The organism is Streptacidiphilus jeojiense, from assembly GCF_000719095.1.
Taxonomy (GTDB): domain Bacteria; phylum Actinomycetota; class Actinomycetes; order Streptomycetales; family Streptomycetaceae; genus Streptacidiphilus; species Streptacidiphilus jeojiensis.
The window spans coordinates 1-111649 of the sequence record NZ_JOEH01000029.1; the positions used below are offsets into that span (position 1 = coordinate 1).

Genomic DNA, 111649 nt, shown 5'->3' on the forward strand with positions numbered 1-111649 from the left:
ACTCATCCACGCCCTCCAGGACATCCACGCCGCCACCCAACCCCACCAAGAGGCCTACACCGCCTACCAACAGGCCTACAGCCCCTGGGACGACGGCAAGGCCACCACCCGCGTCATCGACGCCCTCCTGGAAGACCAGGGCTAGGACAAGGGCTGATACCTGGATCCGCCTCCGGGGTGGGACGCTGGTGTCCTGCTCCGGAGGGGAGGCGGCATGGATGTCGTCGTCATGGCGGTCTTGGCGCTGTCGCTGTCGCAGTGGCCGGTGTTCTCGCTGCTGCACCGGCGCCGGCTGCGGGCCTACCGGACGCTGGTGGAGCAGGCCCTGGCCGTGTCCGCGCAGGAGCGCCGGGTCTCGGCCGAGGAGCGGGAGCTGTTCCAGCAGACGATCAGCCGGCTGGAGGCCGTCCATGCGGACGGCCTCGCCGCCATCGAGGCGAAGTGGCTCGGGCACGCCCAGGCGATCGACGACGGCTACCGCGAGAGCGTGCAGCGGCTGCGGGTCACCCAGGCCGCCGCGCTGCTGAAGCTGCAACAGCGACTGCCCGCACCGCCGACGCTGCGGCTGCACGGCGAGCAGCGGCCCTGAGCCGACAGCCGCTGCGCTGTCAGCCCCAGAGTGCCTGGGCCAGGTCCCGGAATCCGGGGTCGGGCGACTCCCCCTCCCTGGTCAGCAGTTGCACGGCGACCTCGTCGGCGCCCGCGTCCAGGTGCGCACGCAGTCCCTGGGCCACCTGCTCGGGGGTGCCGTGCACGGCCAGTGCGTCGATCAGCGCGTCGCTGCCTCCGTCGGCCAGGTCGGCGTCGCTCCAGCCGAGGCGGCGCAGGCTCGCGGTGTAGTTGACGAGGTGTAGGTAGGGGGACTCGACCCGGGGGCGGCCGATCGCCCGGGCCCGCTCCGGGTCCGAATCCAGCACCACCTTCTGCTCGGGGGCGAGCAGTGCGTCCTTGCCCATGATCTCCCGTGCCTGCCGGGTGTGCCCCGGGGTGACCAGGTAGGGGTGCGCGCCCCCGGCCCGGTCCGCGGCCAGCTTCAGCACCCGCGGGCCGAGCGCGGCCAGCACCCGTCGGTCCTGCGGGACCCCCTCGGCGTCCAGCACGTCCAGGTAGGCGACCAGCGCCTCGTAGGGCTGGGTGTAGCGGTCGGTGTGCTCGCGGTGGCCGGCGCCGATTCCGAGCAGGAACCGTCCGGGGTGGCGCTCCTCCAGCCGCCGGAAGGAGGCGGCGACCTTGTGGGCGTCGTCCTGCCAGATGTTGACGATTCCGGTGGCCAGGCCGATGGTTGTGGTCGCGTCCAGGAGCCGTTCGGCCGAGTCGAGGCTGCCGTCGGGCGATCCGCCGATCCAGATGCGCCCGTAACCCAGGCGTTCCAGCTCGACTGCCCGCTCCGGCGTCAGCCCGTTGGCGTGCCGCCACACGCCGACCGTGCCCCGTGCCACGCCTGCCGCTGTGCTCATGTCCCGCTCCTGTCGCCTGTTCCGATCCGGTGTCCGGCTTCTGGCGACAACCGCTGCCCGCACGGTCCCTGTTCCCGCGGATCGACTGTTTACGTCGTACGGGTGGACTCCCCCAGGTCCGTCGGAAAGCCGAAGGCCGGGACCAGCCCCGGATCCCCGAAGGAGACCACCCCGATGATGCCGTCGGCGCGGACCGTGAGCACCGCGACTCCGTAGGCCCGGTGCACCCCGTCCCCGTCGCGGCGGTAACCGACGGCGGCGGGCTGCCCGTTGGCGCTGGTCGGGAGCATCCGCCAGTCGCCGGGGACACCCAGGATCTGCCTGCCGAGGAAGGGCACGCAGGTGCTGCGTCCGGCGAACCAGGTCCGCAACGGCGTCGCCTCCAGCGTGGCCTCCTGGCAGAGGAGCTTCTCCAGCAGCAGGGTGTCGGCATTCTCGAATGCCGCGATGTACTGGTCGAGCAGCGCACGGGCCGCCGGTTCGGCGACCTCGGCGACCGACTCGGCCGCCACGTCCGACTGCCGCAGCCGGGCCCGCGCGCGTTGCAGCGTGCTCTTGACCGCCTCGGTGGTGGTGCCGAGCATCTCGGCGACCTCGGCCGCGGGGAAGGCCAGCACGTCCCGCAGGATCAGCACCGCCCGCTGCCTGCCGGGCAGGTACTGCCAGCTGGCGACCAGTGCCAGCCGTAGCGACTCCCGCTCGATGACGATGCTCTCGGGATCGTCCGGGCCGGGCGCCACCAGCCCGTCGGGAAGCGGCTGCAGCCATGCGGTGCCCGGCTCCCCCGGCTGCGGGACAGTGTCCGGATCGGGCTCCGCAGCTCCGAGGCCGGACGGCAGGACCCGCCGGCTGTGGTGCTCCAACGCCGTCAGGCAGGCGTTGGTGGCGATGCGGTAGAGCCAGGTGCGCACCGACGACCGGTGCTCGAACGCGGCATAGCCGCGCCAGGCACGGACGTAGGTCTCCTGCACCAGGTCCTCGGCGTCCTGGACCGACCCGAGCAGGCGGTAGCAGTGCGCCAGCAGCTCGCGCCGGAACGGCTCCGTCTCCCTGACGAATGTCGCATCGCCCGGCAATGCGGCTCCCTTCTCAGCAGCATCCGATGGATCATCAGCGTCCCACGGTCGAACCGCGATCCGGCCTCACACCGTGCGGCCCAGGAACGCCGCCAGCCGGTCGGCCGGGGCGGCATCGGCGGGAGCGGTCCGCTCGGGTCCGAACGGGGCTGCGCCGTCCGGTCCACGATAAGCCTCGGTGATCGTCTTCTGGGTCGTGGCGAGCAGTTCCTCCGCGAGTCCCGGATCCAGGTCGGTGGGCAGCCCGATCGCCCGGGCCAGGTCCCATCCGTGCGTGAACTGGTCCGCCTCGGCCATGCCCAGCACCTCGGCGCCGGAGAACTCGCCGAACGCAAGACGTACCGTCAGGTCGAGGATTCCGTCGGTCCCGAAGGCGGCGAGTGCGGCCCGGGCGCAGTCGTCGTAGCTCGCCAGGAAGTCGCCGGCGGCGAAGTCCACGTCGGCGCTCTCGACCCCGAGGCCGATGGACGCCGTCGCCCAGTGGGCCGAGCCGATGACATGGTTGATCACGGCCCTCACGTCCCATGAACTGCACGGCGTCGGGTCGCCCAGCTGATCGGGGCGGATCTGGGCCAGAACGGATCGGGTACTGGCAAAGGCCCGGTCGAGTCGGTGGGTGTCAGGGTTCATGGGGTCGCCTCCGTCGGTTGTGGCTGGTGGGTTCCGTCCACATCTATGGAGACTCGCCGCGACCGGCAAAGGAATCGGGTTCCGGTGACGACGTCTGCTGCCGGCCGGAACGCGGACCGGAGGGGCCTCCGCCTGCCCCGGGCGGAGGCCCCTGCTCTCAGGCCGGGACCGCGACCAGGAAGTACTCGCGGCCCCCGGTGTCCCGTACCCGCAGCGGTGTGCCCGGGAGGGAGCTGAAGACCGCCGCGGCGACCTGGTCCGGGTCGTCCTGGGAGCTGAGCGCCGGGCGCAGCGCGGCCCGGACCGCCGCCCTGGTCTCCGCGGACAGCGGGCGGGACCGCTTGGTGTCCCGGACCAGCTGGGCGAGTCCGGCCATCTGGATGTCCGACAGGTCCGCGGTCAGGCCCAGGGCGACGGCCCTGGCGGCTATGGTTGCCGTCAGCGCGGACCGGTTGAACGCGTGGCACACCTCGCTGGGGGTGTTGGGCGGCAGGAAGTGACGGGCGGTGCCGATGTCGGTCTTCAACGTGGCCTCCGTGATGGCTGAAGCGGCTTCTTCGCTCTCCATTGTCGCGCGAGGCACTGACAATCCGGCCTGGTCACAGCCCGGGTGACGGCCCGTCGGCGGCCCCCGGACGGGGGTCGGGAAGCCCCGCCCGGGAACGGGTCCTCTAGGGTGCAGGCATGATCACGCAGAACTATCTCTCCCGGCTGTTCTCGCTGGAGGGCAGCACCGCGCTGGTGACCGGTGGCAGTTCCGGCATCGGCCGGGCCGTGGCCGGTGCGCTGGCGCGGGCCGGCGCGTCCGTGGTGGTCGTCGCGCGCGGGGAGGCCGCGCTGGCGGCCACCGTCGAGGAACTGGTGGCGGACGGCTGCCGTGCCGCCTGGGTCAGTGCCGACCTGGGCACCCGCGAGGGCGTCCGGTCGGCGGCCGAGGAGGCGGTCCGGGCGTTCGGGGAGCCCGACATCCTGGTCAACTGCGCCGGGGTCAACCTGCGGCCGCCGATGGACGAGCTCGGCGAGGACGTGTGGGCCACCACGATGGCGGTGAACCTGGAGGCGCCGTTCCTGCTGGGTCAGCGGTTCGGGCCCGGGATGGCCCGGCGCGGCTTCGGCCGGATCATCCACGTCACCTCGCAGCAGGCCCATCGGGCCTTCGTGCAGAGCGGCGCCTACGGCGTCTCCAAGGGCGGCCTGGAGTCGCTGGCCCGCTCCCAGGCCGAGGCCTGGTCGCCGTCCGGGGTCACCTGCAACACCCTGGTGCCGGGGTTCGTGATGACCCCGCTGAACGCACGGCTGGCCGACGACCCGGAGAAGGTCGCGGCCCTGGCCGCCCGCACCATGACCGGGCGCAACGGTCTGGCCGAGGACTTCGAGGGCGCGGCGGTGTTCCTGGCGAGCCGCGCCTCGGCCTATGTCACCGGCCAGTCGGTCTTCGTGGACGGCGGGCTGTCGGTGCACTGAACCAGTGGCGCTACCGCGCCGACGCGTTCACCGTGCCGGAGTCGCTTCCGCCGCTGGTCCCGGTCCCGGAGAAGGCCCCGGAGACCAGTCCGAGCACCAGGAACACCGCCACCAGCAGCTTGGCGCCGCCGGACAGCAGCAGCGGCCGGGTGGCCGAGCGGGACTGCGGCATCAGCCGGGAGTCGTCCCCGAACAGGCCCTTGGGGTAGGCGGCGGTGAGCATGGTGACATAGGCGCTGAAACGCATGGCGTAGCGCGCGGTGGCCGCGGTGGCGCCGAAGACCGGCTCCGGCATCCGGCCCAGGACCAGGGTCACCAGCCAGATCAGGATGCTGACGGCGTAGAAGCCGGAGGTGACCAGGCCGCTCACCACGGCGCCGGGGATGAGCAGCACGATCCGGAACAGCACCGCCAGCCGGTTCAGCTCGCCCGGATGCAGTTCGACCTGGACCGGGTGCTCCGGGGCGGTGAAGGCGAACGGCGGATAGCGGTCCACCAGCAGCATGCCGTACGCGTACACCCGGGTCTGGTAGACCAGGAAGCCGGACAGGAACGCGGCGATCGGCTGGGGCAGCCGGCCCAGCAGCAGGGCCGCGAACCAGCCGACCACCATCGCGACGAAGCCGGCGATGCCGAGGAGGAACAGCACCACGTACTGCGGGACCAGCAGCAGCAACCGCAGCAGCACGGTCCAGCGGCGCTGCCGGCCCGGGCCGGGGAGATCCAGCTCCGGCAGGACCTCGCCGGACACCCCGGGGACCGGGGGTCCCGCCCAGCCGTAGTCAGCCATGGCCCGCTCCTTGGTCCTCGCCGGGAATCCGTCACACCAGCGTCCCCCGGTCGGGCCCCGCGCACCCGCGGCGGGGCCCGTTCGGCCCACAAGCACCGCTCATCTGCTGGGAACGGCCAGCAGCAGGGCGAAGCGCGCGGCCCGGTCGGTCCACCAGCGGCGGACCGTGAAGCCCGCGGCGGCCAGTTCCGCGGTGAGGGTCTCCCGGCGGAACTTGGTCGAGATCTCGGTGCGCAGGCTCTCCCCCGCGGCGAAGGTCACCGACAGGTCCACCGCCGGGATCTTGACGCGCTGTTCGCTGCGGGAGACCAGGTGCATCTCGATCCGCTCCGCGTCGGCGTTCCACACCGCGCGGTGCTCGAAGGCGTCCGGGTCGAAGTCGGCGTCCAGTTCCCGGTTGAGCACCTGCAGCACGTTCTTGTCGAACGCCTCGGTGACGCCCTGGCTGTCGTCGTAGGCCGCCACCAGCACCGCCGGGTCCTTCACCAGGTCCGCTCCGAGCAGCAGCACGTCGTCGGCGCTGAGGGCGCGGCGCAGCAGTGCGTAGAAGTCGGTGCGCTGGGCCGGGTCGAGGTTGCCGATGGTGCTGCCGAGGAAGGCGAGCAGCCGCGGTCCGGGTTCGTCGTGCAGTGCCAGGTCGTGTTCGAAGTCGGTGACGGCCGCGGTGACCCGCAGCGCCGGGTAGTCCCGGCACAGCGCCTCGCCCGCCTCCAGCAGGGCGGAGGCGCTGACGTCCAGCGGGGTGTAGCGCTGCAGGGTGCCCTGCGCGGTCAGCGCGTCCAGCAGCAGCCGGGTCTTGCGCGAGGAGCCCGAGCCCAGTTCGACCAGCGAGCCGGCCCGGGTGGTGGCGGCGATCTCGGGGGCCCGCTGGGCCAGGATCTCCTGCTCGGCCCGGGTGGGGTAGTACTCGGGCAGCTCGGTTATCTGCTCGAAGAGCTTGCTGCCGGGCTCGTCGTAGAACCACTTCGGCGGAAGCGTCTTCGGCTGTGCGGACAGGCCCTGCCGCGCGTCGGCGCGCAGGGTGCTGGCGAAGTAGTCCGAGGGCAGTCGCTGTTCGATGCTGAAGCGGTCGTTCACGGGCTTGTCCTTGCTGTGAGGGTGGCGCTGTGCAAAGTGGCGCCGCACGGGGCGCAGCGGATAGCTGCGCACCGCGTCCGGGGAGGCCAGGAGGAGGGTGTGGTCGGGGACTTCCTTCCATCCGGAGTGGTCGTCGTGGGGTTCGGAGGCGACCAGGACGTGGTCGTCGGCCCGCCGGTACCAGAGCGTGTCGCCCCAGCGGGTGGCCGCGACGGTGCGGCCGTCGGTGAGCAGCAGGTTCAGCCGGGCCGACGGGCGGGCCTGGGCGACCCGGCGGACCAGGCCGGCCAGGGTCAGCCCCGGGGGCTCGCCCTGGCGCAGCCGTCGCGCCGCCATCGCCCACAGCAGCGCCGAGTCGCTGCGGGCCTCCAGGGACAGCAGGTCGGCGCTGTCCAGGCCGGTGCCGGCGGTGGGCAGCCTGGTCCAGTCGGGGACCGCGCCGTTGTGGCTGAACAGCCAGCGGCCCTCACGGAAGGGGGCCGCGGCGGACTCGTCCTGGGTGGTTCCGGCGGTGGCCGAGCGGACGGCGGCGAGGAAGCAGTGGCTGCGGACGGCGCGGGCCAGGTCGGGCAGGTTGGCGTCGGCCCAGATCGGCACCGCGCGCCGGTGCCGGAAGCAGTCGTCCTCCCCGGTGGCGCCCGGGTCGTCCGGGCCCGGGTACCAGCCGATGCCGTAGCCGTCGGCGTTGACGGTGCCGTGCCGTTGCAGCCGTGGCGCCCAGGACTGCCGGTACAGGCTGTGCTCGGGCTCCAGCAGTACCGTGGCCAGCGCCGTCCGGGCGCCCAGGTAGGCCAGGTGACGGCACATCAGCCCAGCTCCACGGCGTCGGTGGGCGGGGCGTCGGCGTCACGGGCGGTGCGGAAGCCGGAGAAGATCTGCCGCCGGATCGGGTAGTCCCAGTTGCGGAAGGTGCCCCGGCAGGCCACCGGGTCCACCGCGAACGAGCCGCCGCGCAGCACCTTGTAGTCCGGGCCGAAGAAGACCTCGGAGTACTCCTTGTAGGGGAAGGCGGTGAAGCCGGGGTAGGGCTCGAAGTCGCTGGCGGTCCACTCCCAGACGTCCCCGATCAGCTGCCGGGCGCCGCTGGGGGCGCTGCCGCGCGGGTAGCTCCCGGCGGGGGCCGGCTGCAGGTGGCGCTGGCCGAGGTTGGCGTGGTCGGCGGTGGGGTCCTGGTCGCCCCAGGGGTAGCGCCGGGAGCGGCCGGTGGCCGGGTCCAGCCGCGCCGCCTTCTCCCACTCGGCCTCGGTGGGCAGTCGGCGCCCGGCCCAGCGGGCGTAGGCGTGGGCCTCGTACCAGCAGACGTGGACCACCGGCTCGTCCGCGGGGACTGGCTCGGTGCGGCCGAAGCGGCGGCGCAGCCAGGTGTCGCCGTCGCGCTGCCAGAACAGCGGCGCGGTCAGTCCGGCCTGTTCCCGGTGGCGCAGTCCGGCCGGGGTCCACCAGCGCGGGTCGGTGTAGCCGCCGTCGGCGATGAACTCCTGGTAGGCGGCGTTGGTGACGGGCGCGCTGTCCAGCCAGTAGCCGGGCAGGTCGACGGTGTGCGCCGGGCGCTCGTTGTCCAGGGCCCAGGGTTCGGTGCTGGTCCCCATGGTGAAGGGACCGGCCGGGATCAGGACCTCGGCGGGCAGGGCGGCCGCGTCGGCGGGGGCGGGAGGGGGTGCGGGGGCGTCCAGGACGGCGGGGCCCTGGCGCAGCTGGTGGGTGGCGAGCATGGTCTCGTCGTGCTGCTGCTCGTGCTGGGCGATCATGCCGAAGACGAAGCCGCCGGCCAGCAGCGGGGGCCCGTCCGGATCGAGGTCCGCGCCGTCGAGGACGTCCAGGGCCTGTGCGCGGACCTGGCGCAGGTACGCGCGGGCGGGCTCGGGGGCGAGCAGCGGCAGTGCGGGCCGGTCGGCCCGCGGGTGCTGGAAGGCGTCGTAGAGCGGGTCCAGGTCCGGGCGGATCGCGGGCCGGCCGCCGGCGTCGCGCACCAGCCACAGCTCCTCCTGGTTGCCGATGTGGGCCAGGTCCCAGACCAGCGGCGACATCAGCGGGGAGTGCTGGGCCTTGAGGCCGTCCTCGTCCAGGCAGTCGGTCAGGCCCAGGGTGCGGCGGCGCGCGGTCTCCAGGGCGGCCGCGATCCGGGCCCGCAGGTCGGACGCCACCTGGTCGGCCGCTCGCTGGTCGGCCACTCGCTGGTCGGAGGTGTCGTGCTGGTTCATCCGCGGATCCCTTCCAGGAGGTCGTCTGCGGGACATCGGCCCCGCTCGGCGTAGCGCTGGGCGAACCGCGCCACCGTGGCGCGCAGGTCGGCGGGGACCCCGGAGTCGGCCATCGCGGCGTCCGCCGCGCCGAAGCAGGCCCGGACGGCCTTGCCGATCACCGGGTCGGCCGGTCCGAGCCGGGCGGCCAGGCTCCACTGCTCCGCCGAGGGCACCGCCGCGCCGTTGGGGCACAGCGGCTCGGTGGCCTCCCAGGCGGCAGCGGCCGCCACCGGGTCGTCGATCAGGGTCGCGGCGAGGGCGGCGGCCACCGTCCAGTCGTCGCCGCGCTGGGTGTCGATCATGCGCAGTTCCAGCCAGCCGCGCGGGCGCACCGGCGGGAACAGCGTGGTCAGGTGGTAGTCGAGGTCGTCCAGGGCGGGCGGCCGCTCCCCGTCCGCGCCGCGGGTCCAGTCGCGGAAGGTCAGCCCGGGCGGGGCGTTCCAGTCGTCGGGTTCCGGGCGCCGCAGGCACAGCAGCGGGGCGTCCAGGGCGTAGTCGGCCCAGGCGGCCCGGGGGTCGCCGTCGTCCTCGCTGTGGGTGACCGGTGCGGTGCGGGGCGGGTCCATCCGCTCCCACACGGCCCGCCGGGTGGACCGCCAGCCGGTCGGCCGTCCGCGCCACAGCGGGGAGTTGGCGAAGGCGGCGACCAGTACCGGGCCGAGCCGGTGCACCAGTTCCCAGCGGAAGCGGTACCCGGAGGGGCCGCCGGTGTCGTCGCCGGCGTCCAGATTGACCTGCACTGCGGCCGTGGCGCGCATCATCATCCGGCCGGAGGGTCCGACCCGGTCCAGATAGGCCTCCATGGCCCGGTACCGGGGGTGTTGCGCGATCCGGGGCGGGTCCAGGTGCGGTTCCAGTCCGTCACCGGCGAGGACCAGTCCCTCGGCGGCCAGGGCTACGGCCAGGACCTCGGCGTCGGTGCGCAGCGCCCGCACGCAGGCGGCCAGGGTGGTGGCGGGGAGGGAGCTGAGCTCGACCTGCCCTCCGGGCTCACGGGTGAGCCTGCTGCCGTGCGGCAGCGCGCCCGGCTGCGCCAGCGGCGCCAGGGCCGCCTCCAACCGTTCCGGGCGGACCGGTCGCCGGCCGTCCGCGCCGTCGTGCACCAGCCATTCCAGCTCCAGGCCGGTGCGCCTGGGCGGGCCGGTCTTGAAACAGACCCCGTAGACGTGCTCGCGGGCTTCGCTCTCCACCAGGCGGTGTCCCATGACTCCGCTCCTCTCGTCCTCGCTCGCCCTACCCCCGGGCCGGACCCGGTACGCCTGGGGGGCCTGCTCGCGGTGGGAATGGCCGATACGGAACCGCTCCGGTGACTCCCGGGACCTGATTCCCGGGACTCTGACCAGTGAGGACCGCGCCGCCTCCGGCCGCAACTCGGGACGTCACCGGGAGTGTCCGGTGCTGCACGGCGCGCGGTCGGGAGCGCCGGGCGCGGCCAGGTGGTGCGGGAGGTGGTCGGGCGGTGCGGGAGGTGGTCGGATGGCGCCGGCGGCTCAGCCGAGGGATGCGGCGCGGTAGAGCGCCTCGACGTCCTGGCCGAAACCCGGCGAGTAGGACAGGTCGGCGGTGAGGCCGCCGGCCTGGTAGCCGCCGATGGCGCCGACCACGGTGCCCCGGCCGTCCGGGCCGACCGCGGCCAGCAGCGGACTGCCGCTGGTGCCGCCGGTCATCCCCCGGCAGGGGAACTGCGCCTGGTCCAAGCCGAAGCCGATCAGCCGGTTCGCGCAGATCACCGGGCGCTCGCCGGTGCGCGGATAGCCGACCGCCTCGACCGGGCCGTGCCAGTGCGGCTCGAAGGCGACCCCCTCGGCTCCCACCGCCTGCTCCACCGGCTTGCCGCCGTTCAGCGGACGGGTCGTCAGGAAGGCCACGTCGAAGTCGGGGTCCCCGCCGCGCCACCAGCGCGGATCAGCCACCACCCGGGTCACCGCCCAGGTCCCGAACGGGCGCCGGCCCTCGTGGTAGCCGGGCACGAACAGCAGCGAGTCCCCCGACCGGGCGGCCTCCTCCGCGGAGGCCCGGCCCGGGGCCACCACGCAGTGGGCCGCGGTGACCAGGACGTTCCGGCCGGGGCTGTCCACCACCGCCGCGGTGCAGAAGTGCTCGGTGGGACGGCCGTCCACGGTCGCGAAGACCGCTCCCACCTGGGGAACCACCTTGGCCGGCCGGACGCTCGGCGCAGCGGCGCTGTCCTTGGAGCCGGCGCCGTCCGCGCCGTCCGCGCTGGGCGGCAGGGCGGGCACCGCGCCGGGGAGGATCCCCACCGACAGCGCGGCCGCCGCCGGGTGCCCGGGTCCGGCGCTCTGCGACGCGGCGTCAGGCGAGGCGTGCCACACCATCAGCGCCAGTGCCACGCCGGCCCACAGCAGGCCGGATCGCGGCGACAGACGGTTCGTCATATCTCCGCATCCTGGCCTGGTCCGGAGTACCCGACCAACGGGGACCGGCATCCGGGTGACCGGCTGCGGATGGGCGGTCGCGCCGGTGCTGACGCCGGATCAGCGGGGCCGGACCCGGCCCTTCCCCGCCGACCCCCAGACCAGGATGTGGGGGGCGACGGGCGGGCGGAGGGGAACCGCGAGCGGCCTCCCCGGAAGACGGTAGCGTGCCGCGCCCGGATTTGGAAAGCGCTTTCCCGCCCTTTCGGCAGTCCCCACTGTGGCCTTTGGGCCCGGTCGGCTCGGGCAGTTCGACCGATGTCCGCACCCCTGGGCCTGCCTACCGTGGAAGGGCGGGAGCAACCGCCCCCGGACCGCCCGACCCGCCGATGGGAGCCGTCACCATGAGCAGCGCCGCGGACATGTCCCTGCCCAGCCGCACCCGCGCCGCGTCGCAGGCGCGGATGGCGCTGACCGCTGTGGCGGCCGGGCACGAGCTGGTGGACGACGGCAGGCTGCTGATGACCGAGGCGGTGGCCAACGCCGTCGAGCACACCGACGGCGACGATGTGCGCATCCTGATCCGGCACGACGAGCGCTCCGGCGTGCTGGTCTGCGCGGTGCGCGACAACGGCGCCGCGCTGGGCGCCGACGGCGGGGACAACCGCGACCGCGCGGCCGCCCACGACTGCGAGCGGGACGACGCCTCGGCGGCGGCCCTGTCCGAGAGCGGCCGCGGCCTGCAACTGATCGAGGAACTCAGCGCGCAGTGGGGGTGCGAGGTGGACGCCACCGGCAAGTGGATCTGGTTCGCCCTGGTCCCCGGAGCAGCGGACCCCGACGCCTGACCTCTGACCGCGGTGCGCGGCCGCAGTGCCCGACCGCGGCGCCCTCCACGGTCGGAGCAAGTCCCGCGGCAGGACTGCTGACGGCCGGTCAGCCCGCAGGTACCGGCCCGGATCCCGGACGGGCGGCGACCATCCGCGTGAACGGTGCCCGGATCCCGAGATGCGGGGGCTCGGTGCGGAGTGTCTCGTCGTGTCTGCGGGCCGCGGATTCCGACGGCCCGTCGGACCGCCGACGAGGACGGCCCGCACCCCCCGTTCATGGAGGACTCCATGCGCACTGCGCGCACCCTGGCCGTCTGTGCCCTCACCGCCGCCGCCCTCGCCCTTCCGACCGCTGCCTCCTTCGCGGCGGGCAACGAAGGCCAGATCGAGGCCAACCCGAGCAGGGTCAGGCCCGGCGGCACGGTGACCCTGAGCACCGCCGAGACCACCTGCCCCAAGGACAGCAGCATCCGGGTCTCCGAGCAGAACAAGGGCTGGTCGGCCACCCTGACCAAGGGCACCATGTCCCTGGTGGGCACCCTGAGGGTCCCGTCCACCGCCAAGGCCGGCACCTACACCGTGGTCGGCAGCTGCCCCACCGGCGGCCTCATCGTCGCCGGTGAGTTCACCGTCGTCGGCACCGCCGTGCCCACCGGTTCGGTCAGCACCGGCCTGGGCGGCGGCTCCAGCGACGGGAACACCGCCGAGATCGCCGGCGGCGCCGCGCTGGCCGCCATGGCCCTGGGCGGCGCCGTGTACCTGCGCCGCCGCGCCGCCGCCCAGCGCGGCTGAGGCACCGGCCCGGCACGCACAGCGCAGAGCGCGCCCGGGAGGCAGCCGTCCCCGATCGGGGACGGCTGCCTCCCCTGCCCCGACGGACCCGCGACCGGTCGCCCCACCTGCGAAGAGAGCGCCTCAGCATGACCTCGAAGCGTGTGCGCAACAACCGGGTCGTGGCCCTGGTCGCGGCAGCGGCCCTGGGCACCGGGGCATGGCTGCTGTACGACGGCAGCACCACCGTCGAGCGCCCGCCGCAGCCCTCCGCGGCCGACGCCTTCGACGCACCCATACCCTCGCCTTCACCGACCGACGGCACCGGTGCACGCCCCAAGGTCCCCGCGCGGGCGAAGGTGCGTCCGCTGGCGGCCTCCGTCCCGGTCCGGGTCAAGATCCCCGCGATCGGCGTCGACGCGCCGGTGACCCTGCTCGGCCTGGACTCCGCCGGCCACCTGCAGGTGCCGGACGACACCGACCGCAACCTGGCCGGCTGGTACCGCAACGGGCCGGCCCCGGGCACCGTCGGCAACGCGATCATCGACGGCCATGTCGACACCCTCCAGGGCCCCGCGGTGTTCTACCTGCTGGGCTCGCTGCACAAGGGCGCCACCGTGGAGGTCGACCTCAGGGACCGGCGGGCGGCCGTCTTCACCGTCGACGCGATCGAGGTCTACCCCAAGGACGCGTTCCCCTCCAAGCGCGTCTACGGCCCCACCCGCGACCCCGAGCTGCGCGTGATCACCTGCGGCGGCGGCTACAGCAGGGCCTCCGGCTACCTGGGCAACGTGGTGCTGTACGCCCATCTGACCGCCACCCGGGGATCTGAGAAGTCGTCAGTCCGGGACCCGTCGCGGTTCCTTGAGTTCAGAACCTGAAGGTTGCGGAAACCGGCCCAGACCTTGACCGGGCCACCTCAGGCGGGTTCAATCGCAGACGGGAGCAGGCATCTGACCAGCCATCAGAGAGCCTGTCAGGAGCGGATCTCAGCCTACAGCCAGCCGTTCCGCAGGCAATCAGTCCGGCTCCCACGCCCCGGGACTACGGCCCCCTGTGGAAGGGCTGTGTTCACGTTGCGAAGCCTTCCGGGTCGCCCACAGCTCCTGTCCCTCCGCCCGGCCCTGCCCGGCTGACGACTCACCCCGCTCGCGCGCGGGCGCTGCTCACCCCACCCCGCTTTGGAGGCATCGTGCGCACGTTCCGGAGACCAGCCAGAAAACAGACGTCCTGCCTGGTGACCCTGGCCCTGGTGGCCGGCGGTTCCGGCCTCCTGGGGGTGGTCGCCCCGGCCGCCGACGCCAGGACCGTCTCGCCGTCGGCGACCCCCGCGGCCGCTCCCGCCGCATGTCCCTGGGTGCACTCCAGCGCGCCGATCCCGCAGCGGGTCAGCCAGCTCCTGGCGAAGATGACCACCGCTCAGAAGGTGACCCTGGCCACCGGGGCCACCGGCTCCAGCTACGTCGGCTTCACCCCGGCCATCGGCTCGCTGTGCATACCGGCGATGAACCTGGAGGACGGGCCGGCCGGGGTCGCCGACGGCATGACCGGCGTCACCCAGCTCCCGGCCCCGGTCAATGTCGCCTCGACCTGGGACACCGCGGCCGAGCAGACCTACGGCAGGGCCATCGGCTCGGAGGAGGCGGCCAAGGGCACCACCGTCGACCTCGGCCCGACCATCAACATCACCCGCGACCCGCGCTGGGGGCGGGCCTTCGAGGCGATGGGCGAGGACCCGTACCTCAACGGCCAGCTCGGCGCCGCCGACATCCGCGGGGTGCAGTCCACCGGAGTGATGGCGCAGGTCAAGCACCTGGCCGTGTACAACCAGGAGACCAACCGCAACACGCCCTCCGACAACGCGGTGATCAGCAACCGCACCATGCAGGAGATCTACCTGCCCGCGTTCCAGGACTCGGTGCAGCAGGGCGCGGCCTCCTCGGTGATGTGCTCCTACAGCACGATCAACGGCACCTACGCCTGCCAGAACCCGTACCTGCTCAGCACCGTGCTGCGCCAGCAGTTCGGCTTCACCGGCTTCGTCACCTCGGACTGGGGCGCCACCCACGCCACCGCCGCCTCCGCCAACGCCGGCCTGAACCAGGACATGCCCGGCAACGACGGCTACTACGGCAGCGCCCTGCAGAGCGCGGTGGCCAACGGCTCAGTCAGCCTGGCCACGCTGAACTCGCTGACGTCGAGCATCCTGACCGAGATGTTCGCCTTCGGCCAGTTCGACAAGGCCCCGACCGGCTCACCGGCGCAGACCGCCACCAGCACCGCGAACCAGAGCACCGCCGTCCAACTCGCCGAGGAGGGCACGGTGCTGCTGAAGAACAGCGGCAGCCTGCTCCCGCTGGGATCGGCCATCCGGTCGCTGGCGGTGATCGGCGCCGACGCCTCGACCGCCGTGCAGAGCGCCGGCGGCGGCAGCGCGGCCGTCAACTCCAGCGGCACCGTCACCCCGCTCCAGGGGATCACCTCGCGGGCCGCCGGCAGCGGCGTCACCGTCAGCTACAACGACGGCTCCTCCAGCAGCTCGGCCGCCTCGCTCGCCGCCTCCGCGGGTGCCGCGGTCGTCTTCGTCAGCGACTTCGAGAGCGAAGGCAGCGACCTGAGCGGCATCGACCTGCCCAGCGCCGAGAACTCGCTGATCTCCGCCGTGGCCGCGGCCAACCCCAACACCGTCGTGGTGCTCAACACCGGCTCCGCGGTGACCATGCCCTGGATCGGCTCGGTCAAGGGTGTGCTGGAGGGCTGGTACCCGGGCCAGGGCGACGGTACCGCCGTCGCCGCGCTGCTGTTCGGCGACGCGAACCCGTCCGGCCACCTGCCGGTGACCTTCCCGACGTCGCTGTCCCAGGTGCCGGCCCACACCACGGCGCAGTGGCCGGGCAGCAACGGCACCGTGCAGTACTCCGAGGGCGTGGACGTGGGCTACCGCTACTACGACGCCAACGGCCTGACCCCGCTGTTCCCCTTCGGCTTCGGCCTGTCCTACACCAGCTTCGGCTTCAGCAACCTGCACGTCGGCACGCTGTCGGCGGGCGGCGCCGCCACGGTGACCGCGACCGTCACCAACACCGGCTCGCGGGAGGGCGCCGACGTCGCCCAGCTGTACGTCACCCAGCCCACGGCGTCCGGCGAACCGCCGAAGCAGCTCCAGGGGTTCGCCCGGGTCGACCTCCAGCCCGGTGCCAGTCAGACCGTCAGCTTCCCGCTGACGCAGCAGAGCCTGCAGTACTACAACGCCACCTCCAACGCCTGGGCCACCAGCACCGGCAGCTACGGCATCTCGGTCGGCGACTCGGACGCCAACCTGCCGTTGACCGGGACGCTGTCCGTCACCTCGGCCCAGCTGGGCCAGCCGCTGACGGTCACCAGCCCCGGCTCGCAGGAGGGCCTGGCCGGCTCGCCGGTGTCGGTCCAGCTGGCGGCGCACGACACCACCGCCGCGCAGACCCCCTCCTTCAGCGCGACCGGACTGCCGGCGGGCACCTCGATCTCCGCCGCCGGGCTCATCAGCGGCACACCGACCGCCGCGGGTACTTCCACCGTCACCGTCACCGCCCAGGACGGCGCCGGCGCTCTCGCGTCGACCACCTTCCTGTGGACCGTGGTGCCGGCCGACGCGACCGCGGCCACTCCCCTGGTCGGCGTCGGTGGCCTCTGCCTCGACGTGGCCGGTGACAGCAACACCGACGGCTCCAAGGTCGAGGTCTACACCTGCAACGGCACCAACGGCCAGGAATGGAGCGAGGCTTCCAACAGCACGGTCCAGGCGGCCGGCAAGTGCCTGGACGTGCAGTCGGCCGGCACCGCCGACGGCACCCTGGTCGACCTCTACACCTGCAACGGGACCGGCGCCCAGGTCTGGCAGCCGCAGACCGACGGCGCACTGCTCAACCCGGCCTCCGGCAAGTGCCTGACCGACCCGAACTCCTCCACCACCAACGGCACCCAGGTCACCATCTCCACCTGCACCGGCGCCGCGAACCAGTCCTGGACCTCCCCGGCGGCCACCTCCGGCGGTTCCGGCTCCACCGGCCAGGTGACCGGCTACGCGGGGCTCTGCCTCGACGTGGCGGGGGCCAGTACCGTGGACAAGACCAAGGTGGACGTCTACACCTGCAACGGCACCGCCGCCCAGCAGTGGACCGTGTCGGGCGGAACGCTGCAGGCGCTGGGCAAGTGCCTGGACGTCAACGCGGCCGGCACCGCCAACGGCACCCTGGTCGACCTCTACACCTGCAACGGCACCGGGGCACAGGTCTGGCAGCCCCAGACGAACGGGACACTGCTCAACCCGAACTCCGGCAAGTGCCTGGACGACACCGGATCCTCCACCACGCCCGGCACCCAGGTGCAGATCTGGACCTGCACCGGAGCGGCCAACCAGTCCTGGACGCTGCCCCAGAGCTGAGCCTCCCGACCCGGAAACCAAGACCGCCCCTGGCCGGTGACCCCACGTCACCGGCCAGGGGCCTCTCCTGCCACGTCTGTCGGCGCCGACACGAAGGAAACTGCCCGCCTGCGCGTCCCGGCGCCGCGTACGCTGCCGCTGTGGACCACCCCGGTCACTGACTCCGGTCGCTGACCCCGGCGGGTGATCACCATCGACAGACAACGTCCCATCAGGAGGTCGCTCCATGTCCCGCGTTCGGGTCCACAACTTCTCCGTCTCCCTCGACGGCTTCGGCACCGGCGAGGGGCAGAGCCTGGAGGCGCCGTTCGGCCACGCGGGCCAACGGCTGCACGAATGGTTCTTCGCCACCCAGACGTTCCAACAGATGCACGGTCAGGGCTCCGGGGACACCGGGGTCGACAACGCCATCGCCGGCACCTGGGGTGACGGCATCGGCGCGGAGATCATGGGGCGCAACAAGTTCGGTCCGCAGCGCGGCCCCTGGGAGAACCACGAGTGGAACGGCTGGTGGGGCCCCGACCCGGTGTTCCACACCCCGGTGTTCGTACTGACCCACCACCCGCGCCCGTCCGTGGAGATGGAGGGCGGCACCGTCTTCCACTTCATCGACGCCACCCCGCAGGAGGCACTGCGCCAGGCCCGTGAGGCCGCGGGCGGCCTGGACGTGCGCATCGGCGGCGGACCGAGCACGGTCCGCGAATTCCTGGCCGCCGACCTGGTCGACCACCTCCACGTCACGATCGTCCCGATCGTCCTGGGCCGGGGCATCCGACTGTGGGACGGCCTCGAAGACCTCGAACAGCGGTTCGACAAGGTCGAGTCCGTGACCACCCCCAGCGGTGTCACCCACCTGACCTTCGCCAGGCCGTAGCCGCTTGACGGCCCGACACCTCTCCGGTCAGACCTGGGCGATCAGGGCATACCGTTCGTCATGCACCGGACCTCCCCACAGATCCGCGTCCCCACTCAACGGTTCGACCCGCAGATCGGCGACGAACGGCCGCACGGCCGCCGCAAGGTCGTCGGCGCCCACCCCGCCGTTCCACGGCAACGACTCCGCCCCGGCCACATACGGCGCACCGCTCCGCCCGGACTCGCGCCACCGGCCCTCGACCAGCACCAGCCGGCCGCCGGGGCGAAGCCGGGTCACCCACTGCCGCAGCGCGGCCTCGGGGTCGGGCAGGGTCCACACCAGGTGGCGCGACAGCACGACATCGAACGACTGGTCACCGGTCGGCGGCACAGCCGCGTCACCCACCAGGAACCGGCCGCGCAGACCGGCGGCCGCCAGCTTCCGCCCGGCCTGCTCGACCATCCTCGGCGCCAGGTCCACACCGGTCACCCGATGCCCGGCCTGCGCCAGCAGCAGGGCCAGCGAGCCGGTTCCGCACCCGACATCAAGTACGTCCAGCGGGCCGGACGGCACCCACGCCTCCAGCAGCCGGCCCCACGCGGCGCGCGTGCCCTCCGCCCTCAGCCCGTGGTCGGGCTCCTCGTCGAAGGACGACGCGGCAGCGTCCCAGTAGTTGGCGATGGCAGCCTGTCGATCAGTCATGGTCCGCATCCTCGCAGCCGCCACTGACAGGTCCGCTGCGTCCGCGCCGGGACCGTCAGGGGACCGGCACGTCGGCCTGTGGGGGTGCCGGGGCGGCCAGACGGAAGGGGACGTCGATGACGGTGACCTCGGGGGCGAACAGCAGACGGGCCTTGAGGCGCAGGGCGTTCTGGTTGTGCAGGGGCTGTTCCCACCAGTGGTCGACCACGTACTCCGGGATGACCACGGAGACCATCGCGGTCGGATCGGCCGCCGTCTCCTGGCGGATCCGGGCCAGTACCGGGCCGACCACCTCGCGGTAGGGCGAGTGCAGGATCTCCAGCGCCACATCGGGCACGTGCTGGTCCCACTGCGTGCGCAGGGCCTCGGCGTCGGCGGCGTCGGCGGCCACGCTCATGGCGGTGACGCTGGTGGGGTGCAGCGCCTGGGCCACGCCCAGGGCCTTCAGCGTGGGCGCGTGCACGGACGAGACCAGGACCAGCACATGGTTGCGCGGGGGGACGTGCGGCCGGGCCCCGTCCGGGACCGCGACGATCTTCGCGACCTGGTCGTAGTGGCGGCGCACCCCCTTCATCCCGGCGAAGAGCAGCGGCATGGCGATGATCACCAGCCAGGCGCCGTGGGTGAACTTGGTGATCAGCACGATCACCAGCACCAGCGCGGTCAGGGTCGCGCCCACCGCGTTGATCGCCTGGGACCTGCGCATCCGGCGGCGCGGGGCCGGTTCGGACTCGGTGGCCAGGGCGGTGCGCCAGTGCCGCACCATGCCGGCCTGGGAGAGGGTGAAGGAGACGAAGACACCGATGATGTAGAGCTGGATGATCCGGGTGAGCTGGGCGTCGAAGGCCACGATCAGGCCGATGGCGGCCAGTGCCAGCAGCACCACGCCGTTGGAGTAGACCAGGCGGTCACCGCGGTTGTGCAGTTGGCGGGGGGCGTAGCGGTCCCGGGCCAGGATCGAGGCGAGCATCGGGAAGCCGTTGAAGGCGGTGTTGGCGGCCAGGATCAGCACTCCGGCGGTGAACGTCTGCACCAGGTAGAACAGCAGGTTCGCGTCGCCGAAGGTGGCCCGGGCGATCTGGGCCAGTGCGGTGGGCATGGCGGTGCCCGGCGCCAGGCCCAACTCGGTTGGGTCGGCCGCGACATGGACCCGGTAGGCCATGGCCAGCACGGTGATGCCGACGAACATGGTGACCGAGAACAGGCCCATCACCGCCAGGGTGGTGGCCGCGTTGCGGGCCTTCGGCTCCTGGAACGCCGGGACCCCGTTGCTGATGGCCTCGACGCCGGTCAGCGCCGTGCAGCCGGAGGCGAACGCGCGCATGGCCAACAGCACCAGGGCCAGTCCGGTGAAGGAGCCGGTGGCGTGGATCGGCAGCGTCGCCGATTCGGCGCGGATGGTGGCGCCCCAGGCGAGTCGGACCGCCGCGTAGCCGAACATCAGGTAGATCGCGGCGATGAAGCCGTAGGTGGGGATGGCGAACAGGCGTCCGGACTCGCGTACCCCGCGCAGGTTGAGCAGGGTCAGCACGGTCACGAAGACCACCGAGAGCAGGACCTGGTAGCGGTCCAGCGCCGGGACGGCCGAGGTGATCGCGGCCACGCCGGAGACCACCGAGACCGCCACCGTCAGCACGTAGTCCACCAGCAGCGCGCTGGCCGCGGTCAGCGCCGCGGTGGGTCCCAGGTTCTCCGCGCTGACCACGTAGGCGCCGCCGCCGCCCGGATAGGCGTGGCAGGTCTGCCGGTAGGAGGCGATCACCACCACCAGCAGCAGCACGATCGCCGCGGCGGCGTACCAGGCGAGGTGCAGCAGGGCGACCCCGCCGAGCGCCAGGATCAGCAGGATCTCCTCGGTCGCGTAGGCCACCGAGGAGAGCGGGTCGCTGCAGAAGATGGGCAGCGCCAGCCGTTTGGGGAGCAGTGTCTCCCCCAGCCGGGCGCTGTCCAGCGGGGTCCCGAACAGCAGGCGCTTGGGACCGTTCCAGACACTCATTTCGCCAAAGCTAGGTCATATGCGGGGAAATCATCGCGCGCCACACTGCGCCCCGCGGGCTTCCCCGGCGGCGCGGGCTCAGGGCACGGCGACGGTGTCGCCCTCGTGGAGTCCTGCGGTGATCTGCGTCAGCTGGTCCACGGTGATGCCGGTGGCCACCGGGGCCGGGCGGGAGTGGCAGTGGCCGGGGCGGTCCGCGGACGGGCAGGTCAGCAGCATGACGTGGGCGACGGCGCCGTCGGAGTGCACCGCCTCGGCGGGCACCGCCAGCACCCCCGGGCGTGCCTCCAGGGTGATGGTGACGGTGGCCGGCATGCCGGGCAGGGCGCCGGGCGGCGGGTCGGGGACGACCAGGTCGAGCGGGTACCGCGCTACTCCGGACGCCCACGGGCCGGGCAGCGGCTGGGCGGGGGCGGACGGCGCCGGGACGGTGGCGCTCAGCGGCAGGGTGGCCACCGCCGTGGTCACCTGCGAGGTGGTGTCCTGCACCGCGACCTCGGCGGACTGGCCGGGCCGCAGGCGTCCGCGCACCTCGCCGCCCACCTGGGTGTGCACCTCCAGTGCCCAGGTCCGCAGCACCAGGACCGGGGTGTGGCAGTCGGGGCTGCCGCCGACCGCGGTGCCGACCTGCTCGACCACGCCGTCCGCGGGCGCGGTGATGGTGGCGTCGGCGAGAGTGCGTTGCAGCGCCGCCACCCGCTGCTGGCCCTGGGCGACCCGGTCCAGGTCCGGCCCGAGCTGCGCCTGCGCGGCAGCGGCTGCGGCGGCCGCGGCCGCTGCCGAGGGGTCGCTGCTGTCGGAACCGCCGGTGGCCGTGGCGGCGTTGCGGTGGTCCTGGAGCAGGGACTGGGACTCGGCGAGGTCCTGTTCGGCGGCGTCCAGGGCCTGCTGGACGGCCGTGGTGTCGGCGCGGGCCAGCAGCTGGCCCTTCGTCACCGCCTGGCCCGGGACGGCCTGCAGTTCGGCGACCGGGCCCAGCCCTGGCGTCGGGAGCGGTCCGGTCGTGCAGACGCCGGCGTCGGCCGCGCCGCCGGCGGGTACCGCGGTGCCCGCGCCGAAGTACATCCGCCAGGTGACCGCCGCCCGGAGCACCCCGGCCAGTTGGGCGGTGGACCGCAGATCCACCTGGTGCACCCGGAAGGCCCGGACCGACACGCCCTGGCCGGCCGTGGGCACGGCGAGGGCGGCGACTCCGGCCACCACCAGTGCTCCGGCACCGACCAGGCACCGGTTCAGGCCTCGCCGCACGGCACACCCCTTCGCAGCCCGGTCGGCCCGTGCGGTAGCTCCATGCCACAAAGCATGACAAATCGTATTTATAGACTCAACTACCGCCCCCGGTGCGCCGCCCGAAATCCATCCCGCTCGCAGGCCCGTACGCACCGGCGCCCCCGGGTGCTGAACCCGGGGGCGCCGTTTGCCGGGGAGAAGAGTTCCCGGCAGGTGACTGAGCTGAATGCCGCTCAGACTCCAGCGTGTGACCGCCGGTGGCGCTGCGCAACGCCACTGGGCCGGACGGGTGACGCCGACCGCTCAGTCGGGGCTGCATCCCGGGGCCGACCAGACGTCGGGGTCGCCCCCGCGCCATTCCACGATCGTGGGGTCCAGTTCGAACCACTCGGCCAGGCCGGCCATCTTCAGCAGTTGGTCCACATCGGACCTGGTCTCGGCGATGGCGATGACATGGCGGCCGATCTGTACGCGGCGCCCGGAACCGTCCGGGCCCTGCCCGTAGCCCCAGACGATGACCAGCGGATCGGGATTCTCCATGAGCCAAGGCTGCTCGATCCGCCCGCGGCCCGCCCGTCGGGACCGCCACCGGGCCATACCGCAGAGCCGGGGAAGAACTCCAGCTCAGCGGTCCGACCACCGCCCGTTCGGCCCAATCCTGGGTGACCGGCGCACCGGATTCGTCGTTGATCCGGCATGCCCGAGCCTCGCTGGTCCCGAGTGACCCTCTCCGAGCTGCCTCAGCAGTGGGCCGCACCCGCGGCGGCGCCCGCGGCACCGCCCGAGCAGGAACGCCCGGCCTCCCGGCCGCAGGACGAACCGATCTACTCGCAGCTCGCGGCCGAATGGCGCGGCAACGGCCGGACCCTGCCGGGGCTGCAGGACCGGGAGTGGGCCGAGCTGGTCGCCCGCCGGACCTGGCGCTGAAACCGGCGGCGCTCCGCAGGGTCTGGCAGCACCCGGCACACCCGGACCGGCAGGTCGGTCGGAGACCTTGACATGTCCAGTTGACGATGCGTCAATTCCAACAGCGACCAACATTTTCCGCCCAATACGATCAGCAGTCTGCGGTGGGTCCGGCTCCCCCCGGGCCTGTGCCGTCCTGCCCTCGGGGCCGTGTTGGTCGCCTCCCACCTGCAGAGAGGTGATCGCAGTGACCAAGGCGCGGCGTTGGGGACCAGGGCTTCCGACCGTACTCGGGGTGGTGACGCTGCTGTTGATCGCGATGGGTTTTGGGCCGACTGCACCAAAGGCGAACGCCGCCACCTCGACCACCATATCGGTCAGCGGGACCAGCGCGGGGAAGACCTTCGACGGGATCGGGGCGATCAGCGGCGGCGGGGGCAACACCCGGCTGCTCACCGACTACCCCGCGGCCCAGCAGCAGCAGATCCTGAACTACCTGTTCAAGCCGGGCTACGGCGCCGACCTGCAGATCCTCAAGGTGGAGATCGGCGGCGACACCAACTCCACCGACGGCTCCGAGTCCAGCCACATGCACACCGCCTCGGCCGTCGACTGCGGCACCGGCTACGAGTGGTGGCTGATGGAGCAGGCCAAGGCGCTCAATCCGTCCATCAAGCTCTACGGTCTCGCCTGGGGCGCGCCGGGCTGGATCGGCGGCGGCAGCTTCTGGTCCACCGACACCATCAACTACCTGGTGAACTGGCTGGGTTGCGCCAAGTCGCACGGCCTGACCATCGACTACCTCGGCGGCTGGAACGAACGCGGCTACAACATCGCCTGGTACGAGCAGCTGCGCTCCACCCTGAACGCCGACGGGTACTCGGCGATCCAGATCGTCGGCGCCGACAGCGACTGGAGCGTGGCCACCGACGTCGCCTCCAACTCCGCCTTCGCCGCCGCCGTCTCCATCATCGGGGTGCACTACCCCTGCGCGGGCGGTGACGGCGGGTCCGCCAACACCTGCACCGGCAACTCCACCGCGACCGGCACCGGCAAGCCGCTGTGGGCCAGCGAGAACGGTTCGCAGGACCTCAACTCGGGTGCCGCAGCGCTGATCCGGTCGATCACCCGCGGCTATCTGGACGGCGGCCTGACCGCCTACATCAACTGGCCGGTGGTCGCCGCGGTCTACCCGAACCTGCCCTATGACACGGACGGGCTGGTCCAGGCCTCGCAGCCGTCCTCCGGCGCCTACATCGTCGGCAAGAGCCTGTGGGCCACCGCCCAGGTCACCCAGTTCACCGCACCCGGCTGGCAGTTCCTGAACACCGGCTCGGGCTACCTCGGCGGCAGCGAGTCCAACGGCAGCTACGTGTCGCTGAAGTCGACCAGCGGCGGCAACTACTCCACGGTCATCGAGACCACCACCGCCACCGCCGCGCAGACCGTCAACGTCAATGTCACCGGGGGCCTTTCCACCGGCACCGTCCACGTCTGGGCCACCAACCTGAACGCCTCGGCCGCTTCCGGCGGCATGGTGCAGCAGAGCGACATCACCCCCTCGGGCGGCTCCTACTCGCTGACCGTGCAGCCCGGCTACATCTACACCCTGACCACCACCACCGGGCAGGGCAAGGGCACCGCGGCGAGCCCGGCACAGGGCGCGCTGGCGCTGCCGTACTCCGACACCTTCGACAGCGACACCACCGACCAGCAGCCGCGCTACCTGTCGCAGATGCAGGGCGCCTTCGAGGTGGAGCCCTGCACCGGCCGCACCGGCAGCTGCGTGACCCAGCAGGCGCTGGTCAAGCCGATCGAGTGGGACGGCGACTCCAACCCCTACACCATCGGCGGCAGCCTGGGCTGGACCAACTACACCGTCGCCGCCGACACCCTGATCAAAACGGCCGGATCGGTGCAGCTGCTGGGACGGGTCGGCACCCAGCACAGCTTCGGGCCGGCCGGGATCAACGAGTACTACCTGCAGCTCAGCAACACCGGCGCCTGGTCGATCGTGCGCAACACCACCGCCGGCACGCTCACCACGCTGGCCTCCGGCACGGTGACCGCACCGGGGCTCGGCACCTGGCACCATCTGGCGCTGACCCTCAACGGCAGCAGCATCAGCGCGGCCATCGACGGCACCACGGTGGGCAGCGCCACCGACGGCACCTTCGTCGCCGGCATGGTCGGTCTGGGCACCAGCGGCTACCAGGGCGACCAGTTCGACAACCTGACGGTCACCGCGATCGGCACCACGCCGGCCGCCCGTCCGATCGTGGCCGTCGACAACTCCGCCAAGTGCGTCGACGACAACAGCAACTCCAGCGCCAACGGCACCAAGGTGGAGATGTGGGACTGCAACGGGACCGCCGCCCAGAACTGGACGGTCGGCACCGACGGCACCATCCGCATCAACGGCTCCTGCATGGACATCACCGGCGCCGGCACCACCGACGGGACCCTGGTGGAGCTGTGGACCTGCAACGGCGGCTCCAACCAGCAGTGGCAGCAGCAGGGCAACGCCCTGGTCAACCCGGCGACGGGCAAGTGCCTGGACGACACCGCGGCCAACACCGCCAACGGCACCCAACTGGAGATCTGGACCTGCAACGGCGGCTCCAACCAGCAGTGGGTGGAGACCTCGCAGTGATCGCCCACTGATCGCCACCTGATCGTGAGGGCCCCTGCGGCCGCCGCCGCAGGGGTCCTCGCACGTCTCGCCACCGCATCGGCGTTCGCCCGTACGGGTGGACTCCGCGGGCCGACGCCGGGCAGGCGGGCCGCCGGTGGGATGACAGCAGCATGAGTGCATCATCGAGATGGATCGCCGTCGGCCTGCTGGTCACCGCAGGCCTCGCACTGGCCCCGCCCGCCCACGCCGAGAGCGTCCTGGTCCACGAGAACTGGACCTGCGAGATCCCCTACTCGGGGGAGCTGGCCTGCGCCCCGCCGGTGACCGTGCCACCGGGCGGCTACATCTGGATCGGTATCGACGACGGCTACGGCCCGACGGTGTTCACCGTCTACACCGGCAGCGGCGCCGGCCGCACCCGGATCGGCTGGGGCGAGCAGTGGGGCAACGGCGGCGCGGGCCGCTACTACACCAACGGAACCGGCGCGCCGGTGCTGGCCGAGGTGACCATGCACCAGGACGCGCCCACCGACCGCTGCGGGACCCATCACGAGAAGGGCTTCATCGAGGTCCGCCGCTGACCCGGGCAGCGCCCCGGGCACGGGGCCGGTCTGGTCAGACCGGCCCCGCTTCGGCAGGATGATCACGATGCCCTGCCCCCACCCACGGCAGGGTGCCCGTACATCCGGAGAGGCGCACCCGTGACCGACACGCAGTCAGTTGCCGCAATACCGTCCGTCTTCGCCCTGGCCGGGAGCGGCTGGCGCTCCGAGTTCTTCCTGCGGCTCGCCCGGCAGGCGCCCGAGCGGCTGCGGGTCTGCGGGGTGGTCACCCGCGCCGCGGAGCGCGGCGCCGAGATCGAGGCCGAGTGGGGCGTGCCCACCTTCCGCACCGTCAAGGAGCTGCTGGCGGCGACCGCTCCGGACTTCGTGGTCCCCTGCGTGCCCTGGGACGTGGCGGCGGAGGTCACCGTCGAACTGGTCGAGCGCGGGGCCAAGGTGCTGACCGAGACTCCGCCGGCGGCGGACCTCGACGGGCTGCGGCGGCTCTGGGCCGCGGTCGGGGACTCGGGCGCGGTGCAGGTGGCGGAGCAGTACATGTGGATGCCGGCCCATGCGGTCCGCGGCGAGCTGGTCGCCCGCGGCGCCATCGGCCAGGTGGGCTCGGTGCAGGTCTCCTCGACCCACCTCTACCACGCGGTGTCGATCATCCGCCGGCTGCTCGGCGTCGGCCTGGCCCCGGCCACGGTGCGCGCGCAGTCCTTCACGGCGCCGCTGGCCGACCCGCTGAGCCGGGACGGCTGGAGCGGCGACGCCGCCCCCAAGCCCGCGGCGACCACGCTGGCCACCCTGGACTTCGGCGGCTCGATGGGGCTGTACGACTTCACCGACAACCAGTGGTGGAACCCGCTGCGGGCACGCCGGATCACCGTCCGCGGCTCGTTGGGCGAGATCGTCGACGACCGGATGACCCGGCTGGTGGACGAGCGCACCGTGGTGGAGTCTCCGCTGGTGCGCCGGCGCACCGGGACCGACCTGAACCTGGAGGGCGTGGACCTGGACCACATCAGCGTCGACGGGCAGGTGCTGTGGCGCAACCGGGTCTTCGGGGCGCGGCTGTCCGAGGACGACCTGGCCGTGGTCGACCTGCTGCTGGACACCACGGCCTGGAGCCGGGGCGAGGGTCCGGCCCCCTATCCGCTTGCCGAGGGCTGCCAGGACCACGCCATCAGTCTGGCCGTGCTGGAGTCGCTGCGGACCGGGGACGCCGTGACCACCAGCGCGGAGGCCTGGACCGTCTAGGCCGCCGCTGCGGCGGGCGCGGGGCCGCACAGCAGCTTGAACATGGTCACGTTTTGATCACGGGTCCAGTCCAGTTGTGGGCAATCTTTCATGTCCCTGCCACCTTTGTCGGGGCGTCAGTCCATCTGTCCGGCCCAGAGTTCAGCCCGTCGTGTCCTGCCCACCGATCCGGAGGACCCCGTGGCCCCCGTCACCCGCCGTACCTTCCTCGGCTCCGCCGCCGCCCTCGGCGCGGCCCTCGGCCTGGAGGCGGTGGCCGGCTCCGCGTCCAGCGCCGCGGCCGCCGCCACCGGCACCATCAAGGACGTCAAGCACGTGGTCGTGCTGATGCAGGAGAACCGCAGCTTCGACCACTACTTCGGCACCCTCAAGGGGGTGCGCGGCTTCGCGGACCGCAGCACGGTGCCGCTGTCGGGCGGCTACTCGGTCTTCAACCAGCCCAACGGCAGCGGCCGCCAGTACCCGTGGCAGCTCAGCGCCACCAACACCTGGTACTTCGGCGCCGCCCCGGAGACCCTGGCGCAGTGCGACGGCTCGCTGGACCACGGCTGGTCCACCCAGCACAGCGCCTGGAACGGCGGGAAGATGGACAACTGGATCTCCGCCAAGGGCTCCAGCCGCACCATGGGCTTCCTGAACCGCACGGACATCCCCTTCCACTACGCCCTGGCCGACGCGTACACCATCTGCGACGCCTACCACTGCTCGATCCTCAGTGCGACCGGCCCCAACCGCACCTACCTGTGGGGCGGGATGATCGACCCGGGCGGCACCGCGGGCGGTCCGGCCTACGACGGCGGCTCGGAGTCCGGGCTCAGCTGGCAGACCTACGCCGAGACGCTGCAGAACGCCGGGGTCAGCTGGAAGGTCTACCAGAACGCCAGCGACAACTTCGGCGACAACGGACTGGCGTACTTCAAGCAGTTCGCCAACGCCGCCAGCGGCAGCACGCTCTACCAGCGCGGCATGGCCTCGGTCCCGTCCACCGGCTCCACCCCGGACGACATCGCCGCCGCGATCAAGGCCGACGCGCTGGCCGGAACCCTGCCCCAGGTCTCCTGGGTGGTGGCCAACCAGGCCTTCTCCGAGCACCCGGACGCGCCCCCGAACGACGGCGCGCACTTCATCAACCTGGTGCTGCAGGCCCTGGCGGCCGACAGCGACGTGCTGGACTCCACCGTGCTGTTCCTCAACTACGACGAGAACGACGGCTTCTTCGACCACGTCCCGCCGCCGGTCGCGCCGTCCGGGACCGCCGACGAGAGCTACAGCGGCACGCCGATCGGGCTGGGCTTCCGGGTCCCGATGGTCATCGTCTCCCCGTGGACCCGCGGCGGCTGGGTCGACTCCCAGGTCTCCGACCACACCTCGGTGATCCGCTTCCTGGAGACCTGGACCACCGCCCTGGGCACCCCCGCGATCTGCCAGAGCATCAGCGCCTGGCGGCGCAAGGTCTGCGGCGACCTCACCGGCGCCTTCGACTTCGCCAACCCGGTCTCCGGCCTGCCCGCCCTGCCGTCCACCAGCGCCACCATCGGCCAGTCGTACTGCAACATCCTGATCAACCCCAGCCCCGGCAACAATGCGATGCCCACCCAGGAGGCCGGCACCCGCCCCGCGCGCGCCCTGCCCTACCAGCCCAACGGCTACGTGGACCACATCGAGTACGACTCCGGCGGCCAGACCCTGGTCTGGATCAAGATGGCCAACCAGGGCGCCCCGGCCACCTCCGCCGCGCACTTCTCCGTCCACGCCAACGCCTACCGCACCGGCGGTCCCTGGCAGTACACCGTGGACCCGGGCGGCACCGCCTCCGACTTCTTCAACGTCGGCACCGGCTACGGCAACGGCAAGTACGACCTCACCCTGGTCGGCCCCAACCGCTTCCTGCGCCACTTCGCCGGCGACACCGCCGCCGCAGGCAGCAAGGCCGAGGCCGTCCCCTCCTTCGCGCCCGCCCCGGACACCGGCAAGCAGGCCGTCTGGTTCGCCCTGTCCAACAGCTCCACCGCCCAGGTCACCTTCACCATCACCGCCACCGGCTACCGCACCGACGGCCCCTGGACCTACCAGGTCCCGGCCGGCGGCAGCGTCTCGGACTACTTCAACGCGGTGGCCTACAGCAACGGCTGGTACGACTTCACCGTCACCGTCAGCAGCGACCCCGGCTGGAGCCGCCGCTTCACCGGCCACATCGAGACCGGCGCGGCCAGCGTCAGCGGGTAGCCCGTCGACGGACGGGACGTCAGGGGCGCGGCGCCCCGGCCAGGATCCAGCGGTAGAGGGGCTCACCGGGGCAGTCGGTGTCGCGGCCGTCCCGGTGCCCGACCACCTGGGGCCCGGCGGCGCCGCGCTCGCGCAGCCAGTCGACGGCGTCGCACAGCCCGTGCAGCAGTGCCGGGCCCGGCTCGGTCAGACCGGAGTCGCCGAGCATGGCGCAGACCGCGTAGTGGGCCCGGTTCAGCCGGCGGTCGCCGTTGGCCCCGCTCTCGCGCCGGGCGCCGCGCCCCTCGAAGACCCGCCCGTGCGGGCAGACCAGGGCGTTGTAGGCGATGTCGATCCAACCCTGCACGGGATCGGCCAGGTGCATCGCCTGGATCTCCCGGACCCGGGCGGCGCAGCGGTGGTGCTGGTCGGGGCGGGCCAGGTCGGCGGGGACCTCACGGCCCTCGTAGTGGATCTTCACGCCCAGGGCCCTCGGCAGGGCGCGCCACTGCTGCGAGGGCGGCAGCGCGCCCCACTCGGCGCGGGTCACCAGGTTCTCCATGAAGCACTACTCCCCCACCGGGACCGCGCCGACGCCACCGGCTGCGCGCACGTGGACCCCACTGCCGCTTCTGCCGGGCGGCGTGGGGTCCACGTGCCCGGGCGGCGGGTTGCGACCAGCGCCGTCCGGGCGCCTCAAGGGTGGCACGTACACGTCATACAATTCAATCCCTCGCGTACGATTCCTTCTCACCGCTCGCTCACGAGCGTTACATGTTCGCCAGAGCCGGTTCCGGCTGGGGCGGGGTCATCCGCCACACCAGCCACCCCAGCACCGCCAGCCCGATCACGGCCGCCGCCAGCGGCAACTCGGGTCCGGAGGCCGGCAGCCAGCTGCCGACGAAGGGGTTCCACGGCTGGACCGGCAACGGGTTCCCGCCCTTGAGGCCCTGCTGGTAGCGCAGCATCGCGGTGTAGAAGGTCAGCAGTTGCAGCGGCAGCAGCAGCAGGACGTAGGCGCGGGTCAGCGTCCGCAGGTGCGCCTCGCTGAAGACGCCCCGCTCGACCAGCAGGTACGCGCCCAGAATGGGCACGCCCAGGATGGCCGGCAGCCCGTAGCGGCCCTGGGAGAGGTACCAGCCCTGGCTGATCGGGCCGACGTCGCTGGCGATGAGCACCCCGAAGGTGCCGATCACCAGGATGCCCAGCCGGATCCGGTCGAGCCTGCGGGTCAGCACCACGGCGGTGAACAGCAGGGCTCCGAAGGCGCAGAACCAGACCGGGAAGACGATCGCCGGCGGTGAGGTCTCCCCGAATCCGACCAGCCCGACCATGCCCTTGACCAGGTACTCGCCCCGGTCCCAGGTGTCCACGCTGAGGGCCGCGAAGACCTTGTAGGCCAGTGAGCGGTCGCCGCTGGTGGAGACCGCGTCGCCGGCCGGGTCCTGCCACAGCGTCCAGAGCGCGCCAGCCGCCACGGCGACCGCCACGAAGGTGCCCCAGCGGCGGACCAGCCGCAGCCGGGTCAACCGGCGCAGCCGGTCCCGGTCCATGCCGAGCGCGGCGACGCCGACGATCAGGGCCAGCCAGAGGATGCCGCCGAAGCGCACGGTGGCCACGATCGCCGCTCCCAGCGAGGCCAGCCGCACCAGGTTCGCCGACCGCTGCCGACCGTCGACCAGCAGGACCAGGGCGGTCCACAGCACGGCGGCGCCGCCGATCTCCAGACCGGCCGGGTTGATGGCCGGTGCCAGGTTGATCGCCACGGGGGTGAGCGCGACCAGGAGCCCGGCCAGCATCCGCCGTCCGCGCCGGGCCATGGCCGTGATCGCGAAGGCGGCCGCGAACAGGGCGCTGACCATGGCGTCGGACAGCAGCCTGGCGAGGTAGATGCCGGTGGAGTTCGGCCACAGCCGCAGCGGCTGGCCGACGATCACATAGTAGATCGGGTTGTAGTACCCGGCTCCGGACGGTATCTCGACGATGGTGTGCTCGTCCTGGGTGCGGCCGGCCGGCGGCGAGCAGCTGGCGGCCAGGCCCGGGTCCTGCTGGAAGCAGGCCGAGCCGGACGGGGCGTTGGGGGCGAGGCTGCGGGGGACCTTGATCAGCGGGGTGCCGGCGGCCGGGCCGCCGGTGGCCTGGGTGTCCACGGTCACCAGGTCGCCATGGAAGACCAGCTGCCCCCCTGCGGCGCTGTAGGCCCGGGCGACGTGGCGCGCCTCGTCGGCGAAGCCGTCGTAGGGCACCGCGAGGCCCCAGCCGATGCCGAGGACCAGGAAGCCGACGAAGGCCCACCAGAAGACCCGGAGCGGGGTCCACCGCTCCTTGGCCCCTCCGGGCTCGGCTACGGCAGAGGGGTTCGACCCGACAGCAGCGACAGCCATGGTCCTCGACAATCCGATTCCGCGCTGACATGTGTACGTGTGACACGACAGGACCGATACGGAGATCAGACAAGCCTTCGGCCGAGTCGGGCAGACCATACACCGGCGACCTGGGAAGACCCAGGGAACCAACGGTTCCGGTCCACACGTGTTCACTCTTCGGACACCCACGCTAGGGGGTGGTCGCGGTCGGATCCGGTGGGGTCGTGTCGGTGGCTGAGGGGTCGGGCGGGGTCGGCAGCGGCACCGAGGCCAGGCCGATGTCGGGCTGGCCGGAGAGGGCTCCGCTGATCGCCTGCTTCCAGATCGGGCCGGCCAGTGTGCCGCCGAACGCGTCGGTGACGTACACCCCGCCGTAGGAGCGGTTGTTCAGGCTCTCCAGCGGAGCCTTGGTGTCGCTGACCACGGCAGCCCCGGCGAGTTGCGCGGTGAAGCCGGTGAACCAGACCTGGCGGTGCCCGTCGGTGGTGCCGGTCTTGCCGGCGTCGTCGCGGTCGGACAGTCCGGCCGGTGCGCCGGTGCCGTCCTGGACCACGCCGTGCAGCATGGTGGTGATCGCGTCCGCGGTGTCGGAGGACATCGCCGAGGTGCAGGAGGCCCCGGGCACCGGCAGGCTCGCGCCGGCGGGCGTGGTGACCGAGGTCAGCGCGACCGGGGCGCAGTAGTTGCCGTGCGCGGCGAAGGTCGCGTAGACGTCGGCCATCTGCAGCGGGGTGAAGTTGTTGGTGCCCAGCGTCAGCGACTGGACCTGGTCCACCGGCTTCAGCCGGCCCGAGGCGTCGGGCAGGGCCTGCGATCCCAGGCCGAGCCTGCGGGCCATCCGGACCACGTTGCACAGCCCGGCGTCGGCCTCCAGCGGGACGAAGTAGGTGTTGACCGACTGCGCCATCGCGGTGGGCATGTCGAAGGGGCCGACCAGGTCGGGGCTGTCGTTCTGGTCCCCCGGCACCTGCGGCAGGGTGCTGCCGTCGCAGGTCTGCATGGCGGGGTAGTCGTCCTGGTAGGGCGCCGGGTAGACCTGGTCCATGCCGATGCCGTTCTCCAGGGCTGCGGCGGCGGTGACCGGTTTGAACGTCGAACCGGTCTGGAAGCCGCTGCCGCCGCCCATCAGCCGGTCGACGTTGAGGTTGAGCTCGGTCTCGTGGTCGCCGGGGCCGTAGGGGCGGCTCTGCGCCATCGCGATGATCTTCCCGGTGCCCGGCTGGACCAGGGTGATCGCCGCGGCGGCCTGGTCGGTGGCGTAGACGTGGCTGGTGACCGCGGACTGGGCGGAGGCCTGGGCGGTCGGGTCCAGCGTGGTGTGGATCTGCAGGCCGCCGGTGTCCCACAGCGCCTGCCTGGCCTCCGCGGTGGCCCCGAAGGCCTTGTTCGCCAGGAAGACGTGCTTGACGTAGTCGCAGAAGAAGGCCTCGCCGGTGCCGGCGGTGATGCAGCCCTGGCGCGGCGGGCTGGCGTCCAGTCCCAGCGGGGCGGCCTTGGCCGCGGCGGCCTGGGCGGCGGTGATGCTGTGGTTCTCGACCATGGTGTCGAGCACGGTGTCCCGGCGCTCCTTGGCGGTGTCCGGGTCGCGCAGCGGGTCGTAGCGGCTGGGCGACTGCACCAGGCCGGCCAGCAGCGCCGCCTGCGGCAGGGTGAGGTCGGCGGCCTGGACGCTGAAGTAGCGCTCAGCCGCGGCCTCGATGCCGTAGGCCTGCTCACCGAAGAAGGTGATGTTCAGGTAGTCCTCGAGGATCTGGTCCTTGGACATCCGCTCCTCGAGGCCGATCGCGTACTTCATCTCCTGGATCTTGCGGCCCAGGGTCTGCCGCTGCGCCGTGAGCACCTTGGCCTGGTCGTCCCCCGCCTCCTCGACGAAGACGTTCTTGACGTACTGCTGGGTCAGCGTCGAGCCGCCCTGGGCGACGCCGCCCGATCCGGCGTTGGTCGCCAGCGCGCGCAGGGTGCCCTTGAGGTCGACGGCGCCGTGCTGGTAGAAGCGGTTGTCCTCGATGTCGACGATGGCGTGCCGCATCACCCGTGCTATTCGGGCCAGCGGGACCACGGTGCGGTCGCGTGCGTACACCCGGGCGATCACCCCGCCGCCGGCGTCGTACAGGGTGGAGGCCTGGGCGAGCACCGGCGCGGTCAGGCTGTCCGGGAGCTGGTCGAACGAGCCGGCCGCCGACTTGGCTCCGTACCCGACGGCGCCGACCAGCGGCAGGGCCAGCACCGCGACCAGGGCCCCGGCCAGGACGCTGGCGCCGAGCAGGCGGATGCACAGGCCCGCCTTGCCCAGCCGGGAGCGGGAACGCTGATGAGGCCGGGTCATATCTGCACCGTCATGTCTGCACCGTCATCTCTGCACCTCGGGCTGCTCGGGCTGTCAGGGGGCGGCGGCCGGCTCCGGTTCCAGTTCCCCGGCTGCCAGCGCCGCGGCCCGCAGCGCGGAGCGGTCCACCCCGGCCCAGCCCGCGTCCATCAGCATCTGGGTCCCCTTGACCGCGATCAGCTCGCAGTCGTCCACGACGTGGACCGGCAGGTCGGACTCCTTGCGCACCGCCTCCACCAGGCCGTGCAGCCGGGCGCCGCCGCCGGTGAGCACGATGCCGCGCTCGTAGACGTCGGCGGCCATCTCCACCGGGCAGCCCGCCAGGACCGCGGTGACCTGGTCGCAGACGGCCGCCACGGCACGGGGCAGCAGCACCTCGTGGAGCTCGCCCACCGGCAGCATCAGTCCGCGCGGGCGCGCGGTCACCGCGTCCTGGCCCCGGACCGAGACGGTGTCGCGGGCTCCGCGCAGGGTGGTCTTCACGGTCTGCGCCGCGGCCGCCCCGATCACCACCTGGTGCTCCTCGCGCAGGTGCCGCAGCAGCAGCGCGTCCAGCGCGTCGCCGCCGGTGCGCGTGGAGCGGGAGGCGATCACCCGTCCGTAGACCACCAGCGCCGCGCTGGTGTGCTCGGCCCCCAGGTCGACCAGGACGCTGGCGTACGGGGTGTTCACCGCGATGCCGGCGCCGACCGCCGCCGCCAGCGCCTGCGGCACCAGCCGGACGTCGGAGAAGCCGACCTCCCGGCAGAGCTGGCGCAGCGCGGCGGCGCCCAGGTCGGTGACGGCCGGGGAGACGCACACCCCGACCCGCCCGCCGTAGGTGAGCCTGGCCCGTCCGGACTCGCGCATCAGGGTGCGCACCATGATCTGGGTGACCCGCTGGTCGGCGACGGTTCCCCCGCTGGTGGGACGGCACAGCTTGAGGGCGCCCCAGGTGCGGCCCTCCATGGCGACGGCGTCCTCGCCCATGGCGAAGATGCTGTCCTGGCCCTCGAGCACGACCCTGGCCGGCATCGACGCCACCGGGGCGCCGGCGCCTCTGCGGACGCGCAGGGACGAGGCACCCAGGTCAATGGCAGTACAGGATCGAAGCGTGGACAAGCGTTCCTCCCTGGTTGGTCGCCCCGCGCCGCAGGCCGTCGGTGCCGGGTCCGCGGGACCTGGAACGATCACACCCCCGCGGCCGCGGGACCGCCACGCGGCCGGTCCGGACGGGGGAACGCGGGGCGCTCCGAGTCGGCCACGCAGGGGGGCTGAGCCTCTGGTTGATCGCTGCGTAATATGCTTTGTCCGTACTTGCCCTCCTTTGGTGTTCTGCCTCTGGTGTTGTGACGTGGTTCAACCGGTCCTGTCCGCCCGGACCCGGAAGGGACGGCCCGATGGCTGACGAGCTGGGCAGCGCGACCCCGCCGCTGCGTGGCGACGCCGTGCTGGGCAGCGCCGGGATCGGGGTGTGGCGCTGGAACCGGCCGCAGGCCCTGCTGGAGGTCGACCCGATCGCGGCCGACCTGCTCGGTGTGGACGCCGCGACGGAGCGGCTGGGCGTGCCGCAGCTGCGCTCGCTGCTGCACGCCGAGGACTACGTGCGGCTGCGCTCCACCGCCGAGCTGGCCATCGCCGAGCAGCGCCCCTTCGACGTGCGGGTCCGGGTGCTCACCGCCACCGGCAAGGTGCGCCGGGTGCTGCACCTGCAGGTGGTGCCCGCCGCGCCCGGCCAGCCGTGGCCGGTGCAGGGAACCGCGGTGGCGGGGCATCTGGCCGACATCTGCGAGGGCGACCTGTCGGCGACCGTGCCCCGGGTCAACCGGGACCCACACCCGGACCTGGACCCGGACCCGGCGGACGGCGCGGATCCCGGCACCGCGTCGGCGGGGGGCCTGGACGCGGAGCTGCGGCAGATCGACACGCTGAACCGCGCACCGTCCTCGTTGCGCACCGAACGGCTCCCCCACCCGCTCGGCGCCGACCCGCACGCCTCCCACGGCACCGCCCGCGGCCTGGACCCGGGGCCGGGCCCGACCAACCTCCGCCGCTCCCGCGAGGCCTTCCTGCTGGACGCCGGACGGGCGCTGGCCGAGGCCGGCACCACCGCCGAGGTGCTGCGGGTGGTGGCCTCACTGTCGATGCCCGGCTTCTCGCCGGACGGCCTGGCGGTCTTCGGCGTGGACGGCGGCACCCTGTCCATGGTGGGCCAGCACGGCTACGAGCTGAACGACGACTCGGCGTTCACCATGCCGGTGGAGACCGACTACCCGGCCGCCGTGGTGGTGCGCACCGGGCGCGCGATCTACATGTCCTCCCCCGAGGACTACCGGGCCCGCTTCCCCGCGGCCTGGCCGCTGGTCCAGGGCTTCGGCCGACAGGCCTGGGCGTTCCTGCCGCTGGTCGCCACCGGGCGCACCACCGGGGCGTGGATGGCCTCCTTCCGCACTCCGGTGCGGTTCACCCCCGACGAGCGGGCGGTGCTGTCCACGGTCGCCCGGATGCTGGCCCACGCCCTGGAGCGGGCCCACACCAACGAGGCCGAACGGGCGCTGTCGCGCGGGCTGCGGCGCAGCATGGGCACCGGATCGCCGGCCGCCGAGGGCATCAGCGTGGCCACCCGCTACGTGCCCACCGGCGGCGGGCTGATGGTCGGCGGCGACTGGTACGACATCATCAACCTGCCCGACGGCCGGCTGGCCCTGGTCATCGGCGACGTGCAGGGCCACGACGTGCACGCGGCCGGGCTGATGGCGCAGCTGCGCACCGCCGTGCACGCCTACGCCACCGAGGGGCACCGCCCGGACGCGGTGCTCGCCCGCACCTCCCACTTCCTGGCGGCGCTGGACGACGACCGCTTCGCCACCTGCATCTACATCGAGGCCGATCCGGCGAGCGGCACCCTGTCCATCGCCCGGGCCGGCCATCCTCATCCGGTGCTGCGGATGCCCGACGGCACCTGCATGATCAGGCACGTGGACGGCGGGCTGCCGCTGGGGCTGGCTCCCGAGGGCGAGGACTACCCGGTCACCACGCTGGAGCTGCAGCCTGGCGAGGTGATGATGCTGTGCACCGACGGGCTGATCGAGACCGGCGGCCACGACATGTACACCGGCTGGATCCGGGTGCGGGACGCCCTGTCGCCGGGGCCCACCGGCGACCTGGAGGGCATGGCGGACCGCCTGATCGACGCGGTGCACGGTCCCGCCTCGCACACCGGGGCCGGGCATCTGGCGGACCGGCGCGAGGACGACATCGCCCTGCTGCTGCTGCGCCGCGACGTGGTCGGCCAGAGCCAGGCCGTGACGGGCCGGCGCCTGGTGCTGACGGTGGCTCAGGACCAGGCCGACCGGATCGCCGGGGCCCGCGAGGAGCTGCGCGCGATCATGCACGACTGGGCCGTGCCGGACCAGGCCGACGCCACGGTGCTGCTGGCGACCGAGCTGCTGACCAATGTGCTGGTGCACACCGACCAGACGGCCGCCCTGGTGGCGACGATGACCGGGCAGGTGGGCTCGCGCCGGCTGCGGCTGGAGGTGGCCGACGGCAGCGACGAGCTGGCGCACCGGCGCTCGCCGGGCGAGATGGCCTCCTCGGGGCGCGGCCTGATCCTGCTGGAGCTGCTGTCCGACCGCTGGGGCATGGAGCCGCGCGGCGAGGGCAAGTGCATCTGGTTCGAGCTGGACGAGGTGCCTGGCCCGGCGGCCGGGGCCGCCCCGGCTCTGTGAGGTGCCGTCAGCGGGCGTGGACGGCCACGAAATCGCGGCTGGAGACGTCGTAGTAGCGGTACGGGCCGCGGACGAAGTTGACCAGGTTGTGCGGCACCGGGTCGTGCGGCCGGCGGGAGGCGTCGTAGGACATGAAGGAGGGCCAGCTGAGGTTGATGTCCAGCATCATCGCGGTGACCGCTCCGGCCCGCTGCAGCAGGGTGGCCAGTGACTGCACCGAGAGCAGCCGTCCGCCGACGTAGACCAGGTCGCCGTTGCGGTCCACGCCGATCCCGGAGCGGGCCACCATCGCGTTCCCGCCGTCGGTGAGCCCCCAGGTCTCGGTCCCGCCCCGGTACACCTCGTCGGTGACCTGCCCGTCGGCCACCAGCGGTACCAGGCACTGGCGGACGCCGACCACGTCGGGGCGCATGGAGACGGTGCGGTTCCACACCCCCACGGTGAGCGAACCGTCGCGGTGGAAGACCTCGGAGGCGGCCCCGGTGCGCAGCCGGCCCACGGTCGTCCCGTCGAGGTAGAAGCCTCCGTGCGCGTCGCCGTTGGAGACCTTGAACCCGCCGTTCCAGGTGGCGACCAGGCCGGTGCGCTGCTGGTCGGGGACGGTCGGCGGGATCCGCCAGGAGCCGCCGGGCTCCTGCGAGCCGGGGTGCAGGTCGAAGCGCAGCGCGTCCTGCTTCATCCAGACCACGCCGACCGGGAACTGGGTGTCCTGGGCGTCCGGGCGCACGGTCGTGCTCTGGACCACCGGCCGGCCCTTGACCTGCACCAGCGCGCTGAACCGGCCCTCGCCGGGTTCGGCCGGGGCGACCAGCGGACGGATCGCGGGGTGCAGCGGCACGACCGGAAGCGGCGCCGGCGGCGGACTGACCATCGCGTGGCGCACCGCTGCCGCAGCCGATGCGGAGGGCGGTGCCGGGTCGGCGCCACGGCCGCAGCTGGTCAGCGACAGGACTGCCGCCAGGGCCGCCGCGCCGGCCGCGGGCCAGGACGCCGCCGCGCGGCGGCGCGGGCTCATTTGGCGTACACGGCGGTGAAGTCGCGGCTGGTCGACTCGTAGTAGCGGTTGGCGGGGCGCTCCTGGGAGTCGAGCAGCTTGACCGGGGTCGGGTTCTTCGGATCCGGCGTGGGCTTGTAGTACATGTAGGACATCCAGGCAGGGTTGATGTCCAGCTGCATGGCCCGCACGCAGCCGGCCCGCTGCAGCAGGTCCGCCAGGGTGCGCACGGACAGCGCCGGACCGTAGACGTAGACCACCCGGCCGTCGTGGGTGATCCCGACGCCCGAGCGCCAGACGAAGTACTTGCCGGCGATGGTCAGGCCCCAGCCGCTCTCCACGTTCTGGTCCACCCCGGCGGGGACGCGGCCGTGGTCCACGATCAGGTTCAGGTTCTGCCGCACGCCGGCGACCTGGGGGGTCATCCGCTCCTCGGTGCCCCAGGAGCCGATGTCCACATGGCCGTCCTTGTAGTAGACCAGCGAGGCGCCGTCGTCGGCCAGGGTGCCGTGGGTGATGCCGTTGAGGTAGAAGCCGCCGCGTGCCTCGCCGACCTTGAACCCTCCGTTGAAGGTGGCCATCAGGCCGGTGCGCTGGCCGGCCGGGACCGAGGTCGGCACGCCCCAGTTGTCCGGGCCCGGGTCGACCTCGCCGGGGTGCAGGGCGAACCTGAGCAGCCGCTGGTCCATGGAGACCGCCGCGGCGACGTAGGAGGTGTGCTCGTCGTCGGGGCGGACGTAGGCGCCCATCAGCGCGGGGGTCCCGCGCACGCTACCCAGGACCTCCCAGGTGCCCTCCCCGGCCAGCGGGGTGCCCGCGGGCGAGACCAACCGCGGTGGCACGACGGCCTTCAGCTCCGAGGTGCCGGAGCCCGCCTGCGCGGCCGCGGCGCCGGCGGGCTGCAGCGCGCCGGTGGGGGTGCCGCCGACCTTGGGCGGATGCGCCTTGTACTGGGCGCTCTCCAGGAAGGTGACCAGCGGTCCCAGCTTGTGGTCGCGCCCCCATTCGGCGACTCGGGCGGCCATGCTGTCGTCGCCGGGGGCCGCCATCGCGCTGCCCAGCGACCAGCCGAGCCAGCCGAGGAACACCGCCGTCAGCGCCAGCACCGCCTGGACGCTGCGGTGCGCGAGGAGTCTGCGGATCCACCGTCGTCGGCGGGGCGGCGCGGGGGCGTCCGGTTCGTCGGCGACGTCCTGACCGGTCTGGGGAATCGGCGACGGCTGCACGCGGTTCTGCTCCCTGCGGTGGGGGCCGGGCATGGTCCGGCGGCGGTCCCGGGCGCGGTGCGGCCGGGGCGTTCCCCCCGGTTCGCTGCTCCCCCCGGTCCAAGCTAACGGCGCATCAGCGAAGCCGCTCGTCGGAGTGGGCGGTTCGAGGGACCGGCCGGCGCCGGAGGCGGTCCGGCGCCGGAACCCGGTTCAGCCCGCCGCGGTCAGCGACACCACGGCCTCGCTGGTGTGCAGTTGGAAGGTCAGCGTCTCCTGGAGGTAGAGCTCGACCCCGGTCTCGCTGTGCGACCGGTAGCCGATGGAGAGGTCCTGGCCCAGGTGCAGCTCGTAGTCCCCGCCGCGTGTGGAGAGCAGGAACGCGCCCTGGATCGCGGGCGCCCAGACGATCTCGCCGTCCACCAGCAGCCGGGACAGGTGGGTGAGGATCGGGAAGCCGTGGTCTGCGGTCTCGCTGACGGCGGTGTAGGCGTCCGCGCTGAGCAGCAGCGAGTAGGGGCCGTCGACCCCGGCCAGCCGCAGGGCGCTCAGGGCGCGGCTGACCGCGTCGGGATAGTCGCGCACGTCCGACGGCAGCGGCAGCCCGGGGTTGGAGGATCCGGGCCGCATGCCGGTCATGCCGGCCTCCGGGTAGCCCTCGAAGACGACGCGGTCCTCGGCGAAGGCGGCCTGGCGGGCGGCGTCCTTGACGGGCTGCCAGTCGGCGTCGGCGGCGCCGCGTTCCACGCTGTCGACGGCGGTGCGGTCCACGGTGAACGGGATCCGCAGCTCCACCAGGCGCTGGACGTCGCGCAGCGCGGCGCTGACGCCCTCGGCGGGCGCGGCGACGGCGGTCTGCCGGCCGGTGCCGACCGCGGCGAGCTCGGTGCCGGCCGGGCCGTTGAGGTCGACCACGCGGCGGCCGGCGACATGGCGTTTGAAGGTGCGTCGGGCCTCGTCCTCGATCTCGGCCCAGGCGGCGTCGGAGACGGGTGCGAGTGAGCGGTGGAGGTTGTTCACTGCGGGGTGCTCCTTCGAAGGCTGCCGATGCCCAGGGACTCGGCAGGTGACGGGGGTGCCGACAGCTCGGACGCGGGCGGCTCGGGGGCCGGCGCCGGGACGGGCGCGGCGGGGTCGGCCGCAGTCGACCCCGATCGGGCGCCGGGCGGGTCGGGGAGGTCGTCCAGGAAGTCGGCGGACGGCGCGAAGAACAGCGTTCCGGTGACGGCGGTGGAGAAGTCCAGGATCCGGTCGTAGTTGCCCGGCGGGCTGCCCACGAACATGTTCTCCAGCATCTTCTCGGTCACCGCGGGGGTCCTGGCGTAGCTGATGAAGTAGGTGCCGTACTCGCCGCGGCCCAACGATCCGAACGGCATGTTCTCGCGCAGGATCTGACGCTCGGTGCCGTCCGGGTCGGTGACGGTGTTCAGTGCGACATGGGAGTTGGTCGGCTTGACGGCGTCGTCCAGTTCGATGTTGTCGGCCTTGGTGCGCCCGATCACCCGCTCCTGCTCCTCGGTGGACAGGGCGTTCCAGGCGGTCATGTCGTGCAGGTACTTCTGCACCAGCAGGTAGCTGCCGCCGGAGAAGTCCGGGTCCTCCTGGTCCACCAGAACTGCCCGGACCGCGTCGCGGCCGCTGGGGTTCTCGGTGCCGTCGACGAAGCCCAGCAGGTCGCGCAGGTCGAAGTAGCGGAAGCCCTGGGTCTCGTCGACGACGGTGGCGGCGCCGGACAGCCGGCTCACCACCTGGCCGGCCAGTTCGAAGCAGGCGTCCAGTCGGGGCGCTCGGATGTGCAGCACCAGGTCTCCAGGGGTCGACACGGTGCGGTGCCGGGATCCCTCGAAGTCGCGGAACGGATGCAGTTCGGCGGGGCGGGGGCCGTCGAACAGGCGGTCCCAGGCGTCCGAGCCGATCCCGGCCACGCAGGCCAGGCCGCCCTCGGGGATCCGGAAGCCGACCGAGCGCTGCAGCCCGGACAGGTCCCCCAGCAGGTCGCGCACCTCCTGCTCGCCGCCGGGGTCGATGGTCAGCACGAGGATGATCGCCGCTACCGTCAGCGGGCTCACCACCGGTTGGGGCTCTGCACGTTCCTTGTTCTCTGAGCCGACTGTCGTGGCAGGTGGGAGCGCGGAAGTCATGGCACCCACCCTGCCGCGCCCGGAGGTACCCGGCAACCGATCCCGGCGCCCCGGCGGTACTGCGTGGGGTCCTGGTTCGGTGCAGTACTGCTCCGGAACTACTCCGGGTACTGCGCGGCCGGCGCCTGCACCGCCAGCCCGGCGGCGTCGGGGCCGTCCGCGTCGCTCTCGCCGAACAGCGTTCCCAGCACCAGCCCGGCCGCGCCCAGGGCGACCACCTGCTCGCCGGCATCGGTGACGGTGACGCCGACCTGCTGCCAGCCGGGGTCCGGGAGCCGCTCGCGGACGACGGCGCCGATCCGGTCGCGGAACAGGTCCGGGTCGGCCAGGACCGCGTCGCCGGCGAGGACGACCTGGGCCAGGTCCAGCAGGCGGACCAGGTTGGCGATCCCCTCGCCGAGCAGGTCGGCGGCCCGGCCGCGGTCGCCGTCCGCCAGCGCGGCCCGGCACAGCGCCTCCAGGCAGCCGTGGTTCCCGCAGGCGCAGCGCGGTCCGCGCGGGTCGATCACCTGGTGGCCGAACTCCCCCGCGTTGGTACGGGCGCCGCGCTGCACCCGGCCGCCGAGGACCAGCCCGGCGCCGAGGCCGTCACCCAGATAGACGAAGGCCCGGTCGGGGGCTCCGGGGCGGCTGAGCACGCCGGCGGTGGTGTCCTTGTCCAGGAACACCGGCAGCCCCAGCCTGGCGGCCAGCTCGGCGCGCAGCGGTATCCCGTTCCAGCCGGGCAGCCCGGTGACCTGGTGCAGCACCCCGGTTCGCTGGTCCAGCGGCCCGGGGCAGGCGACGCCGACGCCCAGGACGCGCTCCCGGGGGAGCTCCGCGATCACCGCCTCGACCTGCGCCGCGATCAGGTCCAGGGTCTGCTGGGGAGTGGCCCCCGAGGGGTCGAAACGGGTCGCGGTGGCATCGACGATCCGGCCGGCGAGGTCGACCAGCACCAGGGTGCTGCCGTGCCGGTGCAGCTGGACCCCGACCACCCAGCGGGCCTGCGGGACCAGCCGCAGCAGGGTGCGCGGCTTGCCCCCGGCGGAGGGGACCCGGCCGGCCGGGGCGATCAGGCCCTCGGCGGCCAGCCGTTGCACGATCTTGCTGATGGCCTGGGCGGTCAGCCCGGTGGCCAGGGCCAGCTCGACGCGGCTGATCTCGTCCGCGGCGCGGATGCGCCCGAGGACGGCGGCGGTGTTGTGGTCGCGCAGCGCGGTGAGGTTGGCCATGACGTCATTATGCAGGCGGCTTGCGACTTAGTCCACACTGTTGCTTTACTAGGGGCATGGCAGATTCCACTTCGCTCTCCCCCGTCCCCGCCGGCCCCGTCCTGCGCGTCGGACTGGTCGGCTACGGTCTGGCCGGCTCGGTCTTCCACGCACCCCTGATCAGCACCACCCCCGGCATGGAGCTCACCGCCGTCGTCACCGGCAACCCCGAGCGCCAGGCCCAGGTCCGCAAGGACCACCCCGGTGCCGCGACCGTCGCCACCGTCGACGAGCTCTGGCCGCTCGGCCTGGACCTGGTCGTGGTCGCCTCCCCCAACCGGACCCACGTCCCGACCGCCACCGCGGCGCTGCAGGCCGGTGTCGGCGTGGTCGTGGACAAACCGCTGGCGGTCACCGCGGCCGAGGGCGAGGCGCTGGCCGCACTCGCCGAGCAGCGCGGACTCCTGCTCAGCGTCTTCCAGAACCGCCGCTGGGACGGCGACTTCCGCACCGTCTCCGAGCTGGTCGGCTCGGGCCGGCTGGGCACGGTGGGCCGGTTCGAGTCGCGCTTCGAGCGCTGGCGCCCCCAGCTCAAGGGCGGCTGGCGGGAGCTGGGCGATCCGGCCGAGGGCGGCGGACTGCTCTACGACCTGGGCAGCCACCTGGTGGACCAGGCGCTGACCCTGTTCGGTCCGGCCGTCGAGGTCTACGCCGAGCTGGACAGCCGCCGTCCGGGCTCCGACGCCGACGACGACGCCTTCGTCGCACTGCTGCACTCCGGCGGCACCCGCTCGCACCTGTGGATGAGCGCCGTGGCCGCCGACCTCGGCCCTCGCTTCCGCGTTCTGGGCAGCGAGGGCGCCTACGTCGTCGACGGCCTGGACGGCCAGGAGGCGGCGCTGCGCGAGGGCCGCACCCCCGCCGACGCCGACTGGGGCGTCACTCCCCCCGAGGAGTACGGCCGACTGGGCGCCGGCGACACCACCGAGCCCTATCCCACCCTGCCCGGGACCTACCAGAGCTACTACGCGGGGATCGCGGCGGCGCTGGGCGGACAGGCACCCGTGCCGGTGGAGCCCAGGGACGCGGTCGCGGCCCTCACCGTGCTGGAGGCGGCCCGCCTCTCGGCCACCGAGCGCCGGACGGTGACGCTGTGACGACGCCGACGGCATCGACCCCGGCAGCGGGCCCCACCACAGCCGAGCTGGAGGCCCAGGAGTCCCGGCTGCAGCTGACCCGCTTCGACAACGACGACGCCTGGCGGCTGGGCTGCCTGCTGGTCGACCTGTGCCGGGAGGCAGGACACCCGGTCGCGGTGGACATCCGCCGCGGCGAGCAGCAGCTCTTCCACTACGCCCTGCCCGGCAGCAGCGCCGACAACGACGCCTGGATCGAGCGCAAGATCCGCGTGGTGCGCCGCTTCGGCGAGAGTTCCTACCTGGTGGGGCAGCGGTTCCGCGACAAGGGCAGCAGCTTCGAGGAGAAGTCCCGGCTCGACCCGGACCGCTTCGCGGCGCACGGCGGCGCCTTCCCACTGCGCATCGTCGACGTCGGCGTGGTGGGCACCGTGGCGGTGTCGGGGCTTCCGCAGATAGCCGACCACCTGATGGTCGTCGAAACCCTGGAGCGCTTCCTCCAGGGGTCCTGACGACATCTCAGTCCTGACGGACCGCTCATCCCAGTGAGCGAGCGGTCTGACCGGTGTCGAGTGCACCGGTGACGGTCACGGCCGCCTGGGGACGGGCTGGGACGGGCAGGGCCATGGTGCGGCTCGGCACCGCGGTGGCCGGGGTGCTCAGGCCGCCCTGGGTGGCCATGCTGACCACGTGTCGGCTTCCGGCCGCCAGCAGGTAGCTGCGCCCGGCGGCCGACCGCCACCAGGTGTCGGCGACCACGTACTGCTCATAGCGGCTGCAGGCGCGCCCCTGGGTCTGTGTGCCGGTGGTGGTCGCCGTCGCGGCGGGGTCGTTGGTCGGCGGCAGGAACTGGGTCGCAGCGGAGCCAGTACCGTCCCAGCGGTCGGCGCGGGTGCAGGTCCAGGCGGCGGTGCCCTGGTTCTCCGGCAGCTGCTGGTCGGCGAACTCCCATGCGTTGACGGACTTGACGTCCTGTCCGCGCAGCGCCGGCAGCGAGCAGCCGAGCCTGCCCCAGTCCACCAGCGCGGCCGAACCGGTGGCCTCGCGCGGGTAGTTGGCCGGGCCGCTCTGCGGGGGCGGAGTGAAGGTGAGGTGGGCGGCGGTGATCCCGCCCAGGTCGGTCAGCAGGAAGGCGTGGTGCTCCGCGATCACCGAGGAGGAGCGCAACTGCAGCACGGGCCAACTGGCGCAGCCCTGGGCGGGCGGGGCGGCGACCTCCGGGGTCAGTCCGTCCACCGGGGCCAGATCCCTGGCCGGAGTGTTCGGGGCCCGCAGGTCGCGCAGTTGCACGGTGTCGACCCATGGCGCAATCAGGAAGCGGTCCCCGGCGGCGGTGCTGCGCAGCAGCACGGCTCCTGCGGTGGTGACGTCCGACTCGTCGCTGCGGGAGAGGTCGAGCTGTTCGCCGTCGCTGCCGGTGGGCCGGTCCGGTCTGGTGTAGCGAGCCAGCTGTGAGCCGTCGTCCAGCAGCACGACCGAGGCACCGTCCACCCGGCCCGCCCACAGCAGGCGCGGTGACTGCACCGGCGGCGCGCTGGTGGTGCCGGGCTCCGCGTGCACCAGTCCGCGTCGGGCCTGCAGTTGTCCCGCCGAGGACCACAGCGTCAGCGCACGGGCGATCAGAGCCTGGTCATGGAGCTGGTCGCCACGGGCGGGCCATGCCGTGAAGTCGATCCTGGCGGTGTGACGCCAGGTGTCATCCGGCACCCGAACCACGGCCGCCACCGCGCGAGCCACCTCGGAGCCGGGTCGAACCGTGGGCAGCGGCGCGGCGGTGGGCCCACCGCCGCCCGGCAGGGTGAGGGCGGCGGCCACGACGGCGGCGACCGCCAGCACCGCGGCAGCGGCGGTCCCCCGCAGTCGACGGCGCCGGCGCAGCAGGTCGGTAGGGCGCGCGTGCACGGTGCACGGGTCGAAGTCGGGTGCCAGCAGCGCCTGGGCGGAGTGGGCCGCGCCCAGCGCCTCGGCCCGTCGCAGCGCGCCGTCGGGGTCCTCGACCCCCGCGACCCGCAGCAGTTCTCCCGCGGACGCCGGGGACAGCTCCTCCAGCGTGAGCAGAGCATAGGCCGCCCGCTCGGCCGGGCTCAGTCCGGCGAGCTCCCGCTCGAGGGCGAGTCCCTCGGTTCCGCTGCTGGCCGGGAACAGCCGCAGGCCCCACACCTGCGGGAGCAGACCAGGGCGTTGAGGAGCTTCGCGCAGGGCGGCAGAAAGCACTGTCGCGCGCAGATGCGCATAGGCAGGATCGATGGGCGCGGACGTGCCTTCGGAGGATCTTCTGGGCGCCGGGACACCGGGCTGACGGGTCCTCAGCAGATCCGGCAGGCGGTTCGGCAGCGCGCGCTGCACCAGCGCGTGCGCCGCCAGGACCCTGCGGTGGCGGTCCAGGCTGCTCGGCAGCACGGTATAGGCCAGGCGCGCGAGCCGGGTGTAGTGCAGCACCAGAACGGCTTCGGCGGAGGCGGGGTCAGGTGGCAACTGAGCGACAGGTGGCGTGCCGGCCGGGGTCGCCGGAACCCGGGCCGCGGGCGCCTGCGGCGTGGGGCGATGGACCTTGGGGCTCCCGGCGGCACGGCTGCTGCGTGGTTTGCGGGTAGCACGGCCCATGGATGGCGCTCCTCGTCGGCGTCGAGTCGCTGCATCGGGAGATCCCCGGCAGCGCGGCTCTGGGCTCAACGAGTGAATAGTGCGATGGTCACTGATGCCGATCGACACCGCTGGGGGCCAGCAGGCCGATCACCGAAAGGGTGCCCCAACCCACCGACACGGCTACGGCTTTGAGTCGGGTGGAGCGGTCCGGCAGGGTAGCTCCCAGCAGCACGGCGTCGCCGAAGTCCGCCGCCACGCGCAACAACGCCGCGGTCGCCAGCGGCGCACCGGCCGGCGCGGTCGCCATCGCCAGCCCGCTGGCGGCGTCGCGCCACCCCAGCGGCCGCAGCGAGACGGCAGTGGCATCAGCGGTGCTGCCGTCGCTGTCGACCAGACCCGACGGCTTGGCCAACAGGTCCGGCCGCAGGGCGACCAGGGCACCGTAGACAGCAGTCGCCACACCGACTCCACGCAGAAGGCTCACATGCACAAGGGAATCCCGTCACCACGAGCAGACGCATACGAATCCAGTTCCTGAAACAGTCTCTCACCAAGGGTTCGGAGCGCAAGGTCCCTTGGATTGGTTTCACATTGAGCCAATTTCAGAACCCGCTCATATGGCGTACTTCTCAACCCCTGACCTGCAGATGTCTATTATTCTCCCCCTTCCCACGGTGCGGTGTCTTGACGGCCGCTGATGACGGCGATTCACTTCCCTTGGTCGCGGCGATTCCGCCGCGAAATGCCAGCCGCACCTTCGGTTCTTCACAGCCGAGTCCCGCTGAGCACCGGCCGATCGGCACGCCGTTCTTCGCACTTTCTCTGCTTCTTTTCTCTTCTTCCTCCGAGGAGCACCCATGCCCGTCGACACACCCATGCCCACCTCCGACTCCGAGTCGGGCCTCTCCCGGCGCGGTCTGATCAGGAACGCGGCAGCAGCGGGCGCCACCGGCCTGGCCGCCGGCGTGCTGGTCAACGCCATGGCCGGTTCTGCACAGGCGCACGAGCCATCCCCCGGACAGGGCCCGGAACAGGGCGCGGCAACGACCGTCGCGGATGCCTCCGCGCCCCTGATCGTCCATGTGCGCGACGCCCGCACCGGCGAGATCGACATCTTCCACGGCGAGGAGCACCGCTCGGTCCAGGACCGGAAGTTGGCGGCCGCGCTGCTCCGCGCCGCCGACTGAGACAGCGCCCGCCCGCCCCTCCCGCAGCATCCGCCACCACCAGCGAGGAACCCTCATGTCGTCCCACCGCGAAGCCCCCGAGATCTCCAAGGACCCGGTGGCGGACAGCACCGACGTCTACGCCTTCGTCAGCCCCGACGCCTGCGACACCGTCACTCTGATCGCCAACTACATCCCGCTGCAGGGTGCGGCGTCCGGGCCGAACTTCTTCGAGTTCGGCGACGACGTCCGCTACGAGATCCACATCGACAACACCGGTGACGGCCGCCCCGACGTCACCTACCAGTTCCAGTTCACCACCCACCTGCGCAACCAGGACACCTTCCTCTACAACACCGGGCCCATCGCCTCACTGGACTCCCCCAACTGGAACCGGCACCAGACCTACACCCTGACCAGGGTCGAGGCCGGGGGCCGTACCACGGTGCTGGGCCGCAACCTGGCCTGCCCGCCGTGCAACATCGGTCCGCTGTCCACCCCCGACTACCCATCCCTGGCCGCGGCGGCGGTGCACACCCTCGGCAGCCGCAAGGTCTTCGCCGGACAGCGCGCCGAAGGGTTCTACGTCGACCTCGGCTCGATCTTCGACCTGGGGAACCTGCGCCCGTTCCAGCAGTTGCACAACCAGTTCGGCCTGAACGCCTTCACCCAGCCCGCCCCGGGCGTGAACACCACCAACGAACTGAACGTGCACAGTCTGGCTCTGCAGGTCCCGATCGCCGACCTCACCCATCGCGGCTGGCACGGCAGCGACGTCGCCAACCCGGCCGCCACCATCGGCGTCTGGACGACTGCCAGTCGCCGCCAGGCCCGCGTGATCTCCCCGCGCAGCGGCCACGACGTGGAGTCCGGTCCCTACGTGCAGGTCTCCCGACTCGGCAATCCGCTGTTCAACGAGGTCCTGGTGCCCATGGCCAAGAAGGACCTGTGGAACTCGCTCACCCCGGCCGACGACAAGCAGTTCGCCTCCTACGTCGCCAAGCCCGAGCTCGCCAACCTGCTGCCGGTGCTCTACCCCGGGGTCTTCCCCCAGCTGGACACCCTCAACAAGTCCGGCAAGCCACGCGCCGATCTGCTCGCGATCCTGCTCACCGGTATCCCCAGCGGCGTGGTCCCCGGCTTCCAGAACTTCACCGGCGCCACCCAGGCCGACATGCTGCGCCTGAACGTCGCGGTGCCCCCGGCCACGCAGCCGAACATCCTGGGCCTGGTGGCCGGCGACGCCGCCGGGTTCCCCAACGGGCGCCGGGTCTTCGACGACGTGGTCACCGTCGAGCTGCGTGCCATCGCCGGGGTGACCGTACCGCTGGTCGACAAGACCTACACCCCGGACGGCGCCGCCGGGGCGGTCACCGACGGGCTGACCCCGGCGGACGTCAAGAACCCCTACCTGGACCACTTCCCGTACCTGGGCGTGCCCTACGACGGCTACCACAACCCGTCCTGAGCCCTGTCCGGATGCCGAGCGGCCGGGCCGGCTCCGGCCCGGCCGCTCGGCCCGCGTCCCCTCCCTGCCCCCTCCCTGCCCCCTCCCTGCCACCCCTCCCCGCCGACGCCACCCGGAGGCCGACATGACCGCTGCACACACCCACGAGCACCCACACCCTCACCCACACGAGCACGCGCCACTGCCCGCCCCTTCCCGCGAAGGCAGCGTCGTCCTGGAGATCGGCGGCGACCTCGGCGCACTGATCATCCACACCGGCCCCGAGCAGGACGGCCTGGAGATCGAGGTCGGACCGGTGGACGACCCGTCGGGCCGCCGCACCCACGCCGCGGTGCGCCCGCGCCATCTCGCTGGACGTACCGTGTACTGCGCGGTGATCTCACCGCTGCGGTCCGGGGACTACACGGTCTGGCGGGACGAGGCGACGCCCGCCGGGACGGTACACGTCCCGCAGGCCGGAGTCGCGGAGCACCGCTGGGTCTGAGCACCGGTACCGGACAGGTCGACCCCGGGGAGCGGCGATGGCGGACACACGGCAGGCGGCGGAGCACGACGCGGTCCGCTGGCGCGGCGCGCCGGTGGAAGGGCAGCCGCAGGCAGCGGTGCTGCTGCTGCACGGCGGCCGGGCCGACGGGCTCCAGGCTCCCGGGGAGCGCAGCCCGGCAAGGCTGCGGATGCGTCCGTTCGTGACGGCGGTGGAGCGGGCCGTGCGCCCGCATCCGGTGGCCGTCGGCGAGGTGGTCTACCGGGTGCGCGGTTGGAACGGGGAGCGCGCCGACGCGGCGGTGGACGCTGTGGCGGCGCTGGATCAGGTGAAGGCCGAACTGGGTCCGGTCCCGGTCGTCCTGGTCGGGCATTCGATGGGCGGGCGCGCGGCGCTGTACGCGGCGGCCGAGCCGCAGGTCACCGGCGTGGTGGCGCTCGCGCCCTGGTGCGTACCCGGGGATCCCTGGCAGCAGTTCCAGGGCAAGTGCCTGGTCGTGCTGCACGACGTCTCCGACAAGGTCACCGATCCCGCGGCCTCACGCGCCTTCGCGGCCGCGGCACGCGCCGCCGGTGCCCGGGCGTGCGAGTACCAGGTGCACGGCAGCGGCCACGGCATGCTGCGGCGGGCCGGGGACTGGCAGGCCGTCAGCACCCGGATGGTGCAGGGGATGCTGGGCCTGTGCCCGTTCCCCGAGCAGGTCGCGGCCGCGCTGGCCCTGCGAGGCGAGGCCCCCGGCGGCCTGGACCTGCGGCTGCCGCACCGCCGGGAGCTCTCCTAGCTCGAGCGTTCTAAAGGCTCCTGGCCTGCCGGAACCGGGACAGTGACGCGTCCAGGGCGACGATCGGCTCGGGGTAGTCCAGCCTGGCCCGGGTCGGTGCGGGGAGCAGCCAGGGGCGGTGCACGGCCGCTCCGGGCACACTCGCCAGCTCCGGGACCCAGCGCCGGACGTAGCCGCCGTCCGGGTCGTAGCGCTGTGCCTGGCGCAGCGGGTTCAGTACCCGGTTGGGGCGGGTGTCGGTGCCGGTGCCGGCCACCCACTGCCAGTTGAGCTGGTTGTTGGCCACGTCGGCGTCGACCAGGTGGTGGGCGAAGTGGGCCGCGCCGGCGCGCCAGTCCAGGTAGAGGGTCTTGGTGAGGAAACTCGCGGTGATCATCCTGGCCCGGTTGTGCATCCACCCCTCGTGCAGCAGCTGCCGCATTCCCGCGTCGACCAGCGGATATCCGGTGCGGCCTGCACACCAGGCGGCCAGGTCGGCGGCGTCGGTGCGCCAGCGGTCGCCGCGCGGGCGGTAGTCGTGGGTGGCCGCGTCGGGTCTGGCCGCGAGCAGTTGGTGGTGGAAGTCGCGCCAGGCGAGCTGGCGCAGGAACGCCTCGGCGCCCGGTGTCCCGGTGGCGCCTACGGCGTGGGCGACCTCGGTGGCGGACAGGCAGCCGAAGTGGAGGTAGGGCGACAGGCGTGAGGTGGCGTCACCGGGCAGGTCGTCGTGGAGTTGGTCGTACCGCGCCGAGCAGGAGTCCAGCCACTTCCAGAGTCGGCGTCGGCCGTTGCCCTCTCCGCCCAGGGGCAGGCCCGGTGCGACGCCGTCCTCGGTCAGCAGCCCGACGACCTGATCCAGCGACAGGCCCGTCACCCCGTCGGGCAGATGCAGCGTGCCCGGGGCGGGCAGCGGTTCGCGGCGCGGGACCAGGGCCCACTGGCGGTGGTAGGCGCCGAAGACGGCGTAGTGGTCGCGGCCGAAGGGCAGCACCGCGCCCGGCGCCACGATGGTGGCCACGGTCTCGTGGACCACCAGACGGTCGCCGAGGGCCTTGCGCAGCTGTGCCTCCCGGCGCTGGGCGAAGGCGCTGGCGTCCGCGGCGACGTGGACCCGGGCCGCGCCGACCGCTTCGGCGAGCCGTGCGGTCTCGGTGGCGGTGTCGCCCCGCAGCACGATCAGCCGGCTGCCGAGCTTGCGCAGCGACCGGTCCACATCCACCAGGCAGTCGGCCAGGAAGGCGGAGCGGTTGGGTGGGGCGAGGCCGGCTCCGTGGACGGCGTCGTCGAGGACGAACAGCGGCACCGTCCCTCGGTGGGCCGCGGCGGCGTGCAGCACGGGACTGTCGTGCATGCGCAGGTCGCAGGTGAGCAGGGCGATGGAGACGCCGTCGTGCACTAGCTGTCCTTCCGGTGGTGACCGCGCGCGCCTCTGGGCGGCAGCGGGACGAAGCCGCTGGTTCGAGCGGCGTAGTCGGCATAGCCGGGCTTGGTGGACTGCAGCTGCCGTTCCAGCATGGGTTTGCCGCTGCCGTTGACCAACAGGTAGCTCATGACCAGGGGTGCGACCACGGTGGCCAGGCCGAGCGGCGTGTCGGCCGCGAGCAGGAACAGGCCCCACCAGACGCAGGCGTCGCCGAAGTAGTTGGGGTGGCGGGTGTAGCGCCACAGGCCGGTGTCCAGGACCTGGCCGCGGCGCACGGGGTCGGCCCGGAACCGGGTCAGTTGGTGGTCGCCGACCGCCTCGAAGCCGAGGCCGAGCGCCCACAGCGCGGTGCCGGCCCAGGCAGCCGGCCCGGGCGGGTGCGGCACGAACAGGGCGACCTGGACCGGCAGGGAGACCACCCAGACCAGGGCTGCCTGCAGCAGGTAGACCATCCGCAGCGCGTACCAGGTGCGTCGCCCGGGCGCGGCCTTGGCGAGCAGCCGTTGGTAGCGCGGGTCCTCGGGGTGGCCCCGGCCGCGCTGCCAGATGTGCCCGGCCAGTCGCAGGCCCCAGATCAGGACCAGCACCAGTGTGAGCAGCCGTCGGCCGGGGTCGCCGTGTCCGGCGGACAGTGCGTATCCGGTCAGTGCGACCGCGCAGAACGCCAGTCCCCAGGCCACGTCCACCACCCTGTGCAGACCACGGCGCACCCCGACGGCGAAGGCCGCCAACAGCACCGCGAGCGCCGCTGCGAGGCAGGCCACCGTGGAGACCAGCAGGGCTCCGCCGTCGATCCCGTTCACGACCGGTGCCCGCCGTCCGGGACGTCGCCCTCCCGGGTCAGCAGCAGTTGTTGGACATCCAGGTAGCCGCTGCGGAATCCGGCCTCGGAGTAGGCGAGGTAGAGGGTCCACATGCGTTGGAACACGCTGTCGAAGCCGAGGGCGGCGACCTCGTCGGCGCGGGCGGTGAAGCGCTCCCGCCACAGCCGCAGGGTTTCGGCGTAGTGGGCGCCGTAGCCGTGACGCTCGGTCAGACTCAAGCTGGTGTGCCGGGCCAGGGTGGTGCGCACCGCCTCCACCGAGGGCAGCAGGCCACCGGGGAAGATGTACTTCTGGATCCAGGTGAAGGTGCGCAGGCTGGCCAGCATCCGGTCGTGCGGCATGGTGATGGCCTGCAGGGCGATCCGGCCGCCGGGGGCGAGTACCCGGTCCAGGGTGGCGAAGTAGGCCGGCCAGTAGTCGCGGCCGACCGCCTCGACCATCTCCACGCTGAGCACGGCGTCGAACTGCCCGGTCGCTGAGCGGTAGTCGCACAGCCGTACCTCGACCCGGTCGGCCTGGCCTGCGGCGGCGATCCGCTCTTCGGCCAGGCGCTGCTGCTCCTCTGACAGGGTGAGGGTGACCACCTCGGCGCCCCGCGCGGCCGCGCGCAGGGCGAGCTCGCCCCAGCCGGTGCCGATCTCCAGCACCCGGGTGCCGTGCCCGACCCCGGCCAGGTCCAGCAGACGGTCGATCTTCCGGTGCTGAGCGGGTGCCAGCAGGTCCCAGGAGGCCGCGGGCGTCCCGTCGGGGCCGGTCGCGAACAGTGCCGAGGAGTAGGTCAGGGTGGGATCGAGGAACAGCGCGAACAGTTCGTTGGACAGGTCGTAGTGCGCCTGGATGTTGCGCCGGGCGTTCTCCGGGGTGCCGAGCTGCTCGGCCGGACGGCGCGGGGTGAACCAGCGGCGCAGCCACTGCAGTCGCGGCGGTACCAGGGTCCCCGGGGAGGCGGCCAGTACGGTGAGCAGCGCGATCAGGTCCGGTGAGTCCCAGTCGCCGGCCTGGTAGGACTCGCCGAAGCCGATCAGCCCGCCGGCGCCGACCCGTTGGAAGAAGTCGCCGGGCGCCCGCAGCCGCAGTACCGGGGCGTCCGGGGGCGGTGGCGTCCGGTTGAGCAGTGCTCCTCCGGGCAGTTGGACCCGCAGGCCCAGACGGCGGGCGACGTGGCGCAGCAGCAGTTCGGCGGCGCGGGCCCGCAGCGGGGAGGCCGGGACGGTGGCGACGTCGGGCCAGCGCCGGGGATCCGCGCCCCGGTGGTCGCGCTGCTGGGGCGCGCTGCCGTGGCGCTGGGCCGTGGACGGCTGGGTCATGGTGCGGTGACTCCTTGCTGGTGCGGGTGGTGCGGTCGGGGCTGGACGGGCAGCCCGCGCAGGTACATCCGGATGCCCTGAATCCGGATGTGGGCGGAGACCGCAAGGGTGGACAGCGGGTGGCGCAGGGCGGCGCGCAGCAGCGATGCGGGTGCGGCCGACTGCCGTCTACCCCGCACGGTGGCGGTGAAGGGGCGCCCGTTCGGGTGATCGAGGTGCATGGTCACCGTCAGCCGCTCGTCCGGCAGCGGGACCGCCATCCGGTAGCGGCCCTCGGTGCCGAAGAACGGGGAGACGTAGAACTCCTTGGGCACCTCGGCCCGGCCCTCGGCGTCGGGCCGCAGCAGGTAGCAGTGGCGTTCGCCGTAGGTGTTGCAGACCTCGGCGACGGTGCACACCGGCGTCCCGCTCCGGTCGTGGCACCAGTAGAGCGTGAGTGGATTGAACACATGGCCGAGGCTGCGGGCCTGAGTGAGCATCAGCACCCGCCCGCCGTCCAGGTCGGTCCCGTTGGCGGCCAGGTAGGCGTCGAGGTTGCCGCGCAGCGTGCCGCGGGGGTCGCCGAGGTGGTCCCGGGCCTCGAAGCGCGCCAGCGGGCGCAGCGGCCTCGGGATCCGCGGCAGCGCGTCGAGGTCGACCAGCCACAGGTAGGTGCTGTGGTGGAAGGACCGGCGCACCGGCACGCTGCGGACATGGGTGATCCGGCAGTCGTAGAGGGCGGCTCCCCAGGGGCTGTGCGAGCTGCCGCCGGGCCTGTTCATGCCCGCACCACCGCGGCCAGGGAGTGGGCCGCCTCGACGCCGGAGCGGCAGCCGTCCTCGTGGAAGCCCCAGCCGTGGTAGGCGCCGGCGTAGGCGGTGCGGCCGGTGCTCAGCGCGGGCAGGCGCTGCTGGGCGGCGCGCGACTCGCGGGTGTACACCGGGTGCTCGTAGACCGTGCGGGAGACGACGTGCTCCTCGGCGATCGGGTTCGCGGGGTCCTCGTTCAGGGTGACCAGGTAGTCCTCGGGGGTGTCCAGCCGCAGCAGCCGGTTCAGGTGGTAGGTGACCCGGACTTGGTCGGAGCGATCCACGCAGGAGGTCATCTGGTAGTTCCAGGAGGCCCGGGCCCGGTGCGCGCGCGGCAGCAGCGCGGTGTCGCGGTGCAGCACGGCGGGGTTGTAGGAGTAGCCGAAGGCGCCCAGTACCGCGTGCTCCTCGCCGCTGGGGTCGGCGAGGAGCCGCAGGGCCTGGTCCGGATGGGTGGCCAGGACCACCGCGTCGTACTCGGCCGGCGCCCGGTCCGCGGCGCTGATCACCACCCGGTCGCTGTGCCGGCGCACGGCGCGCACCGGCGCCCGGGTGTGGACTGCGGCGAGCCTGGCGGCGATCCGCTCGACATAGGTGCGCGAGCCGCCGCTGACGGTGCGCCAGGTGGGCGAGCCGGTGACGGCGAGCATGCCGTGGTTGTCCAGGAAGGCGAACAGGTAGCGGGCCGGGTACTCGCGGGCCAGGTCGGGGGCGCAGGACCAGACCGCGGACACCAGCGGGGTCAGGAAGTGCGCGGCGAAATAGGGCGAGAAGCCGCCCTGGGCCAGGAACTGGCGCAGGGTCAGCGCGTCGGCGGCCGGGTCCGCGGAGGCCAGCAGTCCGCGGGCGAGCCGGTGGAAGCGCGGGATCTCGGTGAGCATCCGCAGGTAGCGCGGGCGCGCCAGCGAGCCGGCCTGGGCCAGCAGCCCGGCCGGCCCCCGGGCGCCGGCGTACTCCAGTCCGCAGCTCAGGCAGCGCACCGACATGCTCATCTCGGATTCCTGGGTGGGGATCCCGAGTTCGTCGAACAGGCGGACCAGGTGCGGGTAGGTACGGCGGTTGTGCACCAGGAAGGCGGTGTCCAGGGCCAGGTCGGAGCCGTCGGCGGCGCGCACGTCCTGGGTGTGGGCGTGGCCGCCGAGCCGGGTGTCGGCCTCGTACAGGGTGACCCGTGCGCCGCGCCGGGTCAGCTCGTAGGCCGCGGTGAGCCCGGCGACCCCGCTGCCGACCACAGCGACGCCGCGGCCCTCCGCTCCCCCGCCATGGCGCCGCCGCGATCCGTACCCCGTGGGGCGCGCCACCGGTGTGCCCACTCCGACGTTCTCGGTCATGCCGCACATCCCTGCGCTCCGGGCGGACGGCGTGTGCGCCGGCCGCGGCCTCTCCCCCTGCGCGGGTGATTCGGCGCCGCGGCGGCTGCGGATTGGTCCGGTCGGGATCGGGCGGTGCGCTGCGGCGCTCAGTTGTCCTGGGAGACGGCCTGGTCGTACAGGGTCTGGACCTTGTCGCCGAAGTACGGGCTGTAGGAGACGTCGTCGGTGTCCCCGCCCTCCTGGTAGCCGCCGATGACGCCGATGACCGTACCGGTGCGGGTCTTCTGGTCGAAGGAGGAGAGCCAGGGGCTGCCGCTGGTGCCCCCGGGGAAGCCGGTGCAGGCGATCTTCATCTGGGTGTCGCTCTGCTTGGTGGTGGTGTTGAAGCAGGAGATCGGCGCGCTGGCGTCGGAGGGGTAGCCGGTGATCCGGACCACCTGGCCGAAGCCCTTGTTGACCCCGAGCGTGTCGCCGCCCAGCACGTCCTGGATCTTCTTGCCGTCCAGCGGGCCCAGGGCCACGAAGGCGACGTCCATGTCCGGGTCGGAGGAGTCGATCCAGCTCTGGTCCACGAAGATCTTCGTGATCGGCCACTCCCCCTGCAGGGCGTTGCCGTCCCGGTACTCGGGCACGAACACCAGGTCGCTGCCGTAGCTGCCGCCCTTGCCGCTGTGGACGCAGTGCGCCGCGGTCAGCAGCAGGTTCTTCCCGGCGCTGTTGACCACGCTGGCGGTGCAGAAGTGGTCACCGTTCACATCGTGGTCGAAGATCGCCCCGACCCTGGCGTTGACGCTGGTGGACTTGGCCGGGTGCGAGGTGCCGCCGTGCTTGGCCAGCGCCTCCTGCAGCCGCTCCTGGGACCAGGCCGACGGGCTGCCGCTGACCTCCTGCCCGATCACCGTCGGCGTCACCGACGCGGAGCCGGAGCCCGCGCTGGAGCTCGAACTCGAACAGGCCGATGCCAGCAGCACCAGGACGCCGCCCAGGACCGCCGCCGAGCCCCCGCCCGGCCGCCGCTTTCGCGCCGTCGTGATTCGCTGCATGGCGTCCGACCTCATTCCGCTGGCCTGTGAGCTGCTGCTTTCCCCGATCCTGCCCGGCCGGTCGGACGGCTGCGCCCCAGGTCGCCCGTACGGGTGAGCGCACCGGCCGCGTACGGGAGGACGGGGACGGCCGGTCAGCAGCCGGCGCAGGCTCAGCGGCTGGCGAAGCGCAGCAGGGTGACCGTGGGCCGCCGGTTGCGCAGCACCGGCAGCCGCTCCACCCGGGGAGCCGCCGTCCCCCACAGCAGGCCGCGCCCCGGCGGCAGTTCGACCGGCCTGATCTCGGCGACCGCCGGATGCGCGGTGGCCAGCGCGGGCCGCTGGCGCGCGTTCATCCGCCAGGGCATCGGCGGAAGCCGGTAGCCGCGGGCGACCGGCGGGCCGCGCCGCGCCGCGGGGTCGGCGGGCCGTCCCGGCGTCCTGGGGACGGCGTCGAACACCAGGCCGCCGCCGGGGAAGTGCTCGGCGCAGCTCGCGATCAGGTCCCTGACCTCGGGCGGCCGGAAGTACATCAGCAGCCCCTGGGCCAGCACCAGGACGCCCCTGGCCGGGTCGATCCCCGCGGTCCAGGCCGGATCCCTGGCGTCGCAAGCCAGGGTGTGCTGCCGCGAACCGTGCGGCAGCAGCGAGTGGCGCACCGCCAGCGGCTCGGGCAGGTCCACCGTCAGCCAGGAGACCCGGCCGTTGTCGCAGCGCCAGAAGGCGGTCTCCAACCCCTCGCCCAGGGAGACCACGGTGCCGTCCGGATAGGCGTCCAGGAACTGCCGCACCACGGAGTCGAAGCAGGCGGCGCGCAGGGCCAGGGCCTGGGCGGCCAGCGGGTGCGGATGGCCGAAGCGCTCGGTGAACGCGAATCCGCCGGTCTCCGCCACGGCCTCCACCAGGGCCACCGCCTCGGGGTCCGGCAGCACGGTGTCGGGGCGGCGGGCCTCGGCGGCGCGCTGGTAGAGCGTCCACAGCATGGTCTCGGGCACCCCGTCCAGCGCGACGGCCGTGTTCGCTGCCATGGACGGCCTCCTGTCCTGCCGGGGGATGCCTGGACATCCGCTGCCCAGATGTACGCACTGTTCCCATGGTGGACCGGGTGGCCGCGGATCACCCCTGGTAGGCGTGCGTCTGGGTGGCCTTCACGGCGGCCCAGACCTCGCTCCCCTCGGCCAAGCCCAGTTCGGCGACCGCGCCCTGGGTGAGGTCGGCGGTGATCCGCAGCTCGCCGACCAGGTCCAGCCGGACCTGGTCGCCGTGCAGTTCCATCCCCGCGACCACGGTCCGCCACAGGTTGCGGGCGCTGGTGTCGGGGCGGGTGCGGTGCACGGTGACGGCGGACGGCGGGAAGGCCACGAAGACCGCGCCGTCCGCGCTGTCGGCGGTGGTGACCGCCACCGGCCCGGAGGCCGCCTCGACCCGGACCTCGTGGCCGTCGGCGGTGCCCCGGAACAGGTTGAGGCCCACCAGGCGGGCGATGTAGTCGCTGCGCGGGTGGCGGGCGATCTCGGCGGGCGCCCCGTCCTGGACCACCGCGCCGTCCTCGATGACGGTGATCCGGTCAGCCAGCACCATCGCGTCCAACGGATCGTGGGTGACCAGGACCGCGACGGCGTCGAACTCGGCCAGGTGGCGACGCAGCTGGGTGCGCACGTCCAGCCGGGTGCGGGCGTCCAGGGCGGCCATCGGCTCGTCCAGCAGCAGCAGCCGCGGGCGCGGGGCCAGGGCCCGGGCCAGGGCCACCCGCTGGGCCTGGCCGCCGGAGAGCGAGCGGGGGCGGGCGGCGGCGTGCTCGGCCAGGCCGACCCGTTCCAGCCAGGCGGCGGCCTCGGCTCGGGCGGCGGTCTTGGCGCCGCGCCAGGGGCCTCCGTGTCCGGGGCCGCTGCGGGTGCGCAGCCCGAAGGCGACGTTGTCGAGCGCGCTGAGGTGCGGGAAGAGCAGGTAGTCCTGGAACACCACGCCCACCGGGCGTTCCTCGGTGGGGACCCGCAGCCGGGCTGCGGGTTCCTCCAGGGTGCGGCCGTCCAGGGTCAGCCGTCCGGCGTCGAGCGGGGTCAGTCCGGCCAGCGCGCGCAGGGCGGTGGTCTTTCCGGCGCCGTTGGGTCCGAGCAGGGCGAGCACTTCGCCGGGGCGGGCGCGCAGGGTGACGTCCAGTCGGAAGCCGGCGCCGGCGGCGTCCCGGGGCGGGCGCGCCACGACCAGGTGCGCGTCCAGGCCGTCCGCGTCGGCGTCAGCGGCGGTGGGGGCGACGTCGGGGTCGGTCATGCCGGGCCTCCGGTCCAGCGTCCGCGCAGGCCGACCAGGACCAGCACGGAGACGACGAGCAGGACCAGGCTGAGGGCGATCGCGGTGGCCGGGTCGTCCTGCAGGGCCAGGTAGACGGCCAGCGGCATGGTCTGGGTGGTGCCGGGGAAGTTCCCGGCGAAGGTGATGGTGGCGCCGAACTCGCCCAGGGCCCTGGCCCAGGCCAGCACGCTGCCGGCGGCGATGCCGGGGGCGACCAGCGGCAGGGTGACCCGGCGGAACGCGGTGAAGCGCGAGGCGCCCAAGGTCGCGGCGGCCTCCTCGTAGCGCGAGTCGGCGCCGCGCAGCGCTCCCTCGACGCTGAGCACCAGGAAGGGCATGGCGACGAACGCCTCGGCCACCACCACCCCGGCCGTGGTGAACGGCAGGGTGATGCCGAAGGCGGAGTCCAGCCAGCGGCCGACCAGGCCGTTGCGGCCGAAGACCAGCAGCAGTGCGACGCCGCCGACCACCGGCGGCATCACCAGCGGGACGGTCACCAGGGTGCGCAGCAGGGAGCGTCCGGGGAACTCGGTGCGGGCCAGCAGCCAGGCCATCGGCACGCCGAGGAGCAGCGAGACGGCGGTGGCGGCGGTGGCGGTGATCAGCGAGAGCCGCAGTGCGGGCCAGACCGTGCCGTCGCCCAGGACGCTGCCCATTCCGCTCCAGGGCGCCCTGACCAGCAGACCGACCAGGGGCAGCACCAGGAACGCCAGCCCGACGACGGCCGGGAGCAGCAGCGCCACCGGGACGGCGCCGGCCCGCCGGCGCCGCCAGGGGCGGCCGCGGCGGGTCGGCGCCGAGCTGATCACGTCGTCCGCGGGCAGGTGGCGTCCGGTCACGGCGCCTGGAAGCCGGCGGCGGCGAGTTCCTGCTCTGCGGGGGCGGAGAGCACGAAGGCAGTGAAGGCCGCGGCTGCGGCGCTGTTGGTGGCGTGGGTCAGCGGGGCGATCGGGTAGCTGGTGACGGCCTGCTGGGCGGCCGGGAAGTCGACGCCGACGACCTTGCCCTTGGAGCCCTGGACGTCGGTGCGGTAGACCAGCGCGGCGTCGACCTCCTTGAGCTCGACCTTGGTGAGGGCGCTGGTGACGTCCTGCTCGTAGGTGACCGGCGTGACCGTGACCTTGGCGGCGGCCAGGGCCTTGACCGCGGCGGCGCCGCAGGGGACGGTCTTGGCGCACAGCGCGACCTTGACCGAGGAGGAGGAGAGCTGCTGCAGCGTGGTGATCCCCTTGGGGTTGCCGGGGACGACCGCGATCTCCAGGCTGTTCTTGGCGAAGTTCACCGGCGCGGCCGCGTTGTCGCCGGCCTTGGTGACGGTGGCCATGGTGGCGGTGCTGGCCGAGGCGAAGACGTCGGCGGGGGCGCCGGAGACGATGCTCGCCGCGAGGGTGTCGCTGCCGCCGAAGTTGAAGGTGACCGTGGTGCCGGGGTGGGCCGCTTCGAACTCCTTGCCGAACTGGGTGAAGGTGTTCTTCAGCGAGGCGGCGGCGAAGACGATGACCTTGCCGGTGATCGCGGGCGACGCCGAGGCGCTCGCCGATCCGGCGGCCGGGGTAGAGGCCGTGGCCGAGGACGACGCGGTGGTGTTGCCACTGGAGGAGCAGGCAGTCAGTGCGAGCAGGGCCGCGGCGGCTGTGGCGCCGAGAGTGGCAGTGCGCAGACGGGTGTTGGCCATGGCGGGTGTACCCCCTGGGGTGAAGGTCGGTCAGGAACGTTCGACGACCACGTTGGTCGACTTGATCACAGCGACGGCGGGGACTCCGGGCTCCAGCCGCAACTCCTCGGCCGACTCGCGGCTGATGAGCGAGACCACCCGGAAGGGCCCTGCCTGGATCTCCACCTGCGCGGCCACGTCACCGAGCTGTACGTCGGTGACGATGCCGCGGAAGCGGTTGCGGGCGGACGAAGGGAGTCCTTCCGCGGCCGTGGTCTCGGAGCGCGCCAGTTCCCTGGCGAAGGCCGCAAGCTGGGCGCCCGGGACGATGCGGTGGCCGTGCTCGTCGCGTTCGGCGGCGAGCCGGCCGGCGTCGACCCAGCGGCGCATGGTGTCGGAGCTGACACCGAGCAGGGCCGCGGCCTCTCCGATCCGGTAGCTGTTCACATGACGATCATCTTGTCGCATCTGCTATCCCCTCGTCACTCGTAGCATTGCACAGGCCAGTTCGGAGCTGCGAACCTCCTCGCATGTGCGAGCCCCCAGACGGGTGGGTCGCCGGGGGCGGGTCCGCGGACCTGCTCGGCTCCATGATCACCGACGGGTGACGGCTGTGTGCCCGCGACGCTAGGTTGGTCTCTGTTGACACGTGACACGGGGGATCTCGGTGATGGAACAGCAGGCCGTCCGCAGGGCCCGGCGCTCGGTGTCGGCGGTCTTCGCCGTGCACGGGGCGGTGGCCGGCAGTTTCGCCACCCGGATCCCCTGGATCAAGGACGACCTCCACCTCAGCGCCGGAGCGCTGGGGCTGGCGCTGGTCGCCCCCGCGCTCGGCTCCTCGCTGGCCATGCCGCTGGCCGGACGGCTGGTGCACGCCCGCGGCCACCGCTCGGCCGTGCGCCTGCTGATCGTCCTGTTCTGCTCCACGCTGGCGCTGCCGGCGCTCTCCCCCGACCTGCCGGTGCTGGCGCTGGCGCTGCTGCTGTTCGGGGCGGCGGCCGGCACCGCGGACGTGGCGATGAACGCCCAGGGGGTGGAGGTCGAGGAGCGGATGGGCCGCTCGATCATGTCGGGGCTGCACGGGATGTGGAGCGTCGGCGGGCTGCTGGGCTCGGCGGTGGGCGCGCTGGCGGCCGGGCAGGGCTGGGACGCCCGGATCCACCTCGCGGTGATGGCGGTCGTGCTGATCGGCGTCGGCCTGCTGGCCTGCCGGGGGCTGCTGGACGTGCGGCCCGAGCCGGAGGCGGAGGCTCCGCCGCGGTTCGCGCTGCCGCCGCGCTCGGCGCTGGCCATCGGCATGGTGGGTTTCTGCGCGGTGTTCGCCGAGGGGGCCAGCGGCGACTGGAGCGGGGTGTACCTGCACGGCACCGCCGGGGCCTCGGCCGGGGTCGCGGCGGCCAGTTACACGGCCTTCGCCTGCACCATGGCGGCCAGCAGGCTGGCCGGCGACGCGGTGGTGCGGATGCTGGGCGCGGTGCGCACGGTGCGGATCGGCGGGATCGTCGCGGTGGCCGGCGGGGTGCTGGTGGTGGTCTCGCGGACGCCGCTGCCGGCCATCGCCGGGTTCGCCCTGCTGGGGATCGGCATCGCGGTGGTGGTCCCGCTGTGCTTCGCCGCGGCCGGCCACAGCGGCGCCAATCCCAGCCGCGCCATCGCCGGGGTGGCCACCGTCACCTACACCTCGGGCCTGGTGGCGCCCGCGACCGTGGGCACCATCGCCCAGGCGACCTCGCTGCCGGTCTCCTTCGGCGTGGTCACCGTGCTCGCGGTGGGGCTGATCGTCGGGGCCGGGGTGCTCGCGCCCGCGGCGCGCGCCGGAGCGGCGGCAACCGGCGGAACACCGGGCGCTGACGCCGCTTCGGATTCCACGAATCGTCAGGACCGGTCAGAAATATCGGAAACTCGGTAGCAGCGCAATCACCCCAGCCGCGATGATGGGGCGCACAGCGCGGCGCGGGGGCGCGCAGGGATCCTCGGGGGTGGATCGGCAGTGGCGAAGACGGCTACAAAGACAGCGACTTGGACCGCGTTTTGCCGCAGGCGATTCGGGAATGCTGCCCGCGTCTGACGTGGCACAACCGGACTGTTGGGGAAGTCAGCAGTTTCAGTGAACGGGTTTTAGTACATCCGTTCGAATGGAACCAACAGATTCGATCGCGCGTCCGAACAGAACGTCAGATCAGTTGATACAAACGGCGCGCCGAAGCATCCGTACGGGTGCTATGTCGGTGATCAATGCGATACTCGGACAGCACGGTGGGACTGTCCAGAAACACCGGGCACGGAAATAACACGGGGCAGCAGGACGGATGGGGAGGTACGGCATGGGAGCAGCACTGCGTGACGACTACCGCGGGTGGCTGGCGCCCTCCGGGAACTATCCGGTGGCGGTGCCCGACTACGAAGAGCCCTGGGACTCTCCCGAACTGGTCCCGGCACCGCACGCGCCGCAGATCACCTCGGTGCGCCCGACCGGCTTCGAGTCGGCACGGATCATCGGTGAGCACGTCCGGGTCGGCACACCGGTGATCATGGACCTCACCGAGATGACCGACGGCGACGCCAAGCGCCTGGTGGACTTCGCCTCCGGGCTGACCTTCGGCACCCGCGGCAGCATCGAGCGGATCGCCCGCCGGGTGTTCCTGCTCGCGCCGCCCGAGGTCGAGGTCCTGGTGATCGACGGCGCCGACGACAGTTCGGGCTTCTACAACCAGAGCTGACCGCCGCGACCAGAACACTGCGACCCGACCGGGGCCGATGACCGTCGGCCGTCCGTTGTCAGTGGTGCTCCGTAGGCTGGTGGCCCAGGGTTTCCCCCTGGGCCACCAGCCTTTTTCTGATCCGGAGCAGGGGTGATCGCGACCATGTGGGTGCTGCACGGACTGTGGCGGGCCGACCGGCGGCTGGCCCTGTGGGCCGAGGACGGCACCGCCCACCAGGGCCGCTACGGCGTTGACCCGGTCGCGGTCCGCGGCCTGCTGGCCGCGGTCGGCCCGGGCCTGGAGTGGCTGGTCGAACAGGCCGAGCCCGGCGAGTGCGCACTGCTGCTGCCCACCCGCGAGGGCGTGCCGCTGCCCTCCCCCGAACTGGTCGGCCCGCTGCGCGGCGGCTCCCCGGCCGGAGTGAGCCTGCTGCCCTGGCGGGTCCCCTGCTTGCTGTTCACCCCCGTGCAGGCGGCGCAACTGCTCGGCGAGCTCCACGACCCCGGGAACGCGGTGCTGCAGCCGGACCTGCCGGGCGCCGGGCCGGTCGAGGCCCCCTACGGCGCCTCGCTGCGCTGGCTGACCCGGGTGCACGACCTGGCCTGGCGCCTGGTCGGCCGCGGCCGGGTGCTGCCGGGCCTCGCGGACCGGGAGCCGGGCGACGGGTCGAGCACCGAGCCGGGTCCGTGGGCGCGCTGGGTCCCTGCGGCCGACGCGGCCGCCCGGCGCGAGGCCGCGGCGCTGGCGGCGGACTGCCCGCCGGTGTGCCGCGCCGAGGCACCGGCGGCGGGTCCTGGGAGCGACACGTCCGGGAGCGGGGGCGGACGCACCGGCGCCGCCCTGGTGACAGAACTGCTGGCCGTTCTGGTCGACTGCGAGGTGCGCGCGGTGCTGTCGGAGCGCTCCGGCCTGCTGCCGCAGAGCCGCGGCCGCAGCCGCCCCGCGGCGACCGCCGCCGAACGCTGGCTGGCCGCGCTCACCTCCCCCAGCGGGCAGGTACTGGGCGCCGACCGGGCCGAACTGGCCCTGGTGGAATCCCGGCTGACGGCCTGGCACCGATCAGCCACCGCCGAGCGCGGGCCGCTGCGGCTGGTCTTCCGGCTGGCGGAGCCGTTCGAGGACGGCTGGGATCCGGGGGCCGCTGCCGACCTGGTCGCAGGCGCCGGACGGACCATGTCTCAAGCTAAGCCTGAGGTTGACCCCAACCCTGAGGTCGACGGTGAGACCGACCGGGCCGAGGACGACCACTGGCTACTGGAACTGACCCTGCAGTGCCGTGACGACCCCTCAGTACGGGTCGACGCCGCCCAGCTGTGGGAGGGCGGAGCGGCCGCCGCACCACTGCTGCGCCTGGTCGACCGACCGCACCAGGCCTTCCAGGCCGAACTGGAGCGGGCCGTCCAGTGCTGCCCGGAACTCGATCCGCTGCTGGAGCAGCACCGGCCCAGCCGACTGGGCCTGGACCGGGCCGGAGCGCTCGCCTTCCTGCGCGACACCGCCCCGGCACTGGCCGGCGCCGGTTTCGGGGTGCTGCTGCCGGTCTGGTGGGCCCGGCCGCCCACGCTCGGCCTGGCACTGACCGGCGGCGCCGTCCAAGCCGGAGTGGTCGAACGCGAGAGCCTGCTCGCCCGCGAGGACCTGGTCGAGTTCCGCTGGAGCGCGGCCCTGGGCGGCGAGCCCATCAGCGACGAGGAACTCAAGGAACTGGCCGCCGCCAAGCACACGCTGGTCCGCATCCGGGGCCGCTGGTTCGAGGCCGATCCGGCCAGGATCGCCGCCGCGGCCGCCTTCCTGGCCCGACGCGCCGAGGGACTGATGGCACCGGGCGAGCTGCTGCGGATCGCACTGGACGGCAGGGAGCCGGGCACCGGACTGCCGGTGCTGTTCACCGACGCCGAGGGCCGCCTCGGCGAACTCCTCCGCCAGGTCCGCCCGGCCCTGGACGCCGCGGACGACACCGCAGACGCCTCGGACGCCCCCCCGGCAGGGGCGGACCGGGCCGCCGCGAAAGGCCTGTCCCCCGAGCCGGTGGCGCTGCCCACCGACTTCGGCGCGGTGCTGCGCCCCTACCAGGAGCGCGGCCTGGCCTGGCTGGTGTTCCTGTCACGGCTGGGCCTGGGCGGGGTACTGGCCGACGACATGGGCCTCGGCAAGACCGTGCAGACCCTCGCGCTGCTGGCGGTCGAGCACGCCGAGGCGGCGGCGCGCGGCCGACGTCCCGGCCCGACGCTGGTGGTCTGCCCCATGTCGCTGGTGGGCAACTGGACCCGGGAGTGCGCCCGCTTCGCCCCGGCCCTGCAGGTCCACGTCCACCACGGCTCCGGTCGCGCCGACGGCGCCGGACTGGCCCGCGCCGTGGCCGGGGCCGATGTCGTGATCACCACCTACGGCCTGGTCCAGCGGGACTTCACCGCCCTGCGGGCGGTGGCCTGGCGCCGGGTGGTGGCCGACGAGGCGCACCACATCAAGAACGGCGCCACCCAGCAGTCGCGGGCGATCCGCGAACTCCCGGCCCTGCAGCGGCTAGCCCTGACCGGCACCCCGGTGGAGAACCGGCTCGCCGAGCTGCACTCGGTGCTGGACTTCGCCAACCCGGGGCTGTTCGGGTCGGCCGAGGGCTTCAAGGAGCGCTACTCGGTGCCCATCGAACGCAACGCCAGCCGCCGGGCCACCGCCGACCTGCTGCGCCGCACCCGCCCCTTCGTGCTGCGCCGCTCCAAGACCGACCCGCTGGTGGCGGCCGACCTTCCCGGCAAGCAGGAGATGACGGTGCTGTGCAATCTGACGGCCGAACAGGCCGCCCTCTACCAGGCGGTGGTCGAGGACCTGCTGGCCCGGATGGAACGCGCCAGACTCGACCCGGGCCACACCGTGCAGCGGCGCGGCCTGGTCCTGGCCGCACTCACCCGGCTCAAGCAGATCTGCAACCATCCGGCGCACTACTCCGGCGAGGGCGGGGCGCCGGGCCGTCCTCCTCAGCTCTCCGGCCGCTCCGGAAAGCTGGCCCGGCTGGAGGACACCCTGGAGGAGGCGCTGGCCGAGGGCGACCGCACACTCTGCTTCACCCAGTACACCGAGTTCGGCGCGCTGCTGCAGCCCTACCTGGCCGAGCGGCTGGACAGCGAGGTGCTGTTCCTGCACGGCGGGATGACCAAACGTCAGCGCGACGCCGCCGTGGACCGCTTCCAGGACCCCGACGGCCCCTCGGTGTTCCTGCTGTCGCTGCGCGCCGGCGGCGTGGGGCTGAACCTGACCGCGGCCAACCAGGTGATCCACATGGACCGCTGGTGGAACCCGGCGGTCGAGGACCAGGCCACCGACCGCGCCTTCCGCCTGGGCCAGCAGCGCGACGTACAGGTGCGCCGCTTCGTCTGCGTCGGCACGGTGGAGGAGCGGGTGGACGCCATGATCGAGGAGAAGCGGGCCCTGGCGGACGCGGTGGTCGGCTCGGACGAGAGCTGGCTGGGCGACCTCGGCGACCTGTCGACGGACGCGCTGCGTGAGGTGCTCGCGCTGACGGAGGACGCGGTGAGCGAGAGATGAGCGCGGACGATGCGGGCACGGGCGGGGGTGCGGGCACGACCCCTGGTGCGGATGGTGCCTGGTCGCGGCGGTTCCTGGCCCGGCTGGAGGCGCTGGGGGTGTTCCGGATGGAGCAGCTGGCCCCGCCGGTCCCCCAGGTCTCCGAGCTGACGGTGTCCGCGGGCCTGGTCGGGGCCCGGGTGGCCGGCTCCGACGGGCGCGGTTTCGACGTCTGGGTCGAGCTGCCGGTGTTCGACGCCCGGCAGTGGGCCAGGGCCGAGCAGGCCCTGAGTCAGGACGGCGAGGTCAGGGAGGCGCTGCTGGACGGGGAGTTCCCGCCGGATCTGGAGGGCGTACTGGCCCGGGCCGGCCTGTCGCTGCTCCCGGTGCGCGCGTCGGATCTCGCGCTGGAGTGCTCCTGCCCGCAGTGGTCGGCCTGCCGGCATCTCGCGGCGGTGCTCGGCGCCATGGCGGCGGCCTTCGACGCCGATCCGTTCCTGCTCACCGCCTGGCGCGGACGCGACCACCAGCGGTTGCTGCGGCACCTGGCCCAGCGCCGCGCGGCGGCCGAGGACCCGGTGGCGGCCACCACCCTGGCGATACCGGAGCTCCCACTGGAGCAGCGCCTCGACGACTTCTGGACCGAGGGCGAGCAGCACCGGGCACTGTCCGCCGACCAGGACGGCACCGCCGGTGCGGCACCCGAGCAGCTGGGGTCCTCCGGGATCCTGATCCGCGGAAAGTCCCTGGAGACGCTGCTGCTCCCCGCCTACGAGTCCTTCATGGACTGAAGGGCCGCTCGCCCGGCTCGACCCCACCCGGGGGAGACAATCTTGTATCTGATGAGACATGGCTATCGCACTTGCGCTAGCATTGCCTCATGGCAACCGACCGTGACTCCGTACTGCTGGCAGCCGTGGGCATCCTGTCCCGGCAGCCGACTGCGGCCATGGACGACATCGCCCGCGCCGCCGGGATCAGCCGGGCCACCCTGCACCGGCTCTTCCCCGGACGCGACGCGCTGGTCCGGGAGGCGGCCGGGTTGGCCCTGCGCCGCATCTCCGCAGCGCTGGACGCCGCCGCCATCGAGGACGGCGACCCGGTCCAGGCCGTACGCCGGCTGGCCGACGCCGCCGTCCCGCACGCCGCCGAGGCCGCCTTCCTGACCGGTGAGAGCCGACTGTTCGACGACAGCGAGATCTGGGCGTCCTGGGAGCGGATGGACGCCCGGGTGGCCGAACTGTTCCTGCGCGGCCAGCAGTCCGGCGCCTTCCGGGTCGAACTGCCCGCCGCCTGGCTCAGCGAAGCCTTCTTCGACCTGCTCGCCGGTGTCGGCTGGGCCGTCCAGGAAGGCCGGCTGGCACCCCGCGCCAGCACCACCGCGCTGACCGAACTCTTCCTCGGCGGCGCACTCAGGCGGGACCAGCAGCCGTAACCCGGCCCCACAGCCGCACACCCGCACAGCGCAGCACCCACTCAGCACCCCACAGACGCAGCAGAACCCCGAAGGACCCCTGCCGTGACCACCATTCCCGCCGTACCGCAGACCACGTCCGCCTACCGACATACACCCGGCCGGGCGCGCTGGGTCGCACTGTCCGTCCTCGTCCTGGCCGTCCTCCTGGTGGCCGTCGACGCCACCGTGCTGTTCCTCGCCATCCCCTTCATCAGCCAGAGCCTGGACCCCTCGTCCACCCAGCTGCTGTGGATCGGCGACAGCTACTCCTTCGTCCTGGCCGGACTGCTGGTCAGCATGGGCTCGCTCAGCGACCGCATCGGCCGCAAGCGACTGCTGCTGATCGGCACCGCCGCATTCGGCGCCGCCTCGCTGCTGGCCGCCTACGCACCCGGCGCCGGCTGGCTGATCGCCGCCCGCGCCCTGCTCGGCGTCGCCGGCGCCACCATCATGCCCTCCACCCTGGCCCTGATCCGCGACCTCTTCCCCGACGACCGCGAACGCGCCCGGGCCATCGGCATCTGGGGTGCGGCCGCGACCGCGGGCGCGGCGGTGGGGCCGCTGCTGGGCGGACTGCTGCTGGAGCACTTCTGGTGGGGCTCGGTCTTCCTGATCAACATCCCGATCGTGGTCCTGCTGCTGCTCCTGGGCTGGCGCGTGCTGCCCGAGTCCAAGGACGGCAACGCCGCCGCCTGGGACCTGCCCAGCGTGGGCCTGTCCCTGGTGGGCATCATCGCCGTGGTCTACGCCGTCAAGGAGGCGGCCGTGGGCCAGGCGCTGCAGCCCGCGGTGATCGCGGCGGCCGTGCTGGGCGTCGTCTGCCTGTACTGGTTCGTGCGCTGGCAGCTGCGCCTGCCGGTGCCGCTGCTGGACGTGCGGCTGTTCGCCGACCGGCGCTTCACCGCGGCGGCGCTGGGCGCACTGATAGCGCTGATCGGCCTGGCCGGAGTGGTGTTCTTCCTCTCCCAGTACTTCCAGCTGGTACGCGGCTACTCGCCGCTGCAGGCCGGACTGGCCGACCTGCCTGCCTTCGCCGGTTCCGTCGTCGGCGGCCTGACCGCCGCCTACCTGGCCCGCAGGTTCGGCAGCCGGGCCACCCTCGCCGGCGGACTGCTGGCCATGGGGCTGGGTCTGGGCGCGCTGGGCTGGGTGCACGCGGAGACCTCGTACCTGCTGATCGCGGTGGCCTTCCTGGCCACCGGACTGGCCGAGGGCATCGTGTACGCGCTGTCGACCACGATCGTGCTGGGCTCGGCGCCCGAGGACAAGGCCGGCGCCGCCAGCGCGGTCTCCGAGACCGCCTACGAGTTGGGCACCGCCCTGGGCATTGCTCTGGTCGGCTCGGTGCTGGCGGCCGTCTACCGGTCCGGGCTGGTGCTGCCCGCCGGGCTCAGCGGCCCGGCCGCGACCGAGGCGGAGAACTCGATCGGCGGGGCGGTGCACGTCGCCGCGACGCTGCCGTCCGCGACCGGCGACGCGCTGCTGGACAGTGCCCGACAGGCGTTCGTCCACGGCATGAACCTGGCTGCGGTGCTCGCGGGGCTGCTGCTGGTCGGGGCGTCCGTGCTGGTCTGGATGCTGCTTCGCGGTGCGCGCTCGGCCGGGGCCGGGTCGGCGGACCTGTCGGCCGACAACGCCATGGAAGCCGACCCGCAGACCGACCGGACCGACGCCGACGCCTCGCTCCCCCGCCTGCGCAACGCAGCCTGACGGACCGTCGGGGGCTCAGCGCACGGGATCGGCGAGCAATCGCCGGGACCCCCGTGCGCCCCCGGCCCCGGGGTGTGCCGCCCCGGGGCCGGGTCGGTGCAGAAACCATTCTGTGCCCAGGCAGAGCTCACGCAGCTGCGGCTCCTCGAAGGCGGCGATCCGCGCACCCCGCGCGAACTCCGAGACATGCGCCCGCACCGCCTCCCACTTGACGTCCAGCCAGGGCCGCACGTCGACGGCAGCGGCGATCCGGGAGTCGGGGGTGGACGGCAGCGGCGTCTCCAGACCCAGCTCGGTCAGGGTGCGCACCAGCGACTCCGGGACGGTGGCCAGCCACAGCGACTCCACCTCCCAGGCGGCGCCCGCCTCGGGCCACTGGTAGGGGCAGGCCGCCGCCTCCACGGCGACCAGCACCGCACGGTGCACCCGGACGTGGTCCGGATGCCCGTACATCCCGTTGGCGTCATAGGTCGCCACCGCCGAGGGACGGAAGGACCGGATCCGGGCCACCAGATCGGCCACCAGGTCGTCGAAGGGGGCCTCGCACAGGCTCCCCCGCCCGCGCCCGAGGTGCCCCGAGTCGCCGTACGGAAGGATCCCCGACTCGCCGACCCCCAGCGCCGCCAGCGCCTGCGCCAGCTCCTTGGCCCGGGTGCCGGGCCCGGCGAACGACGTCCCGTCGGCGAACTCCCCGTCGGTGCAGGTCACGACCGCGGTGCGGCGGCCCTCGGCGGCATGCTGCGCCAGTACGCCGCCGGTCCACAAGGACTCGTCGTCCGGATGCGCATGAACGGCCATCAGGCCGTGGGGTCGGTCCATCGGCATCCTCCTCGTGCTGCCCGCACCGGTGCAGACCGATGGCGAGAAGCCCAGCGTAGCCAACAGGACCGACATCGCCAGGGATGGCGGCCTCTCCGGCGGGGCCGGTCACCAGCAGCCGGTTACCGCTGGCGGGTCACCAGCACCCGGTGACCGTCGCCGCGAGCCGGTCCAGCCCGCTGCGTGCCTGGCTCTTGTGGACCGATCCGTTCTCCACGAAGGCGAAGGCCTTCCAGCGCCCGTCACTGCCCCGGGCCACCCCGGCGAGCGCGGTGCTGTCGTGCAGGGTCCCGGTCTTGGCGTGGACCCTGCCCGCGGCGCAGCTGCTCGGCGGGGAGTCGAAGCGGTGCAGGCGCGCGGCGAGGGTGCCGTCCCGGCCTGCGATCGGCAGTCCCTCCAGCAGGGGCCAGAGCGTCCGGTGCCGGGCCGGGTCCACGGCGAGGGCGGCCAGGTCGGCCAGCGCGGCGGCCGTCATCCGGTCCTGGCGGGACAGGCCGCTGCCGTCCAGGATGCGCACCCCGCCGAGCGGCACCCGGTACCCGTCCAGCACCTGGCGGACCACGGCGGTACCGCCCTGCCAGGTCGCCGGACGGCCCCGGCCCAGCGCGGCGAGCCGCAACAGCCCCTCGGCGATGTTGTTGTCACTCACCTTCAGCATGTACTCGACCGCGTTCCACAGCGGCACCGAGGTCCGGGAGGCCAGCAGCACCGCTCCCCCGTCGCCCCCGTCTCCCCCGCCCAGCGCCGGTGCGACAGCGTGACGCAGCGGGCCGGGCGGCACCGCGACTCCGGCCTTGGCCAGTGCGCCGGCGAACACGTCGCCGGCGGCCAGGGCGGTGTCGCCGACGCGGTCCCCGCACAGGGCCAGCGCCCGCACCGGCGCCACCTCGTAGGGGAGGTACCCGGGCTGCCAGCCCGGGCTGAGCGTCGGGGCCGGGAAGAGCGAGTCGTCCACCCGCAGCGCGTGCACGGCGAGCCTGCGGCTCTTGAGCTCCCGCGCGGTGTCCGCGGCGAGCCGGCCCAGTCCGGCCCGGTCCAGGCGCTGGTCCCCGCCGCCCACCAGGTAGAGCGTCCCGTCGGCGTACACGGTGCGGGTGCGCTCGGTGTGGTCCGGGCCCAGCACCGTCAGCGCGGTCACGGCGGTGGCAAGCTTCATCGTGGAGGCCGGCATCCGTCCGAGCCCCGCTCCAGAGGACCACACTGTCCGCCCCGAGCCGGCGTCCAGCACCTGGCCGACCCGTCCGGAGCCCAGCCCCGCCTGCGGGAACCGTTGCTGGAGCCGCTGGGCGATGGTGCGGTCGGCGGAGTCCGCGCCTGCTGTCGCCGCGGCGGCCCGGAGGGTGGCGGTGGGGGCAGCGGCGGCCGCGACCGCCAGGGCGAGCGAGGTGGCAGCGAACCTGAGCCCGCCGCCACCGCCCCGCCGAGAACGCCTGACCATGATCATCCCAGGATGATGACAGTCCGTCAGTTGCAGCCCGAGGTCAACGCGCCGGGACGTCCCGACCTTCCACCTGCTGGACGATCCACTCGCACAGCTCATGGGTGCGCAGCGCGTCCCAGGCGTCCAGCCGCCGGCCCCGGCGCAGCGCGTCCAGGAACACGTGGCAGGCCTGCTCGATACCGCGCTGCCGGGCCACCGGCACCCAGTCGCCCCGGCGCCGCACCGTCGGCTGCCCGCGGTGGTCGACGACCTCGGCCAGGTTGACCACCTGCCGCTTGGAGTTCTGGCCGGAGACCTCCAGGACCTCCTCGGTCGAACCGCTGGCGCGGTTCATGATGCCCAGCGCCGTGAACCCGTCGCCGGACAGTTCCAGCACCAGGTGCTGCAGCAGCCCTTCGCGGACCCGGAAGCGGACCGACGACTGCTCGATCTCGCCGGGGACCAGGAACCGCAGGGTGTCCACGACGTGCACGAAGTCGTCGAAGACGAAGCTGCGCGGTGCCTCCGGCAGCGCCTCGCGGTTCTTCTGAAGCACCACCAGGTCGCGCGGCCGCTCCAGGCACTGGGCGTAGCCGGGTGCCAGGCGCCGGTTGAATCCCACCATCAGCGAACGGCCGGCGGACTCGGCGAGCTCGACCAGTTTCCGCGCGCCCTCGACGGTGTAGTCGAGCGGTTTGTCGACATAGACATCCACGCCGGCGTCGAGCAGCTGCGTCACGATCGGCACATGCGCAGTGGTACTGGCGTGCACGAACGCCGCGTCCAGGCCGTCGTCCAGCAGCGACTGGAGGTCGGTGTGGCGTGCGCTCAGCCGGTACTGGTCGCCGATCCGGTCCAGCTTGTCCTGGTCGCGCGTCATCAGCTTGAGATCCAGACCAGGCTCAGCCGTCAGAACCGGCAGATAGGCCTTCTGCGCGATGTCGCCCAGTCCGATGACGCCGACCCGCAGCGTTCGGCCCTTCCCCGTCTCACTGCTCATGCTTCTTCTCCCACTCCCCGAACGGAATCCGGGCCAGCTCCCGGATTCCCTCGGTGAGCCCCCACTCGTTCTTCCCCAGGCGCGACAGCGGCCGCAGTCTGGTGACCTCCGGGTGCCCGTCCACCAGCACCTCGTCACTCACCGCCGCATGCAGCACCTCGCCGAAAACCACCGTGGAGTTCCCCAGGCACAGCGTGCTGTGCAGCCGGCACTCCAGCGCCACCGGCGACCCGGCCACCCGCGGCGGCTTCACCCGCAGCGACGCCTCCCGCTCGACCCCGACCGCCTCGAACTCGTCCATCCCGTGCGGGAAGTTCGTCCCGGTCTCGTTGATCTGCTCGAACATCCACTCCGGCGCGAAGTTGGCCACGAACTCGCCGGTGGCCTCCACGTTCAGCAGCGTGTCCTTGCGACCCACCGAGGTGAACTGCACGATGGGCGGCGCGGTGCAGGCGACGGTGAAGAACGAGTGCGGTGCCAGGTTCGCCGAGACGCCGTCGGCCGTGAGCGTGGAGACCCAGGCGATCGGCCGGGGTACCACTACTGCCGTCAGCAGCTTGTAGAAGGCATGCGGGTCCATGCCCCGTGGGTCGAAATCGGTTCGCATGGCGATCAGTATCCCGCGCCGGGCCGTGGACCGTAGCACCAGGTCAGCGGCACGGGAGCTGGCCATGTCCTTGTCCATACCTGCGCCCGCTCGGCCGCGTTCCAGTGGGTCGTTTCAGAGCTCCGCTGCGGCTTCCCGCAGGTACGCCTCAAGTCGTCTGATCGGCGCGGTCACGCCTCTGGTGTCGAGTCGGCAGGTGTAGAGGCGACGGACGAGTGTGGGCTGCCGCATCGGGAGAACCACCACGCTCGTGGGAGCGTCCAGCAGCAACAGCTTCGGCAGCAGCGCGACGCCGAGGCCCGCCGCGACGAGATTGAGCGCGGTGCGGAAGTCCATGCCGTCGAAATCCAGACGGTGTTCGCCTCCGCGGTGGCCGACGACGGGTGACGTTGCCAGGTCGCGGAAGTCGACCGGGGTGTTGATCCACGCGTCCGACGGCAGCTCGGCGGGGGTGACACTGTCGGCTCCGGCCAGGGGATGACCGACGGGGAGGACAACCATGATCGGATCGTCCATGAGGTGCTCTTGTCTGAGCCCGGCGGGCACGGGTCCAGGCGCGTGTTCGTAGTCGAAGGTGATGGCCAGGTCGACGTCTCCCCGGAACAGCAGCGCATGCGTCTCGCGCTGCTCGAGTTCACGGAGTGCGATGTGAACCGCCGGACATGAAGCACGCAGGCGTGCGAGCGCGGGAGGCACGATGGAGGCTGCCGCAGAGATGAACGCGCCGAGCCGCACCTCGCCGACGGTGCCCTCCGCGAGCGCCCCGAGCTCGGTGGCGGCGCGACTCATCGACATGCTGATCGCGGCTTCGGTGTCGAGAAGGACCCGCCCGGCCTCGGTGGCGCGCAGGGGGCGCCGGATCAGGACTCGCGCGCCGACCCGTCGTTCCAGTTCCGCAATCTGCTGCGAGACCGCGGACTGGGTGTAGCCCAGCTCCTCCGCGGCAGCGGCGAACGAACCGAGCCGCACGACGGCGGCCAGGGTCACCAGATGCCGGGGATCGAACAGCCAAGGCATGGAGATAAGTGTAGCTTATCGATCGAGAAGAGATCATCGCTTGTGCTAATCACGCAGCGGGGATGACGCTGGACGCATGGACTTCACGGATTTCGACACCGCCATCGACAAACTCCCCCGACGCCGGGTCGGCTTCTATCCGACTCCGTTCCACGCCTTGCCCAACCTGTCGGCCGCGTACGGGATCAACCTCTTCATGAAACGCGAGGACCTGGCGGGCCCCAGTGCGATCAGCGGAAGCAAGATGCGTCTGGCCGAGTTCATCCTGGGTCGAGCCGTCGAGGACGGGGTGACGCACGTGATCACCCAGGGTGCGTACCTGACCAACTCGGGGCTGCAGTTCGCCGCCGCCTGCCTGAGCGCACGGATCACGCCGATCCTGGTCCTGACGCGGAACGTGACCCAGCACGGAGAGCTCGGCGAGTTCCGCGGCAACTACCTGCTCAACAGGACGATGGGGGTCGAGACCCACGTCATCAACGTCACCGGCAACACCTGGGACGCTGCGGAGCAGGCCGCGCGGATCGCCGACACCATCGCGAACCGCAAGGCCGAGCTCGAGGCGCAGGGGCACAAGGTTCTCGTCGTCGGAGCCGGTGGTGCGCACCCCGACGGCTTCATCGCGCACGCCCTCACGTTCCGGGAGATGCTGCAGCAGTCCCATGCCGCGGGAGTGGATCTCGACTTCGCCTACCACACGATCGGCACCGGGACCGCGCTGCCGGGGATGCTGGCAGCCAAGCTGAGCCTGGGCCATCCGGTGAAGTTCCGGTCGATCTCCGTCCTGAGGTACAACGACGGAGACTGGATGAATCCCGGCGTGATCGTCGAACGGACCAAGGCGGTTCTGGGCACCCTGGGTGCACCCGTGCCCCACGACGCGACGATCCGCGCCGAGATCGACATCGACCAGCGCTTCATCGGCGAGGACTATGCCGTCGCGTCCCCCGAAAGCTCGGCAGCCATCCGCGAGCTGGCCCGGGCAGAGGGCGTCTTCGTCGGCCCCGCCTACACCGGGAAAGGACTGGCCGGACTGCTCGACCACGCCCGCAGCGGACGGATCCCCGCCGGCAGCAACGTCGCGTTCCTGCACACCGGAGACATCGGCAACCTGTTCGAAATCCCCCAAGTCGTCGGCCACATCACCGCCTGAGACCGCAACGCACCGAACGCGTCGGACACGAGATATTCGGAGGCACCAATGAAGGCAGTCGTCGCAACGGATCAGGCCGCGGAAGCAGCCGGGATCACCCTCGCACAACGGCCCGAGCCGACACCGGCCATCAACGACGTCGTCGTTGCAGTCCATGCGTCGGGCTTCGTCCCCGCGGAGTGGGAGTGGCCCTCGACGTGGGTCGATCGCTCCGGTCACGATCGAGCCCAGGGGATCATCGGCCACGAGTTCGCCGGAGTGGTCTCCTCCCTCGGCTACGGCACGACGGGATTCTCGCTGGGACAGCGGGTGTTCGGGATCACGGACTGGCACCGCGACGGAACCCTGGCCGAGTACGCGGCCGTGGAGGCACGCAACCTCGCGCCACTGCCCGGAGACGTCGACTTCACGGTGGGCGCGAGCCTGCCGATCTCAGGCCTGACCGCATGGCAGGGCCTGTTCCAGCACGGTCGACTCCAAGCCGGCCAGAGCGTCCTCGCCCACGGCGCCGCCGGCGCGGTCGGGTCCGTGGTGACGCAGCTCGCCCGGGAGTTCGGCGCCTACGTCATCGGTACCGGCCGGGCGGCCGACCGCCAAGCGGCGCTCGACTTCGGCGCGAACGAGTTCCTCGACCTGGACCTCGACGATCTCAACGACACCGGTGGCGTCGACCTGGTCTTCGATGTCATCGGCGGTGACATCCAAAGGCGCTCGGCGAGCATCGTCCGCCCCGGCGGGACGCTGGTGTCGGTGGTCGGCCCTGTCGAGGCCCGCCCCGTCGACGGCCTCGCGATCGACTTCGTCGTCGAGTCCGTTCCGAGTCAGTTGGTGGAGATCGTCGACCGGGTGCGGGACGGACGCCTTCGCACGCACATCGGAACCGTCGCGACCCTCGACGACGCCATCCCCGCGCTGAACCCGACCGAGCGGCGCAAGGGCAAGACCGTCATCCGGGTACGCCCCTGAGCGCCCTGGCACAGGCCGGCAGCGCCGTCATCCCACCGACCGGAAGCCCGTCACCGCGCCGGGTCGCTCAGAATCGCCGCGGCGGCAAGTCGGTGGGCTCCCGCCGCAGACGTCCTCGTTGTCGCAAGCGGCGGTGGGCCAGATCGCAGACCAGGGGGTGACCTGTTTGCTGCCGGGTCATGGTGAGGACGACACCAGGCCCGCTCCGTAGGCGATGATCACGAGCTGGACACGGTCGCGGGCGTCGAGTTTGGTGAGCAGCCGCGCCACATGGGTCTTGGCGGTGGCGTGACCGATGAACAGCTCGGCGGCGATCTCGCTGTTGGACAGGCCGCGCCCGACGAGTGTCAGCACCTCGCGTTCCCGCTCGGTGATGCCCTCGAGTCGCTGCGGAGGGGCAGCGGCCGCGGGACGGTTCGCGAACTCCTCGATCAGGCGTCGGGTGACGCTCGGCGCGATGAGGGCGTCGCCGGCGGCCACGACGCGGGTCGCGGCGAGGATGTCGTCCAGCGCCATGTCCTTGACCAGGAATCCGCTGGCCCCCGCCCGGAGCGCGGAGTAGACGTTGTTGTCGTCGTCGAAGGTGGTGAGCATGAGTACGCGCGGTGCCGGGGTATCGGTGGTGATCATCCGGGTGGCTTCGATGCCGTCCATGCCGGGCATCTGGATGTCCATCACGACGACGTCGGGCCGGAGTTCCCTGACTGTCCGGACTGCCTCCGTGCCGGTTCCGGCCTCGCCCACGATCTCCAGATCGGGGGCGTCGGCGATGACCATGCGAAGGCCGGCTCGTACGAGGGGCTGGTCGTCGGCGAGGACGATGCGTACGGTCATCCCGGCAGCCTGGCTGTCACCCGGAAGCCGCCTTCGGGGCGCGGCCCGGCGCTGAACTCGCCGCCCAGCAGGTCTGCTCGGTCGCGCATTCCAGTGATTCCGTAGCCGGTGCCGTCGGTCGCGGCATCGGGTGGCGCGCCGGTGCCGTCGTCGACGACCTCGATGGCCAGCTCGGCGGTGCGGTAGTCGACGTTCACCTGGCAGTGGCGGGCGTTCGCGTGGCGGACCACGTTGGTCAATGACTCCTGGATGATGCGGAATGCCGATTGGTCCGTGTCGGGTGGCAGCGGACGTTTCGTGCCCTGCCAGCGCACCTTGACGTGGAGTCCGGCCGTGGCGGTGCCCTGCGTCAGTCGGTCCACGCCTGCCATGCCCGTCACCGGTTCGGGTTCGGTCCGGTGCAGCGTGCCGAGCATTTGGCGGAGCCCCACGAGGGTCTCCCGGCTGGTCAGCTCGATCGCGTCGAGCGCTCTGCGGGCTCCCTCAGGCTGGGTCTCGATGACCCGCTTGGCCGCGCCGGCCTGGATGGCGACCACTCCGATGCTGTGGGCGACCGTGTCGTGCAGCTCCCGGGCGATCCGCAGGCGCTCCGCCTGCACCGCTTGGGCAGCGGCCTGTTCACGCAGCCGCTCGGCGTACTCGCGCCGCTGGCGGATCGAGCTGCCCAGCGTCCAGGAGACCAGGGCGACCGAGGCGATCGGCACCGCGGCCTCGGTCACACCGTGCGCCCAGCCTCCGTTCGTGATCCGCCAGCCGCTGATCTGCGCCGTGAGGACCGCGACGGCCGCCATGGCAGTGGTGCGACGGCTGCGGTCGGAGGTGGCGGCGATGTAGAGCAGCAGCACGTCCGCCGTCGGGAGCAGCAGGGCCCACGCCCAGGGAACGAGCGCCGCAGCCGCCAGGGATTCGGTGAGGACCAGGCCCAGGACCGGCAGTGGTCGGCGTCGGGCCGCGACGAGCGGCAACGCCAGGCCGACGGCGAGCGCCAGGCCGGCCCAGGGGCCCCGCAGGAAGGGGGCGGCCTCGGGCCCGCCCTGTTGCTCGAGCAGCCACAGCGCCAGTGCGAACAACGGGGCCGCGCACCAGGTGAGGACCGGCCAGGCGCCTGGCGGGATGCGTCCGAGCAGGGGCGGCCGGGGCTTGATCTCTTCCACAGGCCGAGCCTAGGCGTGCATCCGGCTCTCCGCGTCGACTTACAGGCGTACGCCTGCGGCATGACGGACCACCCAACGGGTCCGCTGAGGGCCGGACGCCCCCAGGACCCGGCTTGGGCGAGCGTGGACGGCGTTCCGAACTCCACCGAGAGGACTCCCATGGTGATGGACGCGATGACGACGACCACGTACGCGGCGGCTGCCCGAGCCCGTGGGCTGCACAAGGTCTACGGGGAGGGGGAGACCCGGGTCCTGGCGCTGGACGACGTCAGCGTGGAGTTTCCCCGCGGCGAGTTCGCCGCGATCATGGGTCCCTCGGGATCCGGCAAGTCCACGCTGATGCACTGCATGGCCGGCCTCGACAGCGTGACCTCCGGCTCCGCGACGATCGGCGATGTCGAGCTGGTCGGCATGAAGGACAAACAGCTGACCCGGCTGCGCCGGGACAGGATCGGGTTCATCTTCCAGGCCTTCAATCTGATGCCCACGCTCACCGCCATGGAGAACATCACGCTGCCCGGGGACATCGCCGGGCGCAAGCCCGACCGGGACTGGCTGGCACGGGTCGTCGACGCGGTGGGCCTGGCCGACCGGCTGAAGCACCGCCCCGGCCAACTGTCCGGCGGACAGCAGCAACGCGTGGCCTGCGCCCGCGCCCTGGCAGGAAAGCCCGAGATCATCTTCGCCGACGAGCCCACCGGGAACCTCGACTCGCACGCCGGCGCGGAGGTCCTGGCGCTCCTCGGCTCCTGCGTGCGCGACTTCGGCCAGAGCGTCGTCATGGTCACCCACGACCCGGTGGCCGCCGCCCACGCGGACCGGGTGGTCTTCCTCGCCGACGGCCGCATCGTCGACGAACTACGAACGCCCACCGCCGACAGTGTGCTGGACCGCATGCGCCGACTCGACCGCGTCGGCTGACGGGGGCTGTCACCCATGTTCCGTACCGCACTGCGCAATGTCCTGGCCCACCGCGGCCGACTCCTGATGACCACCCTGGCCGTGCTGCTCGGCACCGGGTTCATGACCGGCACCATGATCTTCTCCGACAGCATCCACCAAGCCGCGAACAACAGCCGCAGCAAGGACTTCACCGGCATCTCGGTCCAGGTTGCCGACGACACCGCCGGACTTCCCTCCAGCGCCAGACAGAACAGCACCAAGAGCTCCGCCCGGCTCACGGAGGCGACCGTCCGTCGGATTGCCGCGCTGCCGGGAGTCGCCGGGACCCGCGCGGAGGTGAGCGGCACCGCTGCCATCGCGGACAAGAACGGCAACATGATCGGCGACATCATGAGAAGCACGGGCGCCAACTTCGTGCCGGATGCCGCCGGGAACGATGCGCGCTACCCGATGCTCCAGGGCCGAGGACCGCACACCGCGACCGAGGTCGCCCTGGACCGGGGCACTGTCGAGAAAGCAGGCTACCGGCTCGGTGACACCGTCCGCATCGCTGCCAACGGCCCTGCCATCAGCGTCACCCTGACCGGCGTCTTCTCCTCCGACGCGCCTGCGGTCCGGTCCGGCAACCCGCTGGCCCTGCTGGACACCCAGGGCGCCAGGCGGGTGCTGTCGCTGGCGCCGGACCAGTACAGCAGCATCGACGTCACCGCCGCCCCCGGCACCTCCGAGACCGCACTGCTGCACGCCGTCACCCCGCTGGTCCCCGGCGGCAACCAATTCCGAGTCGAGACCGGCGCGCAGCTGGCCGCGCAGCAGGCCGAGAGACTGGCCCAGAGCGGCAGGAGCCTGGCCACCATGCTGACCACCGCTGCCGGGATCTCGCTGTTCATCGGCATCTTCCTCATCGCCAACACCTTCACCATGCTGGTGGCCCAGCGCACTCGGCAGCTGGCACTGCTCCGCGCCATCGGCGCCGGGCGCAGCCAGGTCACCCGCTCCGTGCTGATCGAGGCGCTCCTTGTCGGTCTCAGCGGCTCCGCCGCCGGACTGCTCCTCGGCATCGGCATCGGCGCCGCCCTCGCGGCGGGAGTGAAGTCCCTGGACGCGGACCTCCCCAGAGCCGGCGTGGTCATCACCCCGACAACCGTGCTGATCACCCTGCTCGTCGGCACCCTGGTCACTGTCCTGTCCGCCGCGCTGCCCGCGCTGCGCGCCTGCCGGATCCCCCCGGTCGCCGCGCTGAGCAGCGGCGAGCAACCCGCCACCCACCGAAGCCTGTTTCTTCGCAACGTCCTCGGCTCCCTGACCACCGCCGGGGGCCTCGGCCTGGTCGTGTTGGGCAGCACCGAGAGGGGCGCCACGGCGCGTTTGCCGCTCATGGCGGGGGCGCTCCTCGCGGTCCTCGGCATCGTGCAACTGCTGCCGCTGCTGTCCCGCCCGGTCATCGCCCTGGCCCGCCCACCGCTCGCCCGCCTTTGCGGCACCCCCGGCTCACTCGCCGCACTCAACGCGATCCGCAACCCGCGCCGCACCGCGAGCACAGCCGCCGCCCTGACCATCGGACTCACCCTGGTCACCGCGATGACCGTGATCGGCGCCTCGGTCTCGGATGCGATCGACCGTGCCGTGACCCAGGAGATGACGGCGGACTACGTCGTCACCACGCTCACCGGCACCCTGGACCCGAGCATCGCGACATCGGTCGCCCATGCCCCCGGGGTGGTCGCCTCCAGTCCGGTCACCGACGTGGAGTGGTCGATAGCCGGCGAGCGGACCGAGGCGAAGGGTCTGGACGCCGACAGTGCCGATCAGCTGGTCCGGCCGAACATGAGTCAGGGGGCGGCCACGGCACTGAAACGAGGTCAGATCCTGGTGGACTCCAGCTTCGCGAGCCGGCACGGACTGGCCGTCGGCTCCACCGTGACCGTGGCCGCCCCGCACGGGACCGGCATCCGCCTCACCGTCGGCGGGGTGTTCGCACCCAGCCGGATGCTCGCCCCCGTGCTCCTGCCGGGCGGCGTGGTCGCCGCCCACCAGCCGTACGCGCCGGCGCAGCAGATCCTGGTCAAGGGCGCGAACGGGGCAACCCCGGCCTTCAAACAGGCTCTCAAGGACGCCACCGGCAGAAGCCCGGTGGTCGAGGTCGAGAACAAGCAGAACCTGAGGGACGGGTTCGACCGCACCATCACCTTCGCCCTCAACCTGCTCTACGCACTGCTCGTGATGTCGTTGCTGGTCGCGGCCCTGGGAGTGGTCAACACACTGGCAATGGCCGTGTTCGAGCGCAGGCGTGAGCTCGGCCTGCTCCGGGCGATCGGCCTGGACCGCGGCGGCGTCAAGCGGATGGTACGGCTGGAATCGGTGTTGATCTCCGTCTTCGGCGCGGCGATCGGCATGGCCTTCGGCGTCTTCCTGGCCTGGGCGGCCGGCACGACCATGACCGTGACCCTGCCAGAGCTCCGCACGGTCTTGCCCTACCCCAAGCTGTTGCTGATGCTGCTGGCCGCCGTTCTCGTCGGCCTGGCCGCCGCCCAATGGCCGGCTCGCCGGGCCGCCCGTCTTGACGTGCTGGACAGCATCACCGCGGACTGACGGCCCGGACGGGGTCCATTGCTGGGCGGACAAGGGCTACCAGGGAGCTTGCAGCACCATCCGCGTCCCTACCGCGGCCGCTGGGACACACTCTCCGCCAGCCGACGGCCGGTGAAAGTCTCCCACGCCAAGATCAGCGGCTCAAGGCAAGCATCGGAAGGCACCGGGCAGTTGGAGGCTCAGCGGCAGGCGCCGGCTTTCACCGCTCTCGTGGCGAAGTAGCCGGGGAGCCAGCCGGCTGTGGCGTCCGAGTGGTGCGGCGCCTCGGTGAAGCCGGTGATGGCGAAGCCCGCCGCGATCTGGCCGCCGAGCTGCTCGGCGAGCGTGTGGCTGTACTCCACCGGCGCGTCCAGGCCCCACAGCCGTTCCCGCTCGGCGGGCTCCAGGTGGGTGAGGTCGCTGTAGGGCAGGCGGTGGCGCACCACCAGCTCTCCGCGCGCCTCCAGGGGTTCGGCGTCGAAGAGGTAGACGTCCGGGTTGAGGAAGCCGGACAGCAGCGTCCTGCCGGGGCGCAGCACGCGGTGGCACTCGCGCCAGACCGGCGCCAGCTCGGGGATGAACAGGTTGGAGACCGGGTGGACGACCAGGTCGAACGAGGCGTCCGGGAACGCGCTCAGGTCGCGCGCGTCGCCGAGCACCGTGCGCAGGTCGAGCCCTTCCCGCGCCGCGACCATCTCGTCCTGCGCCAGCTGGCGGGGCGAGTTGTCGAAGACGGTCACCCGCGCGCCCGCCGCGGCCAGCACCGGACCCTGCTGCCCGCCGCCGGAGGCCAGGCAGAGTACGTCGCAACCGGCGATCTCCGGCGGGAACCAGGTCGGGTCCACCGGCTCGTGCCCGATCAGGACGATGGACCACTGGCCGGCCCGCGCCTTGGCGATCACCTCGGGGCCGACCGGGCGCGACCACTCGTTGTCCTGCTCCACCTCGCGGTCCCAGGCGAGGCGGTTGTGCGCGACGGGGTCGATGGGGGCGACGGGAGTCTGACTCATGCGCCACACCCTAGTTGCCGCACCGCGCAGGTGTCCGCCCATGGCTGTGCGGCGGTCCGGTCGGCGCTCCCACTCGGGGGCTTACTCGAGCACGCGGCTGATCGCGGGCAGCGCGTCGCCGGGGTTGCGGACCAGGATGATCCTGGCGGACGGCGCGTGGGCGTGGATGATGTTCAGGACGCGGTTGAACCAGAGCGTGGTCTCCTCGGTCGGCGGAAGCTGAGGGTCCTGGCCGCTGACGAAGCTGCCGATCACCACGCCGTCGTACTCGGCGTCACTCAACTCCTGGACCAGACGGGCGTCGCCGTCCTCGTCGTCGGTCAGGACCACGATGGTGGCCGCCAGCCCGGCCGCCCGCAGGCGCGCCTGGACGGCCGCGCCTATCTCCGGGTGCTTGCCGAATCCCAGGACCCGCCACGGCTTGAGAAATTCCGAGGTCGACAACTGTTCCCCCTGCTCATAGAATTGGATTGACCATGAGTTAAATGACTTGATTGGGAGTCTAGCCAAATCTGATGGCCGACGTCAAAGGAACTCAGCGCACGTACCGCTCGCCGCTGCGCGAGCAGGCCGCCCGGCGCACCCATGAGGCGGTGGTGGCTGCCGCCGTGCAGGTGTTCGCCGAGGAGGGCTACACGGGCGCGAGGATCGAGCAGATCGCCGCCCGCGCCGGCGTCTCGCGCCCGACCGTTTTCGGCATCGGCAACAAGGCCCAACTGTTCGCCCTCGCCCGGCAGTACGCCGCCACCGACGGCAGCGTCACCGCCAACGACGAGGGATTCCAGCGGCTGCTGGCGATCCCCGACGCGCACCGGCTGCTCGAGGAGTTCGCCGCCTTCACCGCCGCTATCTCGCAGCGGCTCGGGCCGCTGCAACTGGCACTCGAGCAGGCCGCGGGGACCGATCCCGAACTGGCGCAGCTTCAGGAGTCCAGCCAGCAGGAACTGCTGGAATGCGCTCGCGGAATCATCGCGGCCACAGCCGCGACAGGATCGTTGCGGCGTGACATCCCGCGTGAGGCTGCCGCCGACGTGCTCTGGCTGCAGATCCAGCCCGCCAACTACCGGCACCTGGTCGAGGAGCGCGGTTGGAGCCACCACGCATTCGAGCGCTGGCACGCTGCGACGATGATCGCCGCCCTGCTGGAACCCGCTGGGGCGTCGTGACCGGCGCCGGCCCGTCCTCAGGCGCCGCCGGGGCGGCCTGACTGTCCCTACCGTCGCGGGCGCGGCACTGTTGCCGGCTTCAGGGTCAGGGCGAGGGCGGCTGTAGCCACGCTCACGGCGGCCATCGCGTAGAAGGCGATGCGGTAGCCGTCGACGACGGCCGCGGCACCACCGGCGCGGCTGTGGCTGGTCACACCGGCCGCGACGGTGACCAGGGCGGCCAATCCCAGTGCTGCGCCGAGCTGACGACACATGTTGATCAGACCGGAGGCGACGCCGGCGTTGCGCGGATCGACGCCGGTGGTGGCGGCGACGATCGCCGGCATCATCGTCACGCTCGTCCCGGCACCGACGACCAGGGTGGGAAGCAGCACATGACCGACGTAGTCGGAGTGCGCCGGCAACTGGCCCAGCCACGCCAGTCCGGCGGCGGCGACGAGACCGCCGATCACCACCAGACGGCGCGGGCCCACGGTCGGGATCAGCCTCTGCGAGACGAGGACGCCGACGCTGATCACGGAGACCATCGGCAGCAGGGACAGGCCGGTGCGCACGGCGCTCTCGCCGAGCACCTGCTGCAGGTAGAGCGAGAGGAAGAACAGCGGTGCGGTGATCACGGCTCCCATGCACAGCGTCAGAACGTTGCCGGCCCGCAGGTTGTGGACCGAGAGGAGCTCCAGCGGGATCAAGGGCTGGTCCGCGCGCCGCTCGATGACCACGAACGCGGCCAGCAGCACGACGCCGGCGATCAGGGCGGCGAGGATCTGGCCCGATCCCCAGCCGTGGTCCGGGGCGGCCGAGACGCCGTAGACGATCGCGGCGGTGGCGATCGTGATGGTGACGGCGCCGGGGACGTCGATACCCGGGCGGCTGCGGGAGACGGGGGTGGGTGCCAGGCAGACCAGGCCGGCGAGGAGCAGGCCCACGCCGATCGGCACGTTGACCAGCAGCACCCAGCGCCAGCTCAGGGAGGCGGTCAGCAGACCACCGAGCACGATGCCGGCTGCGGCGGCGCTGGAGGCCGCGACGCCCCACCAGGTCATCGCCCGGGTGCGCTGGGCGGGTTCGGTATGGCTGGCGGTGATCAGGCTCAGGCTGGAGGGGGCGAGCGCGGCAGCTCCTGCGCCCTGGACCAGGCGCGCCGCCAGCAGCATCCAGCCCGTCTGGGCCAGACCGCCGAACAGGCTGGCGGCGGAGAAGACGAACAGCCCGATCTGGAAGACCCGGCGGCGGCCGAACAGGTCCCCGGCACGCGACGCGAACAGCAGCAGGCCGCCGAAGGAGACCAGGTATCCGTCGACCACCCACTGCTGCGCGTCGGCCGACAGGCCCAGCCCCGACCTCATCGAGGGCAGGGCGACGTTCACGATGCTGGAGTCGAGCACCACCATGAACTGGGCGGTGCACGCGATCACGGCGACGGCGGCCAGTCCTACGCCCGGCTTGGCCACCGCCTGCGGTGAGCGCCGTGCGGCGGGCGGTGGCGTGCCTGTGGGGCGGGTGCGCATGTGCGGCATGGGATGCTCCTGGACAAGTTGCCGGATAGGCTCTCCGGAACGAGCCTAGGCAATGCCGGACAGGCTGTCCACCTAATGCCGGACAGGCGATCCGCTAAAGTGGTCACCGGCGCACGGCGGACTGGCGCACCGGCGGACCGGCGCGCGGGATCGGAGGAACGGGATGACTTCGGGCGGGACTTCGTTCCCCACCAGGCGGGCCGCCGCCGAGCGCAACCGCGACAAGATCCTCAACGCCGCCCGAGGCGCCTTCGCCGACCCCGACGCGGAGGTGTCGATGGCCGAGGTCGCACGCCGCGCGGGCGTCGGCATGGCCACGCTCTACCGCAACTTCCCCGGACGCCGGGAACTGCTGGAAGCCCTCTACGTCGACGAGGTCGACGCGATCTGCCGGGCCGCCCGCATCGAGGACGGCCAGACACCGGGCCAGGCCCTGACCGCCTGGCTGCGCCTGCACTTCGACTTCATCCCCAACAAGCGCCTGATCGTGGCCGAGCTGCTCGAACACGCCTCCCAGGACACCGCCCCTCCCAGCCACCGCCACCGGGCACTCGCCGCCGGCCAGCCTCTGCTCACCGCGGCGCAGGAGTCCCACGAGATCCGCGGCGACATCACCCTGGTACAGATCTTCGACGCGATCGTCGCCATCGCCAGGATCCACGGCGATCGCGACTACCTCGAACCGATCATCCAGACCCTGCTCGACGGCCTCCACACCTGAAGCGATCAGCGCCGCCCGGCCGGGGAGGCCCGGAACTCAGCCGAGCCGATGCCCTTTCGTCGCACACGCCGGCGGCCTGACCCCGCCTCAGTCGTCCAGGGAGCGCTCGTCCGGGTCGATTGCGCGCATGATGCGTCGGCTGATCTCGCGTAGCTGCCGGGTCTGGGCCTTGGTCAGCGGGTCGAAGACCAGGCGGCGGACCTCCTCGACATGGCCGGGCGCGGCTGCCGCCACCTTGGCCCCGCCCTCGTCGGTCAGGATCGCCAGGGTGTAGCGGCCGTCCGTCGGATCAGGCGTGCGGCGCACCCAGCCGCGCTGCTCGAGCCGGGCGACCACCTGCGACAGGCGTGGCAGCGAACCCTCGGTCTGCACCGCCAGCACGCTCATCCGCAGGGTGCGGTCGGGCACCTGGGACAGCTTGGCCAGCACCTGGTACTCGAAGTGGCTGATCCCGGCGTCGCGGCGCAACTGCTCGTCGAGCGCGGACGGCAGCCTGATCAGTGTGCCGGCCAGGGCGAGCCATGCAGCGCCCTCCTCGGCGTCGAGCCAACGGGGCTCCTGCGAGACGTCCATGACACCAGCATAGCTTAAGAGTTGAAGTGAATCGGCAGTCGGATCACTTGCATGGCGAAGTCAATCTGAGCTAGCTTCACTTAAAGCATTAACTGATGGACACCCAAGGCAGGCCGCGACCGCCCAGCAGTGCGGGACGTCGGCATCACGCAGAAAGAGGAGACATCATGACCACGTCCGTCATCGGCCTCAGCATCGACGCCGCCGACGCAGCCGCCCTCGCCGCCTTCTGGTCGAAGGTTCTCCACCGCCCGGTCAACCCGGGCGCGACCACCGAGAGCGCCGCGATCGACGCCGCCGACCCGGCCGGCGGCCCGAAGCTCGCCTTCTGGAGGGTCCCGGAGCCCAAGTCGGCCAAGAACCGCCTCCACCTCGACCTGTGGACCGACGACTTCGAGGCCGAAAGCAAGCGGCTGACCGACCTCGGCGCCACACCGGTCGCCGACGCCGAGAAGCCGGCGGTCCGCTGGACCACCTTCGCCGACCCGGAGGGCAACGAGTTCGACCTGGTGGGCCCCGTGCCCGCCGAGTGACCGGCGGCGCTCGCACCAGTGCTATCCGCTTCTCCTAATCACCCCACGCGAAAAGGAACTCAATGATGGATCACGTGGATCGACAGGGAACCACCAGGCGGACGATGCTCCGCACCGGAGCCATGGCCGGGACGGCTGCGGCTCTCGGCGCCACCGGGGTGTTCACGGCCGCAACGGCACGCGCGGCCACCCCGGCGGCCAACGGGGGGCAGCAACTCCCGTACCCGTCCGGCGTCACTGACACTTCGCACTGCACTCCGGAGATCGCCGCAGTCTTCCGCGGCATCCTCACCGCCAAGAGCAGGCACGACGCCGCCGGGTTCCTGTCCTACTTCTCCAGGACGAACACCGTCTACATCGACGCGTGCCTGGGTGTCACCATGACCGGCCGGCAGGCGCTGAACAACTTCTTCACCCCCTTCCTCGCGAGCGTGCCCGCCGACGCGATCTCCTACCCGCTGCGCATCGTCGGCGACGCGCGAAGCGCAGCGATCGAGTTCGTGGACACCCCCGCCTTCTTCGGCCAGGAGATCCGCACCCTCTCCGCCGTCACCTTCGACGACAACCACAAGGTCACCCGCTGGGTCGACTACTGGGACGGCCGCAGCTCCCTCATCCAGAACACCATCGCCGACACCTACCCCACCGACTTCAGCGATTCCCAGCAGAACGCCCACCCCGCCGTCGCCCGGGCCGCCCGTGCGCTCCAGACCGCATTCGCGGCGGGCGACGCGGCCGGGGCCGTCGCCCTGATGTCCGACGACGTGGTCCACGAGGACCTGGCCGCACACACCCGCGTCCGTGGCACGCTCCAGGTCCAGCGCTACTACACGCGGGCGCTCGGACAGCTCCCCTACGGCCCGGGTGCCGCGCTGGTCCACACCGGCGGCAGCCGCCAGGGCGGCGGCTACGAGTGGACGGCCGCCCCGCACGCCGCCCCGATACGACGCGGCCACACCTGCCTCGAACTCGACGGGACCGGCAAGGTCAGCCGCCTGACCACCATCTACGACTCGAGCCTGCTGACCCACGCCGCCTACCAGTCCCTGATCGGCCTCAGCGCCGAGGCACCGCTGCCCGCGCGGTGAGTGAACTCCACCCGCCGCAGACGACCCGTGCCATCCGACCACGAAACGGAAGCGAACCACGATGACTGAGCTGCACCAGCACTTCGCCCTGGACCGGACCGCGCAGGACCTCCTTTTCCGCGAGGCCCGCACCGCGAACACCTTCTCCGACGAGCCGGTCAGCGAGGACCAGGTCGCCGCGATCTACGACCTGGTCAAGTACGCACCGACCGCGTTCAACTCCCAGCCGCTGCGCATCCTGCTGGTGCGCTCCCCCGAGGCCCGCGAGCGTCTCGTCGAACATCTGTGGGACGGCAACAAGGCGAAGGCCGCCGCCGCTCCGCTGGTCGGGGTGCTCGCCTACGACCCCGAGTTCCACGAGCACCTGCCCACCCAACTGCCGCACTTCCCCGCCGCACAGAGCCTGTTCCAGGGCAAGGACCACCGCTTCGTCGAAGCCTCCGTCAGCGCCGGGCTGCAGATCGGCTACTTCATCCTCGGCGTGCGGGCCGTGGGCCTGGCCGCCGGGCCCATGACCGGCCTGCACGCCGAGGCCATCGACAAGGAGTTCTTCGCCGAGACCGGCTACAGGACCCTCGTCGTGATCACCATCGGCAAGCCGGACGAGGACCCCGCATTCCCCCGCGGCCCGCGCCTGGAACAGAACCTGGTCGTCACCACGGTCTAAGCTCCGCCGCTGCGCAGCAGCAGCAACGACGACGACGACGACGACCGATGATCAGAACCGCAGCGTGACCGGACGGGGCCCGCCGGCGCGGGCCCCGTCCGCGTTGCCGGCGCAGTGCTACGAAGCGCGGCGCTGGACCTTCCCGGCCTTCAGGCACGCTGTGCAGACCTTGAGCCGCACCGGCCGGCCGTCGACAGTCGCCTTCACGGGCTGGATGTTCGGGCGGAACATCCGCGCCGAGCGCCCGAGCACCCGCCGCCTCTGGGCGTTGCGCCCCAGCCTGGCGACCTTTCTGCCGAAGCTCGGCTCCTTGCCGCACACGTCGCAGCGTTGTGACATCAGCATTCTCCTCGAAGAGTTCGCGATGGCATGCCGACCGCCCATCGCGATGTCGATCGGGAAGGGAGAAGTGCCGCTGCGGAAGCGGTGGTCGACGGCATGGGAAACACGGGCAGGACTCAGCACGCAGCGTCGGGGAATCGACCGCTGTCGCCTGCCTGGTGAGGTGTCTCTACCTGTGCCGTCTCTAGAACATGCGGCAGACCGTAACGGCATGCCCCAGCGCGTTCAAGTGGTTTATCAGCTGTGCGGGACCGGAGCTGGGGCTGAGTCCTGGCATGAGCGCAGGGTCCGGCCTGGTACCAGGCGCGGGCGACGTCTGATGCCAGGGCTCAGCCCTGGAGGCGACGCACTGGTACCGCGTTGATCCATAGCGTCGGACCTGCCGGTTTCAAGGCCGGTGCGCGGTCAGCGCAAGCGCATAGACCAGGGAGCCCCTCGTGTCCGCAGTGGAAATCCTCGCCGTCATCGGCGTCATCGGACTGGTGATCTACCAGCAGCTGGCCGGGCAGTCTCTGCGCGGCAAACGCGTGGTGCTGCTGCCGGCGATCCTGACGGTCGTCGGGTTCACCAACCTGACCAGCGGTGGCCGGCACCTGCAGACGGCCGACCTCGTCTGGTTGACCATCGGCGCCGCCGGCTCGATCGTGATCGGCCTGGGCTTCGGCGCGATCATGCATCTGGAAGCCCGCAACGGCACGCTGTGGGCGAAGATGCCGGTACGCGGACTGTGGTTGTGGGTCGTCCTGGTGGCCTGGCGCGGCGTCATCTACCTACCTGCCGCCGCCATGCACGCCCACGTCGCCGCATCGAGCGCGACCCTGCTGTTCACCCTGGGCCTCAACCGGCTGGCGCAGGCCGCCGTCATCGTCCCGCGCGCCATGTCGTCCGGCATCCCGTTCGCCCCCGAGAAGGACGGCAGGACGTTCATGGCCACCGCATTCGAACGCGGACGCCCGGACGCACCGAGCACCACGCACGACCAGCGGCTCGACGACGTCCGCAGCTACCCCGACGACCAGCGCGAACACCGCCATGCGCGTCGCGAGAACCGCTCCGGGCAACGCCTCGCGCACCCGTCGCCGCGGTTCGACCCGTGGACCGGCCATGACCAGCGGTACGCGCCTTAATCTACGCGCACCTGGCCGTCCACGCCGCCATCCGGGCACAGGGGCACGCCTCGGCACCACACGGTCCGCCAGACTCGACCTACACAGATCACCTCCAGTATCCGTTGAACTGCACAAAGTCACCTATGCCAACAGTATTGGGTTTCAGGCTCGGGAGGAATCGCATCCTTGATTCGGAGGCGCGAGGCGCCGGAGTTGTCTGCGCCTTGGTAGTAGCGGTCAGTCTGGTCGCTTCTGGTTCTCGATGTACTCCTTGATGACGGCCAGGGGTGATCCGCCGCAGGATGCCGCGAGGTAGCTGGGGGCCAGAAGTGCTCGCCCCACAGGTACGTGCGGATGTGGGCGGGAAACTCCTGGCGCAGGCGGCGGGCGGAAACGCCCTTGAGCGAGCCGACCAGCCGGGACAGGACGGCCTTGGGCGGGTAGTGCCCGAGCAGGTGCACATAGTCCTTCTCGCCGTTGAATGCGACCAGTTCGGTCTGGAAGTCGGCGCAGACGGCACGCATGACCGCTTCGCGGCGCGGCGGGATCTCGTCGGTGAACGGTCCGCGCCGGTACGTGGGGGTGAAGACCACATGGGCATGCAGGGTATGAACAACCGTTCGACCCCTGCGGATATCGGGATTTGACTCCCACCGTGGTGACATCGATTGCTACGGTCGCGTTGTGAAGCTCGTGGTGCGGGTGAAACTGCTGCCGCAGGCCGACCAGGCCGCCGCACTGCACGCCACCCTGCGCGCGGTCAACGAGGCGGCCTGCTGGGTCTCCGGCGTGGCGTTCGAGCGCGGGGTCCCGCGTGAGTACGAGCTGCGCAAGCACACCTACGCCGAGCTGAAGGCGCGCGGGCTGGGAGCACAGGCCGCACAGCACACCATCAAGAAGGTCCGCGACGCCTACACCGCCTTGCAGGCGAACATCCGCGCAGGGAACCTCGGCAGACCGGGGTCCAAACGCCGGGTCACGGCGCAGTCCAAGCCGATCACGTTCCGTCCCCAGGCAGCGCAACCCTACGACGACCGGTGTCTGTCCTGGCAGTACGACGCGGGGACGGTATCGATCTGGAGCACCGCCGGACGACTGCGCAACGTGCGCTTCACCGGTTCCCAGGGTGCACTCAAACGGCTGCGCGAGCATCGCAAGGGCGAGTCGGACCTGGTGGAGCGAGACGGTGCCTTCTACCTGATCGCCACCTGCGAGGTGCCCGAGACCCCCGTCAATGAGAACCCTGTCGGGTTCGTCGGGGTGGACCTGGGCATCGTGAACATCGCCACCACCAGCACCGGCTACCGGGCCGCCGGACGAGGCCTGAACCGGCACCGCAAACGGCAAATCGACCTGCGCAAGAAGCTCCAGGCCAAGGGAACCAAGTCCACCAAGCGCCTGCTCAAGAAGCGGTCCCGCAAAGAACAGCGGCACGCTGCCAACGTCAACCACGTCATCGCCAAGACCATCGTCGCCACCGCTGAACGCACCGGCCACGGCATCGCCCTCGAAGATCTGACGGGCGTCCGCGACCGGGTACGGCTCCGAAAGGGACAGCGGACCCAACTCCACTCGTGGGGCTTCCACCAACTCGGCCAGTACCTCGCCTACAAGGCCAAACGCGCCGGCGTCCCGCTGGTTCACGTCGATCCGGCGTACACCAGCCAGGAATGCTCCCAGTGCCACCACGTCGACCCGAAGAACCGCGTCGACCAGGCAACGTTCGTCTGCAGGTCCTGCGGGACCATGGTGCACGCGGACACCAACGCGTCCCACAACATCGCCCGCAAGGGCGAGACCGTGTGGACAGCGGGGCGTGAGTCACGCGTCCCAGCACCTGTATAGGTGCTCAGACGGAGGAGGCCACGCGACAGCCAGCCGCGCCCTACCTCCAAGCCCGACCCTTCACCGGCCGGGTCAAGTTGACCCACTGGGGGAACGGCTCCGGCTCGGGCCAGAACATCTTCAAGAACGCCGCCTCCATCGTGAACAACACCGACCACTTCGTGGAAGTCATGGACGTCAACCTGCACTGGTACAACTACGCCCCGCAGTACGCGGGCAGCCTCAACGCCACGGCCAACACCGACTCGTGGCTGCAATCCTGACGCTCTCCGCCGGGACGAGCCCGGGCCCCCTGCACCAGTTCGGTGCAGGGGGCCTTCGCAATGCCGTGTACGTCGCAGGTGCGCAGTGAGTCGACGCGCACCTCTTCGGAAGCCGCCGTGGGTGCGCTGCTGCCGGACCGTAATCCAACGCGAGCAGCAGGTCAGCGGGGGACGCCGCCCAGGGTGCGGCGCCAACGGGCCTCGGCGAAGGAGTACAGGCCGAACGCGATGAGGCCCAACGCCACCAGGACCAGCACCAGCGGGCCGAAGGAGGTCTGGGCGAAGGAGCGCAGCGTGGCGTCCAGGCCCTTGGACCTGCCCGGGGTGTCGGACAGTGCGGCCTGCAGGGCGAAGACGCCGAACGCGCCCACGATCACGCCACGGGCGATGTGCCCGGCCTGCCCGAGGCGCAGCACGAGGTCGCGGGTGCGGTAGGTCATCCAGCCGGTGCGCAGCCGTTCGGCGAAGCGCTTGCCGATGGCCCGGACCACGATGGCGATGCCGACGGCGATGACGGCCAGGGACAGGACGATCATCAGGACGCGTCCGCCGTCGGTGTGCAGCAGGCGGGCGCTGACGTCGTGGGCGCTGTCGTCGGAGGTGGTGGGGGTGCGACCGTGGGCGAGGAACTGGTAGGTGCTCCAGGCCGCGATCGCGTAGACCACGGCGCGGACCGCGTCCAGGAGTCGGTGGCCGCCGCTCTCGGCGGAGTCGACGGCCCGCACCGCGCGCCACAGTGTCAGGCCGACGAAGCCGATGACCAGGAGCCACAGCAGCAGTTCACCGAAGGGCTCGTCGGCGATCGCAGTCAGGGCGCCGGCGCGGTCCAGGTCGTGGCGCCCGAAGCCGAGTGCGACCAGAACTGCCAGGATGCCGATCACGATGTAGACCACGCCCCGGGCCACGAAGCCGGCTCGGGCCAGGCCGTCGATCGCCCCCGCCCCGGCCACCCTCCGTGCGCCCCCACGGCGACGGGTGCCGGATCGGCGCTCACGGTAGGTGCGGCTGCGGCCGTAGCGCGAACTGCTGGTACGGCGGCTGGGGGAATGTCGTCTGCCGGAAAGTGTCCAGTCCATGTGTGCCTCCTGTCACTCCGGCTGCCCCGTCCCGCTGGCTGAAAACCGCCCCAGGGACAACTCTTGACGCTTCGTCGCCAAGCAGCGTCGGGCTGTCTCCTGCGGACCCGACGGGGCTTGGAGGAGGCATGGGTCAGAGCTTGCGCCAGCGGGCGGAAGCGAAGGAGAAGGCGCCGAAGAGTACGAGTCCCAGCGCGACCAGGACGAGGAGCCAGGGACCGGCCGGGGTGTGGGCGAAGCTGCGCAGGGTGGCGTCCATGCCCTTGGCCTGTTTCGGATCGAAGCGGACGGCTGCGACCACGATGAACACGCCGGCGCCGGCGAAGACGGTGCCGCGCGCGGTGCTGCCGCCGATGCCCAGCGCGGTGACGACCTTGCGGACGCGCACGCTCATGGCGGCTGTGTTCAGCTTCTTGAGGAAGGTGCGTCGGATCGCGCTGACCGCGATGCCCACGCCGACACCGAACAGCACCACGCCGACGATCGCCACCAGCACCTGGCCGCCAGGGAGTTTGAGCGCGGACGCGGTCCAGTCCTGCGACTTGGCGTTGCTGCCCGTCTGGCCCCCGCTCCCCGCGGCGTAGGCGGCTGTTCCCCAGCACACCGAGGCGTAGAACACGGCGCGCCCGGCGCTGAGGATGCGGCTGCCGGTCTTCTTCCGACCCGCCTCACCGTACGCCGCCAGTGACGCACGCCACAGCGCCATGCAGGCGAAGCCGACCACCAGGATCCAGAGCATCGCCAGGCCGAAGGGCTGCGCGGCCACCTGGTGCAACGCGCCCTGGCGGTCGGCTTCACCGCCGCCCTTGCCGAGCGCGATCTCCAAGGCGAGTACACCGATCAGGACATAGACCACCCCGCGTGCCACGAAGCCGGCCCGGCCCGCGGTCCGCAGGGCGCCCTTCTCGCTGGGCCGAGGAATCGACGGAGCATCAGAACGGTGTCCTGGACCGGTGCTCCTGTTGTGCGCATGCGATGACGCCACGATGAACCTCCTGATAGTGCGGGCATGCTCGCACCGCTGCACACGCGTCTGCCCGGACGACGGACATGCACGCACTGCGTCACCGACCGTGTGTTCGCACCCGTTCGGGGTAACCGGCGTCCATGGGACGACTGCAGAACCTCGACGTGCACCTGTTCGATCGCGTGGCCGCCGCGCATCCACGCGGCCTGGACCCGGTCCTGCCGAGGCTGGGGCGCAGCGCCAACCACGGAGTGCTGTGGCTGACCGGAGCGGCCGCGCTCGGGCTCTCGCGCAACCGCACTGCCCGTCGCGCCGCTATGCGGGGCGTCGGCTCCCTCGCTCTGGCGTCCACCGCGGCGAACGTGGTCGCCAAGAAACTCGCCGGCCGCCGACGCCCCGTCACCACCGGCGTGCCGATGGCCCGCCGCCTGCTGCGCCCCCCGATCACCACGTCGTTCCCGTCCGGACACGCGGCCTCCGCGGCCGCGTTCGCGACCGCCGTGACTCTGGAATCACCCTGGCTGGGCGCAGCCGTCGTTCCACTGGCCGCAGCGGTGGCGGGCTCGCGCGTCTACACCGGGGCGCACTACCCCGGCGACGTGCTGGCCGGAGTGACGTTGGGCGTCGGCATGGCGGCGCTCACGCTGCGGTGGTGGCCGCTGCGCGACGACGCCCCCGCGCAGGCGGCCCGGGCCCGGGTCGAGCTGCCGGCCCTGCCGGACGGTCGCGGCCTGGTGCTGGTGGTCAACAGCTCCTCGGGCAGTGCGGGCAGTGTGGAGGCGGAACTGCGTGCACAGATGCCGGACGCGGACCTGCGCGTGCGCGAGGGCGACCAGGATCTGATCGCCCTGCTCGACCAAGCCGTCGCCGATGTCGAGGCCGCCGACGGGGACAGCGCCCTGGGGATCGCCGGAGGGGACGGCTCGGTCAATGCCGCAGCCCTCCTGGCCGCCGAGCACCGGCTGCCGCTGGCGGTCTTCCCCGCCGGCACCCTCAACCACTTCGCCGCCGAACTGGGCATCTTCACCCTGCAGGACACCGTCGCCGCCCTCCAGGAAGGACACGGCGGATCAGTGGACCTGGGACGGGTGACGTCCAAAGGCACCACCCGCATCGAGGCGGAGGACGAGCCGCCGACGGCCTATTTCCTGAACACATTCAGCATCGGGGTCTACCCCGAGCTCGTGCACGCCCGCGAGTCCCTGCAGAAGTACCTCGGCAAGTGGCCAGCCCTCGGGGTGGGACTGGTCCGGGTGCTGGCCCAGGGTCAGCCCACCCGCGCCGTCATCGACGGCACGGAGCGCCGCCTGTGGCTGCTGTTCGCCGGCAACGGACGCTACGACCCGCCCGGCTTCGCCCCCAGCTTCCGTCGCAGCCTGAACGACGGCACCCTCGACGTGCGCGCCGTCGACGGCAGCCACCCCTTCGCCCGCAGCCGCCTGGTCGCCGCCTTCCTCACCGGCACCCTGGCCCGCTCCCGCGTCTACCAGGCCGCTCACCTCTCCCAGCTGCGCATCGACGGCATCGAGGAGACCGAGCACTACGCCCGCGACGGCGAGATAAGCCCCGCCGCCGACACCCTCGTCCTCGACAAGGCACCCCACGCCCTCACCGTGTACCTACCGCACCAGGACTGACGCCCCGCAACTCGTGACCGGGCCGGACGCTCCCGCCCGACTGCACGGCCTGGTGTGGGGAACACACGGCCCAGTGCGGGGAACATTCGTCCAATCCACCGGCGGGTACCGGCGGCGACAGTTGGGCACTGTCCCCTGCTCGAAGGAGTGCCATGCGGGTTCTCGTCTCCGGCGCCAGCATCGCCGGTCCGGTGCTGGCGTACTGGCTCACCCGGCACGGCTTCTGCGCCACCGTCGTCGAGCGCGCACCGACGCTGCGCAGGACCGGTGGCCACGCGGTCGATCTGTTCCGGCCCGCGATGGACATCTCGGAGAGGATGGGTGTGCTCCCGAGCGTCGAGGAGCGGGCCACCGGCACCAACCGGATGACTGTCCACCAGGAGAGGGCGCGGCGTCCCGTCCGGGTGGACCTCTCCAAGATCTTCAGTGCCACCTCCGACCGGCACGTCGAGATCATGCGTGACGACCTGAGCGAGATCTACTACGACGCCACGCGCGACGACGTCGAGTACATCTTCAGCGACTCGATCACCGCGATCTCACCCGAAGGCGAGGTGCGGTTCGAGAACGCCGCGCCGCGCCGCTTCGACCTCGTCGTCGGCGCTGACGGGCTGCACTCCAACGTGCGCCGACTCGTCTTCGGCGACGAGTCCCGCTTCAGCGCCTTCATCGGTGCCTACCTCGGGGTGCTGACCCTGCCGAACGTATCGGGGCTCGACCGCGAGCTCCTCATCCACGTCGGCGTCGGCCGCACGGCCGGCATGTACGGCGCGCGGCACCTCGGCGACGCGCGGGCGTTGTTCCTGTTCCGGAGCGAGCACGAGCTCGACTGCCACCACCACGACGTGCCCCGGCAGAAGGAGCTGCTGCGCGGTGCGTTCGCCGGCATGCACCCCGATGTGGACCGCTGGCTGGACGAGCTCGACCGCACCCCGGCGTTCTACTTCGACTCGATCACCCAGCTCCGCATGGACACCTGGTCGCGGGGGCGGGTGACGCTCGTCGGCGACGCGGGCTACTGCCCCGGTCCGGCCGTCGGCGGCAGCACGACCCTGGCCGTCGTCGGCGCGTACGTCCTCGCCGGGGAGTTGGCGCGGGCCGGCGGTGACCACGAGCGCGCCTTCCCCGCCTACGAGCGCGCCATGGCGCAGCACGTGCCGGGCAGCCGCGCGGCCGCGCTCAGCGCGGCGAAGACCCTCATCCCCACCTCACCCCTCGGCGTGCGTGGGCTGGCCCAGGGCGCCCGCCTGATCTCCGCCCTGCCCGCCGGGCCCAGCCGCGCTCTCCTCCGCCTCACCACCAAGACCGCCCGCCTCTACAACTCGATGGACGTCGACGACTACCCCGTCGGCTGAGCAATGGCGGCCGTGGGTGGCTCAGAGCTGACGCTGGGGCAGTCGGCCTGACGGTCCGCGGATGCAGGGAAAAATTCGGTGGCGCGGCCCGGGCGGCCGACGTTACCGTCACGCCGTCACTTCAGGACCGCCGACCGGCGCTTCCGCACGCTCCGTCGAGGACGGCCCCTTTGTACAACAGCTGAGACGCTCACCGCGCCGAGAAGGCACGCCGCGCCCTGACGGGCCCCGGGCCGTGCAGCGCTGTTGCGCTGACGGTCTGCTTCAGCGTGCCCTCGGCAGGTCATCGTCCGGCTGCCCATCACGTGGCACCCGCTGATCGATCCGGCGCCACGGCCGTCTGTCCGTGCCGCGCCCATCTCGCAACGAGGATCTCGAAGCAGATCGGCCTTCCCAGGTGCACGACATCACCTCTCCCCTGCGCGCCACCAGCCAGTGGCTCGTACGTCCGACGACCTTTCCGACCATCCGGCGCCGATGCCGGACCTGCCCCTCGACGGCCTACCGAACCCAAGGACGGTTCCGCGTCAACGCACACCACAAGCTCCTCGACATCTGGCTGCTGGCGCGATGCGTCCGGTGCGACCAGACCGTCAAACTGACGGTGCTGGAACGCGTCCACGTCCGCGCCATCGAGCCCGCGATGCTCAGCGGCTTCCGCGACGACTCCCCCGAACTCGCAGCGAAACTGCTCGCCGATCCCCAGCTGGCGCACCGCAACGACGTCACACTCGACTGGACCGACGCCTGGACCATCACGATGCAGCCCGACGAGCTGCCGAAGGCCGACATCCTCGACGTCGGCGTCCGCTTCGCCCAGTGCATCCCGCTCAGGACGACAGCGCTCATCGCGACGGGCCTGGCGCTGTCACGCGCCGAGGTCGCCAAGCACATCGCCGCCGGACGGATCACCTCCGACCAGAGGCTGACCGGTCGCTGCACACAGGACTTCAGCTTCCTGTTCCACCAGCCGTGATGCCGTGACCAGTCGCCGTCCCGCCCCGACCCACTTGTCCGGTCGGGGCCGGACGGGCTCACCGGGTCAGGGGTCTCATCCAAGGAGCGAACCTCGTTAGGAAGCTTTCCTAAATGTTTCATGAATCCTGGCCTTGCACCGGGGTGCTGTCAAGCGGTTGCGCCGTCTCAGCAGTCGCCTCGAACCGAACGCCGGGGCTGTCAGGTCCAGGTCTTGACATCACCGGAGAGCCGGGGTCAGGCTTCTCAACCATCACCTAGGAAGGCTTCTTAACTAACCCTCCCCGAGCCCTTCCTGACGATGGATCACCCCCTCCCCGATCTGCCGCCGTGCGACAAATGGTGCGGACGCGACCAAGAGAACTTCCCAGTTCAAATGTCTTGACAGGGACGCGTAAACGAAACGACCCTAAATCTCGTTAGGAAAGTTTCCTAATAATCAACCCCACCGATGGAGGTCTCCACCGCTATGTCACCGACCCGTACGCGCCTTGCCATAGGCATCGCCGCGGCTCTGGCGCTCGCCACCCCGCTCGCCCTCGCGAACGCCGACGCCGCCACTACCCCCGCCACCGGCAGGGCTGCCTCGGCCGCCGCGCCGGCGGCCGCCACCTCGTACACCCCCGCCGAGGTGCTGGCCGGCATCCAGAAGAACTCGACAAGCGCGACGCAGGTCAACACCAAGCCCCACATCAACACGATGACCCGGGCTCAGAACGTGAACGTGTACCAAGTCGCCTCGGGCGTCTACGCCTACACCTCCAGCATGGCCATCGACACCGACGGCAGCGACTCCGACCCGGACCCCGACCACCAGGGCGACACCACCTGGCAGGACAGCAACGGGCAGGCCCTGGGCGCCCACCACGTCCCCTTCTACGTGCTGGGCGACGACTGCTGGGACCGTACCTCCCCCTGCCCGCACTTCTTCTACAAGGAACGCGGCATGTCGGGCCGTCAGTTCGCGCTGATGTTCTACAACGGCAAGGTCATCGGCTCGATCTTCGGAGACACCCAGACCGCGAACAACCAGACCACCTCGGACAACGACTCCCGCGAACTGGGCGAAGCATCCGTCAAGGCCGCCCAGCTGCTGGGCATCCCCAGCAGCGGCACCACCGGTGGCGTCGACAACGGCGTGACCGTGGTGATGTTCTCCGGCTCGTCCTGGGTCGTCAACGGCACCAACGCCACCCTGAACGACAACGCGCAGGCCCTGGTCCAGAAGGCTCTGGACACCCTCGGCTCAAGCATGGCCGGGGGCACGCCACCCAGCAGCCCGCCGCCGTCGAGCCCTCCGCCGACGACTCCGCCGACCGGTGGGAACAAGTCGTACGAGGCCGAGGCGGCGGCCCTGGCCGGCGGCACGACGGTCACCAACTGCGCGCACTGCTCGGGCGGCAAGAAGCTCAGCTACCTGGGCAACGGCGGCACCGCCACCTTCACCGGGGTCACCGAGCCCACCGCGGGCAGCTACACCATGACCGTCTCCTTCATGAGCGTCGGTCAGGCCCGGTCGGCGGTGGTCACCGTCAACGGCGTGAACCAGACCGTCAGCTTCCCCGAGACCCCCGACTACAACACCGTCGTCACCAAGAACGTCACCGTCCAGCTCAAGGCCGGCAGCAACACCATCGAGTTCTCCAACCCCTCCGCCGGCGCCCCCAACCTCGACCGCATCGTCGTCTGAGAGCCGGCCACCACCCGTCACGACCGGCGGCGGCACGGCCCACAGCCGCCGCCGGTCCCGCAACCCGAAGGCGTTTCCCCCCGGCGCTACCGCCGGTATTCGCCGGCTTCGACTCCGAGGACGTTCAGCAGGGCCAGCGCTTCCGCACTGCGGGAACCCTGCGGCGCGCTGTAGAGCACGAGGTTCTGGTCCCGGTCGGTGAGGGCGAGCGAGTCGCAGTCGACGGTGATCTCACCGACGACCGGGTGACGGAACGTCTTGGTGAGCATCGGCGCGGCCTGTACGTCGTGCTGCTGCCAGAGCCGGGCGAACTCGGCGCTCGCGTCCCGGAGTTCGTCGACCAGTCCGGTAACCGCGGGGTCGGACGGGTAGCGGGCGACAGTGGATCGGAGGCTCATGACGACGTGGTGGCGGAACTCCCTGACGTCGGAGATCCCGTACAGCGTCCCGTCGACCCGGGCCGGCCGGAGGAATGCCCGGCGTGCGAGATTGCGGTCCTCCGCGGCGAGCCCGGCGAAGTCCTCCATCAGCGCGGCCGCGAGGTCGTTCCAGGCGAGCACCTCGAACACGGCGGAGGTCACGAAAGCGGCTGTCTGCGGCAGCCGCTCCAGCAGCGCCAGGATGCTCGGGCGGACGTCGCGCCGGTGCAGTCCGGTACGACTCGGCGCGGTACCCGCGAGGACGTGGAGGTGGTCGGACTCGGTGTCCGTGAGCCGCAGCGCGCCCGCGATCCCGGCGAGGACCTCACCCGAGGGTCGCGGCGCCCGGCCCTGCTCCAGCCGGACGTAGTACTCCGTGGAGATGTGCGCGAGCACCGCCACTTCCTCACGTCGAAGACCCGGCGTACGGCGCCGCGAGCCCGAGGGGAGGCCGGCGTCCTCCGGCCGGAGCCGCTCGCGGCGGCTGCGGAGGAAAGCCCCGAGTTCCTGTCTGTCCATAGCCCAAGTGTGCACGCTGCGTGGCGGCGGATCCTGGTACTGCCTGTGCCTGCATCCGGCCCGGAGACCGGCTCAGACTGGCGGCATGACGAACAGCACCAACACGATCGACTCCGCACCCATCGGCCTGCTCACCGGCAAGGTCGTCCTCATCACCGGTGCCAGCCGCGGCATCGGCGCGGCTGCGGCCCGGCTCTTCGCACGGGAGGGGGCCGCCGTCGTACTCGCCGCCCGCAGCGCTGACGCCCTCGCCCGCATCGTCACCGAGGTCCGCGCCGACGGAGGCGTCGCCGACGCCGTCGCCCTGGACCTCGCCGACCGTGCGAGCGTCCGCGCCGCCGTCGACCGCGTCGAGGAACTGCACGGACGGCTCGACGGCGCGTTCAACAACGGTGCGGTCGGCCAGCAGCGACCCGGCCCGCTCGACACGACGACCGACGAGGACATCGACGAGCAGTTCGCCGTGAACTTCCGCTCGCACTGGACCGCCATGAACGCCGAGGCCGCAGTCATGCGACGGAACGGGGGCGGCGCGATCGTCAACACCTCCAGCATCGGCAGCCGCCGCGCGAACCCGGCCCTCCCCGCATACGCCGCCATGAAGCGCGCGCTCAACAGCATCACCGAGACCGCCGCGGTCAGCTGGGCCCGGGACGGTATCCGGGTGAACGGCATCACCCCCGGCGGCACCGCCACGGAGATGATCGACGCATGGGAGGCGGCGACCCCCGGCGTCGTCGACCGGATCACGGCATCGACCCCGCTGGGACGGATGGCCGAGCCCCGCGAGATCGCCGAGGCAGCTGCCTGGCTGCTCAGCGACCGGGCCTCGATGGTGACCGGCGCGATGGTGCCGGTCGACGGCGGCGCAGGCGCCTGACAGACGGGCCGTCGAACCGTCGCCGCACCACCTGACCTGCGCCCATGCTCACATCACTAGGTGTGCTCACCCTCGGCGACATCCGACCCACCGACGACCCCGTCGCTGGGAGGAACCCGGACAACGGGACGGCCGAGGCCCGGCGGTGCCCGTGATCGGTCGCCGTTGAACCTCGAACGGAGCTGGTTGGGCCTCGGCCGGCCGGATGTGGCGGGTCGCGGACGGGAGCAGCACGGTGAAGGTGGAGCCCTTTCCAGGGCGGCTGGTGGCGGAGATCGTGCCGCCGTGGTTCTCCACGATGGTGCTGACCAGGGCCAGGCCCAGGCCGAACCGGTGTCCGCTGCCCTGCGTGCCGCGCGCCAGGCGCTCGAAGATCCGGCCTCGGTCCGCGGGGTCGAAGCCGACACCGTCGTCCGCAACGGTGAGTTCAACGGTGTGGCCGCGGTCGATGACCTCGACGACCACCTGCACCAGTCCGCCCGGGCGGGTGTGGCCGAGCGCATTGTCCACCAGGCTGGAGATCATCCGGCGCAGCGGTGAAGCTATTCCGTGGACCAGGGCGGGTTGGCCCGGTGCCCTCAGTTCGAGCGTCAGCTGCTGCTGTGCGGCGCGGGCCCGCTCGGCCTCGACGACCTCTGCCGCCAGCACGGACAGGTCCAGGCGCTCGTAGCCGGTCGACAGGGGTGTCAGGCTCGCGGAGAGCAGCAGATCGTCCAGGACCTCGGCCAATTGCGCCGAGCCGGCCACGAGCCGCTGCAGCTCCTCCGCTGTTCCGGCGCCGAACCGGTCCTGCTCTCCCCGCAGCAGGAGTTGGGCCCGGGTGTGCATCCGGGTGAGCGGGGTGCGCAGTTCGTGGCTGGCATCGGCGACGAACTCCCGTTGCTTGACCAGAGCCCTGCTCAGCGGGGAGATGGCCCGTTCGGCCAGGATCGCACCGGTGGCGAGGGCGAGCCCGAGGCCCACCAGTTCGGCGATGAGCAGGACGGTCAGCATCTGGTGTCGGTCCGCGCTCTGGTAGCGCTCGTCGAAGACGGCCTGCCGCACTGCTCCGGAACGCTCCTCGGTGACGACGATGTAGTGCGTCCCGTTGCGGGCGACGTCGTCGGTCTGGGCCGGCCTGCCCTGTGCGGCGCGACGCAGGGCTGTGGCCAGGGGAAATCCGGGCGGGTGCTGTGCTGGTTGGTCCAGCTGTCCGGCCCGTTGGACGAACAGCCAGATGCACGGGTCGGGGCGGTCCGGGCTGCCGTGCTCCAGGGAGTAGTCCAGCGCGCGTCTGATGTCGGCCTGCTGGCGGTCCTGGAAGAGGCAGTAGCTCAGGCAGCCGAGCATCAGCACCACGACCGTGATCACTGCGGCCACCTGGGCGCCGAGCTTGATCCGCACGCGTCGCAGCACCTGTTGGTCGGTGTGCGGGGCCGGGATGTTCACAGCGTGCCGATCTGGTAGCCGTAGCCGTGGACGGTGAGCACGGCCTCGCGGCCCAGCTTGCGGCGCAGGTAGTACACGTAGGTGTCCACCAGCGACTCCGCGCTGGTGTCGGCGAAGACCCGGGCCCGCAGGTGGGCTCTTGAATGGACGCTCCGGGGCCGGAGTGCCAGGGTCAGCAGCAGGTCGAACTCACGCGGCGAGAGCTGCACGGCGCTGCCGTCGACCAGTTCGACCTGGTGCAGCTCGACGTCGAGGCGGCCGGTGCCGATGGGTAACTGCTTGGCCTCCTCCGCGAACCTTCGGGTCAACGCCCTTACCCGTGCCACCAGTTCGTCGATGTGGAACGGCTTCACCAGGTAGTCGTCGGCTCCGCCGTCCAGGCCCCGCACCCGCTCGTGGTGGTCGCCCAGTGCGGTGAGGATCAGGACTCTGGCGGTCACGGCCCTCCGCCGCAGCCGCCCGAGCAGCTCGAGGCCGTCGATGCCCGGCAGTCGACGGTCGACGACCATCACCTGGTACGGGCGGCTCAGTCCGAGGTGGAGTCCCTGCTGCCCGTCGGCGGCCAGGTCGACCGCATATCCTTCGCTGGCGAACAGCCCGCTGAGCATCGGGCCGAGTTCCCTGTCGTCCTCGACTATCAGCAGTTTCGGTGCACTTGGGGTTGAAATGGACGCGGTCACTGTGCCGATTGTGGCATGCGCATGGAAGCCATGTCAGGCTCAGCTCAGCTATTGGAGGCCTCATCCGGCGTTCAAAGGCGCCTCCTCAAGCGGGTGTTCGGCGTCCTCGGGGGCCTGGCTCGCGGCACGCCGGTCCAGCAGGGCCAGTACCGGAGCGGTCATCACCGTGGTGACCAGGGCGACCAGGACCAGGGCGGTGAACAGCCGACGGTTGACGATTCCGGCCTGGAGTCCGACGTTCAGGGCGATCAGTTGCATCAGCCCGCGGGCGTTCATCAACGTTCCTAGTCGAGCCGCCGTCACCTGGGACTCCCCCCGGATCCGGGCCGCGGCCCAGCACGCCCCGAACTTCCCGACGACCGCCACGAGGACGGCTGCCAGGGAGAACAGCAGCAGGACGGGGTCGCCGAACAGCCCGAAGCGGGTGTTGAGTCCCGAGTAGGTGAAGAACATCGGCAGGAAGAGGACTCGGGTGGTGAACCCGACCGTGTGGACCACGCGTTCGGCCTGCGCGGATGCGGGCATGGCCATGCCGATGCTGAACGCTCCGAACACCGAGTACAGGCCGATCTCGTCGGTGAACCAGGCGGCGGCGAACAGCACCGCGACGGTGAGCACCAGCCTGGTCTCGTCGCCGACCGTCGGATGCGACATCACCCGGTCCAGGAAGCGTCGCAGCACCAGCAACACCACGGCGGCGAACAGCACCGCGCCCCCGACGGCCTCGATCACCGGCCAGGAGCGTCCGGTGTGCACGCTGAGCACCGCCGCCAGCAGGCACCAGGCGACCAGGTCGTCCAGGGCGCCGCTGGCCAGGGCCAGTGACCCGTGCCGGCTGCCGGCCAGTCCGCGTTCAGTGATGATGCGGGCCAGCATCGGGAACGCGGTGATCGCCAGCGCCACGCCGACGAACGCCGCGGACACGCCGGAGGAGACGCCGGGGACGAAGATCGCCACCCGCCCCCGGGCGGCGAGGGTGAGGCCGACACCGAGGGTCAGCGGCACCACGATGCCCGCGGCCGAGACCGTGAGCGCCGTGCCGGCGATCCCGCGCCCCAGGTGCGACTTGAACTCGTGTCCGGCCTGGTACATGAAGGCGACCAGGCCGACCTGCCCGACCACGTAGAGCACCGGCAGCAGCGCCGTCGGAAACAGGGCCGCCTCGGCGCGGGGGGCCAGCAGGCCCAGCAACGAGGGCCCCAGCAGCACCCCTGCGATCATCTCCCCCACCACGGGCGGCTGACCCGCCCGCGACAGGCCCCAGGAGACGGTGCGGCACACCAGCAGGATGACGACGGCGGCAAGGAAGAACCTGGGCGCGAGTTCGGTCACGGTCACGAGTCGCCTCCCAGTGGCTGCGCGGCGAAGTAGCGTTGGCACAGGCGTTGGCGGCGGGCGTCCCAGACCATGTAGCTGCCCAGCAGCAGTTGCACGACGCTGCGGCCGAGTCCCTCCCAACGGTCGCGGATCCTCATCAGGACCAGCCGGAGGCGGGGCGCGGGCGCGTCGGCGGGTGCGGACTGACGTGGTGTCAGCAGGCACGGTCCGCGATTGGGCAACGATCGGGTGTGGGCGGCGGTCGAGGCGAGGTCGAACCGGTCCAGCAGCTCCCGGGCCGCTACCCGCATGGTCCCCGGGGCGATGCCGCGGGCCGGGCAGGCACGGTTGGCGCTGATCCCGAACGGGATGTGGTTGATCTCCCGGGCCGTGATCCGAAGCCACCGGTCCGGGTCGAACACCTCGCCGTCGGCCAGTCCGGCATGCTGGTACTCGCTGTAGTTGAACAGCAGTACCGACCCCACCGGGATGGCCGCCGCTCCCTCCACCGCGATCTCGGCGGAGGTGATCCGGTGGGCGACCCCGAACAGCGGATACACCCGCAGGGCCTCCTCGATGACGCGGCCGAGGTAGGCGTCGTCGTCGGCTTCGGACCGCAGCCGCCGCTGGACGTCGGGGTGGGTGGCGATCGCCAGCAGCAGGTGCGCCATGGCTTCGGACATCTGCACCACCGCGGTGTTGAAGAACGTCCCCTGCAGGTAGTAGGCCTGTTCCCGGGTGGTGAGCGAGGCCGGGAGCACAGACGGGACCGACCCCGCGGCGACGCGGCGCTCCAGGTAGCGGGTGAGGTCGTCACGGCGGTCCAGATGGCGCAGCCGGGTGCACTTCAACGCGCTGACCACGTCGTCGGCATTGGCCACGATCAGGTCCCTGACCTCGGGCGGGCAGGCCTCGGCGAAGACGAGTTCGTAGTAGACCTCGGCCCACAGCGGCATCATCAGGTCCCGCAGCCGCACCGCGCGGGTGCCCGCTCGCGCTCCCGGCCGGCTCCAGTCGTCGAACAGGGCGCCGGCCCTGCGGCCGACCAGGTCCTCCCAGCCCTTCCGGTCCAGGCCGGTGAGGATCAGCCGGGTGCACCGGGCCACCTCGTCGTAGCGCGGTCCCGGCTCCAGGTGCTCTTGGTGGACTTCGGGCCCGGGCGCGAGCCAGTACCAGAACAGGTCGGACAGCGCCGCACCGCGGCTGCGACCGTCCGCGGCGGGGTGTCCGTACACGCGACGGAACGCCGCCGTGTCGACCAGCGGGCCGGGGACCGGGATGCCCTCCTCCCCGTTGACCCAGGCGAAGACCTTCACCCGGAGCGCGACCACGGCCGTGGGCAGCCAGTACGGCAGGGTGACCAGGACGGCCAGGACGGCGAGCGCCCACCACAGCGCGGTCATCGCAGCCCCGGGAACCCCGGGCGGACCAGGTCGCGCACCAGGTCGTCCACCCCGGTCGCCCCGCACAGCGCGAGCGTGTGGTCCAGTTCGCCACGGAGCAGTTCCAGCACCGCCCGTACCCCGTCCTCCCCGTCGGCGGCCAGGCCCCAGACCACCGGCCTGCCGATCCCCACCGCCGCGGCGCCCAGGGCCAGCGCCTTGACGATGTCGGTGCCGCGCCGCACGCCGCCGTCCAGCAGCACCGGGACGCGTCCGGCGACGGCGTCCAGGATCTCGGGCAGCAGATCCACCGTCGCCGGAACCGTGTCCAGTTGGCGCCCGCCGTGGTTGGACAGCAGCAGCCCGTCGACGCCGTGCTCCACGGCCAGCCGCGCATCCTCGGGGTGCAGGACTCCCTTGAGCAGGACCGGCAGGCGCGTGCTGTGGCGGAGCCGGTCCAGGTGTTCCCAGGAGAGCTCGGCGGACATCGCGATCTGCCGCACGCTCCCGGGTTCGCCGCCGCGCAGATTGCGCAGGTTCTCGCAGGCCATGCCCGTCGGCAGGTCGTCGAAGCCGTTGCGCTTGTTCCGCTCGTGCAGGCCGAGTACGGGTGAGTCGACGGTCACCACCAGCGCGGCGCACCCGGCCGCGGTGGCCCGCTCCACCAGCGCTTCGGTGACGTCGGGGTCCGGCTGGAGGTACAGCTGGAACCAGAGCGCGGGCGGGCGTTCGGTGGTGACCGTGCGCGCGGCCGCTGCGATGTCCTCCACCGCCACGGTGCTGGCCATGCTCACGATCATCACCACCCCGGCCGCCGCGGCGGCCCTCGCGGTGGCCAACTCCCCCTCCGGATGGGCGAGTCGATGGAAGGCGGTCGGGGAGAGCAGCAGCGGCATGCTCATCGGACAGTCGAACAGGGTGCGGTCGAGGTCCCGTTTGTCCCGGCCGCGCAGAATCCGGGGCAGCAGGTTCAGCCGCCCGAACGCCTCGCGGTTGGCCCGCAGGGTGACCTCGTCGCGGGCCCCGCCGGCGACGTAGTCGTAGTACACCGGATCGAGAGCCTCACGGGCGGCGTCCTCGAAGTCGGCGGTGGTCAGCATCATCCGCGCCCGCATCAGAGCGCCTCCGCCCGGCTCCCGCCGAGGGCGCGGACCGAACGGGCCAGGAAGTCCACCAGCGGCCGCACGTGGACGTCCGGCCGGTTCCACTCGTTCTCCAGGTTCTCCGCCATGTGGTGGGTGTCCTGGAGAACGCCGGCCCGGTAGTGCCGGACCACCGGGTGCAGATACGCGGCGTCGTGGGCGACCCCCGGCTGGTCCTGGGCCACCCGGGAGACGGTGATGTCGAAGGGGTCTACCTTGTCGTGGTCCGGCCCGTACTCCAGGGTGACCGTGATCGCGTCGCCGGCGTCAACAGCGCCGTCGGCGCCGCCGAACGCGGCGTCATGGACGAAGCCGACCGGCACCTCCTCGTAGTAGTGGGCCGTTCCGTCGGGGCCGACCGTGACGAGGTCGGCCAGGACGCCGAACTGCTGCCACAGCGCGGAGGTCCGGTTCACCCGCTCGACCACGGCCGCTGCCAGCGCCTCGGCCGACGGCGTCAGCTCCCGCCGGGGCCAGGGCCGCCCGTGGTGGCGTTGTTCGAGGATCCGGTGCAGGGCCCGGGTGCCGTAGCGGAACCCGTGGATGAAGCCGCTGGTGGACTTCTTGAAGTCGCGCTGCTGGGTCAGCGTTCCGGCGAAGTACAGGCCGGGTACGTTCACCGACTCGTATGCGGCGGTCATCTCCGGGAAGCGGTCGTTGATCACGGTGCGCGGCCGGTCCGGCTCGGCGAAGACGGAGGCGTCGAAGCGGAAGCCGGTGCAGACGATGACCCGGTCGTAGCGCAGTTCCTTGACCGTCTCGTCCGCGCGGGAGAAGGCGAACCGCACGGTGTAGCCGTCATCTTCCCGTTCGACGGCCAGGACCGATCCGTCCAGGACCGCGTTCTGCGACTTCAGTTGGTAGGTGTCCAGGAAGTTGTTGTTCACGGCCCGCAGGTGCCCGACGAAGTGGCTCTGCCAGGCCAGCCGCAGCGCGTGCGGTCCGGCGACGTGGATCACTGCCGCGGTCTCCACCAGGTTGTCGGCGGTCTCCAGCGCCGAGTTTCCCTTGCCGATGATCAGAACCCGCTGATCGGTGAAGTCCTTGGGCTCCACCGAGACCGACGCGTAGTGCTCCGCCGTCTCCACTCCCGGTATCGGCGGGACGTGGGGCAGGCTGACGCCGCTGGCCACCACGACATGACGGGCCCGGTACACCCGGCCCGCGTCGTCGGTGACCGCGAAGTCCGCCTCACCGTCCCCCTCACGGCGGACCTCGGTGACCCTGGTGCCGTAGCGGATCCGAAGGCCGAACGCCTCGGCGAAGTCGGCCAGATAGCGGACCAGGTCCCCGGCCTCGGGGAAGTAGCGCTCGCTGTAGCGGGTGAACCGCAGGTCGGGGTCCGGAGACAGCAGCGAGTTCCAGTCCATCCGGAGGTTGAACTCCGGGTCGGTGCTGCCGGTGTGGACCTTGTTGATCGAAATGAGCCGGCGATGCCGTGGATACGTTGCGAAGAAGTTCCCCGGCGCGCTGCCCTGTTCGAGGATCAGGTAGTCGCGTCCCTGCTCCCCGAGCAGGTGGCCCAGTTGCAGCCCCGCCGGGCCGGCACCGATCAGCAGGTAGTCAAGAGTGCGTTCCAGCACATCGGCCTCCCTAGTCGCAGCCGTCACCATCCCGGGGTGAATAATCGTTGCCCCATCTCAGAAGGACCTCAGAGCCGGCGTTCCGACGCCCCGAGCCGGCGTGCGGACCGCTGCGGCCCAGGGCGTTAAGGATTGGATAAGGTGTTCTCACGGTGTGCCGGGAAGTCTGGTCGGCCCGGGGATGGATCTGCGGCGTTGGTGCGGCAGGGACCCCGGTGACGATCCGGGGATCCCGAAATGCGCGCTGTCGGCACCGTTCTTGTTCTTGTGGTCCTGGCCACGCTGGTGGCGACCGGTGCGCGCCG

98 protein-coding genes and 3 pseudogenes are annotated in these 111649 nt (G+C 72.0%); 43 read left to right on the plus strand and 58 right to left on the minus strand.

The window, feature by feature from the left end; translation table 11 throughout:
* The first annotated feature begins 214 nt into the window (after positions 1-214).
* The gene (locus tag IF29_RS44025; protein WP_051726311.1) at positions 215-589 is read left to right on the plus strand and encodes a hypothetical protein; all 375 of its coding nucleotides are present in this window, start codon (positions 215-217) and stop codon (positions 587-589) included.
* Positions 590-608: 19 nt separating this feature from the next.
* On the opposite strand, the gene IF29_RS0132510 is transcribed toward IF29_RS44025, so the two are convergent.
* The 4 genes from IF29_RS0132510 to IF29_RS0132525 all read right to left on the minus strand — a co-directional run bounded on the left by IF29_RS0132510 (position 609) and on the right by IF29_RS0132525 (position 3689).
* Positions 609-1457 (minus strand): LLM class F420-dependent oxidoreductase, encoded by an 849-nt coding sequence (locus tag IF29_RS0132510; RefSeq protein ID WP_030262541.1) that lies wholly within the window; start codon positions 1455-1457, stop codon positions 609-611.
* A gap of 89 nt (positions 1458-1546) precedes the next feature.
* Positions 1547-2593: a sigma-70 family RNA polymerase sigma factor gene (locus IF29_RS0132515; RefSeq protein WP_084715332.1), complete on the minus strand. Its 1047-nt coding sequence runs from the start codon at positions 2591-2593 to the stop codon at positions 1547-1549.
* A gap of 6 nt (positions 2594-2599) precedes the next feature.
* Positions 2600-3163, minus strand: a complete 564-nt coding sequence (locus tag IF29_RS0132520; protein WP_030262549.1) for a TIGR03086 family metal-binding protein — start codon at positions 3161-3163, stop codon at positions 2600-2602.
* A 157-nt stretch (positions 3164-3320) separates the two neighbouring features.
* Positions 3321-3689 (minus strand): hypothetical protein, encoded by a 369-nt coding sequence (locus IF29_RS0132525; RefSeq protein WP_030262553.1) that lies wholly within the window; start codon positions 3687-3689, stop codon positions 3321-3323.
* A 158-nt stretch (positions 3690-3847) separates the two neighbouring features.
* Between IF29_RS0132525 and IF29_RS0132530 the strand changes: the two genes are divergently transcribed.
* Positions 3848-4627: an SDR family NAD(P)-dependent oxidoreductase gene (locus tag IF29_RS0132530; RefSeq protein WP_030262554.1), complete on the plus strand. Its 780-nt coding sequence runs from the start codon at positions 3848-3850 to the stop codon at positions 4625-4627.
* A 10-nt stretch (positions 4628-4637) separates the two neighbouring features.
* Here the strand turns inward: IF29_RS0132530 and IF29_RS0132535 are convergent, their stop codons facing one another.
* From IF29_RS0132535 to IF29_RS0132555, 6 genes and pseudogenes are all read right to left on the minus strand, one after another.
* Positions 4638-5417, minus strand: a complete 780-nt coding sequence (locus IF29_RS0132535) for a DUF4389 domain-containing protein (RefSeq protein WP_051726312.1) — start codon at positions 5415-5417, stop codon at positions 4638-4640.
* Between the two features lie 99 nt (positions 5418-5516).
* Positions 5517-6494 carry an L-histidine N(alpha)-methyltransferase gene (gene egtD, locus IF29_RS48085; RefSeq protein ID WP_030262561.1) on the minus strand — a complete coding sequence of 326 codons (978 nt, stop codon included), beginning with the start codon at positions 6492-6494 and terminating at the stop codon, positions 5517-5519.
* 117 nt (positions 6495-6611) lie between these two features.
* Positions 6612-7301: pseudogene (gene egtC / locus IF29_RS48090) on the minus strand (ergothioneine biosynthesis protein EgtC); the annotation flags it as partial.
* Complete coding sequence (egtB, locus tag IF29_RS0132545) at positions 7301-8695, minus strand: ergothioneine biosynthesis protein EgtB (RefSeq protein WP_084715334.1); 1395 nt, start codon at positions 8693-8695, stop codon at positions 7301-7303. The gene egtB and the pseudogene egtC, both read right to left, overlap by 1 nt.
* Positions 8692-9942: an ergothioneine biosynthesis glutamate--cysteine ligase EgtA gene (egtA, locus tag IF29_RS0132550; RefSeq protein WP_030262566.1), complete on the minus strand. Its 1251-nt coding sequence runs from the start codon at positions 9940-9942 to the stop codon at positions 8692-8694. The genes egtB and egtA overlap by 4 nt, the downstream gene beginning before the upstream one ends.
* 285 nt (positions 9943-10227) lie before the next feature.
* Positions 10228-11133, minus strand: coding sequence for a trypsin-like serine peptidase (locus IF29_RS0132555; protein WP_051726313.1), 906 nt, complete (start codon positions 11131-11133; stop codon positions 10228-10230).
* Between the two features lie 383 nt (positions 11134-11516).
* On the opposite strand from IF29_RS0132555, the gene IF29_RS0132560 reads away from it, so the two are divergent.
* From IF29_RS0132560 to IF29_RS0132580, 5 genes are all read left to right on the plus strand, one after another.
* Positions 11517-11960, plus strand: a complete 444-nt coding sequence (locus tag IF29_RS0132560) for an ATP-binding protein (RefSeq protein ID WP_198037611.1) — start codon at positions 11517-11519, stop codon at positions 11958-11960.
* Between the two features lie 270 nt (positions 11961-12230).
* Entirely contained in the window at positions 12231-12734 is a 504-nt protein-coding gene (locus tag IF29_RS0132565; RefSeq protein ID WP_157624035.1) for a hypothetical protein, read from the plus strand.
* Positions 12735-12862: 128 nt separating this feature from the next.
* A complete protein-coding gene (locus IF29_RS0132570) occupies positions 12863-13594 on the plus strand; it encodes a class F sortase (protein ID WP_051726315.1) in 732 nt (243 codons plus the stop codon).
* 356 nt (positions 13595-13950) lie between these two features.
* Entirely contained in the window at positions 13951-17136 is a 3186-nt protein-coding gene (locus IF29_RS44030; RefSeq protein ID WP_051726316.1) for a glycoside hydrolase family 3 C-terminal domain-containing protein, read from the plus strand.
* A gap of 226 nt (positions 17137-17362) precedes the next feature.
* A complete protein-coding gene (locus tag IF29_RS0132580) occupies positions 17363-18010 on the plus strand; it encodes a dihydrofolate reductase family protein (RefSeq protein WP_030262583.1) in 648 nt (215 codons plus the stop codon).
* 27 nt (positions 18011-18037) lie between these two features.
* On the opposite strand, the gene IF29_RS0132585 is transcribed toward IF29_RS0132580, so the two are convergent.
* From IF29_RS0132585 to IF29_RS0132600, 4 genes are all read right to left on the minus strand, one after another.
* Positions 18038-18694, minus strand: coding sequence for a class I SAM-dependent methyltransferase (locus IF29_RS0132585; RefSeq protein WP_030262586.1), 657 nt, complete (start codon positions 18692-18694; stop codon positions 18038-18040).
* A 55-nt stretch (positions 18695-18749) separates the two neighbouring features.
* Positions 18750-20690, minus strand: coding sequence for an APC family permease (locus IF29_RS0132590; protein WP_037597444.1), 1941 nt, complete (start codon positions 20688-20690; stop codon positions 18750-18752).
* A 78-nt stretch (positions 20691-20768) separates the two neighbouring features.
* Positions 20769-21938, minus strand: a complete 1170-nt coding sequence (locus IF29_RS0132595) for an efflux RND transporter periplasmic adaptor subunit (protein WP_157624036.1) — start codon at positions 21936-21938, stop codon at positions 20769-20771.
* Positions 21939-22223: 285 nt separating this feature from the next.
* Entirely contained in the window at positions 22224-22460 is a 237-nt protein-coding gene (locus IF29_RS0132600; protein WP_030262594.1) for a hypothetical protein, read from the minus strand.
* Between the two features lie 156 nt (positions 22461-22616).
* Between IF29_RS0132600 and IF29_RS0132605 the strand changes: the two genes are divergently transcribed.
* The 5 genes from IF29_RS0132605 (at position 22617) to IF29_RS0132625 (ending at position 29489) form a co-directional block, all read left to right on the plus strand.
* Complete coding sequence (locus tag IF29_RS0132605) at positions 22617-22847, plus strand: hypothetical protein (RefSeq protein ID WP_157624037.1); 231 nt, start codon at positions 22617-22619, stop codon at positions 22845-22847.
* Between the two features lie 277 nt (positions 22848-23124).
* Positions 23125-25479 carry a ricin-type beta-trefoil lectin domain protein gene (locus IF29_RS0132610; protein ID WP_232242692.1) on the plus strand — a complete coding sequence of 785 codons (2355 nt, stop codon included), beginning with the start codon at positions 23125-23127 and terminating at the stop codon, positions 25477-25479.
* A 152-nt stretch (positions 25480-25631) separates the two neighbouring features.
* Positions 25632-26042: a hypothetical protein gene (locus IF29_RS0132615; protein WP_030262601.1), complete on the plus strand. Its 411-nt coding sequence runs from the start codon at positions 25632-25634 to the stop codon at positions 26040-26042.
* Between the two features lie 120 nt (positions 26043-26162).
* On the plus strand, positions 26163-27263 hold the full coding sequence (locus tag IF29_RS0132620) for a Gfo/Idh/MocA family protein (protein WP_198037613.1): 1101 nt from the start codon (positions 26163-26165) through the stop codon (positions 27261-27263).
* A 180-nt stretch (positions 27264-27443) separates the two neighbouring features.
* Positions 27444-29489, plus strand: a complete 2046-nt coding sequence (locus IF29_RS0132625; protein ID WP_030262607.1) for a phosphocholine-specific phospholipase C — start codon at positions 27444-27446, stop codon at positions 29487-29489.
* Positions 29490-29508: 19 nt separating this feature from the next.
* Here the strand turns inward: IF29_RS0132625 and IF29_RS0132630 are convergent, their stop codons facing one another.
* The 4 genes from IF29_RS0132630 to IF29_RS0132645 form a co-directional block, all read right to left on the minus strand.
* On the minus strand, positions 29509-30030 hold the full coding sequence (locus IF29_RS0132630; protein ID WP_030262609.1) for a peptidoglycan recognition protein family protein: 522 nt from the start codon (positions 30028-30030) through the stop codon (positions 29509-29511).
* Positions 30031-30238: 208 nt separating this feature from the next.
* Positions 30239-31852: a DUF2142 domain-containing protein gene (locus tag IF29_RS0132635; RefSeq protein WP_030262612.1), complete on the minus strand. Its 1614-nt coding sequence runs from the start codon at positions 31850-31852 to the stop codon at positions 30239-30241.
* Positions 31853-32024: 172 nt separating this feature from the next.
* Positions 32025-34160 carry a transglycosylase domain-containing protein gene (locus tag IF29_RS0132640; RefSeq protein WP_051726317.1) on the minus strand — a complete coding sequence of 712 codons (2136 nt, stop codon included), beginning with the start codon at positions 34158-34160 and terminating at the stop codon, positions 32025-32027.
* A 54-nt stretch (positions 34161-34214) separates the two neighbouring features.
* Complete coding sequence (locus IF29_RS0132645; RefSeq protein ID WP_269665061.1) at positions 34215-35333, minus strand: rod shape-determining protein; 1119 nt, start codon at positions 35331-35333, stop codon at positions 34215-34217.
* 206 nt (positions 35334-35539) lie between these two features.
* Between IF29_RS0132645 and IF29_RS42570 the strand changes: the two genes are divergently transcribed.
* Positions 35540-37870, plus strand: coding sequence for a SpoIIE family protein phosphatase (locus tag IF29_RS42570; protein ID WP_063757666.1), 2331 nt, complete (start codon positions 35540-35542; stop codon positions 37868-37870).
* Between the two features lie 7 nt (positions 37871-37877).
* Here the strand turns inward: IF29_RS42570 and IF29_RS0132655 are convergent, their stop codons facing one another.
* From IF29_RS0132655 to IF29_RS0132675, 5 genes are all read right to left on the minus strand, one after another.
* Positions 37878-38885, minus strand: coding sequence for a phosphodiester glycosidase family protein (locus tag IF29_RS0132655; protein ID WP_030262623.1), 1008 nt, complete (start codon positions 38883-38885; stop codon positions 37878-37880).
* The gene (locus IF29_RS0132660) at positions 38882-40090 is read right to left on the minus strand and encodes a phosphodiester glycosidase family protein (RefSeq protein WP_198037616.1); all 1209 of its coding nucleotides are present in this window, start codon (positions 40088-40090) and stop codon (positions 38882-38884) included. Before IF29_RS0132660 ends, IF29_RS0132655 begins: the two co-directional genes overlap by 4 nt.
* Before the next feature lie 192 nt (positions 40091-40282).
* The gene (locus IF29_RS0132665) at positions 40283-41089 is read right to left on the minus strand and encodes a family 1 encapsulin nanocompartment shell protein (RefSeq protein ID WP_030262629.1); all 807 of its coding nucleotides are present in this window, start codon (positions 41087-41089) and stop codon (positions 40283-40285) included.
* The gene (locus IF29_RS0132670) at positions 41086-42210 is read right to left on the minus strand and encodes a Dyp-type peroxidase (RefSeq protein WP_084715338.1); all 1125 of its coding nucleotides are present in this window, start codon (positions 42208-42210) and stop codon (positions 41086-41088) included. Before IF29_RS0132670 ends, IF29_RS0132665 begins: the two co-directional genes overlap by 4 nt.
* Positions 42211-42308: 98 nt before the next feature.
* Entirely contained in the window at positions 42309-43424 is a 1116-nt protein-coding gene (locus tag IF29_RS0132675) for an ROK family transcriptional regulator (RefSeq protein ID WP_051726319.1), read from the minus strand.
* A 56-nt stretch (positions 43425-43480) separates the two neighbouring features.
* On the opposite strand from IF29_RS0132675, the gene IF29_RS0132680 reads away from it, so the two are divergent.
* Positions 43481-44560: a Gfo/Idh/MocA family oxidoreductase gene (locus IF29_RS0132680; RefSeq protein ID WP_051726320.1), complete on the plus strand. Its 1080-nt coding sequence runs from the start codon at positions 43481-43483 to the stop codon at positions 44558-44560.
* Positions 44557-45051 carry a heme-degrading domain-containing protein gene (locus IF29_RS0132685; protein ID WP_030262640.1) on the plus strand — a complete coding sequence of 165 codons (495 nt, stop codon included), beginning with the start codon at positions 44557-44559 and terminating at the stop codon, positions 45049-45051. The genes IF29_RS0132680 and IF29_RS0132685 overlap by 4 nt, the downstream gene beginning before the upstream one ends.
* Positions 45052-45076: 25 nt before the next feature.
* Here IF29_RS0132685 and IF29_RS0132690 read toward each other — a convergent pair whose 3' ends face one another.
* A complete protein-coding gene (locus IF29_RS0132690; protein ID WP_157624038.1) occupies positions 45077-47143 on the minus strand; it encodes a hypothetical protein in 2067 nt (688 codons plus the stop codon).
* A gap of 88 nt (positions 47144-47231) precedes the next feature.
* Positions 47232-47615 carry a hypothetical protein gene (locus IF29_RS0132695; RefSeq protein WP_030262645.1) on the minus strand — a complete coding sequence of 128 codons (384 nt, stop codon included), beginning with the start codon at positions 47613-47615 and terminating at the stop codon, positions 47232-47234.
* Positions 47616-47982: 367 nt separating this feature from the next.
* Here IF29_RS0132695 and IF29_RS42575 point away from each other — a divergent pair, with 367 nt between their 5' ends.
* From IF29_RS42575 to IF29_RS42580, 4 genes are all read left to right on the plus strand, one after another.
* Positions 47983-48312, plus strand: coding sequence for a hypothetical protein (locus tag IF29_RS42575; protein WP_037597447.1), 330 nt, complete (start codon positions 47983-47985; stop codon positions 48310-48312).
* Positions 48313-48367: 55 nt separating this feature from the next.
* On the plus strand, positions 48368-49759 hold the full coding sequence (locus tag IF29_RS0132705; RefSeq protein ID WP_030262648.1) for a DUF4331 domain-containing protein: 1392 nt from the start codon (positions 48368-48370) through the stop codon (positions 49757-49759).
* 124 nt (positions 49760-49883) lie between these two features.
* On the plus strand, positions 49884-50243 hold the full coding sequence (locus IF29_RS0132710; protein ID WP_198037617.1) for a hypothetical protein: 360 nt from the start codon (positions 49884-49886) through the stop codon (positions 50241-50243).
* A 37-nt stretch (positions 50244-50280) separates the two neighbouring features.
* Positions 50281-51024, plus strand: a complete 744-nt coding sequence (locus IF29_RS42580) for an alpha/beta fold hydrolase (RefSeq protein ID WP_084715339.1) — start codon at positions 50281-50283, stop codon at positions 51022-51024.
* A gap of 10 nt (positions 51025-51034) precedes the next feature.
* On the opposite strand, the gene IF29_RS0132720 is transcribed toward IF29_RS42580, so the two are convergent.
* The 11 genes from IF29_RS0132720 to IF29_RS0132770 all read right to left on the minus strand — a co-directional run bounded on the left by IF29_RS0132720 (position 51035) and on the right by IF29_RS0132770 (position 62094).
* A complete protein-coding gene (locus IF29_RS0132720) occupies positions 51035-52399 on the minus strand; it encodes a cryptochrome/photolyase family protein (RefSeq protein WP_030262656.1) in 1365 nt (454 codons plus the stop codon).
* Positions 52399-53229 (minus strand): DUF1295 domain-containing protein, encoded by an 831-nt coding sequence (locus IF29_RS0132725; RefSeq protein ID WP_051726322.1) that lies wholly within the window; start codon positions 53227-53229, stop codon positions 52399-52401. Before IF29_RS0132725 ends, IF29_RS0132720 begins: the two co-directional genes overlap by 1 nt.
* On the minus strand, positions 53226-54557 hold the full coding sequence (locus tag IF29_RS0132730; RefSeq protein ID WP_030262659.1) for a class I SAM-dependent methyltransferase: 1332 nt from the start codon (positions 54555-54557) through the stop codon (positions 53226-53228). The genes IF29_RS0132725 and IF29_RS0132730 overlap by 4 nt, the downstream gene beginning before the upstream one ends.
* Entirely contained in the window at positions 54554-55318 is a 765-nt protein-coding gene (locus tag IF29_RS0132735; protein WP_051726323.1) for a DUF1365 domain-containing protein, read from the minus strand. The genes IF29_RS0132730 and IF29_RS0132735 overlap by 4 nt, the downstream gene beginning before the upstream one ends.
* Positions 55315-56676, minus strand: coding sequence for an NAD(P)/FAD-dependent oxidoreductase (locus tag IF29_RS0132740; protein WP_084715343.1), 1362 nt, complete (start codon positions 56674-56676; stop codon positions 55315-55317). The genes IF29_RS0132735 and IF29_RS0132740 overlap by 4 nt, the downstream gene beginning before the upstream one ends.
* Positions 56677-56804: 128 nt before the next feature.
* Positions 56805-57701 (minus strand): trypsin-like serine peptidase, encoded by an 897-nt coding sequence (locus tag IF29_RS42585; RefSeq protein WP_051726337.1) that lies wholly within the window; start codon positions 57699-57701, stop codon positions 56805-56807.
* Positions 57702-57853: 152 nt separating this feature from the next.
* Positions 57854-58708 (minus strand): class I SAM-dependent methyltransferase, encoded by an 855-nt coding sequence (locus tag IF29_RS0132750; RefSeq protein WP_030262668.1) that lies wholly within the window; start codon positions 58706-58708, stop codon positions 57854-57856.
* 88 nt (positions 58709-58796) lie between these two features.
* Complete coding sequence (locus IF29_RS0132755) at positions 58797-59951, minus strand: ABC transporter ATP-binding protein (protein ID WP_030262671.1); 1155 nt, start codon at positions 59949-59951, stop codon at positions 58797-58799.
* The gene (locus IF29_RS0132760) at positions 59948-60796 is read right to left on the minus strand and encodes an ABC transporter permease (RefSeq protein WP_051726338.1); all 849 of its coding nucleotides are present in this window, start codon (positions 60794-60796) and stop codon (positions 59948-59950) included. Before IF29_RS0132760 ends, IF29_RS0132755 begins: the two co-directional genes overlap by 4 nt.
* An 11-nt stretch (positions 60797-60807) precedes the next feature.
* Complete coding sequence (gene modA, locus IF29_RS0132765; RefSeq protein WP_037597448.1) at positions 60808-61647, minus strand: molybdate ABC transporter substrate-binding protein; 840 nt, start codon at positions 61645-61647, stop codon at positions 60808-60810.
* A 30-nt stretch (positions 61648-61677) separates the two neighbouring features.
* Positions 61678-62094, minus strand: coding sequence for a TOBE domain-containing protein (locus IF29_RS0132770; protein ID WP_198037619.1), 417 nt, complete (start codon positions 62092-62094; stop codon positions 61678-61680).
* Positions 62095-62296: 202 nt separating this feature from the next.
* On the opposite strand from IF29_RS0132770, the gene IF29_RS0132775 reads away from it, so the two are divergent.
* The 6 genes from IF29_RS0132775 (at position 62297) to IF29_RS0132800 (ending at position 71016) form a co-directional block, all read left to right on the plus strand.
* Positions 62297-63535, plus strand: a complete 1239-nt coding sequence (locus IF29_RS0132775; RefSeq protein WP_051726324.1) for an MFS transporter — start codon at positions 62297-62299, stop codon at positions 63533-63535.
* Between the two features lie 415 nt (positions 63536-63950).
* Positions 63951-64346 carry a cell division protein SepF gene (locus tag IF29_RS0132780; RefSeq protein ID WP_051726325.1) on the plus strand — a complete coding sequence of 132 codons (396 nt, stop codon included), beginning with the start codon at positions 63951-63953 and terminating at the stop codon, positions 64344-64346.
* A 132-nt stretch (positions 64347-64478) separates the two neighbouring features.
* Positions 64479-67871, plus strand: coding sequence for a DEAD/DEAH box helicase (locus IF29_RS0132785; protein WP_051726326.1), 3393 nt, complete (start codon positions 64479-64481; stop codon positions 67869-67871).
* A complete protein-coding gene (locus IF29_RS0132790) occupies positions 67868-68641 on the plus strand; it encodes an SWIM zinc finger family protein (RefSeq protein WP_030262692.1) in 774 nt (257 codons plus the stop codon). Before IF29_RS0132785 ends, IF29_RS0132790 begins: the two co-directional genes overlap by 4 nt.
* 89 nt (positions 68642-68730) lie before the next feature.
* Positions 68731-69285: a TetR/AcrR family transcriptional regulator gene (locus IF29_RS0132795; RefSeq protein WP_030262695.1), complete on the plus strand. Its 555-nt coding sequence runs from the start codon at positions 68731-68733 to the stop codon at positions 69283-69285.
* Between the two features lie 93 nt (positions 69286-69378).
* Entirely contained in the window at positions 69379-71016 is a 1638-nt protein-coding gene (locus IF29_RS0132800; RefSeq protein WP_084715345.1) for an MFS transporter, read from the plus strand.
* A gap of 15 nt (positions 71017-71031) precedes the next feature.
* Here the strand turns inward: IF29_RS0132800 and IF29_RS0132805 are convergent, their stop codons facing one another.
* The 5 genes from IF29_RS0132805 to IF29_RS0132825 form a co-directional block, all read right to left on the minus strand.
* Positions 71032-71835, minus strand: coding sequence for a PIG-L deacetylase family protein (locus IF29_RS0132805; RefSeq protein WP_051726327.1), 804 nt, complete (start codon positions 71833-71835; stop codon positions 71032-71034).
* Positions 71836-71971: 136 nt separating this feature from the next.
* Positions 71972-73273: a D-alanyl-D-alanine carboxypeptidase/D-alanyl-D-alanine endopeptidase gene (dacB, locus tag IF29_RS0132810; protein ID WP_063757668.1), complete on the minus strand. Its 1302-nt coding sequence runs from the start codon at positions 73271-73273 to the stop codon at positions 71972-71974.
* A gap of 43 nt (positions 73274-73316) precedes the next feature.
* The gene (locus IF29_RS0132815) at positions 73317-74225 is read right to left on the minus strand and encodes a Gfo/Idh/MocA family protein (RefSeq protein ID WP_030262707.1); all 909 of its coding nucleotides are present in this window, start codon (positions 74223-74225) and stop codon (positions 73317-73319) included.
* A 19-nt stretch (positions 74226-74244) separates the two neighbouring features.
* Positions 74245-74862, minus strand: a complete 618-nt coding sequence (locus IF29_RS0132820) for a flavin reductase family protein (protein ID WP_030262710.1) — start codon at positions 74860-74862, stop codon at positions 74245-74247.
* Between the two features lie 114 nt (positions 74863-74976).
* Complete coding sequence (locus tag IF29_RS0132825; protein ID WP_051726329.1) at positions 74977-75879, minus strand: LysR family transcriptional regulator; 903 nt, start codon at positions 75877-75879, stop codon at positions 74977-74979.
* A gap of 76 nt (positions 75880-75955) precedes the next feature.
* Between IF29_RS0132825 and IF29_RS0132830 the strand changes: the two genes are divergently transcribed.
* Both IF29_RS0132830 and IF29_RS0132835 read left to right on the plus strand, forming a co-directional pair.
* Positions 75956-77032 carry a 1-aminocyclopropane-1-carboxylate deaminase/D-cysteine desulfhydrase gene (locus tag IF29_RS0132830; RefSeq protein ID WP_030262714.1) on the plus strand — a complete coding sequence of 359 codons (1077 nt, stop codon included), beginning with the start codon at positions 75956-75958 and terminating at the stop codon, positions 77030-77032.
* A gap of 48 nt (positions 77033-77080) precedes the next feature.
* Positions 77081-77998: an NADP-dependent oxidoreductase gene (locus IF29_RS0132835; protein WP_030262716.1), complete on the plus strand. Its 918-nt coding sequence runs from the start codon at positions 77081-77083 to the stop codon at positions 77996-77998.
* Between the two features lie 177 nt (positions 77999-78175).
* Here IF29_RS0132835 and IF29_RS0132840 read toward each other — a convergent pair whose 3' ends face one another.
* The gene (locus IF29_RS0132840; RefSeq protein ID WP_030262719.1) at positions 78176-78832 is read right to left on the minus strand and encodes a response regulator; all 657 of its coding nucleotides are present in this window, start codon (positions 78830-78832) and stop codon (positions 78176-78178) included.
* Positions 78829-79986: a sensor histidine kinase gene (locus tag IF29_RS0132845; protein ID WP_232242693.1), complete on the minus strand. Its 1158-nt coding sequence runs from the start codon at positions 79984-79986 to the stop codon at positions 78829-78831. Before IF29_RS0132845 ends, IF29_RS0132840 begins: the two co-directional genes overlap by 4 nt.
* A gap of 174 nt (positions 79987-80160) precedes the next feature.
* Here IF29_RS0132845 and IF29_RS0132850 point away from each other — a divergent pair, with 174 nt between their 5' ends.
* The 3 genes and pseudogenes from IF29_RS0132850 to IF29_RS48095 form a co-directional block, all read left to right on the plus strand.
* Positions 80161-80907: an ABC transporter ATP-binding protein gene (locus IF29_RS0132850; RefSeq protein WP_030262725.1), complete on the plus strand. Its 747-nt coding sequence runs from the start codon at positions 80161-80163 to the stop codon at positions 80905-80907.
* A 15-nt stretch (positions 80908-80922) separates the two neighbouring features.
* Positions 80923-83481: an ABC transporter permease gene (locus IF29_RS0132855; protein WP_030262729.1), complete on the plus strand. Its 2559-nt coding sequence runs from the start codon at positions 80923-80925 to the stop codon at positions 83479-83481.
* Positions 83482-83491: 10 nt separating this feature from the next.
* A pseudogene (locus tag IF29_RS48095) lies at positions 83492-83616 on the plus strand (IS5/IS1182 family transposase); the annotation flags it as partial.
* Positions 83617-83660: 44 nt separating this feature from the next.
* Here the strand turns inward: IF29_RS48095 and IF29_RS0132860 are convergent.
* Positions 83661-84470 (minus strand): class I SAM-dependent methyltransferase, encoded by an 810-nt coding sequence (locus tag IF29_RS0132860; RefSeq protein ID WP_030262733.1) that lies wholly within the window; start codon positions 84468-84470, stop codon positions 83661-83663.
* An 81-nt stretch (positions 84471-84551) separates the two neighbouring features.
* Entirely contained in the window at positions 84552-84914 is a 363-nt protein-coding gene (locus IF29_RS0132865; RefSeq protein WP_030262736.1) for a hypothetical protein, read from the minus strand.
* A 71-nt stretch (positions 84915-84985) separates the two neighbouring features.
* Here IF29_RS0132865 and IF29_RS44035 point away from each other — a divergent pair, with 71 nt between their 5' ends.
* On the plus strand, positions 84986-85636 hold the full coding sequence (locus IF29_RS44035) for a TetR/AcrR family transcriptional regulator (RefSeq protein ID WP_030262738.1): 651 nt from the start codon (positions 84986-84988) through the stop codon (positions 85634-85636).
* A 47-nt stretch (positions 85637-85683) separates the two neighbouring features.
* Here the strand turns inward: IF29_RS44035 and IF29_RS0132875 are convergent, their stop codons facing one another.
* Positions 85684-87153: an MFS transporter gene (locus tag IF29_RS0132875; RefSeq protein WP_051726330.1), complete on the minus strand. Its 1470-nt coding sequence runs from the start codon at positions 87151-87153 to the stop codon at positions 85684-85686.
* Between the two features lie 163 nt (positions 87154-87316).
* Here IF29_RS0132875 and IF29_RS0132880 point away from each other — a divergent pair, with 163 nt between their 5' ends.
* Positions 87317-87874 (plus strand): TetR/AcrR family transcriptional regulator, encoded by a 558-nt coding sequence (locus tag IF29_RS0132880; protein ID WP_030262744.1) that lies wholly within the window; start codon positions 87317-87319, stop codon positions 87872-87874.
* Between the two features lie 87 nt (positions 87875-87961).
* On the opposite strand, the gene IF29_RS0132885 is transcribed toward IF29_RS0132880, so the two are convergent.
* The gene (locus IF29_RS0132885) at positions 87962-88447 is read right to left on the minus strand and encodes a MarR family winged helix-turn-helix transcriptional regulator (protein WP_030262747.1); all 486 of its coding nucleotides are present in this window, start codon (positions 88445-88447) and stop codon (positions 87962-87964) included.
* A 167-nt stretch (positions 88448-88614) separates the two neighbouring features.
* Here IF29_RS0132885 and IF29_RS0132890 point away from each other — a divergent pair, with 167 nt between their 5' ends.
* From IF29_RS0132890 to IF29_RS0132900, 3 genes are all read left to right on the plus strand, one after another.
* Positions 88615-88980 carry a VOC family protein gene (locus IF29_RS0132890; protein WP_030262750.1) on the plus strand — a complete coding sequence of 122 codons (366 nt, stop codon included), beginning with the start codon at positions 88615-88617 and terminating at the stop codon, positions 88978-88980.
* 74 nt (positions 88981-89054) lie between these two features.
* Positions 89055-90068: a nuclear transport factor 2-like protein gene (locus IF29_RS0132895; protein WP_157624040.1), complete on the plus strand. Its 1014-nt coding sequence runs from the start codon at positions 89055-89057 to the stop codon at positions 90066-90068.
* Between the two features lie 61 nt (positions 90069-90129).
* Positions 90130-90735 (plus strand): malonic semialdehyde reductase, encoded by a 606-nt coding sequence (locus IF29_RS0132900; protein WP_030262755.1) that lies wholly within the window; start codon positions 90130-90132, stop codon positions 90733-90735.
* Between the two features lie 117 nt (positions 90736-90852).
* Here the strand turns inward: IF29_RS0132900 and rpmB are convergent, their stop codons facing one another.
* Entirely contained in the window at positions 90853-91074 is a 222-nt protein-coding gene (gene rpmB / locus IF29_RS0132905; protein ID WP_030262756.1) for a 50S ribosomal protein L28, read from the minus strand.
* Between the two features lie 440 nt (positions 91075-91514).
* Here rpmB and IF29_RS0132910 point away from each other — a divergent pair, with 440 nt between their 5' ends.
* The gene (locus IF29_RS0132910) at positions 91515-92204 is read left to right on the plus strand and encodes a hypothetical protein (RefSeq protein ID WP_030262757.1); all 690 of its coding nucleotides are present in this window, start codon (positions 91515-91517) and stop codon (positions 92202-92204) included.
* Between the two features lie 219 nt (positions 92205-92423).
* On the opposite strand, the pseudogene tnpA reads toward IF29_RS0132910, so the two are convergent.
* A pseudogene (gene tnpA, locus IF29_RS45430) lies at positions 92424-92851 on the minus strand (IS200/IS605 family transposase).
* A gap of 19 nt (positions 92852-92870) precedes the next feature.
* On the opposite strand from tnpA, the gene IF29_RS0132920 reads away from it, so the two are divergent.
* Positions 92871-94031, plus strand: coding sequence for an RNA-guided endonuclease InsQ/TnpB family protein (locus tag IF29_RS0132920; protein WP_030262759.1), 1161 nt, complete (start codon positions 92871-92873; stop codon positions 94029-94031).
* 77 nt (positions 94032-94108) lie between these two features.
* The gene (locus IF29_RS0132925) at positions 94109-94294 is read left to right on the plus strand and encodes a hypothetical protein (RefSeq protein WP_030262762.1); all 186 of its coding nucleotides are present in this window, start codon (positions 94109-94111) and stop codon (positions 94292-94294) included.
* A 161-nt stretch (positions 94295-94455) separates the two neighbouring features.
* Here IF29_RS0132925 and IF29_RS0132930 read toward each other — a convergent pair whose 3' ends face one another.
* Both IF29_RS0132930 and IF29_RS0132935 read right to left on the minus strand, forming a co-directional pair.
* Positions 94456-95370: a DUF1206 domain-containing protein gene (locus IF29_RS0132930; RefSeq protein WP_198037620.1), complete on the minus strand. Its 915-nt coding sequence runs from the start codon at positions 95368-95370 to the stop codon at positions 94456-94458.
* A gap of 133 nt (positions 95371-95503) precedes the next feature.
* Positions 95504-96355 (minus strand): DUF1206 domain-containing protein, encoded by an 852-nt coding sequence (locus IF29_RS0132935; RefSeq protein ID WP_380522304.1) that lies wholly within the window; start codon positions 96353-96355, stop codon positions 95504-95506.
* Positions 96356-96477: 122 nt separating this feature from the next.
* Here IF29_RS0132935 and IF29_RS0132940 point away from each other — a divergent pair, with 122 nt between their 5' ends.
* The 4 genes from IF29_RS0132940 to IF29_RS47095 all read left to right on the plus strand — a co-directional run bounded on the left by IF29_RS0132940 (position 96478) and on the right by IF29_RS47095 (position 101994).
* On the plus strand, positions 96478-97974 hold the full coding sequence (locus tag IF29_RS0132940) for a bifunctional phosphatase PAP2/diacylglycerol kinase family protein (RefSeq protein ID WP_030262773.1): 1497 nt from the start codon (positions 96478-96480) through the stop codon (positions 97972-97974).
* Between the two features lie 152 nt (positions 97975-98126).
* The gene (locus IF29_RS0132945; protein ID WP_030262776.1) at positions 98127-99329 is read left to right on the plus strand and encodes an FAD-dependent monooxygenase; all 1203 of its coding nucleotides are present in this window, start codon (positions 98127-98129) and stop codon (positions 99327-99329) included.
* A 397-nt stretch (positions 99330-99726) separates the two neighbouring features.
* On the plus strand, positions 99727-100305 hold the full coding sequence (locus tag IF29_RS0132950; RefSeq protein WP_232242694.1) for a DUF1062 domain-containing protein: 579 nt from the start codon (positions 99727-99729) through the stop codon (positions 100303-100305).
* Between the two features lie 468 nt (positions 100306-100773).
* A complete protein-coding gene (locus IF29_RS47095; protein ID WP_232242695.1) occupies positions 100774-101994 on the plus strand; it encodes a glycoside hydrolase family 75 protein in 1221 nt (406 codons plus the stop codon).
* 86 nt (positions 101995-102080) lie between these two features.
* Here the strand turns inward: IF29_RS47095 and IF29_RS0132960 are convergent, their stop codons facing one another.
* Positions 102081-102932, minus strand: coding sequence for a helix-turn-helix transcriptional regulator (locus IF29_RS0132960; protein ID WP_030262784.1), 852 nt, complete (start codon positions 102930-102932; stop codon positions 102081-102083).
* Between the two features lie 85 nt (positions 102933-103017).
* Here IF29_RS0132960 and IF29_RS0132965 point away from each other — a divergent pair, with 85 nt between their 5' ends.
* Entirely contained in the window at positions 103018-103812 is a 795-nt protein-coding gene (locus IF29_RS0132965; RefSeq protein WP_030262785.1) for an SDR family NAD(P)-dependent oxidoreductase, read from the plus strand.
* A gap of 66 nt (positions 103813-103878) precedes the next feature.
* Here the strand turns inward: IF29_RS0132965 and IF29_RS0132970 are convergent, their stop codons facing one another.
* The 6 genes from IF29_RS0132970 to IF29_RS0132995 are packed head-to-tail and all read right to left on the minus strand — an operon-like array spanning position 103879 to position 111344.
* A complete protein-coding gene (locus IF29_RS0132970) occupies positions 103879-105207 on the minus strand; it encodes a sensor histidine kinase (RefSeq protein WP_157624041.1) in 1329 nt (442 codons plus the stop codon).
* A gap of 29 nt (positions 105208-105236) precedes the next feature.
* Positions 105237-105920, minus strand: a complete 684-nt coding sequence (locus tag IF29_RS0132975) for a response regulator transcription factor (protein WP_269665063.1) — start codon at positions 105918-105920, stop codon at positions 105237-105239.
* Between the two features lie 60 nt (positions 105921-105980).
* On the minus strand, positions 105981-107258 hold the full coding sequence (locus IF29_RS0132980) for a cation:proton antiporter (RefSeq protein WP_030262790.1): 1278 nt from the start codon (positions 107256-107258) through the stop codon (positions 105981-105983).
* Positions 107255-108640 carry a cytochrome P450 gene (locus IF29_RS0132985; protein ID WP_037597453.1) on the minus strand — a complete coding sequence of 462 codons (1386 nt, stop codon included), beginning with the start codon at positions 108638-108640 and terminating at the stop codon, positions 107255-107257. Before IF29_RS0132985 ends, IF29_RS0132980 begins: the two co-directional genes overlap by 4 nt.
* Entirely contained in the window at positions 108637-109734 is a 1098-nt protein-coding gene (locus IF29_RS0132990) for an alpha-hydroxy acid oxidase (RefSeq protein WP_232242696.1), read from the minus strand. Before IF29_RS0132990 ends, IF29_RS0132985 begins: the two co-directional genes overlap by 4 nt.
* Entirely contained in the window at positions 109734-111344 is a 1611-nt protein-coding gene (locus tag IF29_RS0132995; RefSeq protein WP_232242697.1) for an FAD-dependent oxidoreductase, read from the minus strand. The genes IF29_RS0132990 and IF29_RS0132995 overlap by 1 nt, the downstream gene beginning before the upstream one ends.
* Positions 111345-111649: the final 305 nt, after the last annotated feature.

What these genes read in the sequence shown, in the direction of transcription:
- IF29_RS44025 (WP_051726311.1), top strand. Translation starts at nt 215, where the DNA reads ATGGATGTCGTCGTCATGGCGGTCTTGGCGCTGTCGCTGTCGCAGTGG.
- IF29_RS0132510 (WP_030262541.1), bottom strand. Translation starts at nt 1,457, where the DNA reads ATGAGCACAGCGGCAGGCGTGGCACGGGGCACGGTCGGCGTGTGGCGG.
- IF29_RS0132520 (WP_030262549.1), bottom strand. Translation starts at nt 3,163, where the DNA reads ATGAACCCTGACACCCACCGACTCGACCGGGCCTTTGCCAGTACCCGA.
- IF29_RS0132530 (WP_030262554.1), top strand. Translation starts at nt 3,848, where the DNA reads ATGATCACGCAGAACTATCTCTCCCGGCTGTTCTCGCTGGAGGGCAGC.
- IF29_RS0132535 (WP_051726312.1), bottom strand. Translation starts at nt 5,417, where the DNA reads ATGGCTGACTACGGCTGGGCGGGACCCCCGGTCCCCGGGGTGTCCGGC.
- egtB (WP_084715334.1), bottom strand. Translation starts at nt 8,695, where the DNA reads ATGAACCAGCACGACACCTCCGACCAGCGAGTGGCCGACCAGCGAGCG.
- egtA (WP_030262566.1), bottom strand. Translation starts at nt 9,942, where the DNA reads ATGGGACACCGCCTGGTGGAGAGCGAAGCCCGCGAGCACGTCTACGGG.
- IF29_RS0132555 (WP_051726313.1), bottom strand. Translation starts at nt 11,133, where the DNA reads ATGACGAACCGTCTGTCGCCGCGATCCGGCCTGCTGTGGGCCGGCGTG.
- IF29_RS0132560 (WP_198037611.1), top strand. Translation starts at nt 11,517, where the DNA reads ATGAGCAGCGCCGCGGACATGTCCCTGCCCAGCCGCACCCGCGCCGCG.
- IF29_RS0132565 (WP_157624035.1), top strand. Translation starts at nt 12,231, where the DNA reads ATGCGCACTGCGCGCACCCTGGCCGTCTGTGCCCTCACCGCCGCCGCC.
- IF29_RS0132570 (WP_051726315.1), top strand. Translation starts at nt 12,863, where the DNA reads ATGACCTCGAAGCGTGTGCGCAACAACCGGGTCGTGGCCCTGGTCGCG.
- IF29_RS0132580 (WP_030262583.1), top strand. Translation starts at nt 17,363, where the DNA reads ATGTCCCGCGTTCGGGTCCACAACTTCTCCGTCTCCCTCGACGGCTTC.
- IF29_RS0132585 (WP_030262586.1), bottom strand. Translation starts at nt 18,694, where the DNA reads ATGACTGATCGACAGGCTGCCATCGCCAACTACTGGGACGCTGCCGCG.
- IF29_RS0132590 (WP_037597444.1), bottom strand. Translation starts at nt 20,690, where the DNA reads ATGAGTGTCTGGAACGGTCCCAAGCGCCTGCTGTTCGGGACCCCGCTG.
- IF29_RS0132600 (WP_030262594.1), bottom strand. Translation starts at nt 22,460, where the DNA reads ATGGAGAATCCCGATCCGCTGGTCATCGTCTGGGGCTACGGGCAGGGC.
- IF29_RS0132605 (WP_157624037.1), top strand. Translation starts at nt 22,617, where the DNA reads ATGCCCGAGCCTCGCTGGTCCCGAGTGACCCTCTCCGAGCTGCCTCAG.
- IF29_RS0132615 (WP_030262601.1), top strand. Translation starts at nt 25,632, where the DNA reads ATGAGTGCATCATCGAGATGGATCGCCGTCGGCCTGCTGGTCACCGCA.
- IF29_RS0132630 (WP_030262609.1), bottom strand. Translation starts at nt 30,030, where the DNA reads ATGGAGAACCTGGTGACCCGCGCCGAGTGGGGCGCGCTGCCGCCCTCG.
- IF29_RS0132635 (WP_030262612.1), bottom strand. Translation starts at nt 31,852, where the DNA reads ATGGCTGTCGCTGCTGTCGGGTCGAACCCCTCTGCCGTAGCCGAGCCC.
- IF29_RS0132640 (WP_051726317.1), bottom strand. Translation starts at nt 34,160, where the DNA reads ATGACCCGGCCTCATCAGCGTTCCCGCTCCCGGCTGGGCAAGGCGGGC.
- IF29_RS42570 (WP_063757666.1), top strand. Translation starts at nt 35,540, where the DNA reads ATGGCTGACGAGCTGGGCAGCGCGACCCCGCCGCTGCGTGGCGACGCC.
- IF29_RS0132655 (WP_030262623.1), bottom strand. Translation starts at nt 38,885, where the DNA reads ATGAGCCCGCGCCGCCGCGCGGCGGCGTCCTGGCCCGCGGCCGGCGCG.
- IF29_RS0132670 (WP_084715338.1), bottom strand. Translation starts at nt 42,210, where the DNA reads ATGACTTCCGCGCTCCCACCTGCCACGACAGTCGGCTCAGAGAACAAG.
- IF29_RS0132675 (WP_051726319.1), bottom strand. Translation starts at nt 43,424, where the DNA reads ATGGCCAACCTCACCGCGCTGCGCGACCACAACACCGCCGCCGTCCTC.
- IF29_RS0132680 (WP_051726320.1), top strand. Translation starts at nt 43,481, where the DNA reads ATGGCAGATTCCACTTCGCTCTCCCCCGTCCCCGCCGGCCCCGTCCTG.
- IF29_RS0132690 (WP_157624038.1), bottom strand. Translation starts at nt 47,143, where the DNA reads ATGGGCCGTGCTACCCGCAAACCACGCAGCAGCCGTGCCGCCGGGAGC.
- IF29_RS42575 (WP_037597447.1), top strand. Translation starts at nt 47,983, where the DNA reads ATGCCCGTCGACACACCCATGCCCACCTCCGACTCCGAGTCGGGCCTC.
- IF29_RS0132705 (WP_030262648.1), top strand. Translation starts at nt 48,368, where the DNA reads ATGTCGTCCCACCGCGAAGCCCCCGAGATCTCCAAGGACCCGGTGGCG.
- IF29_RS0132710 (WP_198037617.1), top strand. Translation starts at nt 49,884, where the DNA reads ATGACCGCTGCACACACCCACGAGCACCCACACCCTCACCCACACGAG.
- IF29_RS42580 (WP_084715339.1), top strand. Translation starts at nt 50,281, where the DNA reads ATGGCGGACACACGGCAGGCGGCGGAGCACGACGCGGTCCGCTGGCGC.
- IF29_RS0132730 (WP_030262659.1), bottom strand. Translation starts at nt 54,557, where the DNA reads ATGACCCAGCCGTCCACGGCCCAGCGCCACGGCAGCGCGCCCCAGCAG.
- IF29_RS0132735 (WP_051726323.1), bottom strand. Translation starts at nt 55,318, where the DNA reads ATGAACAGGCCCGGCGGCAGCTCGCACAGCCCCTGGGGAGCCGCCCTC.
- IF29_RS0132740 (WP_084715343.1), bottom strand. Translation starts at nt 56,676, where the DNA reads ATGACCGAGAACGTCGGAGTGGGCACACCGGTGGCGCGCCCCACGGGG.
- IF29_RS42585 (WP_051726337.1), bottom strand. Translation starts at nt 57,701, where the DNA reads ATGCAGCGAATCACGACGGCGCGAAAGCGGCGGCCGGGCGGGGGCTCG.
- IF29_RS0132750 (WP_030262668.1), bottom strand. Translation starts at nt 58,708, where the DNA reads ATGGCAGCGAACACGGCCGTCGCGCTGGACGGGGTGCCCGAGACCATG.
- IF29_RS0132755 (WP_030262671.1), bottom strand. Translation starts at nt 59,951, where the DNA reads ATGACCGACCCCGACGTCGCCCCCACCGCCGCTGACGCCGACGCGGAC.
- modA (WP_037597448.1), bottom strand. Translation starts at nt 61,647, where the DNA reads ATGGCCAACACCCGTCTGCGCACTGCCACTCTCGGCGCCACAGCCGCC.
- IF29_RS0132770 (WP_198037619.1), bottom strand. Translation starts at nt 62,094, where the DNA reads ATGCGACAAGATGATCGTCATGTGAACAGCTACCGGATCGGAGAGGCC.
- IF29_RS0132775 (WP_051726324.1), top strand. Translation starts at nt 62,297, where the DNA reads ATGGAACAGCAGGCCGTCCGCAGGGCCCGGCGCTCGGTGTCGGCGGTC.
- IF29_RS0132780 (WP_051726325.1), top strand. Translation starts at nt 63,951, where the DNA reads ATGGGAGCAGCACTGCGTGACGACTACCGCGGGTGGCTGGCGCCCTCC.
- IF29_RS0132790 (WP_030262692.1), top strand. Translation starts at nt 67,868, where the DNA reads ATGAGCGCGGACGATGCGGGCACGGGCGGGGGTGCGGGCACGACCCCT.
- IF29_RS0132795 (WP_030262695.1), top strand. Translation starts at nt 68,731, where the DNA reads ATGGCAACCGACCGTGACTCCGTACTGCTGGCAGCCGTGGGCATCCTG.
- IF29_RS0132805 (WP_051726327.1), bottom strand. Translation starts at nt 71,835, where the DNA reads ATGGACCGACCCCACGGCCTGATGGCCGTTCATGCGCATCCGGACGAC.
- dacB (WP_063757668.1), bottom strand. Translation starts at nt 73,273, where the DNA reads ATGGTCAGGCGTTCTCGGCGGGGCGGTGGCGGCGGGCTCAGGTTCGCT.
- IF29_RS0132820 (WP_030262710.1), bottom strand. Translation starts at nt 74,862, where the DNA reads ATGCGAACCGATTTCGACCCACGGGGCATGGACCCGCATGCCTTCTAC.
- IF29_RS0132825 (WP_051726329.1), bottom strand. Translation starts at nt 75,879, where the DNA reads ATGCCTTGGCTGTTCGATCCCCGGCATCTGGTGACCCTGGCCGCCGTC.
- IF29_RS0132830 (WP_030262714.1), top strand. Translation starts at nt 75,956, where the DNA reads ATGGACTTCACGGATTTCGACACCGCCATCGACAAACTCCCCCGACGC.
- IF29_RS0132835 (WP_030262716.1), top strand. Translation starts at nt 77,081, where the DNA reads ATGAAGGCAGTCGTCGCAACGGATCAGGCCGCGGAAGCAGCCGGGATC.
- IF29_RS0132840 (WP_030262719.1), bottom strand. Translation starts at nt 78,832, where the DNA reads ATGACCGTACGCATCGTCCTCGCCGACGACCAGCCCCTCGTACGAGCC.
- IF29_RS0132850 (WP_030262725.1), top strand. Translation starts at nt 80,161, where the DNA reads ATGACGACGACCACGTACGCGGCGGCTGCCCGAGCCCGTGGGCTGCAC.
- IF29_RS0132855 (WP_030262729.1), top strand. Translation starts at nt 80,923, where the DNA reads ATGTTCCGTACCGCACTGCGCAATGTCCTGGCCCACCGCGGCCGACTC.
- IF29_RS0132860 (WP_030262733.1), bottom strand. Translation starts at nt 84,470, where the DNA reads ATGAGTCAGACTCCCGTCGCCCCCATCGACCCCGTCGCGCACAACCGC.
- IF29_RS44035 (WP_030262738.1), top strand. Translation starts at nt 84,986, where the DNA reads ATGGCCGACGTCAAAGGAACTCAGCGCACGTACCGCTCGCCGCTGCGC.
- IF29_RS0132875 (WP_051726330.1), bottom strand. Translation starts at nt 87,153, where the DNA reads ATGCCGCACATGCGCACCCGCCCCACAGGCACGCCACCGCCCGCCGCA.
- IF29_RS0132880 (WP_030262744.1), top strand. Translation starts at nt 87,317, where the DNA reads ATGACTTCGGGCGGGACTTCGTTCCCCACCAGGCGGGCCGCCGCCGAG.
- IF29_RS0132885 (WP_030262747.1), bottom strand. Translation starts at nt 88,447, where the DNA reads ATGGACGTCTCGCAGGAGCCCCGTTGGCTCGACGCCGAGGAGGGCGCT.
- IF29_RS0132890 (WP_030262750.1), top strand. Translation starts at nt 88,615, where the DNA reads ATGACCACGTCCGTCATCGGCCTCAGCATCGACGCCGCCGACGCAGCC.
- IF29_RS0132900 (WP_030262755.1), top strand. Translation starts at nt 90,130, where the DNA reads ATGACTGAGCTGCACCAGCACTTCGCCCTGGACCGGACCGCGCAGGAC.
- rpmB (WP_030262756.1), bottom strand. Translation starts at nt 91,074, where the DNA reads ATGTCACAACGCTGCGACGTGTGCGGCAAGGAGCCGAGCTTCGGCAGA.
- IF29_RS0132930 (WP_198037620.1), bottom strand. Translation starts at nt 95,370, where the DNA reads ATGGACTGGACACTTTCCGGCAGACGACATTCCCCCAGCCGCCGTACC.
- IF29_RS0132940 (WP_030262773.1), top strand. Translation starts at nt 96,478, where the DNA reads ATGGGACGACTGCAGAACCTCGACGTGCACCTGTTCGATCGCGTGGCC.
- IF29_RS0132945 (WP_030262776.1), top strand. Translation starts at nt 98,127, where the DNA reads ATGCGGGTTCTCGTCTCCGGCGCCAGCATCGCCGGTCCGGTGCTGGCG.
- IF29_RS47095 (WP_232242695.1), top strand. Translation starts at nt 100,774, where the DNA reads ATGTCACCGACCCGTACGCGCCTTGCCATAGGCATCGCCGCGGCTCTG.
- IF29_RS0132960 (WP_030262784.1), bottom strand. Translation starts at nt 102,932, where the DNA reads ATGGACAGACAGGAACTCGGGGCTTTCCTCCGCAGCCGCCGCGAGCGG.
- IF29_RS0132965 (WP_030262785.1), top strand. Translation starts at nt 103,018, where the DNA reads ATGACGAACAGCACCAACACGATCGACTCCGCACCCATCGGCCTGCTC.
- IF29_RS0132985 (WP_037597453.1), bottom strand. Translation starts at nt 108,640, where the DNA reads ATGACCGCGCTGTGGTGGGCGCTCGCCGTCCTGGCCGTCCTGGTCACC.
- IF29_RS0132990 (WP_232242696.1), bottom strand. Translation starts at nt 109,734, where the DNA reads ATGCGGGCGCGGATGATGCTGACCACCGCCGACTTCGAGGACGCCGCC.